We start from the raw sequence: 110,645 nt of genomic DNA on the forward strand, positions 1-110,645 counted from the left end.
CGCGCAGCTCCGGGTGGTGCGCGACAACTCCAAGTTCATCCGCGCCTCCATCCGCGGCGTCCAGGAGGACCTGATCCTGGGCGGCCTGCTCGCCGTGGCGATCGTGCTCGTGTTCCTGCGGAGCTGGCGCACGACCATCGTGTCCGCGCTGGCGCTGCCGACCTCGGTCATCGGCACGTTCGCCGTCATGCACGGGCTCGGCTACACGTTCAACGTCATCACCATGCTCGCGCTGACGCTGTCGATCGGCCTGCTCATCGACGACGCCATCGTGGTCATCGAGAACATCAGCCGCCACGCCGAGCACGGCGCGCCGCCCGCGAAGGCGGCGCACGCGGGCACGAAGGAGATCGCGCTCGCGGTGCTGGCCGTGACGCTCGCCGTCCTCGCCATGTTCGTGCCGGTCGCGTTCATGGAGGGCATCGTCGGCCGGTTCTTCTCGGCGTTCGGCATGACCGTCGCCGTGGCGGTCGCCATCTCCTACCTCGTCTCGATGACGCTCACCCCCATGGCCTCGGCCTACGTGCTCCGCGCGCACGGCGAGCCGGGCCGCATCTCCCGCGCCGTGGAGCGGGCGCTCTCGGCGGTGGAGCGCTTCTACCGCCGCGTCCTCGGCTGGGCGCTCGACCACGTCCCGGCCACGCTCGCCATCGCGGTCGCGCTGCTGCTCGCGACGGTGGCCCTGGGCCGCTTCCTGCAGTTCACCTTCATGCCGGCGCAGGACACGAGCGAGCTGAAGGTGGCGCTCGAGCTCCCCGCCGGCACGCCGCTCGAGCGGACCGCGCGCGAGCTGGAGGCGCTGCGCACGCAGCTCCAGGCGGTGCCCGGCGTGACGCACGTGTTCGCGACCGCCGGCGGCGGGGTGCAGGAGGAGGTGCACAAGGGCGAGCTGATCGTCGGCATGGTGCCGATCCGGGAGCGCGCCTTCTCGCAGGAGGAGCTGAAGGCGTGGCTGCGCACCGGGCTGCGCCGGCCGGCCGACGCCACGGTCTCGGTCCAGGACTTCGCCGCGGTCGCCGGCGGCGGCTCGCGCCCCCAGCCGGTGCAGTTCAACGTCCGCGGCCACGACTGGGCCGAGGTGGTCGCCGCGGCGGAGAAGGTCCGCGCGCACATGGCGGCGAGCCCGCGCTTCTCCGACGTGGACTCCACCTACCGGCCGGGCAAGCCGCAGGTGACCGTCCGGATCGACCGCGACCGCGCGGCCTCGCTGGGCATCCCCGTGGCGACGATCGGCACCTCGCTCCGCGCCTACCTCGGCGGCGACGACTTCGCGAAGTTCCGCCAGGGCACCGACAGCTACGACATCCGCCTGAAGCTCCCGCAGGACGCGCGCGGCGCCGACCGGATCGGCGAGCTCACCGTGCGCTCGGCGCCGGGCCAGCTGGTGGAGCTGCGGAACGTCGCCACCCTGGTGGACGAGCCGACGCTCTCGCAGATCGACCGGCAGGAGCAGCTCCGGCAGATCACGCTGCTCGCCGACCTCCCGCGCGGCGCGAGCCTCGGCGCGGCGATGCAGGACCTCGCGGCGTTCGCCGCGCAGGAGCTGCCGCAGACGGTCATCACCGACTTCGAGGGGCAGGGGAAGGAGCTGGGCAAGACCGCCGGCGCCTTCCTGCAGGCGCTCGCCCTGGGCATCGTGCTCGTCTACATGATCCTGGCGGCGCAGTTCGGCAGCCTGGTGGACCCGTTCACCATCATGCTCTCGCTGCCGTTCGCGGTGATCGGCGCGCTGGGCGCGCTGCTCGCCACCGGCCAGTTCATGTCCATCTTCGCGCTCATCGGCGTCATCATGCTGATGGGCCTGGTGACGAAGAACGGCATCCTGCTGGTCGAGTTCGCGAACCAGCTCCGGGCCCGCGGCCGGTCCGCCCGCGACGCGCTCCTCGAGGCCGGCCCGATCCGCCTCCGCCCCATCCTCATGACCACCATCGCGATGATCGCGGGCATGGTGCCGGTGGCCCTGGCGCGCGGCGACGGCGCCGAGATGCGCGTCCCCATGGCCATCGCCATCATCGGCGGCCTCGTCACCTCGACCCTCCTCACCCTGGTGGTGGTGCCGGTGTTCTACCGGCTGCTCGACCGGCTGAAGCGCGGCCCGCGCGTCGAGCTGCTCGAGGCGCCGCCCGAGGTGGAGCGGCCCACCGGGACCTGATCCCGCGCCCGCCCCGGATCCGTTCACAGGAGATCGCACATGATCTGCATCGCCATCCTCGCGGCCCTGGCCGCGATCCCGCTCGCCGTCCGCGCCGAGGCGCCGCTCACGCTCGCCGCGGCGCTGGAGGAGGCCCAGCGCGCCAGCCCGGACCTCGCCGCCGCCCGCGCGCGGCTCGACCAGGCGCGCGCCGCGTCGGACCGCGTCCGCGCCGGGTACCTCCCGCAGGTGAAGGTCGGCGCGACGTACACCCGCAACTCCGACGAGGCGAAGCTGGAGCTGCCGGTCGGCTACACCATCCGTGACACGGGCGCGCCCACCTCCGGCGCCGGCCTGCCCGGCGCCCCGACCCCCTACGCGGCCGTCCCGTCGCAGGTGGCCGGCTCGACCATCCAGGCCCGCGACCAGCTCGGGGCGCAGCTCGAGCTCACCCAGGCCGTCCTGGCGCCGCAGCTCTGGTTCGCGATCGACGCCGCAGGCGCCAGCGCGCGCGCCTCGGCCGAGCAGGCGGAGGCGGCGCGGCGCGAGCTGCGCTTCGGGGTGGCGCAGGCGTTCTACGGCGCCGCCGCGGCCGTGAAGGCGGTGGAGGTCCAGGAGCGGCAGCTCTCGGTGGCGAGCCTGCACGAGCGCGACGCCCAGGTGCAGGTGCAGGCCGGCACCGCCGCGCGCATCGCGCTGCTGCGCGCGCAGATCGATCGCGCCCGCGCCGAGGAGGACCTGGTCCGGGCGCGCAACGGGCTCGCCGCCGCGAGGAGCACGCTGGCCGCGCTGCTCGGCCGCGGCGAGGCGACGGACTTCGAGCTCGTGCCGCCGCCCGCGCCGGAGCTGCCCGCCGACCTCGCGCCGCTGGAGGACGAGGCGGTGCGGCTGCGCCCGGAGCTGCGCGCCGCGGGCGCGTCCGTGGAGGCCGCCGGGGCGTCGCGGCGGGCGGCCACCGCGCGGTACCTGCCCACGCTCGGCGCGTTCGGGCAGGCGCGCTGGTCCAGCGTCGCCGGCTTCTCCGGCAAGGAGGAGAGCTGGGCGGCGGGCCTGTCGCTCGAGTGGGAGCTGTTCGACGGCGGCGCGCGCGAGGCGGGCCGGCGCGAGGCGGGCGCGCGGCTCGCCGAGGCGGAGGCCACCCGCGCCTCGCTGGCGCTCCAGGCGCGAGACGAGGTGCGCCGGGCGCGCCTCGACCTCGCCTCGGCCCGCGCCAACCGGGCCAAGGCGGAGGAGCAGGTGACGCTGGCGCGCGAGAACCAGCGGCTCGTGGAGGTCGCGTTCCGCGCCGGGCAGGCCACCTCGCTGGAGGCCACCGACGCGAACGTGGCGCTCGCGACCGCCGAGCTCGGCGCGGTGAACGAGGGGCTTGCGGCGGACCTCGCCGCGCTCCGTCTCCTGCGCGCGGCGGGGATGTACGGGGGGTAGGTGCGCGGCGCTGCCGCGCGTCGATCTCCCGGCGTTCGTGTCACCCCGCGTGCGCCGCGCGCGGTGCGTGGCCAAGGTCTACGCTCCCGCCGTCACGACGACGGAGGTCGACCATGGGCATCCTCGACGAGCTGACGAAGGGACTCGGCGCCGGCGCGCCCGGCGCGGCGCCCGCGGCGGGAGGGCAGGGCTCGCTGATCCAGGCGGTCATGGGGCTGCTCTCGGGCGGCGGGCTCCAGCAGCTGGTCGCGTCGTTCCAGCAGAAGGGCCTGGGCGACGTGATCGGCTCCTGGGTCTCCACCGGCCCGAACCAGCCCATCTCCCCGGGCCAGCTCGGCGAGGCGCTCGGGGCGGACCGGCTCCGCGGCCTCGCCCAGCAGACCGGTCTCGACGCGGGCGCGCTCACCAGCCAGCTCTCGTCGCTGCTGCCGGGCCTGGTGGACCGGCTCACGCCGGACGGCAAGCTGCCGGACGCGGGGTCGCTCCAGGAGAAGCTGGGGAGCGCGCTGAAGGGGCTCTTCTAGCGGGCGCCGACGTTGATCGGCAGCGGCCCTGTCCCGCGCCGACGTGGCGCGCGCGGACACCCATCCCGCATGCCCGCTGGAGCGAGCGCGCGGACCCACCGTATGCCTCCGGCTCCACAGGAGGTGGGTTCGCGTGATCGTGAGAAGGACGTGGGTGCTCGCGGCGCTGCTGGCGCTCGCAGGCTGCAAGGGTTCGACGGGCGACGCCGGGTCGGCGGGGCAGGCGGGGCTGCAGGGTCCGGAGGGGCCGCAGGGGCCACCGGGGCCGCAGGGAGCGCCGGGGCCGCAAGGCGACGTGGGGCCGGTCGGGCCTGCGGGCCCGATCGGACCCGCCGGCGCCCAGGGGCCCATGGGGCTCACCGGGATGCAGGGCCCCGCGGGCCCTGTCGGACCGCAGGGACCCGAGGGGCCGCCGGGGCCGGACGCGCGCTTCGGCGAGCCCGGCTACGCGGTGGACGGGCGCGGCCGCGAGTGCACCATCGGTGAGGTGTGGCTGGTGGCGGGCTCCGTCGCGGGCGCGACGCCGGCGCGCGGGCAGGTCGTGCCGATCACCTCGAACACGGCGCTGTTCTCGCTCATCGGGGTGCAGTTCGGCGGCGATGGCCGGACGACGTTCGCGCTGCCCGACCTCAGCCAGGCCGCCCCGAACGGCCTCACCTACGTCATCTGCACGCAGGGCATCTACCCGTCGCGCCTCTGATCGCGCGGAGCCGCCGCTCGACATCGTCCGGAATCGCGCGCCCGGCCGCCCGGCCGGCGCGCGCGCTCCTCCGTTCGCGGATCCTCGCCCCGCCCGGCGCGTTTCGGGTTACGTTGCGCCCGCTCGCTCGTCGGACACCGTGGAGGCCTGTGAGGATGGAGGAGAAGCTCGCGTCGCTCGCGCCCGGGCGCCTGGCGGTCATCATCGAGGAGGGCCTGCGGGGGCACCACGTGCTCTTCGAGCCCGACCAGATCCGCGCCGCGTACGCGGTGCCGGACGAGCCGGTGACGCGCGAGGAGGCCGACGCGCTCGGCGAGGCGCTGCTCACCATCTGCCGCGACCCGCTCCCGGTGGCCCGCGGCGCGGTCGGCACGCTCGACGAGGGCACGCGCCTCGCGCTCATCCGTCTCTACTTCCGCCTCCTCGATCGCGCCGGCGAGGAGCTGCGCCGGATGCACTGATGCGGCCCCCCGCCGCCCTCGAGCAGGCGCGCTTCCCCGAGGCGATCCTGGACGTGCTCCGCCGGCTCGCCGCCGCGGGGCACCGCTCGTGGCTGGTGGGCGGGGCCGTGCGCGACCTGCTCCTGCACCGGCCGCGCGCCGCCACCGACTTCGACGTCGCCACGCCGGCCACGCCGCAGCAGGTCATGGCGCTGTTCCGGCGCGTCATCCCCACCGGCATCGACCACGGCACCGTCACGGTGCTGGTGGGCGACGAGAAGGTCGAGGTCACCACCTTCCGCGGGGAGGGCGACTACGTGGACGGCCGCCGCCCGGCCACGGTCACGTTCCTGGCCGAGCTCGAGGCCGACCTGGCCCGGCGCGACTTCACCATGAACGCGATGGCGTACGACCCGCTCCAGGCGGACTTCCGCGACCCGTTCGACGGCCGCGTGGACATGAGCCGCCGGCGCATCCGGGCGGTGGGCGATCCGGCCGCGCGCTTCGGCGAGGACGGGCTCCGCGCCATGCGCGCGGTCCGCTTCGCCGCGCAGCTCGGCTACCGGCTCGACCCCGCCACCCGCGCCGCCATCCCGGGGGCGCTCGAGGTGGTCCGCAAGGTGAGCGTCGAGCGGGTCGCCGAGGAGCTGTCGCGCCTCGTGCTCGCCTCGCACGCCGGGCCCGCGCTGCTGCTGCTCCGCCGCACCGGGCTGCTCGGGGTGGTGCTGCCCGCGCTGGCGGCGCTCCCGCTCGCCGCGTACCGCCACGCGGTCGCGGTGGTCCGCCACGCCCCCGCCGAGCCGGCCCTGCGCTTCGCGGCCCTGCTGCACGGGGTTGGCCCCGAGGAGGCGTCCAGGATCGTGTTCGGCCTGCGACTTCCCCGCCGCCTCTCCGAGGAGGTCGGGACGCTGCTCCGGGCGTACGCCTGCCCGGCGGCACGCCACCCGGCCGCGCTGCCGGACGCGCCGGCGGACATCCGGCGCTGGCTCGCGCGCACGGGCCCGCGGCGCGTGCCGTCGGTGTTCGAGCTGGTGGCGGCGGAGCTCCGCACGCTCCCGCCCGCGCGCCACGCCGCGGCCGCGCAGGAGGTCCGGCGGGCGCGCGCGGCCATCGACGCGCAGCTCGCGGCGGCGCCGCCGCTCGCGGCCGGCGACCTCGCCCTGGACGGGCGCGCGGTGATGTCGCTCCTCGGCCAGGGACCGGGACCCCACGTCGGCGAGGCGCTCCACCACCTGCTCGACCGGGTGCTGGAGGATCCCGCCCGGAACACGCGCGAGGCGCTCGAGGCCGAGCTGCTCCGGTGGTGGGCCGGCCGGGGCGGGGCCTTATAATTCAGGCGGGGTTTCGCGATGGCGCCGCGGGTGCTGCTCATCGAGGAGGACGGGCCGCGCCGCGACCGGGCGCGAGCCCTGCTCGAGGCCGAGGGCTTCGCGGTGGACGCGAGCGGCTCGGGCCTCGACGCGATCGCCCGCGCGCTCTCGCTCCCGCCGGACGTGATCGTCGCCGACCTGCGCCTCCCCGATCTCGAGGGGCACGCGCTCGCGGCGCGGCTGAAGCGCGAGCGGTCGCTGCAGGCGGTGCCGTTCGTGGCGCTCGGCGAGACGCAGGAGGATCACGACCTCGCGCTCGCGGCCGGCGCCGACGGCTTCGCCTCGCGCGAGCCGGACGCGCGCCTGGGCGAGGAGGTGCGCGCGTTCCTCGCCGGCAAGCGCGAGCGGCTCAGCGAGGCCGGCGAGCGGGCCGGGCTGCGGGCGTTCTCGGGCACGCTGGCGGCGCAGCTCGAGTCGGCCGTCGCGGGCGAGCGCCGCGCCACCGAGCGGCTGCTCGAGGTGGACCGGCTGAAGAGCGCGTTCATGCACAACCTCGCGCACGAGCTGTCCACGCCGCTCACGCCGCTCGCCGGCTACCTGCGCATCCTCCAGTCGGACAAGCTCGGGCCGCTCCAGCCGCAGCAGCGCCGGATCGTGGACGCGATGCTCGGCTCGGTGGCGCGGCTGAGCCGCATCGTGGACAACCTGTCCGACTTCGCCAGCCTGCAGGCCGGGCGCGCGCCCATCGTCGAGGCGCCGGTGGTGCCGGACCAGCTCGCCGACGACGTGGTGGCCGAGCACCGGCCGGCCATCCGCGACGCGCGGCTGCACGTGGCGGTGTCGCACGCGGGCGGCGGGGCGGTGCTCGCCGACGCGCGGAAGCTCCGGCAGGCGCTCTCCAACCTCGTGTCGAACGCGGTGAAGTTCTCGCCGCACGGCGCCGAGGTGCTGGTCGAGGTCGGGCGCGAGCCGGGGCGGCTGCGGTTCACGGTCTACGACCAGGGGCCGGGCATCGGCCCGGCCGAGCTGGAGCGGGTGTTCGAGCCGCTGCATCACGCGGCGGCGCGGGCGGGGGAGGAGGCCCGGCTGCCGGGCTCCGGCCTGGGGCTGCCGGTGGCGCGGCGCATCGCCGAGGCGCACGGCGGGCGCGTGTGGGTCGAGAGCCCGCCGCGCACCCAGCCGGCGAGCGCGGCCCGCCAGTTCAACGGCTGCAAGTTCGTGCTGGAGATCCCGGTCCGCCCGGCCGACCAGCCCCCCGCCGATCCGGCGGCGCCGCCCAGCGCCTCGCTCGGTTGATCCGGGCCGCGGCCGGCGGTACACCCCCGCGTCCGGACTCCTCATGCGCATCCTGGTCGCCATGTCGGGCGGGGTCGACAGCTCGACCGCCGCCGCCCTCCTCGCCGGCGAGGGGCACGAGGTGATCGGCGTCACCATGCGCGTGGCCGACTACTCCGACGCGGCCCGCGGCCGGTCCTGCTGCGCCCCGGACGACGTCGAGGACGCCCGCGCGGCGGCGCGGCGCCTCGGCATCCCGTTCTACGTCGCGAACGTGGAGGCCCGCTTCCGCGAGCGCGTCATCGACCGGTTCGTGGACGACTACGTCGAGGGCCGGACGCCCAACCCGTGCGTCGCCTGCAACACCGAGGTGAAGTTCGACTGGCTGCTGGCCCGGGCGCGGGCCCTCGGCGCGAAGCTCGCCACCGGGCACTACGCCCGCGTCGAGGAGCGGGGAGGGCGCCGCCGTCTGCTCACCGCCGCCGACCCGGCGAAGGACCAGAGCTACTTCCTCTACGGCCTGGGCCAGGACGCGCTGCGCGACGTGCTGTTCCCGGTGGGCGCGCTGGCGAAGCCCGCGGTGCGGGCCGAGGCGGCGCGCGCCGGCCTGGCGGTGGCGGAGAAGCCCGACTCGCAGGAGATCTGCTTCGTCACCCGCGGCGACGCGGGGGACTTCGTCGCGCTGCGCGCCCCGGCGCGGGTCCGGCCGGGCGAGATCGTCTCCACCGCGGGCGAGGTGCTCGGCAGGCACGACGGCGTGCACCGGTTCACCGTGGGGCAGCGGCGCGGGCTCGGGATCGCGGGTCCGGCGCCGCGCTACGTGGTCCGGCTGGACGCCGCGGCCGCGCGGGTGGTGGTGGGGAGCGCCGAGGAGGCCTCGCGCGATCGCTTCGAGGTGCGCGAGGCCACCTGGGTGTCCGGGGCGCCGCCGGCGGGCGCGGTCGCGCTGACGGTGAAGGTGCGCCACCGGCACGAGGGCGAGCGCGGCACGGTGCGCGCATCGGCGGGCGGCGCGGGCGCCGAGGTCCGCCTGGCGCGGCCGGTGCGCGGCGTGGCGCCGGGGCAGGCGGCGGTCTTCTACGACGGGGACGAGGTGGTGGGCGGCGGGCGCATCGCCTGAGGCGCGCGCCGCGCCGCGCCGGGCGTGCTGCACCACCCGGCAGGGCCCGGCTGGAAGCTTGCCCATCAGGGCACGACGGCCTAATCCATGAGCCGCCATGCAGCTCAGCGACGGCCGCCACGTCCCGGATCTCCACCTCGATCGCGCGCAGGTCGAGCGCTGCCGCGCGCTCGCCGACCGCATCACCGCCCCGGTCCTCGAGTTCGTCGGGCGGCACACCACCGTCTCGATCGAGCGCACCGTCCTGCGCCTGTTCGGCCTGCACGACGCGGGGCCGCGCGGCGTACCGCTCGTGAACATGGCGGTGGACGCGCTGCACGAGAAGAAGCTGCTGCACCGCGGCGCCGCCTACTGGATGGGCTACGTCATGCGCCGGGGCGCCTCCGATCCGCTCGCCGTGGTCGAGCGGATGGCCGCGCTCCCCGCCGACCCCGAGCCGCTGCCGCCCGCCGAGGAGCAGGCGCTGCTGGCGGAGATGCGGGCCGAGGCGCGGGCCGGGGTGGACGAGCTGCTGTCGCGGGTGAAGGCGCGCGACGCGCTCCGCGGGGAGCTGGGGGTGGGGCCGCGCCCGCACAAGTACCTCATCGTCGCGACCGGCAACATCCACGACGACGTGGAGCAGGCCCGCGCCGCGGCGCAGGCCGGCGCCGACGTCATCGCGGTGATCCGCTCCACCGCGCAGTCGCTGCTCGACTACGTCCCCCACGGCGCGACCACCGAGGGCTACGGCGGGACCTACGCGACGCAGGAGAACTTCCGGATCATGCGCGAGGCGCTCGACGACGAGTCGCGCAGGCTCCGCCGCTACGTCCACCTCACCAACTACTCCTCCGGCCTGTGCATGCCGGAGATCGCGTTCTCGGCGGCGTGGGAGCGGCTCGACATGCTGCTCAACGACGCGATGTACGGGATCCTGTTCCGCGACATCAACATGAAGCGGACGCTGTGCGACCAGCACTTCTCCCGCCGCATCTGCGCGCTGGCCGGCATCCTCATCAACACCGGCGAGGACAACTACATCACCACCGCCGACGCGGACGAGGCGGCCCACACGGTCATCGCCTCGCAGTTCGTGAACGAGAGCTTCGCGCACCGCGCCGGCCTGCCCGACCGGCTGATCGGGCTCGGCCACAGCTTCGAGATCGACCCGGAGCGCGAGGACACCATCGCGCGCGAGCTGGCGCAGGCGCTGCTGGTGCGGACGCTCTTCCCCGAGGCGCCCATCAAGTACATGCCGCCCACCAAGCACAAGCAGGGCGACATCTTCTTCAGCCACGCCTACGACATGATGTCCGACGTGGTGGGCTGGGTCACCGGGCAGGGCATCCAGCTCCTCGGCATGATGACCGAGGCCATGCACAACCCCTTCCTGATGGACCGCTACGTGGCGCTGAAGGGCGCCGACTACGTCTACCGGGCCTGGCGCTCGATGGGCGCGGAGATCACGTTCCGGCCGGGCGGGATGGTGGAGTCGCGCGCGCGGGAGACGCTGGGCAAGGCGCTGGCGCTCCTGGAGGAGGTGGCCCGCGACGGCCTGCCCGCGTCCATCGCCCGGGCGCGCTTCGGCGACGTGGCGCGCGCCGAGGACGGCGGCAAGGGGCTGTCCGGCGTGGTGGCCCGCGATCCGGCCTACTTCAACCCGTTCCTCGAGATCCTGGAGGGCGCGCGATGATCCGCACGCGATCCGCCGGCCGCGCGGCGCTGGCGCTCTGCCTGGCGCTCGGGCCGCTGCTCCTGGGCGGCTGCGCCGGCCTCCGCGAGGCGCTCTCGCCGGCGCCGGAGGGCGTCCCCTCGGGCCGGCCCGGCTGGCTGGTGTACACGGTGGGCGGGCTGCGCTTCGAGGCGCCCGAGGCGTGGCGCGCCTCGGGATCGGCGCGCAAGCTGCGGCTGGAGGCGCCGGACGGGAACGCCCGGCTCGACGTGTCCACGCCGGAGCAGCCGTTCGAGGGCGAGCAGGCGTGCCTGGCGGACGCCGAGGCGGTGCTGAAGCGCGGCGAGGCGATGGAGCGGGCCCGCCGCCACCCCACGCGCTTCGCCGGCGCCCGCGCGTTCTCGTTCGAGGGCGACTCCGGCGGCTGGCACGTGTGGGCCTGGGCGGCCTGCGACGGCGGCAGCCAGTACCAGGTGTTCTTCACCGCGCGCACGCCCGCCGGCGCGGAGGCGATCGACGCCTGGCGGACGCTGTCCAGCAGCGCGCGCATCGGGGGGCAGGCATGACGCTGCACGAGTGGGAGCCGGGGCAGGTGGTCCGCCCGTACGGCGACCGGCGCGACGACGGCGTGGTGCAGCTCTCGTTCGTGCTGCCGGTCCCGCCCGGCGAGCGCGCCCGGGAGGCCGCGGCCGAGGTGGCGCGCAAGATGGGGCTGGAGCAGGTGCACGTGGCGGCCATGGAGCCGGCGGCCGATCGGTACACGTTCTTCGTGGTGTACGGGCGCAGCACCGTGGCGGTGGACTACGGGCGCATCCAGGTGCCCGAGGTGGTGGTCCGCAAGAAGGGCTTCGACGAGCTGAACGCCTACGCGCTGCGCGAGGTGGGGCGGCGCATCGTGGTGCTGGGCGCCTGCACCGGCTCCGACGCGCACGCGGTCGGCATCGACGCCATCATGAACATGAAGGGCTACTCCGGCGACTACGGCCTCGAGCGCTACGCCTGCTTCGACGCCACCAACCTGGGCGCCCAGGTCGAGAACCAGCGCCTCGCCGAGCTGTGCCGCGACCGCCACGCCGACGCGGTGCTGGTCTCGCAGGTGGTGACCCAGCGCGACGTGCACAAGGAGAACGCGCGGCAGCTGCTCGACGCGCTGGAGCGGCTCGGGATCCGCGGGCGCGTCACCGCCATCCTGGGCGGCCCGCGCATCGACCACCGGCTGGCGCTGGAGCTGGGCTACGACGCCGGCTTCGGGCCGGGCACCAAGCCCTCCGACGTGGCGAACTTCGTGGTCGGGTCGGTCCTGAAGCGCATGGGCAAGGAGATGCACTGATGGCCCCGGTGAAGGCGGCGCTCCGGCTGCGCATGTCGCAGGCCGACGCGCACTACGGCGGCAACCTGGTGGACGGCGCGCGCATGCTGGCGCTGTTCGGCGACCTCGCCACCGAGCTGCTCATCCGGCACGACGGCGACGAGGGCCTGTTCCGCGCCTACGACTCGGTGGAGTTCCTCGCCCCGGTCCACGCCGGCGACTACGTCGAGGCGGAGGGTGAGATCGTGAAGGTGGGCAGCACCTCGCGCGCCATGCGCTTCGAGGCGCGCAAGGTGATCTCGCCTCGCCCGGAGCTCTCCGACTCCGCCGCCGAGGTGCTCGCCGAGCCGGTGGTGGTCTGCCGCGCCACCGGCACCTGCGTCGTCCCCAAGGACAAGCAGCGCCTCGCGCGCTGAGCCGGTCCACCCGTTCGGCCGCGCCGGGCGCGGCCGGGAGGCCCTCATGGCCGAGAAGACGATCGTGACCGCGGCGGTGGTCGGCGCGGAGGTGACCCGCGCCCAGAACCCGGCCGTCCCCTACACGCCGCAGGAGATCGCCCGCGCCGCGGTGGACGCGGGGCGGGCCGGCGCCGCGGTGGTCCACCTGCACGCGCGCTGGCCCGACGGCCGCCCGTCGCAGGCGCCGGAGCACTTCCGCGAGATCATCGACCGCGTCCGCTCGGCCGGGAGCGAGGTGGTGATCCAGTGCTCGACCGGCGGCGCGGTGGGCATGTCGCTCGACGAGCGGCTCGGCTCGCTGGTGGACGGCGCCGAGATGGGCACGCTCAACATGGGCACCATGAACTTCGGCGACGAGGTGTTCGTGAACACCCGGCCCGACCTGGTGAAGGTGGCGGGGCGTCTCCGCGAGCGGCGGCTCGTGCCGGAGTGCGAGGTCTACGACGCCGGCATGCTGGACACGCTGCGGTGGCTCCTGGAGAAGGGCCACCTGGCGCAGCCGTACCACGTGCAGTTCGTGCTGGGCGTCCCCGGCGGCATGGCCGCGAGCGAGCGGAACCTGCGCTTCCTGGTGGAGGGCCTGCCGGAGGCGGTCCACTGGTCGGTCGCGGGCGTGGGGCGCTTCCAGCTCCCCATGGTCGAGCTGGCGGCGCCGATGGGGGGCCATGTGCGCGTGGGCCTGGAGGACAACCTCTACGCGGCCAAGGGCGTGCTGGCGAAGGGCTCGGACGAGCTGGTGTCGCTCGCGGTGGAGCGGGTGGGGCGCGCCGGGCGCGAGCCCGCCACGCCGGCCGAGGCGCGCGCATTGCTCGGGATCACGTGAGCCGCGCTGCGCGTCCGTGCGCGTGTCCATCCCTTCGCTGGCTTGACGCTCCCGGAAGGGGAAGCTACCTTCGCGCGGTTTCACGCGGGGGACGCGCGCTCCATGACCAAGGCAGACCTCATCGAGAAGGTTCAGGCGCTCCACGACGACCTCTCCAAGCGGCAGGTGGCGCTCCTGGTGGACTCGGTGTTCGAGCACCTGGCCAAGGGCATCCGCAAGGACAAGCGCTTCACGATGCCGGGGTTCGGCACGTTCGTGGTGAAGCGCCGGGCCGGCCGCGTGGGCCGCAACCCGCAGACCGGCGCCGAGATCCAGATCGCCCCCACCAAGACGGTCGGGTTCAAGCCCGCACCCGAGCTGAAGAAGGCGCTGTAGCCGCGAGCCACGCATGAGCAGCCTCACCGACTGGCTGAAGGACTTCCGCGCGCTCCACGCGAAGGCGCGCGCCGGCGCGCTCGCCGGCCGCGAGGCCGACGTCTACCGCGCCGGCCGCGACGAGCTGGCCCGCGCGCTGCTCGCGGCCCAGCGGCTCACGCTGAAGCCGGGCGAGCAGCCGCGGCAGGCGCTGCGCGTGGCCCGCGCGCTCCAGGTGGACCTGGACATGTTCACCTCGGCCGCGCGCGCGCTGACCGTGGACGTCTCGAGCGGCGGGTTCGCCTGCCTGCTCGCGAAGGCGCCGCCGGCGGGCGAAGAGGTGAAGGTCTCGATGCGGCTCCCCGGCGGCGAGACGCTCGCCTGCCGCGCGCGGGTCACCGACGTGAAGCCGCTGCAGGGCAACGTGCGCGCTTCGTTCCAGCTCGTCGGCCTCACGGCGGCCGAGCGCGAGCGCCTCGAGCTGATGGTGTTCGACACCGTCCTCGAGCAGCTGACCGCCTGAGCCGGCGCCGGAAAGCGGCGAGGCGCCCCGGTTCCCCGGAGCGCCCCGCCCGACGCGCACCCACGCGCGCCTCCCGCACTACTTCTTCGCGAGCAGCTCCACGTCCACGTCGAGCTGCACCGTCCACATCCAGTCGGTGCCGGTCGCGCCCTTGTAGTAGTCCTGGTCGAGGAAGAAGACCGGGCCGGTGAGGACGTCGATGGCCGGCGTGAAGTACAGGCCGATGCCGCCGCCCGCCGCGCCCATCCAGTTCTTCCCGGTCGCCACGTCGGCGAGGAAGATGATCTTCTGCAGGCCGGGCAGGTTCACGGTCACGTCCGGCGACACCCAGCTCGCCATGAAGCCGGCGCGGTTCACGTCGCCGTCGGAGCCGGTCCACAGCGCCTTCGAGCCGGCGCCGTAGTAGCCGCCCACCCCCAGGATGCCGAGGGGCGTGGTCTTCCCGAGCGTCGCGTGGAGGAGGTGGTAGTCGGACACGTCCTTCTCGAACCCGGCGTTGGCGATGCCGGCGGACAGGCCCGGGGCCCAGCTCGCCAGCGCGCCCTCGGGCAGCGTCAGCTTCGCGTTGAGCTGCACGTACTTCTTGGTGTCGCCCGGGTAGAAGAAGTCCACGCCTGCCTCGGCCTGCAGGTAGGGCAGGCTGAACAGGCCCAGCTCCAGGCCGGTGTCGATCTGCAGCGCGCCCTGCTCGGCGAAGTAGGTGTCGTAGGTGAGGTGCGGGACGAGCGCCGGCTGCGTGTACGTGGTCGCCGGCGTCCAGAACGTGGTGGACGGCGTGGCCCGCGCACCCTGCGCGACGGCGAGGAGCGCCGAGACCGCGAGCGCCTTCAGAGCACTGTTCATCGGGTGAGATCCTCCGTGGTGGTCGTCGCGGCCGGGTGACCGCTCGCCCGGACGGGTTTGCAGCGCGCGTGCCGCGGTCGATGCCGCGTGAACTGGCGGGTTTTCCGCGGCCGGCGGCGCGGATGAGCGCTGCCGGGGCAGCGGCGTGCGCGCGCCGCGGGCACGCGCCCAGGGTTCACCGACCGAGAGGTCACGGAACGTCAACGCCCGCCCCCGGAGGCCGGGGGCGGGCGCGGGTCGCCGAGGCGGCGGCTTCGATCAGGCGGCGCTGGAGCCGGGGCTCGGGTGCGCCACCGGCAGCGGGGCGTGCGCGGCGGCGCCGGGCGCGGCGCCGGCCGTCTCGAGGTCGGTGGAGAGGTAGGCCCGCTCGCCGGCCTCGGCCTGGTCGAGGCCGGTCCACTCGTCCTGCTCGTCGGCGCGCAGCGGGGTGACGAGCGCCACCAGCCGGTACAGCCCGTAGGACAGCCCGCCGGAGAACACCAGCGTCACGGCCACGCCCAGGGCCTGCTTGCCCACCAGCGCCAGGCTCGCGTCCGCGCCGGCGGCGTTCACCGAGGTGGTGGCGAGCGCGCCGGTGAGCACCGCGCCGAGCGTGGCCGCCACGCCGTGGACCGCGAACACGTCGAGCGCGTCGTCCAGCCCGAGCCGCGGGCGCAGGCGGATGGCGCCGAAGGAGGCGAGCGCCGCGACGGCGCCCAGCACCAGGCTCGCGCCGGGCCGGATGAAGCCGGCGGCGGGCGTGATGGCCACCATGCCGGCCACCGCGCCCGAGGCGAGCCCGACGCCGGAGACCTTCCCGTGCATCAGCAGCTCGGCGAGGCCCCAGGCGGCGGCCGCCGCCGCGGGCGCGAAGAAGGTGTTCGCGAACGCGGTGCTGGCGAGCCCGTTCGCGGCGAGCGCGCTCCCGCCGTTGAAGCCGAGCCAGCCGAACCAGAGCAGGCCCGCGCCGAGGATCGCGAACGGGACGCTGTGCGGGAGCACCGTGGGGGCGCGCAGGCCGCGGCGCCGGCCCAGCACCACCGCGCCGACCAGCGCCGCCGCGGCGGCGTTCACGTGCACCACCGTGCCGCCGGCGAAGTCGAGCACGCCGAGGTTGCGGAGCCAGCCGCCCGGCGCCCAGACCCAGTGCGCCACCGGCGTGTAGACCACCAGGCTCCACAGCGCGACGAACAGCACGTACGCCTTGATGCGCATGCGCTCGACCACCGCGCCGGAGATGAGCGCCGGCGTGATCACCGCGAACATCGCCTGGAACAGCATGAACGCCGAGTGCGGCACCGTGGCCGCGAGGGACGGCTCGGGCGCGTCGCCCACGCCGGCGAGCCCGGCCCAGCGCAGGCCGCCCACCAAGCGGTCGAGCGCGCCGGGCCCGGGGGCGAACGCGAGCGAGTAGCCGACCGTCGCCCAGAGCACGCCCACGATCGCCATGCAGACGATCGAGAGGTTCATGGTGTGGACGACGTTCTTGGCGCGGACCAGGCCGCCGTAGAAGAACGCGAGGCCGGGGGTCATGAGCATCACCAGGCCGGCGCTGACGAGGACGAGGGCGGTGTCGCCGGTGTCGATGCGGTCGGCGGCGGAGGCGAGCGCGGGCAGGGCGACCAGCAGCGGGACGAGGAGCTTCTTCACGGATCCTCCGGGGCAGGCGCGCGGGGCGCGGTCCCGCTCGCCCACTGCAGCGCCCGTGCCGGCGCCGCGCGCCCGGATCCCGGGCGTTCCCGCGCCCGTTCGCGGTGCATTGCCCGGCTCGGCGGCAGCGGGCTGCCCCACCGGCGGGCAGATCGCTGCCGGCGGCGCGCTCCGGCTGCCCGATCAGCGGGCAGTGCGCGAGGTGCGCTTCGCCGCCGTGCGGGAGGCGGGCTTCTTCGCGGGCGTCGCCGCCTTGCGGGTCCCCACCTTGGCGGTGGCCTTCGCCGCGGTCGCCTTGCGGACCGGCGCGGGCTTGGCCGCCGGCTTCCGCGCCGGCGGCGGCTCGGGCCTCGGCTCCGGCGGGAGCACGGCCGGGACCACGGCGGGATCGTCGTCGGAGGCGCTCGACACCGCGGGCGGCGCGCCGGCCACCGCGCGGTAGGGACCGCGGGCGCGCGCCTCCACCTCGGCGGCGCGGCCGGCCCAGTCGCGGGCGCCCGGGGCGAGCCCGGCGCCGTCGAGCGCTGCCGTGGCCGCGGGGCGGTCGCCGGCGCGGATCCGCAGCGCCGCCAGGTGCAGCGCCGCGCGGGCGCGCTCGGGCGCGGGCGTGCCGGCGGTGTCCGCCACGAGGCGCTCCAGCGCCTTCACCGCGTCGGCCGCCGGCGCCTCGCCGGCCAGGGCCAGCTTGGCGAGGCCGTAGGCGGCGCGCGGGTGGGTGGGCGAGGCGGTCAGCGCGGCCGCGTACGCGGCGCGGGCGGTGGCCGCGTCCCCTCGGGCCCGGCGCGCCACGTCGCCGTGCAGGGCGAGGCCGGCCGGCAGCGTGCGATCGGCGGCGGCGGCCTGGGCGGCGTCGGCCGCGGCCGCGAGCGAGCCGGCCGCGAGCGCGATGCGCGCCTGCAGCGCGTCGGCGAAGCGCGAGCCCTGCGCCGCGGCGGCCGCGGCGGTGGCGTCGCCGAGGCTGCGCCGCGACAGCGCGAGCGTCCCGCTCGCCAGGCTGGCCCAGCGCGGCACCTCGGCGGCGCGGCCGGGCTCGACCAGGAGCGCCTCGGCCTGCGCGCCGGCGGCCTCGTCGCGGTAGTCCACGTGCAGCGCCGCGAGCGCGTACGCGCGGAGGCTGCCGGCGTCCAGCGGGTCGAGCGCGGCGAGCGGCTCCAGCAGGTCCGCCGCCTCGCGGTATCCCGCCGCGGTGTCGAGGCGGATCAGCTCCTCGGCGCGCTGCATCCCGGCCTGGAGCGCCTGCCGGCGGTGGTGCGCGCGGTAGGCGAGCAGCGCGGCCCCGAGCAGCAGGACCACGCCGGCGCCGGCGATGAGCGTCACCCGGGAGCGGCGGGGCGGCCGCGAGGCGCCGGGGGAGGGGGCGCGCGGGCGCGCCGGGCCGTCGCCGTCGAGGTCGGCGGGCGGGGCGTAGGAGTCGTCGTCGAGCTCCACGAAGCCGTCCTCGGACGGCGCCGCGGCAGGGTCGGGCAGGGGGGGCTTTCGCATCGGCAGGTCGGGGGCGGGGGCACGGCGAGGGTACTGCCCGCCCATGCCCCGGGTCAAAAGACCGACGCAAAAAAGGCGAGCCCGCACCGGATGGACCGGTGCGGGCTCGCGAAAGCTCTCGAGACGTCGGCTGCGAGGGCCGCGGCTGCTAGATGCCCTTCTCCTCGCGCTCGTCCTCCCGCGCGACGCCGGACAGCACGTCGTTGACGGACGGGAAGCGCATGATCTCGCCGCGGGCGATGCGCCAGGCCTGCTGGACGATCCACGAGAGCGACCGATCCTGCCGGTTCGCTTCCGCCTGGATCTCGTTCAGCATGTCCTCGGGGAAGTACAGGGACTGCTTGCGCTTGTCGGTGCCGGCCATCACTGCTCCATGCTGTGGGGCAAACGACGGCGTTGTACGCTGGGATCGCTCCGTCGGTCAAGCTTTCATCCACCCGACGGGGCGCACCCACCGTGAGGCTGGCGCGACGCGGTCTCGCTCACCCGATGCGCGGCGCGGCGGGCGCGAGCGCAGGAAATCCCCGCGCGGATGCTGGGAACGGAGGCGTGGTGATGGGCCGGATCGGGCGGCACGAAAGAAGAGAGCCGGCATCGCTGCCGGCTCTCCGTGGGCCCAGAGGGGGAGGGGGGGGACCCCTAGGCCCAGCGCCACAAACTTGTCCCATCCTGCGCGGTCGTCAACACCGGCGACCCAACATCGCATTCCACAACGGATCCCACAACTTGCCGCTGCAACGGGGAAGGCGGCAGGCTGCGCGCTCCAGCCACTCGAACCCGTCGGCCGGCGATCGCATTCCCGGCCCGGTCCGGGGCCCGGTGCGCGCCCGACCCGCGCGCCTCCGCGCCGGGGCCGAGGAGCCTCTCCTGCATGCGATCCGCTGACCTCCACCCGTACCCCGCCGCGGTCCTCGAGACCGCCCGGCGCCGGCGCCTGTTCGGCCCGGCGGACCGCGTGCTCGTCGCGCTCTCCGGCGGCGCCGACTCGACCGCGCTGCTCGCCGCGCTGGCCGCGCTGCGCGACGCGGGGGCGCTCGCCGAGGTGCGGGCGCTCTACCTGGACCACGGCCTGCGGGCGGGCAGCGAGCCCGAGGCGGCCTCGGCCCGCGCCGCGTGCGCGCGGCTCGGCGTGCCGCTCGAGGAGCGGCGCCTCGCGGTCGGCGCCGGCAACGTGCAGGCGGAGGCGCGGCGGGTCCGTTACGCCGCGCTCCGCGAGGCGGCGGCCCGCGCCGGCTCGACGCGGATCGCCACCGGCCACACGCTCGGCGATCAGGCCGAGACCGTGCTGCTGCGCCTGCTCCGCGGCGCCGGCGCGCGCGGGCTCGGGGCCATCCCGCCGCGGCGCGGGGTGGTGATCCGGCCGCTCATCGACCGCACGCGCGAGGAGGGGGACGCCTACCTGCGGGCGCTCGGGCTGGGCTGGGCCGACGATCCCACCAACGCCGCCCCCCGCTACGCGCGGAATCGGCTGCGGCTCGAGCTCTGGCCGCTCCTGCGGGCGGTGGCGCCCGCGGCGGACCGCGCCCTGGCCCGCGCCGCCGACCTGGCCCGCGAGGACGAGCGCGCGCTCGACCGGAGGGCGCGCGCCGTCGCCGGCGACGGCACCGCCGTGGACGTGGCGGCGCTCCGCGGCGAGCCGCTCGCGGTGCGCCGCAGGGCGGTGCGGCGGCTCTGGCGCGCGGCGACCGGCAGCGGCCGGGCGCTCGAGGCGCACCACGTGGCGGCGGTGCTGGCGCTGCTCCGGCGCCGGGGGCCCGGCGAGATCGCGCTGCCGGGCGGGCGGCGCGCGCGGTGCCGCTACGGGCGGCTGGAGCTGCTCGCGGGCCCGGCGGCGCCGGCCCCGGAGGTCGCGCCGGTGGAGGTCCCGGGGCCGGGGCGGTACGCGCTCCCGGCGCTGCGCGTCGTCGTGGAGGTCGGCGCGGCGCGGCCGGACGCGGTGCCCTGGCCGCTCACGCTCCGCACCCGCCGCCCGGGGATCGCTTCCGGCCGGACGGCGGGCCGGGCGGGACGAAGCTGAAGCGCTGGCTCATCGACCGGAAGGTGCCGCGCGAGGCGCGCGACCGGCTGGTGCTCCTCGCCGCACCCGGGGACGCCGTCCTGGCGGTTCCGGAGCTGGGCGCCGTCGCGGAAGGGCTGGGCCCTTCGGGCGCCGGGCTGCGCGTGCGCATTTCGGCCGCGCCGGGGACGGACGGCTCGTACTGCAAAGGGGGTGAGGGCCTGTTATAACGGGCACCTGGCCCGGGCGTCGCCTGGCCGGGCGCCTGGCGGCGCGGGGCGCGGTGCGGAAGAGTCGGACCTCGCCGTCGGTTCCGGTCGATCGACGCTCCACCGAAGGGGAAATCGAGCCTTGCGACAGTCCTACAAGACCGCCCTGCTCTGGGTCTTCCTGATCGTGATGTTCATCGCGCTCTGGAAGCTGTTCGAGCAGCGGGGGCGCGAAGCGAAGTCCTACAACTGGTCGCAGTTCATGTCGAAGGTCGAGGCGGGCGAGGTGAAGGAGGTCACCGTCAAGGACCTCGACTACTTCGGCCACCTGCGCGACGGCTCCGACTTCGTGACCACCGGGCCCATCGACGCCTCCGCGACCATCGCGGAGAAGCTCCGCGAGAAGGGCGTCAACCTCACCTACCAGAAGCCCGAGCAGAACTCGCTCTGGGTGACGGTGGTGCTGCAGTACCTGCCGCTCGTCTTCGTGTTCCTGCTCATCTTCTTCTTCATGCGCCAGCTGCAGTCCGGCGGCGGGAAGGCGATGAGCTTCGGGAAGTCGCGCGCGAAGCTGATGACCGAGCACCACAACAAGATCACGTTCGCGGACGTGGCCGGCATCGACGAGTCGCGCGACGAGCTCGAGGAGATCATCTCCTTCCTGAAGGACCCGAAGAAGTTCACGCGCCTCGGCGGCCGCATCCCGAAGGGCGTGCTGCTCATGGGCCCGCCGGGCACCGGCAAGACGCTGCTGGCCCGCGCCGTGGCCGGCGAGGCGGGCGTCCCGTTCTTCTCCATCTCCGGCTCGGACTTCGTGGAGATGTTCGTGGGCGTCGGCGCGAGCCGCGTGCGCGACCTGTTCGAGCAGGGCAAGAAGAACGCCCCCTGCATCATCTTCATCGACGAGATCGACGCCGTCGGCCGCCACCGCGGCGCCGGCCTGGGCGGCGGCCACGACGAGCGCGAGCAGACGCTGAACCAGCTGCTCGTGGAGATGGACGGCTTCGAGTCGAACGAGGGCGTCATCCTCATCGCCGCCACCAACCGACCCGACGTGCTCGACCCGGCGCTGCTGCGCCCGGGCCGCTTCGACCGCCGCATCGTGGTGCCGCGCCCCGACCTCAACGGCCGGCTCGGCATCCTCAAGGTGCACACCAAGAAGACCCCGCTCGACGCGCAGGTGGACCTCACCCAGATCGCGCGCGGGACCCCGGGCTTCTCCGGCGCCGACATCGAGAACCTCGTCAACGAGGCGGCGCTCTACGCCGCGCGGCGCAACAAGGAGAAGCTGGCCATCGAGGACTTCGAGTTCGCGAAGGACAAGGTGATCATGGGCACCGAGCGGCGCTCGATGATCATCTCCGAGAAGGAGAAGCGCACCACCGCCATCCACGAGGCGGGGCACGCGCTGGTCGCGAAGATCCTCCCGGGCACCGACCCGGTGCACAAGGTGACCATCATCCCCCGCGGCCGCGCGCTGGGCCTGACGCAGCAGCTCCCGCAGGAGGACCGGCTCAACCTCAACCAGGAGTTCGCGCTCAACCAGGTGGCGATCCTGATGGGCGGCCGGCTCGCCGAGGAGATCACCTTCGGCCAGAAGACCACCGGCGCCGGCAACGACATCGAGGTCGCGACCAACCTGGCCCGCTCCATGGTGTGCGAGTGGGGCATGAGCGAGAAGATGGGCCCGCTCGCCTTCGGCAAGAAGGAGGGCGAGGTCTTCCTCGGCCGCGAGATGGCGACCGCGCACAACTACTCCGAGCAGACCGCGCGCGACATCGACGCCGAGGTGCACCGGATCGTCACCGAGCAGTACGAGCGGGCGAAGAAGGTGCTGCTCGAGAACCAGCCGCTGCTGAACGCCATCGCCGACGCGCTCATCGAGTACGAGACGCTCGACGCCGCCGACATCGACGTGCTCATGGGCGGCGGCACCATCAGCCGGCCCCCGCCGGCGAAGCCCATGGTGCCGACGGCCGCCGAGAAGGGCGGCAAGCGCGGCGGGCTGCTGGACGCGGTGGGCGGCATGCCCGCGGCGGGCAAGGCCTGAGCGGCGCGGCGCCCGCCCCGGCGGGCGCCGGCCGGAGACGACCTCGCGATGCGGATGCGGATCGGGGCCAGGCTCTTCGACGGGCCTGGCCCCTTCGTCATGGGGGTCGTGAACGCGACCCCGGACTCGTTCTCGGACGGCGGCCGCTTCCTCGAGCGCGACGCGGCGGTGGCGCACGCGCTGCGGCTCGCGGACGAGGGGGCCGACATGGTGGACGTGGGCGGCGAGTCCACCCGCCCCGGCGCGCCGCCGGTGGCGGCCGAGGAGGAGCTGCGGCGGGTGGTGCCGGTGATCGCCGCGCTGCGCGCCCGAGGGTTCACGCTCCCGATCTCGGTGGACACCTGGAAGGCCCGGGTGGCGCGGGAGGCGCTCGCGGCCGGCGCGGACCTGGTGAACGACGTGACCGGCCTCGCCGACCCGGACATGGGCGGCGTGGTCGCGGCGGCGGGCGTGCCGGTGGTGCTGCAGCACATGCGCGGCACCTTCGCCGACATGGCCTCGCGCGCGGCGTACGGCGACGTGGTCGCGGAGGTCGGCGCCGAGCTGCGCGCCGCGCTGGCCCGGGCCGAGGCGGCCGGGATCCCGCGCGACCGCGTGGTGCTCGACCCCGGCATCGGCTTCGCGAAGGACGCCCGGCACAGCCTGGAGCTGCTGGCGCGGATCGGCGAGCTCCGGACGCTCGGGTGCCCGCTGCTGGTGGGGCCCTCCCGCAAGAGCTTCATCGGGAAGATCACCGGGGCGCCCGCGGCGGAGCGCCTGCCCGGCACGCTCGCGGCGGTGACCGCGTGCGTGCTGGCCGGCGTCGAGCTGGTGCGCGTCCACGACGTCGCGGCCGCCCGGCAGGCGGCCGACGTCGCCGCCGCGATCCGCGGAGCGGCGCGCGCGGCCGGTCCGCTGTAGACTGCCGCGCCGGAGAAGCCCGTTGCAGCGGATCCTCGTCTACCTCATCGGCCCCGACGTCACCCTCGGCGACCTCGCGCTCGCGCTGGTGGACATCGGCCTCGTCGCGTACCTCGTCTACCGCGTGCTCCGCGTCATCCGCGGCACGCGCGCGGTGGCCGTGCTGTTCGGGCTCTTCCTGCTCGGCGTCGGGTACCTCGGCGCGCAGGCCGCCGGCCTGGAGACGCTGAGCTGGGTGCTCGGCCACTTCCTCAGCTACTCCTTCATCTTCGGCGTGATCGTCCTGTTCCAGTCGGACATCCGCCGCGCGCTGGCCGAGCTGGGCCGCTCCTCGCGCCTGCTCGCCGCGCTCTCGCGCGACGACCTCGCCACCCAGCGCGGCGCCGTGGACGCGGTGGTGAAGGCCGCCGGGGAGCTGGCCCGGCGCCGGCACGGCGCGCTCATCGTGCTGGAGCGCTCGGCCGACCTCTCCGACGTCATCGACTCCGGGCTGCGCGTGGACGCGGCGGTCACCTCCGAGCTGCTCCTGTCCATCTTCCTGCCGGCCGGGCCCATCCACGACGGCGCCGCGGTGATCCAGGGCGCGCGCCTCGCCGCCGCCGGCTGCCTGCTGCCGCTCTCCGCCGCCGAGGCGCCGCAGGAGCTGGGCACGCGCCACCGCGCGGCGCTGGGCCTCGCCGAGGAGGTGGACGCGGCGGTGGTGGTCGTCTCGGAGGAGCGCGGCGAGGTCTCGGTCGCGCTCGAGGGCACGCTGCACCGCGCGCTCGACGAGAAGGCGCTCCGGACGCTGCTCTATTCACTGTTCGTCACCAAGGGGCGCGGCACCGGCGGCCCCGCCGGGCGCCCCGCGCCCGCGAGCGGCCCCCACCCGGCCGGGCAGGGAGCGCCCCGTGCGGCGATCTGACCTCGCGCTCGCGCTGCTCGCGGTGGCGGCGGCGGTCGCCCTGTTCCTCGTGGTCCGCGGGGAGCGCCGGGTCACCGCGACCTACGCGGTCCCGGTCGTGGCCACGCTGCCGAAGGACCTGGCCCCGGAGCCGGCGCTCCCGTCCGAGGTGAGCGTGGCCATCTCGGGCCCGTGGGCCCGCCTGCGCACCCTCGACCCGTCCGCGCTCGCGCTCCGCGCCGAGCTGTCGCGCACCGGTCCCGGGGTGGCCACCTGGTACCTCCGCTCCGAGGCGCTCCACCTTCCGCGCGGGCTCCGCGTGGACGCGATCCACCCTGCGCAAGGCTCCGTCGAGCTCCACCGCGCGCCGGTTGAAGGCGCTCCCACCCACCCATAGGTTGACGCGATGACCACCCCCGCGACCCGCACCCGCCCCGCCACCGACGGCGCCCCACCCCGCGCGCCCCGCCCCGCCGGCGCCCGCAACGGCGTCCACGCGCCGCCCGCCGCCCGGCCCGCGCCGGTGGCGCGCCGGCTGTTCGGCACCGACGGGGTGCGCGGGGTCGCGAACGTGCACCCCATGACCGCCGAGATGGCGCTCCAGCTCGGGCGCGCGCTCGCCTACATCGTGCGGAGCGGGCCGCACCGGCACCGGATCGTGATCGGCAAGGACACCCGGCTCTCCGGCTACATGCTCGAGCAGGCCATCGCCTCGGGCATCTGCTCGATGGGCGTGGACGTGATGCTGTGCGGCCCGCTGCCCACGCCCGGCATCGCCTTCGTGACCCACTCGATGCGCGCCGACGCGGGCGTGGTGATCAGCGCCAGCCACAACCCGTACCAGGACAACGGCATCAAGTTCTTCTCGCGGGACGGGTTCAAGCTCCCGGACGAGCTGGAGCTGCAGATCGAGCGCCTCGTGCTGGACGCGGGCGAGGACGACGCCGGCGCCGAGGAGTTCCGCGCGCTCCGCCCCACCGCCACGCGGATCGGCAAGGCGAAGCGCATCGACGACGCCATCGGCCGCTACGCGCAGTTCCTGAAGACCATCTTCCCGAAGGAGCTGACGCTGGATGGGCTGACGGTGGTGGTGGACTGCGCCCACGGCGCCGCCTACCACGTCGCGCCGGCGGTGTTCGAGGAGCTGGGCGCGAAGGTCATCCCGCTCAACGTGAAGCCGGACGGCAAGAACATCAACGACGCCTGCGGCGCCGTGCACCCGGAGTCGATGGCGAGGGCGGTGAAGCGCCACGGCGCGGACCTCGGGCTGGCGCTCGACGGCGACGCCGACCGCGTGATCCTGGCCGACGAGCACGGCAACGTGGTGGACGGCGACGCCATCATGGCGCTGGTGGGGCGCGACCTGCTCGCCCGCAAGGCGCTCGCCAAGAAGACCGTGGTGGCCACCGTCATGTCCAACCTGGGCCTGGAGCGGGCGCTCGCGCCGCTCGGCGGCAAGGTGGTGCGGACCGCGGTGGGCGACCGCTACGTGGTGGAGGAGATGCGCCGGAGCGGCTACTCGTTCGGCGGCGAGCAGTCCGGGCACCTGGTGTTCCTCGACCACGTCACCACCGGCGACGGCGTCGCGGCGGGGCTGAACGTGCTCGCGGTGATGGTGCGCGAGGGCAAGCCGCTCTCCGAGCTGGCCCGCTGCTTCGAGCCGTTCCCGCAGGCGCTCGTCAACGTGGAGGTGCGCGAGAAGCGGCCCGTCGCCGAGCTGCCCGGGGTGGCGAAGGCCATCGCCGCCGCGGAGAAGGCGCTCGGGGCCGAGGGGCGGGTGCTGGTCCGGGCCTCCGGCACGGAGAACAAGGTGCGCGTGCTGGTGGAGGGGCCGGACGGGAAGCGCGCCCGGGCGCTCGCCGACGGCATCGCCGCCGAGCTGCGCCAGGCCATCGGCTAGGCGCGGCGGACCCGCCGCCGGGGCGGCCCACGAACGTCCGGCGGCGGGGCGGGTTCCGCGGTAGACTCCGGCCGCCATGCCCGCACGCCTCGGAGTCAACGTCGATCACGTCGCGACGCTGCGCCAGTCGCGCCGCACCCAGTACCCGGACCCGGTCGCCGCGGCGGTGCTCGCCGAGATGGGCGGCGCCGACCAGATCACCATCCACCTGCGCGAGGACCGCCGGCACATCCAGGAGCGCGATCTCCAGGTGCTGCGGAAGACCGTCTCGAGCCGGCTCAACCTCGAGATGGCCGCCACGCAGGACATGGTGAAGATCGCCTACGGGGTGAAGCCGGACATCGCCACGCTGGTGCCGGAGCGCCGCGAGGAGCTCACCACCGAGGGCGGCCTGGACGTGGTGGGCGGCCGCGAGCACGTGCGCAAGGTCGTGAAGACGCTGCGCGACGCCGAGATCGAGGTCTCGCTGTTCATCGACCCGGACGTCGACCAGGTGAAGGCGGCCCACCGCGCCGAGGCGGAGGTGGTGGAGCTGCACACCGGCCGCTACTGCGACGCGCGGCTCGCCTCCGACCGCCGGCGCGAGCTCTCGCGCGTCATCGACGCCTGCAAGGCGGCCGCGAAGCTGGGGCTGCGGGTGGCGGCGGGCCACGGGCTGAACTACCAGAACGTGCTGCCGGTGGCCGCCATCCCGGAGATCGAGGAGCTGAACATCGGCCACTCGATCGTGGCGCGGGCGGTGCTGGTGGGGTTCGAGCGCGCGGTGCGCGAGATGCGCGAGCTGCTGCGCGAGGCGCGCCCGTAGCGCGGGGCGCCGCCCGGCGAGGGAGGAGCGGGCGTGATCCTGGGGCTCGGCCTGGACGTGGTGGAGGTGGCCCGGATCCAGCGGATCCTGGCCGGCCCGCCGGCGCGCGCGGAGCGGTTCCTGGCGCGGGTGTTCGCGCCGGCGGAGCGCGCCTACTGCGACGCGCGGCAGGACCGCGCCACCCGCTACGCCGCGCGCTTCGCCGCGAAGGAGGCGGCGGTGAAGGCGCTCGGCACGCCGGAGGGCGTGCGCTGGCTGGACCTGGTGGTCGAGCGCGGGACCGGCGCGCCGGCGCTGGCGCTGGACGGCGTCGCGGCCGAGGCGGCGCGGCGCATGGGCGTCGCGCGCGTGCACCTCACGCTCACTCACGACGGCGGCGTGGCGGTCGCGGCGGTGATCCTGGAGGGAGCCGGGCCATGAGGCTGGTGGGCGCGGCGGAGATGCGCGCGATCGACCGGGCCGCCATCGACGGGCTGGGGATCCCCTCGCTCGAGCTGATGGAGCGGGCCGGGCGGGCCGCGGCCGACGCGGCGCGCGCGCTGGCCGGGCCGGGCGGCCGGTTCGCGGTGGTCTGCGGCGGCGGCAACAACGGCGGGGACGGCTGGGTGGTGGCGCGGCTGCTGGTCGGCTCCGGGCGGGCGGTGCGCGTGGTGTCGCTGGTGGACGCGGCGCGGCTCACGCCGGACGCGCGGGCCGAGCGCGCGCGGGCCGAGGCGGCCGGGGTGGTGGCCGAGCCCGGCGACGCGCCGCTCGAGGCGGGCCCCGGCGACGTGGTGGTGGACGCGATCTTCGGCACCGGCCTGTCGCGCGCCCCCGAGGGCGCGTTCGCCGGGGCCATCGCGCGCATCGACGAGGCGCGGCGGGCCGGCGCGCGGGTGCTGGCGGTGGACGTGCCCTCGGGCCTGTCCGCCGACACCGGCCGGCCGCTGGGCGAGGCCTGCGTCCGCGCCGACCGCACCGTCACCTTCGCGTTCCAGAAGCGCGGCCTGGTGCTCCACCCGGGCCCCGCCTACGCCGGCGAGGTGTCGGTGGCCGACATCGGCATCCCGCCGGAGGCGGCGTCGCACGTGCCGGCCGAGGCCGAGCTGCTCCTCGAGGACGAGGCCCGCGCGCTGGTCCCCCCGCGCGACCCGGAGGCGCACAAGGGCGACGCGGGCCGGGTGCTGGTCATCGCGGGCTCGCCCGGGAAGACCGGCGCGGCCCACCTCGCGCTCACCGGCGCGCTGCGCGGCGGCGCCGGGCTGGTGACGCTGGCGGCGCGGGCGGAGGTGCTGCCCATGGCGCTGGCGGGGCGGCCGGAGGCGATGAGCGCGGCCTTGCCGGGCGCGGGGCCGCTCGACGCGGCCGACCTGGGGCCGCTGCTGGAGGCGGCCTCGGCCGCCGATGCGCTCGTGATCGGGCCGGGGATCCCGCGCGGCGACGGCACCGGCGCGCTCCTCCTCGAGCTGCTGGCGCGCGCCGGCGTGCCGGCGGTGCTCGACGCCGACGCGCTCAACGCCGTCGCCGGCCAGGCGGAGCGGCTCGCCGCGACGGGCGTGCCGCTGCTGCTCACCCCGCACCCCGGCGAGATGGCCCGCCTGTGCGGCTGCTCCACCGCCGAGGTGCAGCGCGACCGGCTCGGCCTCGCGGCCCGCCAGGCGCGGGCCTGGGACGCCACGGTGGTGCTGAAGGGCGCGCGGACCGTGGTGGCGGATCCGGCGGGGCCGCCGGCGGTGATCACCGGCAACCCCGGCCTGGCCACGGGCGGCACCGGCGACGTGCTGGCCGGGCTGTGCGGGGCGCTGCTCGCGGGGGGGCTCGCGCCCGGGGCCGCGGGGCGGGCGGGCGCGTGGATCCACGGGCGGGCGGGCGACCTGGCCGCGCGGCGGCTGGGGCAGCGCGGGCTGCTCGCGGGCGACCTCGGGGCGGCCATCGGGGAGGTGTGGGCGGAATGGCGGAGATGAGCGGGGAGCGCTTCACCGCGCGCCGGACCACGCGGTCGGCGGCGGCCACGCGCCGGCTCGGCGCGAGGCTCGGCGCGCTGCTCCGGCCCGGCGACGTGGTGGCGCTGGAGGGCGACCTCGGGGCCGGCAAGACGCAGCTCGTCCGCGGCGCCTGCGAGGGCGCCGCGGTCCCGCCCGGCGAGGTCTCCAGCCCCACGTTCGCCATCGTCGCGACGTACGGCGGGCGCATCCCGGTGCACCACGCCGACCTGTACCGGATCGGCGACGAGGACGAGCTGTACGGCACCGGCTTCGGCGACCTGGTGGGCGGCGAGGGCGCGCTGCTGGTGGAGTGGGCCGACCGGATCCCGGGGGCGCTCCCCGCGGAGCGGCTCACGCTGCGCCTCTCGCACGACGCGACGCGGCCGGACGTCCGCCACCTGGAGCTGGACGGCGTGGGAGCGCGCCACGCGGCGCTGGCGCGGGCGCTGGCGGCCCCGGCCGCGCGCGCGCGGCGTCCCGCCGGGCGCGCCGCGGCGCCGCGCCGTCGCCCGCCCCGGTCCGGCCCCCGCTAGTCGAACGCGTGGCAGGCCAGGCAGAGCGGCTTCGGGCTGACGTCCGAGCCGTCGGGGAGCGCTTCGCCCTGCCGATCCTCGTAGGTGCCCTCCACCCCCGGGATCACGCGCCGGCGGGCCGCCGTGCCCTGCGGCAGGAACAGGTGGAAGCGCCACCGCGAGGTGGCCGAGTGGCAGCTCCAGCAGTGGACCCTGCCGTCCGGCAGGGCCACGCCGCGCCGCTCCACCTCGGCGCGGGGGCGGAGCATGCCGGACGCGTCGGGGCCGTAGGGGACGTCCACCGGATGTGCCTGGTGCATGCGGGCCGCCTCCTCGTGGCACTCCACGCACGTGGACACGGGGGCGCCGAGCAGGCTCCCGTGGATCTCGTCCCAGCGGCCGGGGACGGTCTGGCCCGCGATGGGCGCCGGGGCGAGGGCCGCCAGCGCAGACAGCACGGCGAGGATCGTCGGACGCATGGCCCCTCCGCGCAGCGTCGAAGCGATCGCAACCTCGCCACGAGCGTACCGGGGGCCATCACCCGCGTCGGCCTCACCGCGGGGGTCGCGCGGGCGGGTCGCGCCGCCGGGCCTGCGACGGTGGCGGCAAGGGAAGCGCCGGGGTGGTCCCCGGGGGGAGGGACTCAGGCCGCGTGCAGCGGCGCGTCAACCACGCGGATCCCGTCCTCGGTGGCGACGAAGCCGCCCTCGGGCACCTCGCGCCAAGGGGCCCGGCCGATCCGCTCGCTCGCCACCACGAACGCGTGGCGCGGTCCGGCATCGCTCGCAGCGTGAAGCGTGCGGCCGCGGCGGCAGGCGGCGAGCAGGCGGCCGTCGGACACGAGGAAGGTGAGCGAGCTCGGCTTCGGCGAGGGCTCCGCGTCCGCGATGCGCAGCACGGTGTCGGTGGTGGCCGCGAGCGCCGCGCGCACCGCCTCGACGCCGGGATCCTCGAGGCCGCCGCGCGCGCGCAGCCGGGTGAGGAACAGGTGGAAGCAGCGCTCGCTGTCGGTGTCGCCGCGGATGCGCCCGCGCAGGTCGGGGTCGATCTCGGCGAGGATCCGCTCGCGCACCGCCGGGTCGTCCTTGAAGCGGGCCACGGTCCCGTTGTGGGCGAAGATCCACCGGTCGTGCACGAACGGGTGGGTGTTCTCGCGGAGCACCGGCCCGACGCTCGCCTCGCGCACGTGCGCGACCACCACGGCCGAGCGGATCTCGCGCCCCGCCTCGACGAAGGCGGCGTCGGCGTGGGCGGGGAGGATGCCCCGGCGCACGAGGGGTGAGCCCTCCACGTACCACCCGATGCCCCAGCCGTGCGGGTGCCGGTGGGACTGGAACCGGAGGGCGTTCTCTGCGCTGCAGAGCGGCTCGCAGGCGTCGCGGCCGGGGTGGGCGTGCTGACCGAAGAGGCGGCACATCGCGGACGCCAGGAATCTAGCAGGGCGCCGGCCGCCGATCCAATCCGGGCGGGGGCGCACCCGCGGCGGCGGGCGGGCGGGCGGGGTGCCTCAGAGCCTCGTGTCCACGGGCGGCCCGAACGGCCGGGGGGCGCCGGCGCCCAGCTCGTAGAACGCCACCTGCGCGTGCCGCCCGCGCACGGTGAGGATCGCGGCGGTGCGCGGCAGGCGGAAGCGGCGCGGGCCGGCGCTGCCCGGGTTCACGTAGAGCGTGGGGCCGAGGCGGGCCGCGCCGGGCCGGTGGGAGTGGCCGTGGATGACCAGCTCGGGCGGATCGCGCGCGAGCAGCGGGCGCGCCGGGCGGCGGGGTCGGTCGCGCGGCCCGAGGTCGTGGACCACCAGCGCCCGGAGCGCGCCGAGCGCGAGCCGGGCGGTCTCCGGCAGCGCGTCGAACGCGGGATCCCGGTCGTTGTTCCCGCGGACGGCGGCGACCGGCGCGACGACCGCGAGCGCGTCCAGGATCTCCGGGCGGACCACGTCGCCGGCGTGGACCAGCAGGGCGCAGCCGCGGAACAGCGCCGGCAGGGCGGGGTCGAGCAGGCCGTGCGTGTCCGAGAGCAGCCCGACCCGCACGGCGCCCTCAGCGGCAGTCCACCATCGCGGCGGGCGCCGCCTCGTGCACCACCCGCCCGTGCTTCACCACCACGAGCGCGTGGTTGACGGCCATGTGCCAGGCGAGGTGCTCGGGCGAGCCGCAGCCCCACAGCACCAGGTCGGCGTCGGCGCCGCGCGCGACGCGGCCCATGTCCGGCTGCCGCAGCGCCCGCGCGCCGCCGGCCGTGAAGCGACCAGCGCCTCGGCGGGCGTCAGCCGCAGCTTCAGGCAGGCGAGCGAGAGGGTGAGCCCGACGTTCTCGCTCATGGCGCTGCCCGGGTTCATGTTGGTGGCGAGCGAGACCGGCACGCCCGCCTCGAGCAGCCGCCGCGCCGGCGCGTACCGCTCCGATCCGAGGAACAGCGTCGAGAGCGGCAGCAGCCCGGCCACCACGCGCGCCGCGGCGAGCGCGGCGATCCCGGCGTCGTCCAGCTCCTCGAGGTGATCCGCGCTGGAGCAGCCGAGCTCGGCGGCGAGCCGCGCGCCGCCGCCGGCGGTGAGCTGCTCGGCGTGGACGCGCGGCACGAGCCCGCGGTCCTTCGCCGCCTGGAGCAGCCGCCGGGCCTCGTCGGGCGCGAAGGCCCCGTCCTCCACGAACACGTCGCAGAACTGCGCCAGCCGCTCGCGGGCGACCTGCGGGATGAGCGACGCGCACGCCTCGCGCACGAACCCGGCCCGGTCGCCCACGTGCTCCGGCGGCACCGCGTGGAACAGGAGCGTGGGCAGGATGGTGGCGTCGCCGCCGAGCGCGGCCCCGAGCTGGTGGACGATGCGCAGGAGCCGCAGCTCCTCGGGGGCGTCCAGGCCGTAGCCGCTCTTCACCTCGAGCGTGGTGACGCCCTGGGCGATGAGGCGGCGCGCGCGCGCGGCGGCGGCCGCGAGCAGCTGCTCGTCCGGCGCGGCCCGGGTCTCGCGGGTGGTGACCGCGATCCCGCCGCCGGACAGCGCCACCTGGAGGTAGGTCCGCCCCGCGCAGCGGAGCGCGAACTCGCCCGCGCGCTCGCCCGCGAAGACGAGGTGCGTGTGCGAGTCCACCAGCCCCGGGGTGACCAGGCCGCCGCGGGCGTCGATCACCTTCGCGCCGGCCGCGTTCACCTCCGCCTCGAGGTCGCGATCGCGGCCGACCCAGGCGATGCGGCGGCCGTCCACGGCCACCGCGGCCCCGGGGAGCAGGCCGGCGTCGGAGGGGCCGCGGTCGCAGGTGGCGACCACGGCGTTGCGGAGGACGAGGGTGGCGGCGGGGCGGCTCACGGCAGCTTGATACCCCGTTCCCGCGCGACGCGCTCGGCCTCCGGATAGCCCGCGTCCGCGTGACGGAGCACCCCCATGGCCGGGTCGCTGCGCAGCACCCGGGCGACGCGGCGCGCCGCCGCATCCGTCCCGTCCGCCACGATCACCTGGCCTGCGTGGAGGCTCCAGCCGATCCCGACGCCGCCGCCGTGGTGGAAGCTGACCCAGGACGCGCCGTTCACCGCGTTCACGAGCGCGTTCAGGATGGGCCAGTCGGCCACCGCGTCGGACCCGTCCTTCATGGCCTCCGTCTCGCGGTTGGGGGAGGCGACCGACCCGCAGTCGAGGTGGTCGCGGCCGATGACGATGGGCGCCTTCACCTCGCCCCGCCGCACCAGCTCGTTGAACGCCAGCCCGGCGCGGTCGCGCTCGCCGTAGCCGAGCCAGCAGATCCGCGCGGGCAGCCCCTGGAACTGGACCTTGCGGGCGGCGAGGTCGAGCCAGCGGCGCAGGCCGGCGTTCTCCGGGAACAGCTCCGCCACGGCGCGGTCGGTGCGCGCGATGTCGGCCGGGTCCCCGGACAGCGCCACCCAGCGGAACGGGCCCTTGCCCTCGCAGAACATGGGCCGGATGTAGGCCGGGACGAAGCCGGGGTAGGCGAACGCGTCGGCGAGGCCCGCCTCGCGCGCGCCGGCGCGCAGGTTGTTGCCGTAGTCGAACACGTGGCTGCCCATGCGCCGCATGGCCAGCATCGCCTCGACCTGCCGGGCCATGGACTCCTTCGCGCGCCGCACCACGCCCTCCGGGTCGCGGGCGCGGAGCGCGGGGAGGTCGGCGAGCGGCACGTCGGCGGGGACGTAGCCGTTCAGCGGGTCGTGGGCGGAGGTCTGGTCGGTGACGAGGTCGGGGGCGACGCCGCGCCGGGCCAGCTCGGCGTAGACCGTGGCGGCGTTGCCGACCAGGCCCACCGAGAGCGGCCGCCGGGCGCGGCGCGCCTCCTCGAGCCGGGCGAGCGCGTCGTCGAGGTCGGCGGCGCGCGCGTCGAGGTAGCCGGTCGCGATCCGCTTCTCGATGCGGGCCGGGTCCACGTCCACGCCCAGGAACGCGGCGCCGAGCAGCGTGGCCGCGAGCGGCTGCGCGCCGCCCATGCCGCCGAGGCCACCGGACAGCACCAGGCGGCCGGCGAGGTCGTCGGTGCCGAAGTGCGTGCGGCCGGCCTGCGCGAACGTCTCGTAGGTGCCCTGCAGGATCCCCTGGCTGCCGATGTAGATCCAGGAGCCCGCGGTCATCTGCCCGTACATCATGAGCCCGCGCGCCTCGAGGTCCCAGAAGTGCTCCCAGGTGGCGAAGCGCGGGACCAGGTTCGAGTTCGCGATGAGCACGCGCGGCGCGTCGGGGTGGGTGCCGAGCACGCCCACCGGCTTGCCGCTCTGGACGAGCAGCGTCTCGTCGTCGCCGAGCGCCTTCAGCGCGGCCACGATGCGCCGGTAGCTCTCCCAGTCGCGGGCGGCCTTGCCGGTGCCGCCGTAGACCACGAGGTCCTCGGGCCGCTCGGCCACGTCGGGATCGAGGTTGTTCATCAGCATGCGGAGCGCCGCCTCCTGCACCCAGCCTCGGCAGGAGAGGGCGCCGCCTCGCGGCGCGCGGATCGGATCCATGGGAGCAACCTCCGGCGCGAGAGGGTGGCGCGGAGGCCGGCCGGCCGCACCGCGAAAAACGGGGCCCGTCGCGGCCGGCCGCTGCTAGACTCCGCGCGCTCCATGAACGACCGCCTGTTCATCTCCGCCCTGCGGCTCCTGCCCAAGAACGCCCTCTCGCGCGCCGTCGGCGCCCTCACCCGCTGGCGCGCGCCGGTCCCGGTGCGCCTCGCGGCCATGCGGGCGTTCGCGCGGCGCTACGGGATCGACCTGTCGGAGTGCCCGGACCTCGACGTGTACCGGACCTTCGGCGAGTTCTTCGCGCGCCCGCTGCGGCCGGGGCTGCGGCCCGTCGCGCCCGGGGAGCGGGTGCTGGTGTCGCCGGTGGACGCGGTCGTGTCCGAGACCGGCCTGGCCGAGGCCGGCCGGCTGGTCCAGGCGAAGGGCATCGACTACCCGGCCGCCGCGCTGCTGGGCGACGACGCGCTCGCCGCGCGGCTGGCGGGCGGCGCCTACGCGACGCTGTACCTCTCGCCCCGGGACTACCACCGCATCCACTTCCCGCTGGGCGGGCGGGTGACCGGCTGGCGGTACGTGCCGGGGAAGCTCTGGCCGGTGAACCCGGCCTCGGTCCGGACGGTCCCGGGCCTCTTCGCGCTGAACGAGCGGCTGGTGACCGTCCTGGAGACGCCGCTCGGCGCCTGCGCGGTGGTGGCGGTGGGGGCGACGGTGGTGGGCCGGGTGTGCGCCTACTACGACCCGTCCATCCCGTTCACCAACCTGCCGGGCGCGGCGCCGCGCCGGCACGATTACGACACGCCCATCCCGGTGGAGAAGGGGCAGGAGCTGGGGGCCTTCGAGATGGGCTCCACGGTGATCCTGCTCTTCGAGCCGGGAAAGGTGCGGCTCGACCCGCGGCTCGCGCCCGGGGCACGGGTCCGGGTGGGCGAGCCGCTCGGCGGCCCTGCGTAGCCCGGGCGCGGCGGGCCGGGCTCCCACACCCCCGTGCATCACGGGCGGCGCTCTGGTATCTACGCCGGCGTGAAGATCAACGGCGTGAAGGGCATGAACGACGTCCTCCCCGCGGACGTCGCCCGCTGGCACGAGATGGAGTCGGTCGCGCGCGAGGTGTTCGCGCTGTACGGCTACCGCGAGGTGCGGACCCCGGCCGTGGAGCACGCGGCGCTGTTCGCCCGCGGCGTCGGCGAGGCCACCGACATCGTCAACAAGGAGATGTACGTCTTCGAGGACAAGGGGGAGGAGCTGCTCGCGCTGCGTCCCGAGGGCACCGCCGGCACGGTGCGCGCGTTCATCGAGCACGGCGCGTTCGTGGAGGGCCCGCAGAAGTGGTTCTACATGGGCCCGATGTTCCGGCGCGAGCGGCCGCAGAAGGGCCGCTACCGCCAGTTCCACCAGATCGGCTGCGAGGCGTTCGGCGTCGCCGAGCCGTACCTCGACGCGGAGCAGATCGCGCTGCTCGCGGACTACTTCGCGCGCCTGGGCGTCACCGCGGAGCTGAAGCTCAACTCGGTGGGCGACGCGCAGTGCCGCCCCGCCTACCTCGCCGACCTGAAGGCGTACCTGGTCGCGAACCAGGGCGCGCTCTGCGCCGACTGCAAGGACCGCATCGAGCGCAACCCGCTCCGCGTGCTCGACTGCAAGGTCGAGTCCTGCCAGCCGGTGCTGGAGAAGGCGCCGCGGCTGCTGGAGCGGCTCTGCGAGCCGTGCCGGACGCACTTCGACCAGGTGAAGGCCGGGCTCGACGCGCTCGGCGTCGCCTACCGCATCGAGCCGAGGCTGGTGCGCGGGCTCGACTACTACGTGCGCACCGCCTACGAGTTCACGTCCGACGCGCTGGGCTCCCAGTCCGCGGTCGCGGGCGGCGGCCGGTACGACCGGCTGGTCGAGACGCTGGGCGGGCCGCCGACGCCGGGCATCGGCTTCGCGCTGGGCGAGGAGCGCCTCTCCATGATCCTGGAGAAGGTCGGTCGCGCCGCGCCGGAGCGGCGGCCGGCGGTCTTCTTCGTCAGCGCGGACGCGACCGGCGCGCTCGAGGGCCTGCGGCTCGCCGCGGCGCTGCGCCGGGCCGGGATCGCCTGCGAGCTCGATCCGCGCGGCGGCAAGATGAAGGCGCAGTTCAAGCAGGCGGAGCGGGTCGGCGCGCGCTGGGCGGTGGTGCTCGGCGGCAACGAGGTCGCGACCGGCCAGGCGAAGCTGAAGGACCTGCAGACGCGCGAGGAGACGCCGGTCGCGCTCTCCGAGCTCGCCGCGCGGGTCGCGGGGTAGCCGCCATGCCGCTCGCGCCGCTCGCCGCGCTCGCCCTCGCCGTCGCCGTCGCCGCCGCGCCCGCGGCGGCTCCCACCCCGGCGCCAGCGCCCGCGCCCGCCCAGGCTCCGGCCCAGGCCCCGGCGGCGGCCGGCGCCCGCCCGGTGGTGCTGGAGGTCACCGCGGACCGCGGTGTCGCGGCCGCGCTCGTCGGGGCGGTCACCGAGCGGCTCTGCGCGGCGGTCGCCGAGGCGGCCCACGCCGACGCGATCTGCCCGGACGGCGCCCCCGAGCTGGAGGTGGTCCAGCGCGCCGACGCGCTCGGCGCCTGCCAGGGCGAGGACTGCCCGCGCACGGTGGCCGAGGCGCTCGAGGCGGATCGCCGCGTGCTGGCGCGCCTGGAGCGCGACGCGTCGGGCGGGCTCCGCCTGACGGTCCGGCTGCTCGGCGCGGCGGGCGTGCCGGTCGCCTCCGCGGCCGCGCCGCTGCCGGAGGACCTCGAGCCGCTGCTCGCGCGCGCGGCGTCGCTCGTGCCGGGGCTGTTCGAGGCGCGGGGCGCCGGGGCGCGCTGATGCGGCTGGTGGTGGTCGCCGGGCCGACCGCGTCCGGCAAGACCGCGCTCGCCGTCGCGCTGGCGCGGCGGCTCGGCGGCGAGATCGTCAACGCCGACTCGCAGCAGGTCTACCGCGGGCTCGACGTCGGCACCGCCAAGCCCACCGCGGAGGAGCGCGCCGCCGCCCCGCACCACCTGCTCGACCTCGTCGAGCCGGGGGAGGGGATGGACGCGGCCCGCTTCGCCGCCCTCGCCGACGCGGCCATCGCCGGGATCGCGGCGCGCGGGCGCGTGCCCATCGTGGCGGGCGGCACCGGGCTGTACGTGCGTGCGCTGCTGCACGGCGTGGTGGAGGCGCCCGGGCGCGACCCCGAGCTGCGCCGGGCCCTCGAGGCCGAGGCGGCGCGCGACGGCCGGCCGGCGCTCCACGCCCGGCTCGCGGCGGTGGACCCCGCCGCGGCGGCGCGCATCCGCCCCAACGATCTGGTGCGGGTGGTGCGCGCGCTGGAGATCGCGGCCGGCGGCCGGACGCCCTCCGAGCTGTACCAGGCGCACGCCTTCCGCGAGGACCGCTACGAGGCGGCGCTGCTCGCGCTCGACCCGCCGCGCCCGGAGCTGCACGCGCGCATCGACGCCCGGGTGCGGGCCATGTTCGCGGGCGGCCTGCTGGACGAGGCGCGCGCGCTCGCCGCGCGCTCCGGCGGCGCGCTGCCGGCCCGCCTGCCCATCGGCTACGCGGAGGCGGCGGCGCACCTGCGCGGCGAGCTCGACCTCGAGGAGGCGATCCGGCGCGTCCAGGTCGCGCACCGCCGCTACGCGCGCCGCCAGGTGATCTGGCTGCGCAAGGAGCGCGGCGTCGTCTGGATCGCCCCGCCGTACGACGTCGACGCGCTGGCTCGGCGCATCGCGGACGGACGTCCCGCGACCGGGTGACCCGCGATCGCGGCGCACGCAGGAGTCGGTTTCGCCACACCCGCCTGATCTTCCCCACTGCGACGCACCGTCGACTACGATGCGCACGTTGTCTCACGTTCCACGGGGGCGAAACATGCGTCGAATGAAGCTCGGGTTCATGGCGGCAGTTCTGATGATTCTCCTGGGCGCCCGCACCGCGTCCGCTCGCGAGGCGTGGGGCTATCTCGTCTGCGAGTCGGATGAGTCCATCGCGGTCTCGGGGGCCGTGTTGACGTTCACGCAGGGCAGCGTCGTGTCGACGTCCTACGAGCCGACGACTGCTCAAGGCTGGTACGGGTTCATGCTGTGGCCCGGCGACTTCGGCCTCTGGAGCGTCAGCATCGACCTGACCGCGCAGGGCGGTCCGTCGAACTACGATGCGGGTCAGGTCACCATCGTGGAGACCTCGCCGCTGTCGTACGTGCCGACCATCAAGATCCCCGCGGGCATCATCCCCGCGTGCGGCGGCACGCCGCCGCCGCCCGTGTGCGAAGAGCTGAGCGGCGTGGAGAACGGCTCGACGTTCTGCGGCAACCTCGGCAACCCGCGGAACGAGTGCGCCTACTTCGGCCTCGTGCCCGCCGGCAAGGACGACGGGCTCAGCGGCCTGACGCACGAGGCGTCGATGGACGCGGACCTGGCGCTCGTGAAGGCCGGCCTCTGCTACAAGGTGTACGTGGGCGTCAGCGCCGGCGACGAGCTGCAGACGCCGAACGGCAAGGGCATCTCGCACGTCACGTACTGCAGCTGCGAGTAGGGCAGCGACGCCGCCGAACCCGAGCCGCGCACGCTCCGGAGACGGGGCGTGCGCGGTGTCGTTCCGGGGCTGGTGCGAGGTCGCCGGGCGTTGGCGCGCCGCGTCGAAAAGCGCTGAGAAGCCGGTGGGCTGCGCGCGTGCGTTCCGGCGGGGCCGTGCTATAAGCCGTCCGTGTCCAAGCCAGCCTACGCCCTCGACTTCGAGCGCCCGCTCCTCGCCCTCGAGTCCAAGATCGCCGAGCTGAAGGAGCTCTCCGGCGGCGCCAAGGTCGACTTCAGCGAGGAGATCCAGAAGCTGGAGAAGAAGGCCCGGAAGCTCCAGGCCGAGATCTTCAGCGATCTCGACCGGTGGCAGACGGTCCAGCTCGCCCGGCACCCGCAGCGGCCGTACACCCTCGACTACCTGAAGGAGCTGTTCACCGACTTCTTCGACATCGAGGGCGACCGGCGCTTCGCCGCCGACCACTCGATCGTGTCCGGGTTCGCCCGCTTCGACGGCGAGCCGGTGGTGGTCATCGGCCACCAGAAGGGCCGGAGCACCAAGGAGAACATGCTCCGGAACTTCGGCATGCCGCGGCCGGAGGGCTACCGCAAGGCGCGCCGGCTGTTCGACCTCGCCAACCGCTTCCGCAAGCCGGTCATCACGTTCATCGACACGCCGGGCGCCTACCCGGGCATCGGCGCCGAGGAGCGCGGCCAGGCCGAAGCCATCGCGGTGAACCTCGAGGTGATGTCGTCGCTGGAGGTGCCGGTCATCGCCGTGGTCATCGGCGAGGGCGGCTCCGGCGGCGCGCTCGCGCTCGGCGTCGCGAACCGCGTGCTCATGCTGCAGTACTCGATCTACTCGGTCATCTCGCCCGAGAGCTGCAGCGCCATCCTCTACCGCGACCCGACCAAGGCGCAGAAGTCGGCCGACGCGCTGAAGCTGACGGCCCGCGACCTGGCCGGCTTCGGCATCACCGACGAGCTCATCGCGGAGGCGCCCGGCGGCGCGCACCGCGACCCGGTGCTCACCGCCAAGAACGTGGGCGACGCGCTCCGGCGCCACCTCGCCGAGCTCCGCAAGCTGACCCCCGAGCAGCTCGTCACCGACCGGTACCGCAAGTTCCGGGCGATGGGCGTGTTCACCTCGGAGGAGTGACGGCGCCGGCGCCGAGCGGGATCCGCTCCTCCGGCGCGCCCTCCGGGCCCGCCCGCAGCACCGCGTAGGAGCCGGGCCGCGGCCCCGCGGCGCGCACCGCGGGCTCCACCGCGGCCCAGAGCGCCCGCGCGTCGGGGCCGGCCAGGTGGAGCACGCAGAAGCCGTCGCGCCACTCGTCCCGGACCAGCCGGCCGGCGCCGCCCGCGAGCCGCTCCATCAGCGCGTACTCGAGGTCGCGGACCCGCGCGCGCTCGGCCCGCGAGCCGTGCGGCCGCTCGTCCAGCCGGAGGTGGACCGTCACCGGCTGCTCCGGCGCCGTGGCCACGGCGGGGGCGGCGAGCAGCAGGGCGGCGAGGCCGGCGGCGGCGGCGTGCACCCCGCGATCGTGGCGCCGGGGCCCGGCGACGCCAGTCCGCGAAGGGGGACCTCGGCGCGGTCGCGCCTCCCGGCGGAGAGGGGTATAAGGGTTCGCCCATGCCCGCCCCCCAGGGCTCCAGCCCCGCCTCCGCGCACCGCCCGTTCATCGTCGCGATCGACGGCCCGGCCGGCGCGGGCAAGTCCACCGCCTCCCGGCAGCTCGCAGCCCGGCTCGGCTTCGCCATGGTGGACACCGGCGCCATCTACCGGACCGTGGCGCTCGCCGCGACGCTCCGCGGGATCGCGCTCGACGACGACGCCGGCCTGGGCCGGCTCCTCCCGGAGCTCGCCATCCGCTTCGCGCCCTCCGGGCAGCCGGGCGGCGGCCAGCGGGTCCTCCTCGGGGAGGAGGACGTCTCGGTGGAGATCCGCACCCCGCCCATGTCGCTCGGGGCGAGCAAGGTGTCGGCCCGGCCGGTGGTCCGGGCCGGGCTGCTGGAGCTGCAGCGCCGGCTGGCGCTCGCCGCCGAGAACCGCGGGGCGGTGCTGGAGGGGCGCGACATCGGCACCGTGGTGTTCCCGGACGCCGACGCCAAGTTCTTCCTGGTCGCCACGCCCGAGGAGCGGGCGCGACGGCGCCACGCCGAGCTGCTGGCGAAGGGCGATCCGTCCACGTTCGAGGAGGTGCTCGCCGATCAGCTGAAGCGCGACCGGCAGGACTCCGAGCGCGAGATCGCGCCCCTGCGCCCGGCGGACGACGCCGTGGTGGTGGACACGAGCGGCACGCCGCTCGAGGCGGTGGTGGACGCGCTCGCCCGCGAGGTGCGCGCGCGCCAGCGGCGGCGCGGGCGGGCCGGGGGCCGGCCGTGAGCGACGGCGAGCGCACCTACGGGCCGAAGGAGTGCGGCAGCTGCCGGCTGTGGAGGCCCATCCTGGAGGACGCGCGCGGCCCCATCGGCCCGTGCCGCCTCGGCGTGCGCACCGGCGACTTCCCCGGCACCGCGCCCGTCTGCGAGCGCTACCTTTCTCGCGAGGCCGCCATCCCCGCCGCGCCGCCGCCCGAGCCGGCGCGCCGCCGCGCGCGCGCGGCCGGACCGACCGTGGTCGTGCACCGCGCCCCGGGCCACGCTGCGGCGGCGCCGGCGCCCGCGATCTCCGTCCCCCTGCCCGAGGAGCTGACCGACATGACGCGAGAGGAGTTCGCCCAGGCCATCCGCGAGGCGCTGCGCGAGGACGTGCCCGTCCCGCTCGCGCCCAAGTGGGAGGGCGGCACGGTGGTGCTGAAGCCCGGCGATCCCGGCACCGCGCCCAAGGAGATCCCGCTCGACAGCCTGTTCCACAAGATCGTGATGATCCGCGACCGGCTGCGGGTGCTGGAGCAGAAGGTCAACGCGACCGACAAGCTGAGCGACGCCGAGAAGGTGGAGCTGCAGCAGTACGTGACCCGCTGCTACGGCTCGCTCACGACGTTCAATGTCCTGTTCAGGGACGAGAAGGACCGCTTCGTCGGCGAGAAGGCCTGACCGGCCCCGCCTTCACCGCCCGGGGGTGGTCAGGCGGGACGGCGGGCTGGAGCAGGTGCCGGAGAAGGCGCGCTCGGCCTCGGCCACCGCGCGCTGGTAGGCCTTCTCGTAGTCGGCCGCGCGCGGGTCCTTCGCCTTGCGCGCCAGCTCCCACGCGGACTGGTACTCGCGCCGCGCGTCGCCGGGGCGCCCGCCCGCCTCGTACGCCTGCCCCAGGACCCCGTGCGCCGCCGGCACGGCCGCGTGGAGCGAGGCGTTCCGCTCCAGCGTCCGGAGCGCGCCGGCCGCGTCGCCGTCCCTGGCCTGCTGGAGCCCGGCGAGGCGCAGCGCCGGCTCCGGGGGCGGCACCTCCCACCCGAACCGCGCCGACAGCGCGCGGTAGTGCGCCTCGACCGCGGCCGCCCCGCCGTGCGGGCCGACGTCGCCGCGCGCCACCGGCATGCCCCAGCCCTCGAAGATGCCGCGGAGCCCGGCCACCGCGGCGGCGGTCACCTCGGGCGCGGCGGCCCCGGCGAGCGGCAGCGCGCGCCAGCCCTCGGGCGCGGCGCCGGCCGGTCCCCGCCCGGCCACGATCCGCAGCGCCGCCGCCGGGTGGTTGCCCTCGACCCAGGGCGCCACCTCGCGCGCCAGCGCGGCCTCGACGGCCGGCGGGGCGGAGGCCGCCGCGGAGCCGGCGGCGGCCGCGGGCGTCGCGCCGGCCTCGGCGCGCTCGACCGCGACCACGATCGCCTCCGGCATCTCGCCGCGGCGCGCCAGCCCTCGAGCGGCCGCGTCGACGGCGGCGAGATCCCGCGCGCCGTCCGCCAGGTAGATCACCGGGAGGCGCGCGCCGGGCGCGGCGTCGGGCACGCGCACCGTGAGCCGCAGCGCGGGTCCGGCCTGCGACGGGAGCTCCACCACCCGGTCCGGCGCCGCCGCGGCGGTGCGCCCGGCCAGGGAGGACAGGAGGATCAGCGCGGCGGCGAGCGACGGATGGGCCATGGGACGCTCCTCGTGCGGCGGGTGCTCCGGCGAACCTCAGTTGCCGTGGTGGTGGTGATCCTCCCAGCTCCGGTCCCCGGCCTTGCCGCACGAATTCGGCAGGCCCGGCCAGGTGGGGTTGAACTCGCGGATCGGGGAGCGCGCGGTCGCGGCCTCGAGGTGCGCGCGGTAGGCGGCGGCGCCCGGATCCTTGGCCCGCTCGGCCAGATCGAGCGCGGTCCGGAACGAGCGCTTCGCCTCGTCGAGCCGGTCCGCGCGGGCCAGCGCCATCCCGAGCACGTCGTGCGCCTCCGCGCTGGCCGGGTACCACGCCGCGTTCTGCCGCAGGGCGCGGATGCCGTCGTCGAGCTTCCCGTCGCGGATCGCCTGGCGGCCGGCGGCCTCCACCACCGGCTCGGGCGGATGGACCGTCCACCCGAGCCGCTCCGACAGCTTCGCGTAGTGGCGCTCGACCGCGGGGAGCCCGCCGCGCGGCCCGATGGCGCCCACCGCGGCGGGCATCGTCCACCCGGCGAACACCTCCTTGAAGCCGCGGGACGCGCCCTCCAGCACCACCGACCAGTGATCCTCGCCCGGCAGGTCCAGCGCCGTGACCTGCAGGCCGCCGCCCGCGGCGCCCGCGGCGCCCACCAGCGCCTTCGCCTGCTTCGCCGCCTCCGGGCCGTCCTCGGGGGAGACGATCACCAGCACCCCGCGCGGCCGGCCGCTGCCGGCCAGCGCCTCGCGGGCGCGCCGCACCGGCTCGTCGCCGTTCCAGGTGAGCGTCGGCGCGAGCGCCAGCGTCGCCTGGAACAGGCCGGGCCGCGCCAGCTGCGCGTGCACCGCGAGCAGCCCGCCCAGCGAGTGCCCCACCAGCATGCGGAACGGCTCGGTGCGGTAGGTCCGCTCGACGTGCGGGACGAGCTCGTCCTGCACGAACGACAGGAACCGCTCGCCGCCGCCGGACGTCTTGAACACGGCGGGCGGCGCCCCCTCGAACTGGCCCGGCGACGGGGTGAGGTCGCGCATGCGGTCCGCGTGGTCGATCCCGACCAGCAGCACCTCGGGCATGCGCCCGTTCTGCGCCAGGAAGCGCGTGACGGTGGCGAGCACCGCCAGGCTGGGGCTCCCGTCGGTGAAGTAGACCACCGGGTAGCGGCGGCCGGAGGTGGCGTAGCCGGGCGGCGCGAGCACCACGAAGCTCCGCTCCTCGCCGAGCACCGCCGAGCGGATCCGGAACGCGCCGGACGGCTCGGCCGGCGCGGGCGCCCCGGCGGCCGGCGCGTCGCCGGCCGGGGCGGGGGCGGGCGAGGGCTCCGCCTGCGCCGCGGCGCCGCCGGAGAGGGTGAGCGCCGCCAGCGTGGCCACGGCTCCGAGGGTTCGCATCGCCTTCCTCCAGGGCGGTCCAGGGGCGAGAGGCCCGCCCTGCGAACTTCGTGACTCGGAGTCGAGGGGACAACCCCTGCGGTGCGCCACGGATGGAGGGGGCGGGTTGCTGGCCGCCGAGGGGTGCGCCGTTATATAGAGGCGCCGTGGACGTCAAGATCGCGAAGACCGCCGGGTTCTGCTGGGGTGTGCGCCGCACCGTCGACAAGGTGATGGAGGTCGCCGACCAGCACCGGGCGCCCGTCGTCACGCTCGGGCCCATCATCCACAACCCGCAGGCGGTCGCCCGCTTCAGCGAGAAGGGCGTCGGGACCGTGATGGGCATCGGCGAGGTGGCCGACGGGACCACGGTGGTGGTCCGGACCCACGGCGCGGTGCGCGAGGAGCTGGAGCGCGCCGAGGCGCGCGGGCTCGAGGTGGTGGACGGGACCTGCCCCTACGTGAAGTACCCGCAGGCCATGGCGCAGCGGCTCTCGCGCGAGGGCTACCACATCGTCATCGTCGGCGACGCGAACCACGCCGAGATCAAGGGCGTGATCTCGTACTCCGAGCAGCCGTGCACGGTGGTGAAGCCGGGCGGCCCGGTGCCGGAGATCAAGGCGAAGAAGGTCGCGGTCATCGCCCAGACCACCTGCATCGGCGCCGAGTTCGAGCGGGTGGTGGGCGTCCTGGCCCTCCGGCACAAGGAGGTCCGGGCCGTGAACACCATCTGCAACGACACCGAGGAGCGCCAGGCGGACGCCCGGGCGCTCGCCAGCGAGGTGGACGCGGTGGTGGTCGTGGGCGGGAAGAACAGCGCCAACACGCGCCACCTGGCCGAGATCTGCCGCGCCATCCAGCCGCGCACCTGGCACGTCGAGACCGAGGCCGAGCTCGAGCCGGCGTGGTTCGACGGCTGCCGGGTGGTCGGCCTTTCGGCGGGGGCCTCGACGCCGGACTGGGTGGTCGAGGGGGTGGCGTCCTGGCTGCGGGCGCTCCGCTAGCCCGGGCCCGCCTTGACGCTGCAATTTCGGACGTGTAGCGTGCGCACTCCGTAATGAATGTGGGCCGGGGTACGCCCGGCGCGCGACGGCCTCTCGATCCCCGGGGGCGCGGCGCGAAGCACCAGACCCAGGGGGCAACGCAGTGGCAACGCCGGCACGATCCAGCCCCGAGATCCGACGGGCGCCGGCGCTTCCCGACAAAAGGTTGGCCTAACCGAATGGAGAATCAGACTCCCCGCACGCCCGAGGTCGAGACCGAGGACTTCGCCACGCTGTTCGCGCAGAGCGAGGCCAGCGCCGGTCCGATCGAGGAGGGCAAGGTCGTCAACGGCACCGTCATCCAGCTGACCAAGGACTACGCCGTCATCGACATCGGCTACAAGTCCGAAGGCCAGGTGCCCATCTCCGAGTTCTCGACCGCCCCCGGCGGCGAGCCCGCGGTGAAGGTGGGCGACAAGGTCGAGGTGCTCGTCGAGTCCCGGGAGAACGACACCGGGATGGTCGTCCTCTCCAAGGAGAAGGCCGACAAGATGCGCATCTGGGACGAGATCTCCGCCGCGTGCGAGCGCGACGAGCTCGTCGAGGGCGTCATCGTCGGGCGCGTGAAGGGCGGCCTCTCCGTCGACATCGGCGTGAAGGCGTTCCTCCCCGGCTCCCAGGTGGACATCCGGCCGGTCCGGAACCTGGACAAGCTGATCGGCGAGAAGTTCAAGTTCAAGGTCATCAAGTTCAACAAGAAGCGCGGGAACATCGTGCTGTCGCGCCGGGTCCTCCTCGAGAAGGAGCGCGAGGAGCTGAAGAAGGAGACCCTGAAGAACCTGAAGGAGGGCGCGATCCTCAAGGGCGTGGTCAAGAACCTCACCGACTACGGCGCCTTCATCGACCTGGGCGGCATCGACGGCCTGCTGCACGTCACCGACATGAGCTGGGGCCGCATCGGCCACCCGTCGGAGATGTTCGAGGTCGGCCAGGAGGTCCGCGTCGTCGTCCTGAAGTTCGACCCGACCTCCGAGCGCGTCAGCCTGGGCCTCAAGCAGATCCAGGAGGACCCGTGGCACCGCGCCGACGAGAAGTATCCGGTCGGCACGCGCGTCAAGGGCAAGGTGGTCTCGCTCACCGACTACGGCGCGTTCATCGAGCTGGAGCAGGGCGTCGAGGGCCTCGTCCACGTCTCCGAGATGAGCTGGACGAAGCGCGTGAAGCACCCCTCGAAGCTGGTCAACGTGGGCGATCAGGTCGAGGCGGTGGTGCTCGACATCGACCCGAAGGCCAAGCGGATCAGCCTCGGCATGAAGCAGATCGAGGCGAACCCCTGGACGCTGCTCGAGGACAAGTATCCGATCGGCACGACGATCCGCGGCGAGGTCCGCAACGTCACCGACTTCGGCATCTTCGTCGGCGTCGAGGAGGGCATCGACGGCCTCGTGCACGTGTCCGACATCTCCTGGACCGAGCGCATCAAGCACCCGGGCGAGAAGTTCAAGAAGGGTGACGTGGTCGAGGCGGTGGTGCTCAACATCGACGTCGAGAACGAGCGCTTCAGCCTCGGCATCAAGCAGGCGCACGTCGACCCGTGGACCACGCTCTCCGAGCGTCACCCGGTGGGCGCCCGCGTGAAGGGCCGCGTCACCAAGGTCACCGACTTCGGCGCGTTCGTCGAGATCGAGCCGGGCATCGAGGGCCTGGTGCACGTGTCCGAGATGAAGGACGAGCGCGTGGAGAACCCGCGCGACGTGGTGCAGGAGGGCCAGGAGGTCGAGGTCAAGGTCATCGACATGGACCTCCAGGACCGCAAGGTCGCGCTCTCGATGAAGGCGCTCAACCGCGACGGCGGCGAGGACGACTACCGCGAGTACCTGCGCCGCCAGGGCGACGGGCGCGCCCGCCTCGGCGACCTGATGGAGAAGTTCAACCGCCGGAAGTAGCCTCCCGGCGGACCGGAGCACCTGCGGGCGGCCTGCGCGAGCGGGCCGCCCGCTTCCTTTTTGCCGGTTGCGACCCCCCCGGCCGCGTGCTTACCTGACCCGACCATGAACCCCAGCGATCCCAACGAGCCCCTCCCCACGACGCCGGTCGGCCCCCAGGAGCCGCAGCCCGGGGCGACCGGGCCGGGATCGCCGGCGCGGCCCGAGCCGCCGCGCTGGGGGGCGCCGCCCCCGCCGCCGCCGAGCTGGGGCCCGCCGCCCGGCCCGCCGCCGTCCTCGGGCTGGGGTGCGCCGCCGCCCGGCGTGCCGCCGCAGCCGCCGCCGCGCCGCGACCGGCTGGCGCTCGCGATCGTGGCGTTCATCTTCGGCGGCCTGTTCCTGGTGTTCTTCGGGTTCCTGCTGCTCGCGTTCGGCGCCGTGCGCGGAGAGTCCCCGCGCCTCGGCTCCGGCCCGCGCGTCGGCGTCATCGACGTGAAGGGCACCATCGGCGGCGGCGCGGACCGCGACGAGACCGAGGACATCCTGAAGCGCATCCGCCGCTTCGCCGAGGACGGCGACCTCAAGGCGGTGGTGATCCGGGTGGACTCGCCCGGCGGCTCGGTGGGCGCCAGCCAGGAGATCCACGACGAGGTGAAGCGCCTCGCGCAGAAGAAAGTCGTGGTCTGCTCGATGGGCAACCTGGCCGCCTCGGGCGGCCTGTACGTGTCGGTGGCCTGCCCGAAGATCGTCGCCAACCCCGGCACGCTCACCGGCTCGATCGGCGTCATCAGCCAGTTCCCGAACGTGAAGGACCTCGCCGAGAAGCTCGGGGTGAAGGTCGAGACGGTGAAGACCGGCAAGCTGAAGGACGCCGGCAACCCGTTCCGCGACATGACGCCGGAGGACCGCGCCTACTGGCAGGGGCTGGTCGAGAACACGCTGGGCCAGTTCGTGAAGGCGGTGGCCGAGGGGCGCAAGCTGGACGAGGCGAAGGTGCGCGCCATCGCGGACGGCCGCGTGCTCACCGGCGCCCAGGCGAAGGAGGCCGGCCTGGTGGACCAGCTCGGCAACTTCTACGACGCGGTGGAGCTGGCGAAGCAGGAGGCGAAGCTGAGCGGCGAGCCGGTGCTGGTCTACCCGCCCGACGAGCGCGGCCGCTTCCTGGAGCAGCTCATGGGCGGCGCCGCCGGCGCCGTCGCCGACGCGGTCGCCACCCGGGTGGCGCAGGGGGCCGCCGACGCGCGGCAGCCCGGCGTGTACTTCCTCGCGCGGTAGCGGCGCGCGCCGCAAGGAGACCTCACCGTGCAGCAGCCGCTCTGGGCCCCGTGGCGGATGGAGTTCATCCGGTCGGAGAAGCCGACCGGGTGCATCTTCTGCGACTTCCCCGCGGCGCCGGAGTCGGCCGACCGCGGCAACCTGGTGGTGCACCGCTCGGCCCGCGCGTTCACCTGCCTGAACCGGTTCCCGTACAACTCCGGGCACGTGATGGTGATCCCGCGCGCGCACCTCGCCGACCTCGGCGCGCTCGGGCCGGCGGAGTGGGCCGACCTGCAGGAGGAGCTGCGCCGCGCGGCCGCGGTGGTGAAGGCGGTCTACCGGCCGGACGGGATGAACGTCGGCATGAACCTGGGCCGCGCCGGCGGCGCCGGGATCGCGGACCACCTGCACTGGCACGTCGTGCCGCGCTGGCTCGGCGACAACAACTTCATGCCGGTGCTGGCCGACAACCGCGTGGTCGTGGAGGCGCTCGACGAGGCCTGGCAGCGGCTGCACGCCGGGTTCGCCGCGCTGGGCACGTGACGCAGCTCTGGCTCGCCCTCGCCGCCGGCTCGCTCGCCGCGATCGTGGCGATCCTGCTCGCGGAGCGGCTGCGCCGGCGCCGCGACGAGGCGCAGGCCTACCTGAAGGGCGTCCGCTCCATCGTGCAGGGCGACCCGGACGCCGCCATCGAGGCGCTCTCCGACGCCGCGCGCCTGGGCACGCCCGAGGCGGTGGACACCTACCTGGCGCTGGGCGCGCTGTTCCGGCGCGAGGGCGACCTCGCGCGGGCGGTGCGCCTGCACCGGAACATGCTCATCGGCCGCGGGCTCGACCCGGCCCGGCGGGCCGAGGTGGAGCGCGAGCTGGCCGAGGACTACCGGCGGAGCGGCATGCTCGCCGAGGCCGCCGAGCTGTACGCGCGGCTGGCGGAGCGCGACGGGGATCGCGCCGCGGCCGAGGGGCTGCGCGACGTGAAGGTCGAGCAGGGCGACCTCGCCGGCGCGGTGGCGCTGCAGCGGCGCATCGGCCCGCAGGACGGGGATCCGGTGCTGGCGCACCTGCTCGCGGCGCAGGCGCGCGAGGCGCTCCCCGGCGCCCCGGCCCGGGCGGCGGCGCTCGCGCGCGAGGGGCTCGCCGCGCACGCGCGCAGCGCGGACGCCTGGATGGCGCTCGCCGAGGCCGAGGCCGCCGCCGGCGCGACCGCCGCGGCCCTGGAGGCCGCGGGCCGCTCGCTCGACGAGGACCCGCGCGCCGCGCTGCTGGCGTGGCCGGCGCTGGCCGCGGTCCCGGACGCCGCGGCGGCCGAGGCGTTCGCGGCGGCCCGCGCCGACGCGCACCCGGACGACCCTGCGCTGCACCTGCTGCGTGGGCGCGCGCTGCACCGCTGCGGCCGGAACCCGGAGGCGGTGGCGGCGCTCCGGCTGGCGCTGGAGCGCGACCGGGTGGGCGAGGTGTCGCTGGCGATGCGCGAGCTGCTGCACCAGGCCGGCGCGCCGGGCCCGGACGACCTCGCCGTGCGCCACGACCTGCTGGTCGCGGCGCTGCTCCGCCGCGGCAAGGCCCCGCGCTGCGAGCGCTGCGGCTCCGACGCCCCGTCGCGCGCCTGGCGGTGCCGCCGCTGCGGCGCGTTCGACGCCTATCCCTGAGGACGCCCGCGCCCCGCGCGGCCCGGCGCTTGCTTCCCGCGCGCGCCCCCGGTAGAGAGACCCCTTCCTATGGTCCGTGATCGCGTCATCGAACTCTTCCGCAAGGCGCTCGCCCAGGGCGCCGACGACGGGCGCTGGCCGGCGGCGAGCGCCGGCTTCTCGGTGGAGGCGCCGCGCGACCCGAAGCACGGCGACTTCGCGGTGAACGCCGCCATGGTGCTGGCCAGGCAGGCGGGCAGGCCGCCGCGCGAGCTGGCGCAGGCCATCGTGGAGGCGGTGCGCGCGGTTGACGCGGCCGGCGACCTGGCCGGCCTGGAGATCGCCGGCCCCGGGTTCATCAACGTGCGGCTCTCCCCGGACCTGTGGCTGCGCACGCTCGCGCGCGCGGTCGCCGAGGGCCCGGCCTACGGCCGGACCGCGGTGGGGCAGGGGAAGAAGGTCATCGTCGAGTACGTCTCGGCCAACCCGACCGGCCCCATGCACGTCGGCCACGGGCGCAACGCGGTGGTGGGCGACGGCGTCCAGGGCCTGCTGCGCTGGGCCGGCTTCGACGTGTCCCGCGAGTACTACGTCAACGACTACGGCGCGCAGGTCCAGACGCTGGCGCGCTCGGTCCACCTCCGCTACCAGGAGCTGCACGGGCGGACGGTGACCATGCCGCCCAAGAGCTATCCGGGCGAGTACGTGAAGGACATCGCCGCCGGCCTGAAGGCCGAGTACGGCGCGAAGTTCCTGGACGCGCCCGAGGCCGAGTGGCTGACGCTGTTCCGCGACCACGCGGTCCAGCACGTGCTCGGGATGATCCGCGAGGACCTCGCCGCGGTGAACATCTCGTTCGACCGCTGGTCGTCGGAGAAGGCGCTCTACGAGTCGGGCACGGTGGACCGGTTCCTCCGGTTCCTGGAGGAGAAGGACCTCGTCTACGTCGGCAAGCTGCCGCCGCCGAAGTCGAAGAAGGGGCAGCCGCCGCCGCAGCCGCAGCCGGACGAGGAGGGCGTGACCGCCGCCGAGGACCTCACGCTGTTCCGCTCGTCGGCGTACGGCGACGAGGTGGACCGGCCGGTGAAGAAGGCGGACGGGACGCCCACCTACTTCTGCGCGGACATCGCCTACCACTGGGACAAGCGGCAGCGCGCCGACGCGCTGGTGGACGTGCTCGGCGCCGACCACGGCGGCTACGTGCCGCGGCTCGAGGCGGCGATGGAGGCGCTGGGCGCCTCGCGCACGGACCTGCACGTCGTGCTGATCCAGATGGTCAGCCTCATGCGCGGTGGCGAGTCGGTGAAGATGTCGAAGCGCGCCGGCACGCTGGTCTCGCTGCGCGAGGTGGTGGACGAGGTGGGGCGCGACGCGACCCGCTTCATCTTCCTCACCCGGCGCTCCGACGCCCCGCTCGACTTCGACGTCGAGCTCGCCAAGAAGCAGACGCTCGACAACCCGGTCTTCTACGTGCAGTACGGGCACGCGCGCCTGGCGGCCATCTTCCAGAAGGCGCGCGAGGCCGGGCACGCGATCCCGGAGTTCGACCTCGAGGCCGCGCGGACGCTCGGCTCGCCGGAGGAGCAGGACCTGATCCGGCGGATCGCCGCGTTCCCGGACATGCTCGCCGCCGCGGCGCTCGCCTACGAGCCGCACCGGGTGGCGTTCTACCTCCAGGAGACCATCGCCGCGTTCCACTCCTGGTACACGCAGGGGAAGAAGAGCGGCGAGAAGGTCGTCGGGCCCGACCCGGTCAAGACCGCGGCGCGCCTGTTCCTGTGCCGCGCCCTGAAGCAGGTGCTCGCGAACGGGCTGGCCGTGCTGGGCGTCTCCGCGCCGGATCGGATGGAGAGTCCGGAAACTCGCGATATCGCGGACGACGTCTAGAATCCTGGCTGCCGCGGTTCGCGCGCCCGGTCCTCGCGGCGCGCGCCCGTCGCCGCGGCGGGGTGACGTCCATGCGCGAAGAGAACGCCCGGAGCCGTGAGAAGTTCGAGCTGTCCCTGGACGGCCGCCAGATCGCGTCGATCGTGGTCGGCGCGCTGGTGATCCTGGGCGTCATCTTCGTCCTGGGGCTGAACGTGGGCCGGCAGATGGCCGCCCGCCAGGCGGAGGCGGTCCGCGGCGCCGGCGATCTGGACGCGCTCGACCGCGTCCCGGTGGCCGCGCCGGCCGCCCCGGCCCGGAACGACCTGACCTTCTACGACCAGCTTCCCAAGGGGAAGCCGTCCGCGCCGCCGCCCGTCGAGGCGCGCCCCGCGACCGCCCCGGCGCCCGCGCCCGCCGCGGCGGCGCCGGCCCCCGCCGCCGCGCCCGCCCCGGCGCCCGCCGTCGCGGCCACCGCGCCGGCGAAGCCCGCGGCCGCCCCCGCGCCCGCGGCGTCGCCGAAGCCGGCCGCCGCGCCGGCGGCGCCGGTGGCCGCGGCGCCGAAGCCCGCCGCGGCCGGCGCGTTCGTGGTCCAGCTCGCCGCCACCCAGAGCCGGACCGAGGCCGAGCGGATCGCCGCGAAGTACCGGGCGCTCTCGCCGCGCATCGAGGCCGCGGACGTCCCGGGCAAGGGCCGCTTCTTCCGGGTGCGGGCGGGCAGCTTCGCCACCCGCGCGGAGGCGGAGCGCTACCTGCGCGACGCCGAGCGGGAATCCGGGGCGAAGGGATTCGTGACCGCGAGCCGGTGAGCCTAGCTTCACGTCGGGAGCCGCAGACACATGACGAGCACGTTCGAGAACCCGAAGCGCGTCGAGAAGCCCTGGGGCCACGAGCTGTGGTGGGCCCACACCGAGCGCTACGTCGGCAAGCTCCTGCACGTGAAGGCGGGGACGCAGCTCTCGCTGCAGTACCACGTGAAGAAGGACGAGACGATCCACCTCTGGAGCGGCGAGATGGTGCTCGTCCTCCAGGAGGACGGCCGCCTGGTCGATCACCCCATGCGCCCGGGCGACAGCTACCACGTGCGGCCGGGCACGGTGCACCGCATGCGCGCGATCACCGACTGCGACGTGCTGGAGGTGTCCACGCCCGAGGTCGAGGACGTGGTGCGCGTCCAGGACGACTACGGGCGCTGAGCCGGGCCGCGGGCGACGCCGGGGTTGCCTCGCGCAGGCGCGCCGGCCGCTTCGCACGCGCTCCGGGGCGCGAACGCACCCGCGCGCCGGCGGCGGGGCGCGGCAGGGCGCGCGGCGGCGGGAGCGCGTCTCGTCAGCGCGAGAGCAGGATCCCGATCGCGGTCGCGATGACGACCAGCGCCGCGACGAGCAGCGCCACCTTCCGCGGGCTCTCGGCGCGCGTCTCGCGCACGCCCTGCAGCGCGTGCATGGCCCCGGCGCGCGTCCAGCGGTCGGAGGTCTCCGCGCGGACCAGGTCGTCGTCGCCGAGGAAGCCGTGCGCGTAGAGCGCGTGCAGGTCGGCGAGCGACGGGACCACCAGCTCCCGGCCGCTCGCGTCCCGCACGTGGTAGCGCATGGGCGCGCGCCTCATGCCGGCCCCAGCTCCGCGGCGATGGCCTCGGCGACGCGCAGGCCGTCCACCGCCGACGAGACGATGCCGCCCGCGTACCCGGCGCCCTCGCCGGCGGGATAGACGCCGCGGAGCGCCGGGCTCTGCAGGTCGTCGCCGCGCACCAGGCGGCAGGGCGCGCTGGTGCGGGTCTCGACGCCGATGAGCAGCGCCTCGTCGGTGACGAACCCGTGCATGCGCTTCTCGAAGCTGCGCAGCCCGGCGCGGAGCGCGTCGCGCACCGCCGCCGGGAAGAGCTGCGACAGGTCGGCGGGCACCACGCCGGGGCGGTACGAGGTGCGGCCGGGCGGCGCACCGGGGCGGCCGGCGAGGTATGCCGACAGCCGCTGCGCCGGCGCGTGGTAGCCGCCGCCGCCGAGCCGGAAGGCCGCCCGCTCCCACTTGCGCTGCCACTCCAGCCCGGCGAGCGGTCCCTCGAAGCCCTCGGCGGCGAAGTCGGCGGGCGAGACCGCCACGACCATGCCCGCGTTCGCGAGCGGCGAGCTGCGGTGCGAGTTGGACATGCCGTTCGTGCACTGCATCTCGGGCTCGGTCGGGGTGGGGACCACCACGCCGCCGGGGCACATGCAGAACGAGAAGACGCCGCGCGCCTCGCCCGCGACCCGCGGGTTGTCGGCCAGCTTGTAGTCCGCCGGGGGGAGCCTGGGGTGGCGCCGCTCGGTGCCGTACTGGATGCGGTCGATGAGCGGCTGCGGGTGCTCCGCGCGGAACCCGACGGCGAACGGCTTCGCCTCGACGGGCCAGCCCCGGCGGGCGAACAGCTCGAACAGCTCCCGCGCGCTGTTGCCGGGCGCGAGCACCAGCCGGTCCGAGTCGAGCGTCCGGCCGTCGGCGAGCGTCAGGCCGCGGAAGCGTCCGCCGGCGAGCTCCAGGTCCACGGCGCGGGCGCCCCACAGGAACGTGCAGCCGCCGCGCTCCAGCTCCTCGCGCATGGCGGAGATGGCGCCGGGCAGGAGGTCGGAGCCGACGTGCGGCTTGCCCTCGGCCAGGATCCGCGACACGCCCCCGAAGCGGGCGAACAGCTCCACGACCTTGCGCACCGCGGGGTGGTGGATGCGCGTCCCGAGCTTGCCGTCGGTGTACGCGCCCGCGCCGCCCTCGCCGAAGTTCATGTTCGACTCGGGATCGAGCGCGCCGGACCGCATCAGCTCGGCGACGTCGCGCCGGCGCGGCCCGACCGGCTTGCCGCGATCGACCACCACCGACGGCACGCCGCGCTCGAGCAGCTCCCAGGCGCAGAACAGGCCGGCGGGGCCCGCCCCGAGGATGATCGGCCGGGCGGCCGGGGCGCGCACGCGGGGCGCCGGCGGCTCGGGGGCGGGGGCGGGCGTCACGTCGGCGCCCGCGCCGCGGACCTCGCCCTCGACCGTCACCTCGAGGTTCACCAGCCAGCGCGCGTGGCCCTTCTTCCGCGCGTCGAGCGAGCGCCGGATCACCAGCGCGTCGCGGAGGTGCGCGGCCGAGACGCCCAGGCGCTCGGCCGCGCGGCGCGTCAGCAGCGCCTCGTCCTCGTCGAGCCAGAGCGGGATGTTCGAGACCCTGTACCGCAAGCGACTCCTCTCAGACCGCGAAGCGGGTTACGCGCCGGCCTGTCACGCGGGCAGGGGATGCGAACCGGCCTACGCACCAGCCCTCGGCTCCGGAAAGGGCCTGGAAGGGCACAACTACATGAAAAGATTGGTGGCGTCACCTTCGAACGGGTTTGGCCCGCCCCTTGCTGCTTCCGGGGGCCACGGTCGTTTGCGGCGCGGCCCGGTCCGCTCCGCGCGGGAGAAACTCAATGGTGCCAGGCATGCTCGACGTCAAGGGAACCCAGATCCTCGCGAAGTCGCTCTTCAAGGAGCTGCGTGGCAACGGCTACTCGCCCAACCAGATCCTGAGCCTCTCGACCGAGCTCATCGATCTCGTCACCCAGGATCTCAAGGGCGAGCACGAGGCCGAGGCCCTCCGGGCCACGCCGCCCCAGCTCCTCGGCGAGGACGCGAAGGAAGGCTGGCGGGCCGCGCTCTAGCGCGACCGCACCGACGACTTCGGAGCGCGCGGACGGTGCCGGGAGAACCCGGCGCCGTCCTTGCTTTTTTCCGGCCCCCGTCCCACCTCGTTTCCGTTGACTCCCCATGTCGCGGAAAGTAGCTTAGGCCACCTTTTCAACCCCCAGGAGGAGGGCGGCGCATGGCGCGTATCGCAATCAACGGGTTCGGTCGCATCGGTCGCTGCATCGTTCGCGCTGCCATCGAGCGCGGGGAGAAGGATCTCGAGTTCGTCTCCATCAACGACCTCACCGACACGAAGACCCTGGCGCACCTGCTGAAGTACGACTCGGTGCACGGCGTCCTGAACGCCGAGGTGAAGGCGACGGACAAGGGCATCGTGGTGAACGGCAAGGAGATCCAGGTCACGGCCATCAAGTCGCCGGCCGACCTGCCCCACGCCGCGAACAAGGTGGACCTGGTGCTGGAGTGCACCGGCCTGTTCACCGAGCGCGCCAAGGCGGAGGGCCACCTCCAGGCCGGCGCGCCGCGGGTGCTGATCTCGGCCCCGGCGAAGGGCCCGGACATCACCGTCGCCTACGGCATCAACCACCAGCAGCTCGATCTCTCGAAGCACAAGATCATCTCGAACGCGTCCTGCACCACCAACTGCCTCACGCCGGTGGCGAAGGTCCTGCTCGAGTCGTTCGGCATCAAGCGCGGCCTGATGACGACGATCCACTCGTACACGAACGACCAGAACCTGCTCGACCTGCCGCACAAGGACCTGCGCCGCGCCCGCGCCGCCGCGCTGTCGATGATCCCGTCCACCACCGGCGCCGCCAAGGCCGTCGCCGAGGTGATCCCGGCGCTCAAGGGCAAGCTGCACGGCACCGCGGTGCGCGTCCCCACGCCGAACGTCTCGCTGGTGGACCTCACGGTGGAGCTGGAGAAGAGCGCCACCGCCGAGGAGATCAACGCGGAGTTCAAGAAGGCGGCGGAGGGCGCGCTGAAGGGCGTGCTCGAGTACTCCGAGGCGCCGACCGTCTCGGTGGACTACAACCACAACCCGCACTCGTCGATCTTCGACGCCACCAACACCTTCGTCATCGACGGGAACTTCGCGAAGGTGTTCGCCTGGTACGACAACGAGTGGGGCTTCTCGAACCGCATGGTGGACGTGGCGAAGCTCGTCACGAAGTAGGCCGCCATGGCGCTCAAGACCATCGACGCCCTCGAGCTCGCGGGCAAGCGGGTCTTCATCCGCGTGGACTTCAACGTCCCGCTCGACCCGCAGGGCAGGGTGACCGACGACGCGCGCATCCGCGCCGCGCTGCCGACCATCCGCCACGCCATCCAGGCCAAGGCGAAGGTGATCCTCGCCTCGCACCTGGGCCGCCCGAAGGGCAAGCCGGAGGACCGCACCAAGCTCACCCTCGAGCCCGCCGCGGTGCGGCTCTCCGAGCTGCTCTCCCAGGACGTGATCCTGGCGGACGACTGCGTCGGGGACGGGGTCAAGAAGCTGGTGCGGGACCTGAAGGACGGGCACGTGCTGCTGCTCGAGAACCTCCGCTTCCACCCGGAGGAGGAGAAGAACGACGAGGCGTTCGCCCGCGAGCTGGCCAGCCTGGCCGACGTGTGGGTGAACGACGCGTTCGGCACCGCCCACCGCGCCCACGCCTCCACCGCCGGCATGGCCAGGTTCGTGAAGGAGAAGGCCGCCGGCTTCCTGGTGCAGAAGGAGGTCGAGTACCTGGGCAAGGCGCTCGGCAGCCCGGCGCGGCCGTTCGTGGCCATCGTCGGCGGCGCCAAGGTGTCCGACAAGATCAAGGTGCTCGAGAACCTCATCGCCAAGGCCGACGCCGTCTGCGTGGGCGGCGCCATGGCCTACACGTTCCTGAAGGCGCAGGGCGTGCCGGTGGGGCGGAGCCTGGTCGAGGAGGACAAGCTCGAGCTGGCCCGCCAGATCCTGGAGCGCGCCGAGGCCCGCAAGGTGGACCTGCTGCTCCCGGTGGACCACGTCTGCGGCGCGGAGCCCAAGGAGACGGCGGAGCGCGTGGTGGTGAACGATCGCGCCATCCCCGACGGCCTCATGGGGCTCGACATCGGCCCGAAGACGCTCGACCGCTACCGGCAGCGCATCGCCGGCGCGAAGACCGTCTTCTGGAACGGCCCCATGGGCCTGTTCGAGCAGAAGCCGTGGTCGGAGGGGACGTTCGGCGTCGCCAGGGCGATGGCGGCGAGCCCGGCCGTCACGGTCGTCGGCGGCGGCGACAGCGCCGCGGCGGTCGAGCAGGCCGGCCTCGTGGACAAGATGAAGCACGTCTCCACCGGCGGCGGCGCCAGCCTCGAGTTCATCGAGGGGCGGGAGCTCCCCGGCGTGAAGGCGTGCGAGGAGTGAGCGTGCCCCGCACCAAGTTCGTCTGCGGCAACTGGAAGATGCACAAGACCGTGGCCGAGGCGGTCCAGCTCGTGAAGGAGCTGGCCGCCGGGCTCGGCGACGTCGCCGGGAAGGTGCAGGTGGCGGTGGCGCCGCCGTTCACGGCCGTCCACGCGGCCGCGCAGGCGGCGGCCGGCTCGGCGATCGAGGTCGCCGGGCAGGACGTGCACTGGGAGGCCCAGGGCGCGTTCACCGGCGAGGTGTCCGCCGCGATGCTGGCGGAGGCGGGCTGCCGGCACGGCATCGTGGGCCACAGCGAGCGGCGCCAGCTGTTCGGCGAGACCGACGAGGCCGTGCGCAAGAAGGTGGGCGCGCTGCTCGCCGCCGGCCTCGCGCCCATCGTCTGCGTCGGCGAGACGCTCGCCGAGCGCGAGGCGGGCCGCACGCTCGAGGTGGTGGATCGGCAGGTGCGCCAGGGGCTCGCCGGGCTGGACGCCGGGGCGCTGGGCCGGGTGACCGTCGCCTACGAGCCGGTGTGGGCCATCGGCACCGGCAAGACCGCCACCTCCGCCCAGGCGCAGGAGGTCCACGCGGCCATCCGGAAGATCCTCCGCGAGATGGGGGGTTCCGTGGCGGACGCGATCCGGATTCAATACGGCGGCTCGGTCAAGCCCGAGAACGCCCAGGAACTGATGTCCCAGCCCGACGTCGACGGCGCGCTCGTCGGCGGGGCCAGCCTCAAGGCGAAGGACTTCCTCGCCATCGTGAAAGGTGCACTCCGTTGATCACGCTCGTCACCGTCCTCCACGTCCTCGTCTGCGTCTTCCTCATCCTCGTGATCCTGCTCCAGGCCGGTAAGGGCGGGGGCATGGGCGCCGGCCTGGGCGGCGGCGGCTCGCAGACGGTGTTCGGCGGCCGCGGCTCCCAGACGTTCCTCGGCAAGGTCACCAGCGTGTCGGCGGGCATCTTCATGCTCACCTCGCTGACGCTCGCCTACCACGCGTCGCGCACCAGCTCGGTGGTCGAGCGCGAGGCCGCGCCCGCCCCGGCGCCGTTCGCGCCCGGCGCGCAGCTCCCGGCGCCCGCGCAGCCCGCCCCGGCCCAGCAGCCGGCGGCCCCGGCGCAGCCCGCGCCCGCGAAGTAGCGAGGAGGGCAGGGCGCTCGCGTCGCGCGGGCGCCCGTCCCCGGGGACTCCAGCGAAGGGCAAAAGAAAAGGGGATCCGGGTTCGCCGGATCCCCTTTCTGCTGTTCGGTGTGCCCAGGGCGAGATTCGAACTCGCACGCCTTACGGCGCCACCCCCTCAAGATGGTGTGTCTACCAGTTCCACCACCTGGGCGTTCGGAGCGGACGGTTTCTAGCAAAGGCCCGTTCCGGGCGCAACAGCGGAAAACGCGAACGGGTCAGGAAGGCGGAGGATTCCGCGCCGGTCACCGCTCCAGCTTGTCCCGCTTCTCCTCCACGTCCTTCCACTCCTCGGCCTCGGGCAGCGGGTCCTTCTTCTCGGTGATGTTCGGCCAGGCCTTGCTCAGCTCGGAGTTGAGCTGGACGTACTCGTTCCACTTCGCCGGCAGGCTCTCCTCCGGGAAGATGGCCTTGGTCGGGCAGGCGGGCTCGCAGGCGCCGCAGTCGATGCACTCGTCGGGATGGATGACGAGGAAGTTCGGCCCCTCGTAGAAGCAGTCCACCGGACAGACCTCGACGCAGTCGGTGTACTTGCACTTGATGCAGGGCTCGGCGACGACGTAGGCCATGGCGCGTCCTCCAGGAGGGGACGGGTTCCTAATCTACGGCTCGTAATAGTCGAGCCCGAGGTGGGTGATGAGCTCCTCGCCCGCCAGGTGGCGGAGCGTGTTCTTCAGCTTGGTGAGCTGGATGAACAGGTCGTGCTCGGGGTAGAGCCCCTCGGCGACCATGGGGCTCTTGAAGTAGAACGAGAGCCACTCCTGGATCCCGGACATCCCGGCGCGCTGCGCCAGGTCGAGGAACAGCGCCACGTCGAGCGCGACCGGGGCCGCCAGGATCGAGTCCCGGCAGAGGAAGTTCACCTTGATCTGCATCGGGTAGCCGAGCCAGCCCTCGATGTCGACGTTGTCCCACCCCTCCTTGTTGTCGCCGCGCGGCTTGTAGTACTCGATGTGAACCTGGTGGTCGAAGTGGCCGTAGAGGTCGGGGTACAGCTCCGGCTGCAGGATGTACTGGAGCGCGGAGAGCTTCGAGACCTCCTTGGTCTTGAAGCTGCCGGGATCGTCGAGCACCTCGCCGTCGCGGTTGCCCAGGATGTTGGTGGAGAACCAGCCGTTCAGCGCGAGCAGCCGCGCCTTGAGCATCGGCGCGAGCACCGTCTTCATCATGGTCTGGCCGGTCTTGAAGTCCTTGCCGGCGATGGGCACGCCCTGCTTCCGGGCGAGCTGCTGCAGCGCCGGGACGTCCACGGTGAGGTTCGGCGCGCCGTTCCCGAACGGCACGCCCTCCTTCAGCGCCGCCCACGCGTAGATCATCGAGGGGGCGATGGCCGGGTCGCTCGCCGCCATGGCCTTCTCGAACCGCCCCAGCTCCGCGTGGACCGCCGACGGCTCCAGGTACACCTCGGTGGACGCGCACCACAGCATCACCGCGCGGGCGCAGTCGTTCTCGCGCAGGAAGCGGCGGATGTCCTCGCGCAGCGCCTCGCCCAGCTCCAGCTTGCTCGGCGCCTTCTTCACGTTCGGCCCGTCGAGCCGGCGCACGTACTCGGGCGAGAACACCGCCGGCATGGGCCGGACCGCGGACAGCGGGACGCGCAGCTGCTCGAGCAGCGCGTGGTCGAGCACCGAGGCGTGGGTCGCGGACGCGTAGGCGTCGTCCGGGAACGGGTCCCACGCGCCGAAGCGCACGTCCTCCAGCGCGGCGATGGGCACCAGCTCGCGGACCAGCGGCGCCCGCTTCTCGGTGCGCTTGCCGAGCCGCACCGTGCCCATCTGCGTGAGCGAGCCGATCGGCTTGCCCATCCCGCGCTTCACCGCCTCGACCCCCGCGATCAAGGTGGTGGCGACGGCGCCCAGTCCCGGCACGAGCACGGCCAGCCGGCCCTTCGCCGGCGCGATCGAGCGTGGCTTCCTCACGTTGGCTTCCTCCCGGCGGTGCGCGACCGCTCCCGACAAGGTTTCGGGCCGTGGCCGCCGCCGCAAGGCCTGACGCGTGGCCGGGCGGGCGACCGCTCACCGGAAGCGTAGGCCACCGGCCGTCGCGAAAGGGCCGCCATTGGGCTCGGGCTGGCGGGGCGGCCCGTCAGGGGTACAATCCGTCGAAATGCCGCAGGAACGCCGCGACCCCCGTGTCCCCGTCTTGCTCCGCATCCGGCTGGCCTACGGATCGGTGGACGAATTCGTCGATCGCTTCGCGCTGAACGTCTCGCGCGGCGGCCTGTTCGTGCGGACGCTCGAGCCGCAGCCGCCCGGGACGCCGCTGCGCCTGGACGTGGTGCTCGAGTCCGGCGACCAGGTGATCCACGGCAGCGGGGTGGTGCGCTGGAGCACGCCCCCGTCGGCGCCCGGCGAGCCGGCCCGCGTCCCGGGCATGGGGATCAAGTTCGTGGACCTCTCGCCCGAGAGCCGGGCGCTGGTGGACCGGCTGGTGGCGGGCCGCGGCGCGGAGGCGCAGAGCGACGAGCCGCCGCGCCCCGCGGCCCCGCCGGCCCGCCCGCCCGCCGCCGCGCCGCCCCCGGGACGCCCCCCGGGCGTGCCCGCGCCGGCGACGCGCGCCGCCGCGCCGGCCCCGGGCCGTCCGCCCGGCGCCGCCGCGCCCGCCCCACGCCCGGCCGCGCCCGCCGTGCCCAGCGCGCCGGCCGCGTCGCCGGCCCGGCCCACGCCGGCGACGCCCGCTCCCCCGGCGCCCCCGCCGCCGGCGAAGGCGCGCGGCGCGGTCATCGGCATCGACCTCGGCACCACCAACTCCTGCGTGGCGGTGGTGCGGGGCGGAAAGCCGGAGGTGCTCGCCTCGCGCCAGGGCTACCGCACGCTGCCGTCGGTGGTCGCCTACGACGCGCAGGGGCGGCTGCTGGTCGCGCACGCCGCCAAGGCGCAGATGGTGGTGAACCCGCGCAACACCGTCTACGGCTCGAAGCGGCTGGTGGGGCGGCCGTTCGCCTCGCCCACGGTGCAGGCGTGCCGCGATCGCTTCCACTACGAGATCGTCCCGGGCCCGGACGGCGCCGCGGCGGTGCGCTTCGCCGGCCGCGACTTCTCGCTGCAGCAGATCGCGGCGCTGATCCTGAAGGAGATGCGCGAGACCGCGGCGCAGGCGCTGGGGGCGCCGGTGGAGCACGCGGTGATCACGGTGCCCGCCTACTACAACGACCACCAGCGCAACGCGGTCCGCGAGGCGGGCCGCCTGGCCGGCCTCGCCGTGGACCGGATCGTGAACGAGCCCACCGCCGCGGCGCTCGCCTTCGGCTTCGGCAAGGGGCTCGACAAGCGGGTGCTGGTGTACGACCTGGGCGGCGGCACGTTCGACGCCTCGGTGCTGGAGATCCAGGGCGAGGTGTACGAGGTGATCTCCACCGGCGGCGACACCTTTCTCGGCGGCGTGGACTTCGACGCGCAGCTGCTCGACCACCTGGTCTGGCGCTTCATGGAGGAGCACGGCTTCGCGCCGCCCGAGGACCGGGTGGTGTGGCAGCGCATCCGCGACGCCGCCGAGGAGACGAAGGTCGCGCTCTCCACCCGCGAGGTGGCGGTCGCCCAGGTGCCGTACCTGTGCAAGGACCGGGACGGCAAGGACGTGGGCCTCGAGGTGAAGGTCACCCGGGAGGAGCTGGAGGCGCTCACCGAGCGGCTGGTGGACCGGACCATCGAGGTGTGCCGCGAGGTGCTCGCCGCGAAGGGGCTCGGGCCGGGCGACGTGGACGAGGTCCTGCTCGTGGGCGGCCAGAGCCGGATGCCGCTCGTCTGGCGCAAGATCCAGGAGGCGCTCGGGCGCGAGCCGAACCGCAGCGTCCACCCCGACGAGGCGGTCGCGCTCGGCGCGGCGCTGCTCGCCGACTCGGCGCACCGCATCGACTCGGTGGTGCTGATCGACGCGCTGGCCATGGGCATCGGCGTCGGGCTGCCCGGCGGCCGGATGGCGCCGGTGTTCCCCCGCAACACGCGCCTCCCCGCGAGGAAGGCGCACGAGCACGCCACCACCCGCGACGGCCAGACCGAGCTCGAGCTGCAGGTGTTCCAGGGCGACTCGGACAAGGCCTCCGAGTGCGAGTACCTCGGCACGGTGCGGGTGGAGGGGCTGCCGGCGCGGCCGCGCGGCGAGGTGCGGGTGGCGGTGGAGTTCGCGCTCGGGGCCGAGGGCATCCTCACCGTCACCGCGCGCGATCTCGCCACCGGCCAGGTCACCGCCATGCAGCTCGCCACGCTCGACACGCCCGAGTCGCTCCGCCAGAAGCTCCAGCTGCCCGAGCCGCAGACCGCGCCGCGCGGCGCCCGCCCGCTGGAGCGCGCCCCGCGCCCGCCCGTCCCGCCGCCGTCCGCGGCGCCGAGGCAGGGGCTGTTCGGCCGCATGTTCGGCCCGAGGAAGTGACATGGCCGGCCCGCTGGTCGTCTTCCTGCACCGCGGCGGCTGGGAGGACCGCTACCAGGCGGCCACGCTGGCCGTGACCGCGGCCGCCTTCGGCGAGCAGGTCACGGTGGCGCTGTTCTTCGAGCCGCTCCGGCTCTGGGTGGCGGGGCGCTTCGACGAGGGGGCGCCGCCGGCGGCGGCCGAGGCGCGCGTGACGCCGCTCGCGGAGGCGCTGGAGGAGGCCCGGCGCGAGCTGGGGCTGCGCGTGGTGGCGTGCGACACCGCGGTGCGGCTCGCCGGGCTCGACCCGGATCACGTCCTCGGGCGGCTCGACGCCATCGACACGCTGCCCTCGCTCTGGCGCGCCGCGCGCGCGGGCAGGGCGCTCACCTTCTGACGCGGCCCGCGCCCCGGCGCGGTTGCCGGGGAGGCGGGGGCGGGATATAGGCGAACGCGTCCCATGACCAGCCTCTCCGGCAAGCGCGTCCTCGTCATCGGCGCCGGCGGCCTCGGCGGCCCGGCCCTCCTCACGCTGGCGGCGGCCGGGGTGGGCCGGCTCGTCCTCGTCGAGGACGACGCCGTCGAGACGTCGAACCTGAACCGCCAGCCGCTGTTCCAGGAGGCCGACGTCGGCCGGCGCAAGGCCGCCGCCGCGGCCGCGCGGCTGCGGGCGATCTTCCCGTCGGTCGAGGTGGACGCCCGCGACGAGCGGTTCGACGCCGCGAACGCGGAGGCGCTGGCCGGCGCCGCCGACGTCGTCGTGGACGGCTCGGACAACTTCGAGACCAAGTTCCTCGCCAACGACGCCGCCACGCGGGTGAGGCGCCCGCTGGTGCACGCGGGCGTGCTCCGCACCACCGTCCAGCTCCTCACCGTGGCGCCCTCCGGCCTGGGCGGCTGCCTGCGTTGCCTGTTCGAGGCGCCGCCGCCGCCGGGCTCGGTCGCGTCCTGCTCGCAGGCAGGGATCCTGGGGCCGGTGGCCGGGTTCGCCGGGGCGCTCCTCGCCGCCGAGGCGCTGCGCCTGCTCGCCGGCGAGCGCGGGACGTACGAGGGGCGGCTGTTCACCTACGAGCTGCGCAGCGGGCGGTCGCGCCTGGTGCTGGTCCGCAAGCGCCCCGGGTGCCTGGCCTGCGCCGGGCGCCAGGTGCTGGGGAGCAGCGCGCCCGCGGCCTGCGACGCGCCCGCGGCGCCGGCGGGGGGCGCGGCGTGACCGCCCCCGAGCGCGCGGCGAGCCGGATCGACATCCGCGCCTTCGCCTGCCCCATGACCTGGGTGAAGACGCGGATCGCGCTGGAGCGGCTCGCGGAGGGCGAGACGCTCGAGGTGTGGCTGCGCGCCGGCGAGCCGCTGGAGAGCGTCCCGCGCAGCGCCGAGGAGGACGGGCACCGCGTGCTCGCGGTGGAGCCGCTGCCGGCCGAGGGCGACGGCGCGTACCGCCTGCTGCTCGAGAAGCGCCGCCCCGGCGACGCGCCGGTGCTCCCGTGAGCCACGCCCGGCCGGAGGAACCATGTCGCTGAGCGACGATCGCATCGCGCGCTGGGCCCGGCAGCTGCTGGTGCCCGGCTTCGGGGAGGAGGCCCAGGAGCGGCTGCTCGGCGCCCGCGTGCGGGTGGTCGGGATCGACGCGGTCGCGTCCGCGGCGCTCGTGTACCTCGTCCAGGCCGGCGTCGGCCGGCTCTGGCTCGACGACCCCGAGGACGTGTCGCCCGCGGACCTGGCCGGCTGGCTCTTCCCGCCCTCGGCGGTGGGCACGTCGCGGGTGGACGCGGCCCGGAGCGCCCTCGCGCCGCTGTCCGCGTTCGTCCAGGTGGACCGCTATCCGACCGGCGGCGTGCCGACCGCGGCGCTCGTCTGCGCGCCGTCGGTGGTGCAGGCGGTCACGTCGGCGGAGGCGGCGCGCCGGGCCGGCATCCCGCACGTGGTGGTCGAGCCGGACGGCGACGGCGGCGCGGTGGTCTCGGTGCCGCCGGGGGCCCCGTGCTACTCCTGCGCCCGCTCCACCGCCGGCGCGGGCCGCCCGCCCGAGCCGGGCGTCGCGGCGCTGGCCGCGCTCGGCGCGGCGGAGCTGATCCACCTGATGGCCCAGCCGGGCAGCGTGACGGGTCGGCGCGTCGAGCTGGTGCGCGGCGTGGCCACCGCCCGCCCCACCGCGCGGCTCGCCGGCTGCGCCTGCGCCGGCGCCCAGCCCGCCGAGGCCTGACGAAACCCCAGCGACCCCGCGCCCGGGGGAGCCCGCGGGCCGGTGCGCGCGCCCGGCGGCGCGCGGCGGTCGCCGCCCGCGGCGGCGTTCTCCCGCCGTGAACGTCCGGCCCGCGGCCGGCGCGAGATTGACCCACGGAGAACGGGTCCACCGATATCGGATTGCGCAACCGCCTGGAAAAACAGGGCGAACGTGGATTTGGCGCGATGCGGTCCGATTTTGAGAACGGAGGTGCGAGAGGGTATACTCCACCGACCAAACCGCTCGTTCGCCGCCGGTGACACCGCCGCGGCGCGTCCGGAGGACGGCATGGAGACGCAACACGGCGCCGGGTTCGTGGTCTGGCTCACCGGGATGAACCGGGCGGGCAAGAGCACCCTGGCCTCCCATCTGGTCGCGCGGCTCGCGGCCGCGGGCCGCCCCGCGACGCTGCTCGACGAGGACGGCGAGGCGGCGCTGCTGCTGGAGGGGCTCGGCACGCTCAAGGAGGACCGCACCCGCGTCGTCACCCGCCTCGGCTTCGTCGCCAAGGCGGTGATGCGCTCGGGGGGGATCGCCGTCTGCGCGGCGCTCTCGCCGTACCGCGATGCGCGCGAGCAGCTCCGCCGCGAGGCGCGCCGGTTCGTCGAGGTCTTCGTGGACTGCTCCATGGAGAAGCTGCGGGAGCGCGATCCCCAGGGGATCTACGCGAAGGCGCTCGCCGGCGAGCTGAAGGGCGTGCCCGGGGTGGACGTGCCGTACGAGCCGCCCGCGCGCCCGGAGGTGGTGGTCCACACCGACCAGCTCTCGGTGGAGGAGTGCGTCCTGCGCGTGCTCCAGGCGATGGTGGACGCGAAGGTGATCGGCCCGGCCGAGTTCGGCCGCCTCACCGGCGGCCAGCGCCCGCGCCGCGCGCGCCCCGAGCCCGCCGCGAAGCCTGCCGCGAAGCCTGCTGCGAAGGCGAGGGCCAAGGCGGCCGCCAAGGGCGGGTCCGCCGGTGGCGCGCGCCGGCGGCTCGACGCGCGCCAGGCCGCGCGGCGGCCCCAGCGGAAGGCCGCGCCCACCCCGGCCAAGGGCGCCAAGCGCCGGCGGTAGCGGCCCCGGGCGCGCGCCGGGTATAAGACCGGCGCCATGCGCCCCGACGACCTCGACGCGATCCGCCGGGCCTCCGAGCCCAAGCTCGCCCGCCTGAAGGCGGACGTCGCCGCCTGCGGCAGCGCCCTGGTCGCGTTCTCGGCCGGCGTGGACTCCACCTTCGTGCTCGCGGTCGCGCGGGAGGTGCTGGGCGCGGGCGCGGTGGCCCTCACCGCGCACTCGCCGTCGGTCCCGCAGGCGGAGCGCGCCGAGGCGCGCGCGCTCGCGGCCCGGCTCGGGGCGCGCCACCTCGAGGTGGAGAGCCACGAGCAGGACGACCCTCGCTACCTCGCGAACGGCGCCGACCGCTGCTACTTCTGCAAGTCCGAGCTGTACCGGCTGTGCGAGCAGGCGGCGCGCGACGCGGGGCTCGCCGCGATCCTCGACGGCTTCAACGCCGACGACCGCCGCGATCACCGGCCCGGCCACCAGGCCGCGCTGGAGCGCCGGACCGCTCGCCGCTCGCGGAGGCCGGCCTCGGCAAGGACGAGGTGCGGGCCTGGAGCGCGGCCTACGGGCTGCCGACCTGGGACAAGCCGCAGATGGCCTGCCTCGCCTCCCGGATCCCCTACGGCACGCCGGTCACGCCGGAGCGCCTGGCGCAGGTCGAGCGGGCCGAGGCCGGGCTGCGCGCGCTCGGGCTGCGCGACTTCCGGGTGCGGCACCACGGGGACATCGGGCGCGTCGAGGTGGGGGAGGGCGAGCTGGAGGCCGCGTTCGCGCGGCGCGCCGCCCTGGTCGAGGCGGTGAAGGCGGCCGGGTTCCGGCTCGCGGTGCTCGACCTGGAGCCGTTCCGCTCCGGCCGGCTGAACGCGCTCGCCGGCATCGCGCTGCCCGTCGTCGAGGGCTGAGCGCCCCGCGCCCGCTCAGGGCCGAGATCGCACCCGGAGGGCTCCCGGCCCATCCGTGGCGCGCCGGCCCGATTCCCGTGGGTTCTGTCAAGTTTCCGGCCGGTTGGCGGTTTTCTTGATGGCCGGATACCGGGTGGTAGCGTGTAGGTGCAAGTCAGCCCATGTCGCAAGGAGCGCACATGCACCCCGCCGATATCGCACCCGATTCGCTCGAGAGCAGCGCCGTCGAAGGCAACCCGAACCGGCTCGAGCCCATGCTGGTCCGCCTGCCGCCGGCGCTCGCCGCCGAGCTGCGCAACCTGGCGCGGAAGACCCGCGTGCGCCAGTCGGACTACCTCCGCGAGGCGGTCGCCGACCTGCTCGCGAAGTACGGCCACCTGCCGGATCAGCGGAGCGCGATGTGATCGCGCGCGAGCGCGCCGAGGCGGTCCGCCCGCCGCCGCTGCCGGCCCGCACCCTGGGCCGCCTGCGCCTCGTTCGCGTCGCGGTGGTGCGCCGCGCCGACGGGGTCATCGAGGCGCTGACGGGTCCGGCGGCGCCGCCGGTGACGGCCACGCACCGTCCGGATAGCGCACCGCTGCGAGCGTGAGCCCCCAGCCCGGCGCGCGGACGCCGCGGTAGCGGCCGCGCGTCGCGAGCAGGGTGCGGATCACGTCGCGCGGGGCGCGGCCGAGGCCGACCGCGACCGCGGTGCCCACCAGGTTCCGCACCATCGCGCGCAGGAACCCCTTGCCCTCCAGCACCACCGCCACGAGCGGCGCCCACCCCGCCTCGATCACCTCGGCGCGGAGCAGGGTCCGCACCGTGCCGCGCTGCTCGCCGGGGCGGGCGAAGCCGACGAAGTCGTGCTCGCCGACCGCGTCCGCGAGCGCCTCGCGCATGGCCGCGGCGTCGAGGGGCGGGACCTCGGCGAGCTCCGGGAAGGCGCGCGCGTCGGGCAGCGTCCACGCGTACGGCCGCAGCCCGTCCGGCGGCGGGGCGCCCACCAGGTAGACGTAGGTGCGCGACGCCGCCGAGCCGCGCGCGTGGAAGGACGGGCCGACCCGTGCCGCGTCCAGCACCAGGATCCCCTCGGGCAGGGCCTCGTTCAGCCCGCGCCGCAGCGCCGCCGGGTCGAGCGCGGCGCGCGCGGAGAAGCTGACGACCTGCGCGAGCGCGTGGACGCCGGCGTCGGTGCGGGCCGCCACGTGCAGCTGGGCCCGGACGCCGAGCCGCTCCAGCGCCTCCTCCAGCGCCTGCTGCACGGTCGGCAGCCCGGGCTGCCGCTGGAAACCCCGGAAGCGGCCGCCGTCGTAGGCGAGCCGCAGTGCGTAGGAGCGCCGTTCCATGCCGACGTGCTAAGTTCCCACGCCCGCCGCGCCGGCGCGAGCCGGCCGTGCGCGCCTCCGACCTCACCCCACGTCCCCGCACCGCATGGCGCCAGGCACAGAACCGAACCCCATCAACGACGACCCGGCCCTCGAGGGCGGCGAGTGGCTGTTCCGCCGCGCCGGCGAGGTGTTCGGGCCGGTGGATTCCCGCACGCTCGCCGCGATGCTGTACCGGGGCGAGCTCGAGCCGGCCACGCCGGTGTCCTCCGGCGACGGCCACTGGACGCCGGTCGGCGAGCTCCCGCCGTTCGTGGTCCACGCCAAGAAGGCGCAGGCCGCCCTCCGCGTCGAGCGCGAGGTCACCGGGGCGCGGCTGCTCCGGCAGCGGCGCGGCCGGCGCAAGGCCCTGGCGGTCGCGGCGGCCGCGCTCCTGCTCGTCGCCGGCGCGATCGGCGGCGCGTTCCTCATGGCCCGGCGGAGCGCCGACACCAACCCGCTCCTCGAGGACTTCGGCGCGGGCATCCGCATCGCCTCGGTGGCGCGGGTCGGCGTGTCCAGCCGCGCGGCGCCGGACGACGAGATCGAGGTGCCGCTCGACGGGCCGGGCGAGGGCAGCCCGGGCGCGGGCTCCGCCGGTGGGGGGGCGCGGGGCGCGCTCCGGCGCGAGCCGGGCCTGGCCGGGCGCGGCGGCGCGAGCGGGCGCGCGGCGAGCGGCGACGTGAGCGGCGGAGAGCTGGTCGCGGCGCAGTTCGACGAGCGCAAGATCCAGGCGGTGGTGGCGCGCGAGCAGCGCAGCCTCGTCCCGTGCTTCCGCGCCGAGGCGGCCCGCTCGCCCGAGTTCCGCGGCGACGTGCCCATCGAGTTCGCCATCGGGAACGAGGGCCGCGTGGCCACGCTGTGGGTGGACGACCCGCGCTTCAAGCAGGGCGCGCTGCGCGACTGCCTCATGCAGGCGCTGCAGGGCTGGCGCTTCGACCCGTTCCCGGGGCAGCGGCCGACCGTGTCGCTCGCGTTCCGCATCGGCCAGTGAGCCCGCCATGACCGCCACCGCCGACAAGCTGGCCGCCCGCGCCGAGGACCTCCCGGAGGGCTCGATGCGCCGGAAGGTGCTCGAGGGGGCCCAGCGCTTCAAGTCGGCCTGGGTGGAGCTCGGACGGCTCCTCTCCGAGGTGCGGCGCAAGGAGCTGTGGCGCGGGTGGGGCTACCCGAGCTTCGAGCGGTACTGCACGAAGGAGCTGTTCATCCGCGGCGCGACCGCCGACAAGCTCACCGCCAGCTACGGGTTCCTCGAGCGGCACGAGCCGGAGCTGGCGAAGGCGCGCGGCGAGACGCGCGCTCCGCCCTTCGAGGTGATCGAGGTGCTCTCCCGCGCCGAGGCGACCGGCCGGCTCTCCGACTCCGGCTGGCGCGAGCTGCGGGACGAGGTGATCGAGCGGCCGCCCACGCCGGCGGCGATGAACCGCAAGATCGCGGAGCGCTTCGGTCCACCTCCGGCGCCGCCGGCGCCGCCCAGGTCGGAGCGGGTGGAGCGGCTCGCCGCCGCGGCGCGGCGCCTCGCCTCGGCCTGCCGCGACGAGGACGCGGTCCCCCGGTCCGTGGCGCAAAAGGCCGATGCCCTCGCCGGGGAGATCGAGGCCCTCCTCGACCGCTAGCCGTCCGGGTTTGGGGGAGCGGCCCCGCGGCACCCTGGCTATATTCGAAGCCGGGCTCCGAATTCCGGGGGCTCCCAGTTTGGTGGTAACATCCGAGCCGTCGAGGGAAACGCGTGAGCCGGAAAGAGCATCACCACGGAAACCTGTCCTGCTCGTTCTGCGGCAAGGGCCAGCGGGAGGTCCGCAAGCTCATCGCCGGGCCCACCGTCTACATCTGCGACGAGTGCATCCGGCTCTGCAACGACATCATCGCCGAGGAGGCCGAGCGGGACGAGGGCCGTCCGGCCGTCTCGCTGCCCACCCCGGCCGAGATCAAGAGCTTCCTCGACGACTACGTGGTCGGCCAGGACCGCGCGAAGAAGGTCCTCTCGGTCGCGGTCTACAACCACTACAAGCGCGTCTACTCGCGCAAGCCGGCCCGGCCGCAGCGCCCGGGGCAGGCCCGCGCGGCGCAGGACGACGTCGAGCTGCAGAAGTCGAACATCCTGCTCGTCGGGCCCACCGGCTCGGGCAAGACGCTGCTGGCGCAGTCGCTGGCGCGCTTCCTCAACGTCCCGTTCACCATCGCCGACGCCACCAGCCTCACCGAGGCGGGCTACGTGGGCGAGGACGTCGAGAACATCATCCAGAACCTGCTGCACAACGCCGACTACGACGTGGAGAAGGCGTCGCGCGGCATCGTCTACATCGACGAGATCGACAAGATCGCGCGCAAGGGCGACACGCCTTCGCCGACCCGCGACGTGGGCGGGGAGGGCGTCCAGCAGGCGCTGCTCAAGATCATCGAGGGCACGCGCGCCAACGTCACCCCGCGCGGCGGCAAGAAGTACAACCAGCAGGAGTACATCCAGGTCGACACCTCGAACGTCCTGTTCATCGTGGGCGGCGCGTTCTGCGGGCTGGAGCAGGTGATCCGCCGGCGGGTCGGCGTGAAGGGGCTCGGCTTCGGGGCCAAGATCGAGCGCAAGGAGGAGGCCAGCCTGGGCGAGCTGCTCGCGCGGGTGGAGCCGGGCGACCTGGTGCGCTTCGGGATGATCCCCGAGTTCGTCGGCCGCCTGCCCATCGTGGCGACGCTGTCCGACCTCGGCGAGGACGACCTCGTCACCATCCTCACCCAGCCGAAGAACGCGCTCACGAAGCAGTACATCAAGCTCTTCGACCTGGAGAAGGTGAAGCTCTCCTTCACCAAGGAGTCGCTGCGGGCCACCGCCCGCGAGGCGATGCGGCGCAAGTCGGGCGCCCGCGGCCTGCGCGCCATCCTCGAGCAGGCCATGCTCGACATCATGTACGACGTGCCGTACCGGGAAGGCGTGAAGGAGTGCAAGATCACGGAGGGTGTGATCGTGAACCGCGAGCCGCCGCTCCTGAGCTTCGAGAAGGAGAAGCGGACCGCCTGAGCGCGTCCGCCTCGCCGGTACCCCCCAGCGGCCGCCCCCGGGCGGCCGCTCGCATGTCCGCCCCCGGGCGGCCGCTCGCATGTCCGGGCCCCGGCGCCTGCGGCAGGGCGCTCGGCCCCGCGCGCGGGCCCCTCGAGGCGGGGCGGGCCGGGCCGGCACGGTGAAGGCGGCGCACACTGTGCCCCCGCGGACCCCGCGGGCCAGCGGCAACTCCGCGTCAGCACGGCGGAATTGCGCGGACCGCGCTTGCTTATAGGACGGGTGAAGGCTCAGGGCGATCGCCCGACCAGCCAGCAGAAGCCATCGCATCGCCAGGAGGCTGCCATGCTCCGCCGCACGCTCACCCTCGTCGCCCTCGCGGCCCTCGCCGCGCCGGCCCTGCCGCGCGCCGACGACCGGGAGTGGGAGGAGGACTACACCGACCGGTGGTCGGACGAGCGCCCCGCCGACTACGACGTCTCGGTCGACATGAACGACTCGGGCGCCGTGAACTTCGACACGTTCCAGGGCGCGCTCTCGCCGTACGGCGAGTGGGTCGTGGTGGGCGGGTACGGCCGCGTGTGGAGGCCGTACGTCGCCGCCGGCTGGCGCCCGTACTACTACGGCCGCTGGGAGTGGACCAGCGAGGGCTGGCTGTGGGTCTCCGACGAGCCGTTCGGCTGGGCCGCGTACCACTACGGCCGCTGGACCTGGGACCCGAGCTACGGCTGGGTCTGGATCCCGGGCTACCAGTGGGCGCCGGCGTGGGTCGCCTGGCGCTACTCGGGCGACGTGGTCGGCTGGGCGCCGCTCGGGCCCGGCGTCTCGATCTACGTGTCGAGCTATCCGTTCGTGGACGCCTGGTGGACGTTCGTGCCCTGCGGCAGCTTCGTCTCGTATCCGGTGTACCGGGTGGCCTACGCGCCGCGCTACACGCGCCAGTACTTTTACGCCACCGCGCCGGCACCGCCGATGGGCGGCGGGCGCGCGGTCCCCGGGCGGCCCGGCGGCGCGCGCCCGGCCCCCGGCCGGCCGGCCTGGGGCGGCCCGGCGCCGGGCGTGATCGAGCAGCGGCTCGGCCGGCCCATCACGCCGGTGCGCGTGGTCGCGGCGCCCGCGCCCGGTCCGGCCCGCGCGCGGCCTGGCGAGGTCTCCATCTACCGGCCCGGTGCGCGGTCCGCGCCCGGCGCGCGGCCCGACGGCGGCCGCGGCGCCCCCGGCAGCGCGCCCACCCGCGGCGACGGCCGCGGCGCGCCGGGCCTCGCGCCCTCGCGCGGCGAGACCCGCGGCGCCCCCGGCTACGCTCCGCCGCCCGCCGGCGGGAACCGCGCCGCGCCCGGCAATGCGCCCGGCAACGCGCCCACCCGCGGCGCCCCGGGCTACGCGCCGCCGTCCCGCGGCGGCGGTCCGTCCGCGACGCCGCCGTCCCGCGGCCCGTCCGCGGCGCCTCCCGCGCGCGGCGGTCGCGCGCCCGATGCCGGCCCGCGCGGCGACGTCCCGCGCGCTGCGCCCGGCTACGCGCGCCAGGACCGCGGCGGCGACCCCTGGAGCTCGGGCGGCTCGTACGGCTCCTATGGCGCCCCGGCCCGCAGCGCCCCGTCGTACGCCGCGCCGCCGGCGCGCAGCGCGCCGTCGTACTCGGCGCCGCCGGCCCGGAGCACGCCCTCCTACTCCGCGCCCGCCCACTCCGCGCCGGTGCGCGCGGCCCCGCCCGCGGCGTCGCACGGCGGCGGCGGGCGCGCGGCCCCGGCCCCGCACGGCGGCGGCAGGGGCGGCGACCGGCGGTAGCCGGCGGCGACCTCGCGTCCTCGCGGCCCCCGGCGCCCCCGCGCCCGGGGGCCGCGCCGTCTCCGGGGGGCGCGGCCGTCAGCTGGAGGTGACGCGCACCGTGGTGCGCATCTGCCGGCCGGTGTCGAGGTCGCGGGCGCTCATGGAGAGGATCCCCTCGACGTTCACCTCGAACACGATCTCCAGCCGCACCTCGCCGGCGCGGCAGGGCCGGACCCCGCTGAAGGTGAACTCGCCCAGCAGCTCGTTCTGCGCGGTGAGCCCGTGGTCCCCCTGGAAGATCCGCACCACCAGCTCGCGCTGGCCGTCCACCGCGTTCGTCGCGGCCACGGTCCTCGCGTTCGGGATCGAGGCGTTGCGCGGGAAGACCACGTGCATCGTCCCGCCCGCCTGCTCGATCCCGATGGCCATCGGGATCACGTCGAGCAGCTGGATGCGCAGGTCGGAGGTCTCGCGCAGCGACCACCCGTAGCGCCGCGCCGATCGCGACCGCCTCGTCGGGGTGGACGCCCTTGGACGGCGGGCGGCCGAAGTAGCGGGTGAGCCGGTCCTGGATGATGGGCATGCGGGTCTGCCCGCCCACCAGCATCACCTCGTCGATGTCGGCGGCGCCCACGCCCGCGTCCACCATCACCCCGGCCATGATCTCGATCGACCGGTCCACCAGGTGGTGCGTGAGCGCCTCGAGCAGCGTGCGGTCGAAGCGCAGGTCCATGTTGAGCGGCTGGCCCTGCGCGGTCATGGTGATGAACGGGATCGAGAACGGCGCCTCGGCCCGGGCCGAGAGGTCGATCTTGGTCCGCTCGGCCAGGTCCTTGATCCGCTGCATCGCGACCGGGTCCGACGACAGGTCGATGCCGTGCTTGCGCCGGAAGTCGTCGAGCACGTGCCCGATCACGGCGTTGTCGAAGTCGAGGCCGCCCAGGAAGATGTCGCCGCCGGTGGCCTTCACCTCGAAGACGCGGTCGCGGATCTCGATGATGGAGACGTCGAAGGTGCCGCCGCCGAGGTCGTACACCAGCACCCGCTGGTCGAGCCGCTTCCCGATGCCGTAGGCGAGCGCGGCGGCGGTCGGCTCGTTGATGATCCGCACCACCTCCAGGTCCACCAGCGTGCCCGCCTCCTTCACGGCCTGCCGCTGGCGGTCGGTGAAGTACGCGGGCACGGTCACCACCGCGCGCTTCACCGGGATGCCCAGGTGGTCGGAGGCGACGTCGCGGATCTTGCCGAGGATCTTCGCGCTCACCTCGGGCACGTGGTAGCTGCGGCCGTGGCAGTCGAGCGCCACGTCGTTGAGGTCGCCGGCGTGCACCCGGTACTGCACCGAGCGCTGCACCGACTCGACCACGTCGTCCTTGGGCGCGCGCCCGATGAGGCGCTTGGTGGCGTACAGGGTGTTGCGCGGGTTGAGCTGCCACTGGCGCTTGGCCTCGTGGCCGATGAGCTCGTGGCCCTTGTCGTCGATCGCGAAGATCGACGGGATGGTGTACTCGCCGCCCTTGTACGGGATGAGCTTCACCTGGCCGTCGCCGACGGCCAGCGCGGCGCACGAGTTCGTGGTGCCGAGGTCGATCCCGATGATGACGTCGTTGGGCAGCCGCTCCATGGGTGCCGGAGGGTACTACGGAGGGGACCCAGCGTGGAGTGGCCCGCCGTCCGGGCTTGCACACACGCGCCCGCATGGCCGGCCGTTGGCGCGGCGGTCGCTCCGTGCCACGGTTAGGAACCGCTGGGAGGCCACCCATGGAGGCGCAGCGCTGGCTGGCGAACGTCGGATCGGGCGTGAAGGGCGCGTTCGTGGCGAACCGCTCGATCCTCTCGTACCCCGAGTACCTGCAGGCCTTCCTCGAGTCGCCGCGGGCCCACGCGCGCTCCGCCGCCCAGTACCTGCGCGACGTCCTCGACCACTTCGGGTCCGAGGAGCGCGACACGCCCGTCGGGCGGGTGCGCCGCTTCCGGCTGTTCGACCTGCCGTTCGATGCGGACGGCCGGCAGCACCGCGTGGCCGGGCAGGAGGAGGTCCAGGCCGCCATCTACCGCGCGCTCGGCGCGTTCGTGCGCAGCGGCCGCGTGAACAAGCTGGTGCTGCTGCACGGGCCGAACGGCTCGGCGAAGTCGTCGATCGTCTCGGCGCTGATCCGCGGGATGGAGGCGTACTCGCGCACGCCGGAGGGGACGCTGTACCGGTTCCACTGGGTGTTCCCGAGCGGCCGCGCGGTCCGCGGCGGGGGCCTCGGGTTCGGCGGCGGGCGCGGCGACGAGCCGGAGCTGCCGAGCTTCGCGCACCTGGAGGGCGACGCGCTGGACGCGCGGCTCTCCTGCCCGATGAAGGACCACCCGCTGCTGCTCGTGCCGCGCGCCGAGCGGCGGGCGCTGCTCGAGGAGCGCTGCCGGCCGAGCGCGCGCGAGGGGGCGGGGGAGCGGGACTTCGTGCTCTCCGACTACCTGCTCGAGGGCGAGGTCTGCCAGTACTGCCGGCAGGTGCACGACGCGCTGCTGGCCGCGTACCGCGGCGACTGGCTCAAGGTCCTCCGGCACGTGCAGGTGGAGCGCCTCTACGTCTCGGCGCGCTACCAGCAGGCGGCGGTCACGCTCGAGCCGCAGCTCTCGGTGGACGCCGGCTACCGGCAGGTCACGGTGGACCGGAGCGCCGCCGCGCTGCCGCCCGCGCTGCACGCGCTGACGCTGCTCGAGCCGGCCGGCCCGCTGGTGGCCGGCAACCGCGGCCTGGTGGAGTACTCCGACCTGCTGAAGCGCCCGCCGGAGGCGTTCAAGTACCTGCTCGGCATGGCGGAGACGGGCCGGGTCGCGCTCGACCAGGTGCTGCTCCAGCTCGACGCGGTGCTCATCGCGAGCGCGAACGAGAAGCAGCTCTCCGCGTTCAAGGAGTCGCCCGACTTCGCCTCGTACAAGGGCCGGCTCGAGCTGGTGCGCGTGCCGTACCTGCGCCGCGCCTCGGTGGAGCGCGAGTGTACGACCAGCAGATCACCTCGGCCGCGGTCGGGCGCCACGTCGCGCCGCACGCCACCGAGGTGGCGGCGCGCTGGGCGGTGCTGACGCGCCTGAAGCGGCCGCTCCCGGAGCGCTACGAGGGCGAGCTGCGCGGGCTGGTCGAGGACCTCGCGCCGCTGGAGAAGCTGCGCCTGTACGACGCCGGCGCGGCGCCGGACCGGCTGTCGCTCGCGCAGGGCAAGGTGCTGCGCAAGCACGCCCCCGACCTCTACCGCGAGTCCGAGGCCTACCCGAACTACGAGGGGCGCATGGGCGCCTCGGCGCGCGAGCTCAAGACCGCGCTCCTGAACGCGGCCCAGTCGCAGGCCACCCGCTGCCTCACCCCGCGGGCGGTGCTGGACGAGCTGCGGGCGATCTGCCGGGACCGCACCGTGCACGACTTCCTGCAGCAGGAGGTGGTGGACGGGTACCACGACCACGAGGCGTTCGTGCGCGTGGTCGAGGCGGAGGTCCTCGACGCCGTCGACGAGGAGATTCGCGACTCGATGGGCCTCGTCTCCGAGGGCCAGTACCGCGAGCTGTTCGGGCGCTACGTGGCGCTCGTCTCGCACTGGGTGCGCGACGAGAAGATCCGCAACCCCGTGACCGGCGAGTACGCGCCGGCCGACGAGGGTCGCATGATCGAGCTGGAGAAGGTCGTCATGCCCGAGGGCGAGAACCGCACCGCGTTCAGGCGCGGCCTGATCGCGGCGGTGGGCGCCTACCGGCTCGACCACCCCGACGCCGCCGAGATCGACTACGTGGCCATCTTCCCGGACCTGTTCCGGCGCCTGCGCGAGCACACGTACGAGGAGCGCCGGCGGGAGCTGGGGCGGGCGACCGAGAGCCTGCTCCGCTACCTCTCCGACGAGCGGGCCTCGCTCGACGAGAAGGCGCGGCGGCAGGTCGAGCGCACGCTCGCCACCCTGCGCGAGCGCTACGGCTACTGCGAGGAGTGCGCGCGCGACGCGATCCTGTTCCTGACGCGCCGGCGCTACGAGGGCGCGGCCTGACGGGCGCTCGGGCGCACGCCGCGCGCGCGGCGGTCGCGCCGCACGCGGAGGGAATTGCCTCTTCGGGTCCGCCGTTTCGGATTTCGTGCCCCGCTATCGACTCCTGTCCAGCCTTGGCGGCGCGGCCCTGGTCGCCGGCCTCTTCCTCCTCGCCTCCCCGCTGCTGGGGCTCTCGTCTCCGCGCGCGGGCAACCCGCGCGCGGAGACCGTGCACAAGGTCTTCCCCTCGGCGGTCCGGCTCCAGATCGTCGCGGGCGGGAACGTGGTCCGGAGCGCCTCCGGCATCGCGTTCGCCCACGACGGCGGCCGCACCTACGTGCTCACCAACGCGCACGTGGTCGAGCCGGCCCGCGAGTGGCCGGAGGGCGCGGAGCTGCGCGTGCTCCCCTCCGACGGCTCCGCCGGCGTGGCCGCCAGGGTGGTCGCGCGCGGGCGCGTGCCCGAGGCGGACCTGGCCGTCCTCGAGGTGGCGGCGAAGCTGCCGGTGACGCCGCTCGCCGGCGACGACCTGCTCGAGCTCGGCGACGACCTCGTGGTGATCGGCGCGCCGTTCGGGAAGGGGCTCTCGGTGGCGGCGGGCATCGTCTCGCAGGTCGAGTACGAGCTGGCCGAGAACGCCGCGGCCCCGCGGCGCGCCCGCGCGCTCAAGACCGACGCGGCCATCGGCTACGGCAGCTCCGGCGGCGGCGTCTTCGACGTCCCCGGCGGCCAACTCATCGGGCTGGTCGAGGGCTACCGCACCGCGCGCGTGGCGTTCGGCAAGGACGAGGAGCAGTACGCGTTCGACGTGCCCATGCCGGGCGAGACGTTCGTCGCGCCCGCCGCGAAGATCCGCCGCTTCCTGGTCGAGAAGGGGCTCGGCCGGCTCGCGCCGCCGGAGGCCGTGGCCGGCGCCCAGGGGCCCGTCGCGACGCCGGCGGCCAAGCAGTTCTAGCCGGGCGCGCGCCGCGTCAGCGGCCGGGACCCCCGGCCGGCGGCGCAGGCGGGCCGGGCGAGGTGCTGCCCGGGGCCGGGCCGGCGGGCGGCGCGGTGGCCGGACCGGGCCCGGTGCCCTCGCCGGCGGGAGGCGTGCCGCCGCCGCCGGGTCCGGTGCCCTGCGCCGGGGTGGACGTCGCCCGCTGCGGCCCGCGCACCGTGACCCAGTAGGCCAGGTCGTCGGCGTTCCGCCCGGCCCGGACCGACGCGCCGGGGACGACGTCGAGCACCGTGGTGAGGCCGGCCGGCCCGTACACGAGCGTGTTGCGGTCCACGGTGAGGGTGATGGGCCCGGCCGCGGCGTCGATCGTCAGCCGGTGGTGCGCGCGATCCACCTCCTTCACCGTCCCGACCACCTCCTCGAGGACCGAGGCGCGCGGCAGCGGCCTGGCCGGCTTCGCGTCCTTGCCCTCCTTCGCCTTCCCGCCGGACTTGTCGCCGGCCGCGGGCGCGGGATCGGGGATGGCGCGGGGGGGCGGGAGCTGGCCGACGGGCTCGGAGGCCGGCGGGGCGGCGGGCGCGGCCGCGGGTGCCCCGTCCTGCGGGAGGGCCTCGGACGGAACGAGGAGGGAGGCGGCGAGCAGCGCCAGGGCAGGGCGGACCATGCGACATGGTATGCCGCGGCGGCCGCCGGGCGTCGGCCCCGTGGGGTAGGATGGCCGGCCGCACCAGGGAGGACGGATGGACAACCGCGTGAGCTGGGACGAGTACTTCATGAACGTGGCGCGGGTCGTCGCCACCCGCGCCACCTGCGATCGCAAGCACGTGGGCGCGGTGCTGGTGCGCGACAAGACCATCCTCTCCACCGGCTACAACGGCTCCATCCGCGGGCTGCCCCACTGCAGCGAGGCCGGCCACATGATGGAGGACGGCCACTGCGTGGCGACCGTCCACGCGGAGGCGAACGCCATCATCCAGGCGGCCAAGAACGGCGTCGCCATCGAGGGCGCCAGCATCTACACCACCGCCTCGCCCTGCTGGCCCTGCTTCAAGCTCATCGCGAACGCGGGGTGCCGCCGCATCGTCTTCGGCGAGTTCTACCGGGACGCGCGCATCTTCGAGTTCGCGCAGCGGCTCGGGATCGAGCTCGTCGAGCTGAAGGTGCCGGCGCGGCCCGACGTGCAGCCGCCGGACACCGGCGTCCCGCACCCGGTCACGGCGCGGCGGACGGAGTAGCCGCCGCGGGCGCCGCCCGGGCCGGGGGCGGCGCGGCCGCCGGCGCAGCGGGCGCGGGCGCCTCGGGGCCGGCCAGCTCGGCCGGGCCGAGCGTGCGGAGCAGGTCCTCGCCCATCACCCCGGCGACCGCGGCGCGGCGGGCCAGGTACAGCTCCTCCCGGCGCCGGAGCGCCACGTACCGGGCGCGGTCCGCCTCGGGCAGCGGGTCGGGGAGGGCGGCCAGCTCGGCGCGCACCGAGGCCAGCGCGCGGTCCACGGCCACCACGCGGATGGCCGGCCGGCGGGCGGGCTCCTTGCGCCGGTCGATCTCCACCGTGTCGTTCTCGGTCCAGAGCGGCAGGAAGTCCGCCCCGGCGACCTCCACCTCCTCGACGCCGCGGCCGTAGTCGCGACGCGCGAGCGTGACGCGCAGCAGCGCGCCGTCGCGGGTGGCGGCCACGGCGTCCGGCGTCACCCCGGCGACGTAGTTGCGCGACTGGTTGGAGACGAAGTTGCCGAGCGAGTAGGCGATCACCGCGGTGCGGCCGTCGGGGCGCCGGTACAGCTCGATCGGCTGGAGCACGTGCGGGTGGTGGCCGAGCACCACCAGCGCGCCCGCGTCGGCCAGCCGGTGCGCCAGCTCCACCTCGTCGGCGCGCGGCGCCTGCTGGTACTCGACGCCCCAGTGCACCGAGACCACCACGGCGTCCGCCGCGGCCGCGGCGGCGCGCACGTCCTCCACCATGCGGGCGCGGTCCAGCTCGGCGACCTGCTCGCAGGCGGCGGCCGCGGGCGGGCAGGCGTTGCCACCCTGGTTCAGCCCGTACGTGTAGCCGAGGAATGCGAGCGAGAGGCCGTTGCGCTCGAGCCGCACCGGGCCCGCCGCGCGGGGCGCCGGTCCGGCGCCCACGTAGGGGAGGCCGGCGGACCGCAGCCAGCGCAGCGTCTCCTCGAAGCCGCGGCGCCCCTGGTCCATGGCGTGGTTGTTCGCGACCGAGACGAGGTCCACGCCGGCGCGTTGCAGCGCCGCGATCACCGCGGGCGGCGCGTTGAACACGAACGCGCGCGAGCCCTGCGACGCCTGGGGCGCGATGGGCGTCTCCAGGTTCGCGAAGGTGAGGTCGGCGGCGCCGAGCAGGTCGGAGATCGGCGCGAACAGCCAGGCGTAGCCGCCGTCGGGCGCGTCGGCCCGGCGCGCCTCGGCGGCGCGCTTCACCGCGTCGTGCATGAGCACGTCGCCCACCGCCGCGAGCGTGACGCGCGCCTCGCTCCGGACCGGGGCATCCACCTTCGGCGCGGCGGCCACCGCGCGGGGGATGGAGGGCAGCGCGCCCGCGACGGGGGAGCCGGCCGGGGCGGACGTCGCGGGCGCCGCGGGCGCGGACGGGCCGATCGCCGGCGTCCGCGTCACCGAGGCACATCCCGCGAGTAAACACAGGGTTACGACCGGCGCGGCGCGCCGGAGGCCGACAGTCGGGGTCACGCAACCTCCGTTAGCAGGCTATCCTCCCAGCAGGCTTGAAAAAAGCGGAGTCCGTACGCATCTCACGCCCACCCCGGGCCGCGGCAAGCGAGCGTATGCACACCTACCTTTCAGCAGGCGCAGCCTTCGTCGACCCCGCCGGAACCGTGATCGCGGCCGATCCCGGGTTCCTGGCCGGCCTGGGCCTCGAGGGTGGCGACCCCACCGGCGCGCTGCGCGCCAGGGCGGAGGGAAGCCCGGCGCTGCGCGCGCTCCTCGCGGGGGAAGGGCCGCCGATCGCGCGGCTGGAGGGGCCGGACGGGGGGGACGCCGTGGAGCTGGAGCGCATCCCGGCGAGCGCGGGGGCGCTCCTGCTGGTCCGGCCGGCGGAGGGCCAGGAGTGGCTCGAGCACGCGGCGCGCTCGGAGGGGCTCACCCGGATCGCGGCCGGCGTGGCGCACGACATCAAGAACCCGCTCAACGCCATGTCGCTGCAGCTCGCGCTGCTCGCGGAGAAGCTCTCGGGATCGCCGGAGGCCAGCGGGGCCGCGGCCTCGCACCTCGGCGCGCTGCGCGACCAGGTGGGCCGGGTGAACGAGGTGCTGCGGCGCCTCGTGGACGTCGCCGATCCGTCGGCGCCGCTCGGCTACACCGACGTGGGCTCGCTGCTCGCCGACGCGGCCTGCCTGCTCGGCCACGACGCCCGCCGGCGGCGCATCGCGCTCACCGTGGACGCCCACGCCGGCGCCGTGCGCAGCGTGGCCGACGCCGCGCGCCTCGGGCGGCTGCTCCTCGGCGCCTTTGCCCGCGCGGTCGCGACCACGCCGGAGGGCGGCCGCCTGGCCGTCCGGGCCGCCACGGAGGGGGAGTGGGCGGTGGTGCGCCTGGACCAGAGCCCGGGTGATCCCGGGCCGGAGAGCGGGTATTACAGCGGGGTGGCCGCCGCGGCGGCGGAGGCGCTGGGCGGCAGCCTGGAGGTCATCCGCGAGGGCGGCGAGCAGCGCTCGGTGCTGCGCCTGCCGAGGAACGATCGCTCATGAGATACCGCGTCCTCATCGTGGACGACGAGACCGACAGCCGGGAGGCGCTGGCGGAGCTCACCCAGCGCTGGGGCTACGACGTCCAGACCGCCAGCGACGGCACCGAGGCGCTCCGGCGCGCGATCGAGGGCCACCCCGACGTCATCCTCACCGACCTGGTGATGCCGAACATGGACGGCCTGTGGCTGCTGCGCGCGCTGCGCGCCGAGCTGCCGGACTGCCCGGTGGTGCTGCTCACCGGCCGCGGCACCATCCAGACCGCGGTGCAGGCCATCCGCGAGGGCGCGTTCGACTTCATCGAGAAGCCGCTGGAGGTGCCGCGCCTGCGCCTGGTGCTGGAGCGGGCGCTGGAGAAGAAGGAGACGATGCGCGAGGTGCAGCTGCTCCGGCGCCGCATCGCCGCCCTCGCCCCGGGCACCGACATGATCGGCTCCGGCCCGGCCATGCAGCGGGTCTTCGAGCTGGTGAAGAAGGTGGCCCCCTCGAACGCCAGCGTGGTGATCGCCGGGGAGAGCGGCACCGGCAAGGAGGTGGTGGCGCGCGCCATCCACAACCTGTCGCCCCGCAAGGACAAGCCGTTCGTGGCGCTGAACTGCTCGGCCATCCCGGCCACGCTCATCGAGTCCGAGCTGTTCGGCTACGAGCGCGGCGCGTTCACCGGCGCCGACCAGCGGCGGCTCGGGAACTTCGAGCTGGCGCACAACGGCACGCTGTTCCTGGACGAGATCGGCGAGCTGCCGCTCGAGCTGCAGGCCAAGTTCCTGCGCGTGCTGGAGGAGCGGAAGATCCGCCGGCTGGGCGGGCGCTCCGAGGTCGAGGTGGACGTGCGGGTGATCTGCGCCACCAACCGCGACCTGAAGGAGGAGATCCGCCGCGGCCGCTTCCGCGAGGACCTCTACTTCCGGCTGCACGTGTTCAGCATCCTGCTCCCCACGCTGAAGGAGCGGCGCGAGGACGTCCCGCTGCTCGTCCACCACTTCATCGAGAAGTTCAACGCCGAGACCGGCAAGCACGTGCAGGGCGTCTCGCCCGCGGCCATGGCCGTCCTGCAGGGCTACGCCTGGCCGGGCAACATCCGCGAGCTCCGCAACACCGTGGAGCGGGCGATGATCCTGGTGGACGGCGAGGTGATCGGCGAGGAGCAGCTCCCGCCCGACATGCAGGCCAGCCGCCCGGAGGCGGCCACGCTGCGCGTGCCCCTGGGGCTGCCCGTCGACAAGGTCGAGAAGGAGTACATCCTCGCCTCGCTGCAGCGGAACGGCGGCAACAAGGCGCGCACCGCCGAGATCCTCGGGATCAGCGAGAAGACGCTCTACAACAAGCTGAACCGCTACGCGGCCGAGGCCCGGTCGCGCGGCGAGGCGTCCGAGGGCGATCCCGCGGCGGCCGCCAAGGCGTAGGGGCACGAGCGGCGCGGGCCGGCCCGCGGCTCAGCCGGCGCTCGCGGACGCGCGCGGCTCCGCCGCCGCCAGCGCCACCCGCCCGCGCCCGGCCCGCTTCGCCACGTACAGCGCCGCGTCGGCCGCGCGCACCAGCGCGTCGGCGCCCCCGTCGTCGCCGTCCTCCTCGGGCAGGCAGGCGACGCCGAACGACGCGCCCAGCGGGACCCGCTCCCCGGACACCTCCAGCACGGTCTCGTGCAGGCGGGTGCAGACGCGCTCGGCGAACACGTGCCCCTCCTCGCCGGTGGTGTGCGGGAGCAGGATCACGAACTCGTCGCCGCCGTAGCGCGCCCCGAAGTCGGTCTCGCGCAGCTCCTCGCGGATCACCGCCGCCACCGCGGCGATGGCGCGGTCGCCGGCGGCGTGCCCCAGCGCGTCGTTGATGGGCTTCAGGTTGTCCATGTCGGCCATGACGCAGGTGAGCGGCGTGCGGTACCGGCGGGCCCGCTTCACCTCCTCGTCCACGCGGGCGCGGAACGCGCGCAGGTTCGCGAGGCCGGTGAGCGCGTCGGTCTGGGCGAGCTCCCGGAGCGCGCTCTGCGAGCGCACCAGGCGCAGCGTCCGCTCCACCCGGGCGCGCAGCTCGCGCTCGGAGAAGGGCTTCTGCAGGTAGTCCACCGCGCCGAGGTCCAGGCTGCGCACCTTCACGGCGTCGTCGCCGCGCCCCGACACGAAGATCACCGGGATGTCGGCGGTGGCCGGGTCGTGGCGGAGCCGCTCCAGCACCTCGAAGCCGTCCAGCCGCGGCATGGCGATGTCGAGCAGCACGACGTCCGGATGCTCGGCGCGGGCGAGGTCCAGCGCCTCCTGGCCGTCCGCGGCGGAGGCGACCTCGTACTCGGGCTCGAGCACCTGCGACAGGACCTCCCGGGCGTCGCGCTCGTCGTCGGCGACCAGCAGGAGCGGGCGCTCGCCGCGGCGCCGCGGCGTCACGTGGGCCGCCGTGCCCTCGGGCGAGCGGGCGCGATCCAGCTCGTCGGCGAGCTCGAGCAGCCGCCGCGCCTGCTCGGCGCGGGCCGGCCCGCCGCCGGGCTCGAGGAGCCGGGCGGCGGCCCGGAGCTCGTCCGCGGCGGTGGCCACGAGCGCGTCGCGCCGCGCCGCCGACTCGGCCAGGTGGCGCTGCGCGTCGGCGAGCTCGGCCACCGCGGCGGGGAGCGCGGTGCGGAGCACGCGCGCGATCTCGCCCGGCGCGCCGCCCCCCGCGGCCGCGAGCGCGTCCACCAGGCGCGCCAGCGCGTCGGAGGCGGGGACGGTGGAGGGAGGGCCCTCGGGCTGTCCGTTCACGGAGCTCATGCGCAACAGGGGATCAGCTTGAATCTAGGGGGGCCGGCGCCGCCCAGCAGTCGGCCTTCCGGGCAGCCTTCGGGCGCTCGCCCGTGCACCCGCCCCGCGCGAGCCGTCCGGTGCCCGCCCTGCCGCGCGACGTTCCCCCGGCGCTCAGCCTACTGCGCGCGGCGCGCGTCGATCCACGCGCGTCCCCCGGAGGGGCTGCGCGGCCACGCGCACCGCTCGCGCGGCGCCGCCCCCGGCGCCGGGTGGAGGGCTATCCTCCGCGGAAGGAGGCGCGACGATGGCGGAGGCGGTCGAGATCTACGGCAAGGACGCGTGCCCCTACACGGCGGCGGCGCGCCGGGAGTACGCGGCGCGCGGGCTCGAGGTGCGGTACTTCGACGTGAAGCGGGATCGCGCCGCGATGGCCCGCTTCCTCGAGCTCTCCGGCGGCGACCGCCGGGTCCCGCTCATCGTCGAGCGGGGGCGGGTGAGCAGCGGCTTCGGCGGGAGCTGAGGCGTGTGACGGCTCCCGGTCGGGAGCCCGGCGCGGCGCAGGGGCGGACGGGCGGGCCGCCGGCGCGGTTCACCGTCCGTAGATGGCGCGGCGCCCGCCGCGGAAGCCCGGGCCGGCGAACTGCGGGGGCGGCGCCTCCAGGTGGAACTGGAACCACTGCTCCTCGTAGAGCTTGCCGAGCTTGAGCTTCTTCCCGTTCTGCAGCGCCTGCAGCGAGGACTTCAGCTTCTCGTCCGACGCGTTCGCCGCCACCGCTCGCCCCAGCACCGCGATGGCCTGCGCGTGGTCGCCCTCCTTCTCGAGGATCCAGGCCCACGCCGACCAGAGGACGCCCTCCTTCTTGCTCACCTTGGTCGCGTCCTGGAACACCTTCTTCATGCCGTCCAGGTCGCGCTTGCGGTAGAGCGCGACCGCCAGCATGCCGCGCGCGATCCAGTTGCGCGAGAAGCTCTTCTGCAGGTGCGGCAGGGCGGCGTCGAAGTCGCGGCGGAGGTAGTGGAGGATGCCGATGTTCGAGTGCAGCTGCGAGGCGACCAGGAACTGCCAGGGCGCCAGCGCGAACCCGGACTCCAGCGTCTGGATGGCCCGGTCGAACTTCTGGGCCTGCACCTCGCGCTGCATGGCGTCGAAGAGCGCCTCGAGCCGCTTCCAGGTCCGGCGGGCGAGCACGAGGTAGGCGGCGGTCGCGACCACCATGCCGGGCAGGATGGCGGCGGCCCAGCCGAACTCGGTGCCGAAGCGGATCGCCGCGGCGACGGCGACGCCGAGCGCCAGGCTGATGACGAGGTTCCACATTGCGGAGATCCCTGGGGATTGGGTGCCGCTACCCGATACACGCGCGCGGCCCCCCGCCGCAAGCGAAAACGGGCCGGCGGCGGGGAGCGGCGCGACGGTTTGGCCCTCCCCGGACTCGAACCGGGACGGGGGGTCGCCCCGCTCGATTTTGAGTCGAGCGCGTCTACCATTCCGCCAGAGGGCCGCGAACTGGGGGCAAGCTATCAGAAAACTGGAATTGGCGCATGACATGGCAGCTATACTGGATGCACCCCCCAGATTGAGCTCGGCGGCAAACCCGAGCAATCGATCGCCACAAGGAGACGCAACATGGCCCGCCGTCCAGCCCAGGATTCGATCGACTCCATCGTCCGCGAGGCGATGGACGGCGTGGTCCGCCGCGCGTCGGTCGCCATCGCGCGCGCGGTGGCCGACCTCGCGGCCGCGCAGCTCTCGGAGCAGCTCGAGGCCGGCGTCGCGCGGGCCGGCCGCCGGCGCCCGCGCGCCGCGATCGCAGCCCGCACCACGCGCCCCCGCGGCGACATCTCGCGGTGGGCCGCGGACCGCCGCGCGCGCCGCGTGCCCAACTTCGTCATCGAGCTGACCGGCTTGAAGACGAAGAAGCAGATCGTGCAGAAGTACGGCGATGGGGTGGTGTTCGAGAAGGGCAAGCCCGCGCCGAAGCCCCGGTAGCGCCGCGGCGCCTCCCCGGCGCGCGGTGCGCCCGGCGCTCGCCGTCCTCGCGGCCGCGCTCGCGGCGGCCTGCGCGCGGCCGCCGGCGGAGCGCCCGTTCGTGCTGCGGCTCGCGGTGGTCGGGCGCTTCTCGCCGCTCGATCCGCTCGGGAGCGAAGGCCACGCCATGCTGGCCCACGACCTGGTGTTCCAGGGCGCGCTCGCGCCCGGGGCGGACGGCACGCCGCGGCCCGGCGTGGCGCGCGTGGTGGAGCGGCGCGGTCCGCGGCGCTGCCGGCTCCGCCTCGAGCCGGCCGCGGCGTTCTCCGACGGCGCGGCGGTGACGCCGGAGGACCTGGCCCGCTCGGCGCGCGCGGTCGGGCTCGCGGCCGAGACCTCGCCGGACGGTAGCGTGACGGTCTCGTCGGAGGGGCGGCCGGTGGAGGGCGCGCTGCTCTTCACCGCGGTGTTCCGCCCCGGCCCGAGGGGTGCCCTGGGCACCGGCCCGTACCGGATGGTGGAGCAGTCCGCCGACCGGATGGTGCTCGAGCGCGTGCGGCCCGCCCCTCGCCGCATCGCGCGCGTCGAGGTCATCGGGTTCCCCAGCGAGCGCGACGCGCTCGCGCGCCTGCTCCGGGGCGACGTGAACGCGATGATCGGGCTGGACCAGCGCTCCATGGACCTGCTCGAGGACGTCCCGGGGCTGCGGCCGATGCGCTCGCCCGGGCCGCACGCGTGGACGGTGATCCTCAACGAGCGCCGGCTGGGCGGCGCGCAGCGCCGGCGGCTGCAGGCGGCGCTGCCGGTGGCGGAGCTGGCCTCGGCGGTGTGCGGCGCGGAGGCGGCCGGCGCGCCCGCGGGCGCCGAGCGGCCGGCGCGCGAGATCCCGCCGGGCGAGCCGCTCCGCATCCTGGTGGTCGGCGACGGGGTGGGCGAGCGGCGAGGGGCCCTGGCGCTGCGGCGGGCCCTCGGCCGCCGCGGGGGCGAGATCGTCCCGTTCGACGCGGGCCGCGGCGTGGAGGAGCAGATCGCCGGGGCGGACCTGGTCCTGACGCGCCAGGTGGTGTGGCCGCCCATCGTGGTGGCGCAGGTGTGGGCCGCGGGCTCGCCGTTCGCGGCGGCCGGGTACCGCGACGCCGAGCTCGAGGCCGCCATCGCGCGCGGCGACGCCGACGCCGCCGTCCGCCGCCTCCGCGAGGACGGCCCGGCGGTGCGCCTCTGCCGGACCACGCGCGCCGGCGCGGTGGACGCGCGGATCCGCGGGGCGGCGTTCGGCTGGGGCGCGCTCGACACGCTGCCGGACTGGGAGGTCGCGCCGTGACCCGCGCCAAGGTGGCGGCGCGCCTGAGCGTCATGCTGGCGCTCACCGGCGTCGCGCCCATCGTGGCGCTCGGGGCGGTCGGCATCGAGGCGATGCGCCGGCACGCCGAGGCGTCCACCGTCGCGACGATGCAGGAGCTGGCGCGCCAGGCCGCCGAGCGCATCGACGCGTACCTCGCGGCGCAGGAGGAGGCCCTGCGGGTCGGCGCCGCCGCGTCCGTCGCAGACGCGCACTCGGGCCAGCGGCTCGAGGAGCTGGTGCTGGAGGCGCCCGGGCTGGGCCGGGTCGTCCGGGTGGGGCCGGAGACGCCGCCGTCGGCGCTCCCCGAGCGGATCACGCCGGCGCTGGCCGCCCGCGCGCGCGCCGGGACGCCGGTGCGGTCCGCCTTCTACCTCGCGCGAGATCTCACCCCGGCCCAGGACCTCTGCGTGCCGGCGCCGAGCCAGCCGTACGTCGCGGTCTGCGCCAGCCTGGACCTGCTCGAGCTGTGGCGCTTCGTGGGGCGCGTGCACGGCGGGGGCGCCGGCACCGTGCTCGCGTTCGACGAGTCGGGCCGGCTGGTCGCCTCCGGCGCCGGCGCGCTGCGCGCGGCGGTGCTCACCGGCGAGCGGGTGCCGGAGGCGGAGGTGGCGGTCCGGGTGGCCCGCGGCGAGGGCACGGCCCCGACGCACTGGGTGGGGCTGGACGGGGAGGAGCTGCTGGGCGGCTGGGCCCGGCTGCCGCGCTCGGGCTGGGCCGTCGCGGTGGCGCGGCCCGCCGGAGACGCGGCGCGCGCCGCGCGGACGGCGCAGTGGGCGCTCGCCGCGGTGGTGCTGGCGGCGCTGGCGCTGTCGCTCGCGGTGGGGCTGGCGCAGTCGAAGCGGGTGCTCGCCGAGCTCGAGCGCGAGGAGCGCTGGCGCACCGCCGGCCGCATCGCGGCGGGCGTGACCCACGACCTCGGGCACCGGGTCGCCATCCTGCAGCAGCTCGCCCGCCTCGCGGAGGAGGGGCGCGCCGAGGCGCTGCCGCGGCTGCGGGACGGGCTGCGCGCCGAGGTGGCGGCGCTCCGCGCCTTCGTGGCCGACTTCTCCGATCTCTCGCGCGACGTGCGCGCGGCGGAGCGCGTCCCGCTGGAGCTCGGCGCGTTCGCGGCGAGCCTGGTCCGCACCGCCGGCCCCCACGCCGGCCGCGAGGGCGTGACGCTCGGGCTCGAGGCCGGCGCGCAGGCCTGGATCCGGGCCGATCGCCACCTGCTCGAGCGCGCCGCGCTCAACCTCGTCTGGAACGCCTGCGAGGCCTCCCCGGCCGGCGCCGAGGTGCGGCTCCGGGCGGCGGTCGAGGGCGGGCGCGGGCTCCTGTCGGTGACGGATCGCGGCGCCGGCATGCCCCCGGAGCGGCTCGCCTCGCTGTTCGACCTCGGCTCGACCAAGCGCGGCGCCGGCCACCTCGGGCTCGGGCTCGCCAACGTGAGGCGGATCGTGGAGGGGCTGGGCGGGGCGGTGGAGGTGGCGAGCGCCGAGGGCGCGGGGACCACCTTCACGCTCTCGTTCCCGGCGATCGCGCCGCCGCCGCCGCTGGAGGAGGAGGCCTAGGCGCCGCCCTTGCCGCCGCCCGGCGCGGCAGGCGCGGCCGGGGCCGCGGCGGGCTCCGCCTTGGCCGGGGCAGCGGGGGCCGCGCCGGCGCCGGCGGGTGCCTGGCCGGCGGGCGCCGGCTTCGACTTCGCCGAGGCGTAGAGGTCGGAGTACCAGCCGCCGCCCTTGAGCTGGAACGTGGTGCGCGAGACCAGCCGCGCCAGCTTGCCGCCGCCGCACTCCGGGCACGCGGCGGGCGCCGGATCCGACACCTTCTGCATCACCTCGGTGATGCGGCCGCAGGCCTCGCAGACGAACTCGTAGATGGGCACGCCGGGATCCTAGCGGCGCGGCGCGCCGGCGGTCAAAGCGTCAGCGGCCGCGCGACCCGCCGCCGGGGCGCGGGCCGCGAGGGGGCCGGGACGGGCCCGCCCCGGGCCGGCGCGGTCCGGGCCTGCCGGTTCCCGCGGGCTTGCCGGAGCCCCCAGGCCGGCTGAAGCCGCCGGGCTTGCGGGAGGCACCGGGCCTGCCGGGGCCACCGGGCCTGCCGGAGCCACCGGGCCTGCCGGGGCCGCCGGACCGGCCAAAGCCGCCGGGCTTGCCGGGGCCGCCGGACCGGCCGAACCCACCGGGCCCGCCGGGGCCGGAGCGGGGCGGGCGGGGGCTCCCGCCCGAGGTCGGCGGGCGCCCGCCGCCGCGCGCACCGCGGCGCTCCGCGGTCCGGGGCCGCCAGGCCGGGGCATCCGGCCCTCCAGCGCCGGTGCGAGCGGGGCGATCGCCGGTTCGGGGCGGCCGGCCGCCGCGATCCGGCGGCCGGCCGGCGCCGGGCGTGCGCCGGCGCGGGGTCCGCTCCCCGCCGGCGGGGCGAGGCCCGCGACCGCCGCGCTCGGGCCGGGCGGGGCGGCGCGCCGGAGCCGGCCACTCCGCCGGGGACGATCCCGCGGCCGGGCCGAGCTCGAGGCCGAGCCGCGCCCCCAGGGCGTCCACCCCGGCGCGATCCAGCGAGAGGCTCGCGCCGAGCGCGGGCCGGAGCGGCCCCCCCGAGGCGCGCAGGGCGCGCAGGTGCTCCGGGAGCCGGGCGCGCAGGTCGGCCTCGAACTCCGGCAACAGGCCGAGGTCGGCGAGGCGCGGCTCGTCGGCGAGCAGCAGGCGCACGCGCTCGGTCAGCGTGGCCCGGGCGCGCAGCTCGGCGCGGCGCTCGTCGCGCACGCGCTCCGCCTCGCGCTCCGCGCCCGCGCGCGCCAGGGCGGCGCGCAGCCCCGCGGCGTCGAGGCCGAGGCCCTCGGCGGCGCGGGAGAGCACGCCGCCGGCGGCCCGGACCGCGTGCAGCAGCTCGTCGCGCTCGCGCCGCGCGAACGCGTGGGCCAGGCCGTGGAGCTCGAGCAGGGCGCCGAGGTCGGCGTCGGACGCCGGCGCGCCGTCGGCCCGCCGCCAGCCGGCGGCGAGGGCCGCGAGGATGGCGGGGCGGCGCGCGCCGAGCCGGCGCACCAGCCGCTCCAGCTCGGCGCGGCCGGCGGGGAGCTGCAGCTCGTCGAGGAGCGGCAGGGAAGGGGCCGGGGCGGGCTCCGGCGCGGCGGCGCGGTCGCGCGCGCGCCGCACCACCAGCTTCGCCTTCCGCGCGGCGCCCTTGCGCCGCGGGGGCGCCGCGGGGGCGCGGGCGGGCGCGGCGGCGCCGGGCGCCGCGGCCTGCGGCTCCTCGTCGCGCCGGTACATGCCGCCGCGCTCGCGCTCGGCGGCGATCTCCGCGGGGGTCCCGCGCGCCAGATCCGCGAGGGCCTGCGGCCCCAGCGGCCGCGCGGGCGGCGGATCCGCGAGCAGCGCCTTCACCATGAGCAGCTCGTCCCAGCCCAGCGCGCCGAGCGCGCGGCGGATCTCCGCCGTGCCGGCCTGCCGCCCGGCCTCCGCGCACCAGCGCGCCACCCGCTCCAGCAGCTCGTCGTCGAGGTCGGCCATCGCGACGCGGAACGTTGCCGACGGGGCCTCCGGAGTCAAGGATCACGTTGCCGGGGGCACGCCCGCGTGGTTCACTCCCGCGCATGTCACCTGCTGCGCCGAACGGCGCGCGCGTCCCGGCGTTCGTGCGCGCCCTCCGGTGGATCCTCTACGCGCTGCTGCTCGTCGCCGCCGCGCTCACGCTGGCGGGCCTCCCCGAGCTGCAGCGCGCGGTGGCGGCCGGGCACTGGCCGCGCGCCGCCCTCGCCATCCCGCCCGCGCTCGTGGCGGTGTTCATCGCCGGCTACGCCACCTACCGCTTCGCGCTGGTCCGCGCCGGCCGCTACCCGGCCGGCAAGGCGCTGGTGCAGCTGGGCCTGATGGTCCTGATGGTGGCGGTGATCGGCGGGATCGCGCTGGAGCGCGGGCAGGGGGCGCCGGACGCGCCGGTGGACCTGGGCCGCGCGCTCGCCTCGGCCGACCCGGACGCCCGGGCCATGGCGGCGGAGCTGGCGCGGCACCGCCCGCGCGAGGTCTCCGAGCGCCTGGTGCCGGCGCTGGTGGATCTGGCGGCGGACCCGGCGCCGGAGGTGCGGCGGCAGGCGCGCGCCACCCTCGCGGCGCTGGCGGGCGAGGACGCCGGCGGGGACGGCCCGGACGCGCCGGAGCGCTGGCGCGCGTTCTGGCGCGCGAGGGGCCTGATCCCGCGCTAGGCGCGCGGTCCGGGGCGGGCATGCGGTCTGGGGCTTGTGCCTGGTCGCGCGGTCTGATATTGAGAACCATTATCAACATGAATACCGAACGGGACAGGATGAAGGGCTCGAGCAGGCCGCGGGAGGGCGGCGGGTCGGCGCAGGTGTCCGGTCCCACCGCCACGCTCGCCGCGTACATCCAGGAGCGCGGCCTCAAGCAGTCCCGGCAGCGCGAGCGCATCGCCCAGTCGTTCTTCGCCATGGGCGGCCACGTCACGGTGGAGCAGCTGGTCGCGCGCGTGCGCCGGGACGACCCGCGGGTCAGCGTCGCCACCGTGTACCGCACCATGAAGCTGCTGGCCGAGTGCGGCCTGGCGGTGGCGCGGCAGTTCGGCGACGGGCAGACGCGCTACGAGGCATCGGCCGGGCGCGACCACCACGACCACCTGATCTGCACCGCCTGCGGCGAGATCATCGAGTTCGCGAACGAGCGGATCGAGAGCCTGCAGGAGATGGTGGCGCGCCGGCACGGCTTCGAGGTCGAGAGCCACCGCCTCGAGCTCTACGGCCGCTGCGCCCGGTGCCGCCCGCCGGGCCGCGCCCGCCAGGAGGCGCGCCCGTGACGCCTCCTCCCCCGGAGGCCGCCGCGCGCCACGAGGCCGACCTCGATCGCAAGCAGGTGGTGGCGGCCGCGCGGTCCGTGATCCTGGTCGGCAACCCCAACGTCGGCAAGAGCGTGCTGTTCGGCGCGCTCACCGGCAAGTACGTCACCGTCTCGAACTACCCCGGCACCACCGTCGAGGTGACCCGCGGCTCGGCCACCATCGAGGGCCGGCCCTGGCACGTGATGGACACGCCGGGGACGAACAACCTGCTCCCGATGTCCGAGGACGAGCAGGTGACGCGCGACATCCTGCTGGTGGAGCGCGACTACGTCTGCCTGCAGGTCTGCGACGCGAAGAACCTGCGCCGCGGGCTGCTGCTGTCGGCCCAGCTCGCCGAGGCGGGCATCCCGTTCGCGCTCGCGCTCAACATGGCGGACGAGGCCGAGGGGCGCGGCATCCGCATCGACGAGGCGGCGCTCACGAAGGCGCTGCAGGTGGACGTGGTCCGGACGGTGGCGGTGCAGCGCAAGGGGCTCGCCACGCTCCAGGCCCGGCTCGCCTCCGCCCGGCCGTCGCCGTGGCGGCCGCGCTACGACGAGGCCATCGAGGACGCCATCGCGCGCGTCGAGCCGCTCATGCCCCGCGGCGGCATCGGCCCGCGCGCGCTGGCGGTGATGGCGCTGGTGGGGGACGACTCGCTCCGCGCGCACGTCTCCGGCAAGCTCTCGGCCGTCGAGCTGGCGCGCATCGACGAGGTGCGCCGGGCGCTGGCCTCGCGCTACCCGGAGTCGCTGCGCTTCGTGATCGCCCGCCAGCGGCTGGCGGCGGTGGACCGGCTGCACGACGCGGTGCTCACGAAGGGCGACGCTTCGGCGGCGAGCGGGTTCGCCCGCCGGCTCGGCGCCTGGTCCACCCATCCGCTCTGGGGGCTGCCCATCCTCGCGGTGGTGCTCGCCGTCGCCTACCTGTTCGTGGGCGACTTCGGCGCCGGCACCGCGGTGGACTTCCTCGAGAACACCGTCTTCCACGAGTACCTGATCCCCTGGACCGACCACCTGGTGCGCTGGATCGTCCCGGCCGGCGCGGTGCAGACGTTCCTGGTCGGGCCGCCGGGGGTGCCGCCGCTGGAGCACGGCGGGTTCCTGATCGGCAAGTACGGCGTCGTTTCGATGGGGCTCTCCTACGGCGTGGCGATCGTGCTGCCCATCGTCACCACGTTCTTCATCGCGTTCAGCATCCTCGAGGACTCCGGCTACCTGCCGCGGCTCGCGGTGATGGTGAACAAGGTCTTCAAGCGGATGGGCCTGAACGGCAAGGCCGTGCTGCCCATGGTGCTGGGGCTCGGCTGCGACACCATGGCCACCATGACCGCCCGCATCATGGAGACGCGGAAGGAGCGGGTGATCGTCACGCTGCTGCTGGCGCTGGCGGTGCCCTGCTCCGCGCAGATGGCGGTGATCCTGGCCATGACCGCCGGCCTGTCGATGGGGGCCACCGCCTGGTTCGTCGGGACGCTGCTGCTCGTCATCTTCCTGGTGGGCTGGCTCGCGGCCAAGGTGCTGCCGGGGCGCGGCTCGGACTTCATCCTGGAGCTGCCGCCGCTCCGCCTCCCGCAGGCCTCCAACATCGCGGTGAAGACCTCGGCCCGCATCGAGTGGTACCTGCGCGAGGCGCTGCCGCTGTTCGTGCTCGGGACGCTCATCCTGTGGGTGCTGGACCGCTTCCACGGGCTGGCGGTGCTGGAGCGGGCCGCCGCGCCGGTGGTGGTGGGCATGCTCGACCTGCCGCCCGAGGCCGCCACCGCGTTCATCCTGGGCTTCCTGCGGCGCGACTACGCCGCCGCCGGCCTGTTCCGCCACTTCCAGCCCTACATGCAGGCCGGCACCATGACCTGGAGCATGGAGATCCAGGTGGTGGTGGCGCTGGTGACGATCACGCTGTTCGTCCCGTGCATCGCGAACTTCTTCATGATCCTGAAGGAGCGCGGCTGGAAGACCGGCCTCGCCATCATGGGCTTCATCATCCCGTTCGCGTTCGGCGTCGGCGCCGCCGTCAACCAGCTCATGCGCCTCGTGCACTAGGAGCCGCCCGTGCCCGCCGTGGTCGCCAGGAACGAGAGGTGCCCGCTCTGCGGGACCGAGTTCGACGCGGAGGGGCAGGGTTGCCGCCCGAGCTGCCCGATGGCCAGGGGCTGCCGGGTGATCTGCTGCCCGTCCTGCGGCTACTCGTTCCCGCAGGAGGCCGGCGTGGCCGGCGGGCTGCGCAAGCTGTTCGACCGGCTGAAGGAGAAGAGGGGACACGCACCGTGAATCACCGCACCACGCACCGCAACGAGGAGATCCTGGAGGCGGTCTTCACCGAGCGCGAGGCGGGCCGCGACGCCGCCGCGGGCATCCTGGCGCAGGCGGCGCCCGATCACGCGCCCGGCGCCGACGCCTCCGACCTCGAGGCGCTCGCGGCGGAGGGGATGCTGCGCCTCGACGGGACGCGGGTGGCGCTCACCGAGGAGGGCGAGCGCCAGGCGCGCGACGTGGTCCGCCGGCACCGCCTCACCGAGCGGCTGTTCCGGGACCTGCTCGACCTGGGGGAGGGGGCCACCGAGAAGCAGGCCTGCGAGTTCGAGCACATCCTCTCGCCCGAGGCCACCGACTCGGTCTGCACGCTGCTGGGCCACCCGCCGACCTGCCCGCACGGCAAGCCCATCCCGCCGGGCCCGTGCTGCGGCACGTTCCAGCGCACGGTGCGCCCGCTCGTGACCGGCCTCGCCACCTTCGACCTGGGGGCGACCGGCCGCATCGTCTTCATCGCGCCCAAGTTCCACGACCGCATGGACCGGCTCGCCGCGCTGGGGGTGATCCCCGGCTCGACGGTCCGCCTGCACCAGCGCTCGCCCTCGTACGTCATCGAGGTCGGCGAGACCACCATCGCCCTCGATCCGGAGATCGCGGGCGAGATCTACGTGAAGCCGGTCGAGGCGCGCTAGCGCCCCGGCCATCGCAGTCCACCCGGAAGCGACACCGGAGGCGGGCTCCCGCGCGAGCCCAAGATGAGAATGACAATCAACATCACGACCCGCACCCTGCTCCTCGCCCTGTGCCTTTCCGCCCCCGCCGCGCGCGCGGCGGAGCCCGCCGCGGCCCCGCAGCCCGCCGCCGGCGGCACGCAGGGCGACGCCGCCGCGAAGAAGGACGACGCCCCCGCCACGCAGGAGCAGGTCCGCACGCTGGCCGAGGAGGTGCGCCGCCTGAAGCTCGAGCTGGGGCTGCGCGACGTCGAGTACCAGTCGTACGGCGGCATGGGCCCGGCCGCGTCCAAGGTCTACTTCGCGCCCAAGGGGCTCTCCATCGGCGGCTACGGCGAGCTCACCTACCGGAACATGGCCGACGGTCCCACCGGCGACCAGAGTGACCTGCTCCGCGCGGTGCTGTACGTGGGCTACCGCTTCACCGACCGGATCGTCTTCAACTCGGAGATCGAGTTCGAGCACGCCGGCCACGAGGTGGGCGTCGAGTTCGCCTACCTCGACTTCCTGCTCACCGACGCGCTGGGGCTCCGCGTCGGCAACGTGCTCGTCCCCATGGGCTTCGTGAACGAGATGCACGAGCCCGCCTTCTTCAACGGCGTGTTCCGCCCCGACGTCGAGCGGCTGATCATCCCGACCACCTGGAACGAGAACGGCGTGGGCGTGCACGGCGAGGTGGCCGGGCTCCGCTACAAGGCGTACCTGCTCACCGGGCTCGACCTGTTCCGCGGCGGCGAGGAGACGCCGGAGGCGGACTCGTGGGTCCGCCAGGCCCGCAGCGGCGGCGGCGAGTCGCGCGCGGCCACCGGCGCCGGCGTCCTCTCGCTCGAGTACGCCGCCGGCCCCGCCACGGTGGGCGGCTCCGTCTACCGCGGCCGCGCCGACCAGCGCGAGCGCACCGCCGCCGGCGAGGCCATCCGCGCCGACGTGACCCTGGCCGAGCTGCACGCGCAGGCGGCCTGGCGCGGCGCGAGCGCCCGGGTGCTGGGCGTGGTCGGGCGGCTCGGCGACGCCGCGAAGGTCTCCGAGCAGCTCGGCCTCTCGGGCGACGAGGTCCTGGGCTCGGGCGTGAAGGGCGGCTACGCCGAGGTCGCCTACGACGTCCTGACGCTCGCCGCCCCCGGCGGCGCCGCCTCGCTCTCGCCGTTCGTCCGGGTGGAGCGCTACGACCTGCACGACCGCGTGCCGGCGGGCGGCGTCCGGAACGCCGGGCTCGACCGCACCGCGGTGACCGCGGGGCTCACCTTCAAGCCCATCCCCACGGTGGTGCTGAAGGCGGACTGGCAGCGCCGCGATCCGAAGGCCGGATCGGCCACCGACCAGGTGAACGTCGGCGCGGGCTTCGTGTTCTAGGGGGCGGCCATGGCGCGCGCGCTGCTCATGGGGCTGGCCACCGCCGCGGCGCTCGCCGCCGGCGGGGCCGCCGCCGCCGAGGCGGGCCCGGCCCCGGCGAAGGACGAGGCGGTGGTGCGGTCCGCGTTCCCGGGGACGGAGCGGGTGGAGGTCCGCGACGTGCTGCTCACCGACCCGATGGTCGAGCGCATCGAGCGCCTGGCGCGGGCCCGGGTGAAGGAGCGGCTGGTGACGTTCTACACGGCGCGGCGGGGCGGCGAGGTGCTCGGGTACGCGGTGATCCACAGCCACGTGGTCCGGACCAAGCGCGAGACGCTGCTCCTCGCGTTCGAGCCGGACGGGCGCATCCGCAAGGTCACGGTGCTCGCCTTCCTCGAGCCGCAGGAGTACCGGCCGCCGGAGCGGTGGCTGCGGCAGCTCGAGGGGAAGGGGCCCGCGGACCGGCTGGCGGTGGGCGACGACCTCGCGCCCATCACGGGCGCCACGCTCTCGGCGCGCGGCATCGCCGAGGAGTCGCGGTGGCTGCTCCAGGCGCTGCGCGAGACCGCGGGGGCGCGGCCGTGAGGTTCCTCGTCCAGCCCACCCCCGACGCGCTGGCGCGGGCCCGTCCGCCGGTGCGCGCCTTCCTCGTGTTCGCGGCGCTGGCGCTGGCCGGCGTCGCGGTCCAGCGCGCGGCCGCGGGGGGCTTCACCGCCGCGGGCGTGCTGGACCAGTACCTGGCCGGCGGCGACCCGCTCCCCGCGGCGGCGCTCTGGGAGGAGGTGCACGTCGGCGCGTTCCTGTACGGCTTCGTGCTCCTCATGGCCGGCTCGCTCCTGGCGGTGTGCCCCGTGCCGGCGCGGCTGCGCTCGGCCCTGGTCGGGCTCGCCTTCGCCGCCGCGCTCGCGGACCTGTTCGCGCCGTTCGCGGTGATCCGCCTCGGGGGCGCCGGCGGGCTCCGCGTCGCGACGTCGATCGCGGCGCTCGGGTCGCTGGGGGCGCTCCTCGCCGTGGTGGCGGCCACCTACGGGCGGCCGGGGAGGCGCGCCGGTGCGTGACCCGCGCCTCGCGCCGTTCCGGGCGCCCGCCCTCGCGTTCGCGGCGCTCCTGCTCGTCTCGGCGGCGAGCGGCGCGGTGCTGTTCGTGCTGAAGCTCGGCACGACCGCGGCCCGGGTGAAGGAGTTCTACCTGGGCTCGGAGGCGCGCTTCGCGGCCCCGCGGACGCTCGGCGGCATCCTGGAGGTCGCGATCCCGCACCTCGTCGCCGTCCCGCTGGTGCTGTTCGCGGTGGCGCACCTCGTCGCGTTCACCCGCGCGCTCCGCCCGCGGCCGTACGCGGCGCTGGTGCGCCTCTCCTTCGGCTGCGCGCTGGCCGGCGCGCTGGCGGGGCTGGGCGTCCGGTTCGTGGCGCCGTGGCTCGCCTGGGTGAAGATCGGCGCGTTCGTGGGGCTGGAGGCGGCGCTGCTCGCCTGGGCCGCGCTGCTCGTCGGCCTGTTCCTGCCGGAGCGGGCCGAGGCGCACGCGCGCCGCGACGCCGCCGCCGACGGCGCGAGCCCGCAGCGCGTGCCCGGGGCGCCGCGCCGCGACTGACCGCCGGTCACTCCGGCGCCCGCACCAGCCGGCCGGCGAGCGCCGGCGAGACCCGCACCGCGCCGTCCCCGGCCACCAGGATCGCCGCCGCCCCGGCCGCCTCGACGCGGGCCAGCCCGGCCTCGCCGCCTTCCAGGAACGCCGCCTTGCCCAGGATCTCGGCCTCCACCGCGGTCCGGGCCAGCACCGTCACCGCCCGGCTCGCCGGGGAGGGGCGGCAGGTGCGCGGGTCGATGAGGTGGTGGTAGCGCCGGCCGCCCGCCTCGAAGGCGTGCTCGTAGTCGCCGCTCGTCGAGAAGGCGCGGTCGGAGACGTCGAGCGCGGCCATCGCGTCGAGCGGGCCGCCGCGCGGGTCCCGGATCGCGACGTGCCACTGCGCGCCGCCGCGCCGGCCCGCCGCGTACAGGTCCCCGCCCGCCTGGAGCAGGAAGTCCCGCAGCCCGAGCGCGCGGAGGCGGCGGGCGGCCCGGTCCACCGCCCAGCCCTTCGCCAGCCCGCCGAGGCCGACCTTCATGCCGGCGCGCAGCAGGCGCGCCTCGCACCCCGGGCCGCCGCGGCGCGCGCGCAGCTCGAGGCCGCGCCAGCCGACGAGCGCGCAGCGCGCGCGCACCGCCTCGTCGGGCGGCGGCGCCTGCTCGGTGCCGTCGAACCGCCAGAGCTCCGAGACCGCCGCCCAGGTCGGATCGAACAGGCCGCCGGTCTCGCGGGCGCCGCGCCGGGCGATCCGGAGCACCTCGCACAGGTCGGCGGGCAGGGTTACCCAGCCGCGGCCGGCGCGGGCGTTGAGCCGGGAGAGCGGCGAGTCGGGGCGCCACTCGTTCATCACCCGGTCCACGCGGTCGAACACCGCGAACGCGGCGTCGATCCCGGCGCGGGCGCGCTCCGGCGGCGCCACCACCGCGACCGTGAGCAGGGTTCCCATCCCGGGGCGCGACTCCCGGAGCTCGCCCTCCAGGGGAGGGGCGAGCGACAGCAGGGCGAGCAGGGCGGGGAGGGCGGGCACGGAACGTTAGGGATATCCGGGGCTCCGCCGGCCCGCCACCGGCCTCGCCGCGCGCCGGCGGTCCCCCGGGCCCGGCCCCCGTGGCACTTGACCGCGTGCGGCGAGATGTCTAGATCGCGGGTTCACCAGATGAATCTGGATTCAGCCCGATGAGCACGCGTTCCCAGGAGGTCCCCCGGCTGCGGGAGCGGCTCCGCGAGGAGACGGCGCGCTCCATCCTCGCCGCGGCCGAGCGCGTCTTCGGGGAGGACGGGCTGCACGCGGCGCGGATGGAGCGGATCGCGGCCGCCGCGGGCGTCGCAGTGGGCACGCTCTACAACCACTTCGCCGACCGCGAGGCGCTGGTGGAGGCGCTGTGCCGGACCGGGCGCGAGGCGCTCCTCGCGCGCGTGGACGCCGCGCTGGCCGCCGCCCAGGGCCGCCCAGCGCGCGAGCAGCTCCGCGGCTTCCTGGAGGGCGTGCGCGAGCACGCGATCGCGCGCGGCCCGTTCCTGGCGGTGCTGGCGCAGGCCGGCGAGGGGCCGGCGCGGGCGCGGCCGCCGGTGACGCTCGAGGCCGAGCTGACGCGGCGGGTGGAGGCGATCGTCCGGCGCGGCGTGCGCGCGGGCGAGCTCCGGCCGGACGCGCACGGCGTCCACGCGGTCGCGTTCCTGGGGATCACCCGGGCGCTGGTGGTGCGCACGCTCGAGCGGCAGGGGAGCTGGGACGGCTTCGTGGACGCGGTGCTCGACGCGTTCCTGCGCGGGGCGGGGCGGTGAGCGCCGCGCGGCCCCCCGTCAACAAGTGGCTGGTGACCGTGTCGGTCACCTTCGGCACGCTCATGGGCGCCATCGACGCGTCGATCGTGAACGTGGCGCTGCCGCAGATCCGGGGCGCGGTCGGCGCCACCGTGCAGGAGATCACCTGGATCACCACCGGCTTCGCCATCGCGACGGTGATCGTGATGCCGCTCACCGCGTTCCTGGGCCGGCTGTTCGGCCAGAAGCGCGTGTACATGGCCAGCCTGTTCGTGTTCGTGGCGGGCTCGGCGCTGTGCGGGATGGCCTCCAGCCTCGGCCAGGTGGTCGCGTTCCGGGCCATCCAGGGGCTCGGCGCGGGGGCCCTGCAGCCCACCGAGCAGGCCATCCTGCGCCAGACCTTCCCGCCCAGGGAGCAGGGCATGGCCATGGCGCTGTTCGCGATGGCCGTGATGGTCGGGCCCGCCGTCGGCCCGACGCTGGGCGGCTACATCGTCGACGACTTCCACTGGTCCTGGATCTTCTTCATCAACCTGCCGGTCGGCGCGCTCGGCCTGTTCATGGTCTGGCGCTTCGTGCACGAGCCGGAGGACATCCGGGCCGCGAACGCGGCCGCGGCGGCCGAGCAGCGCCGGAACATGGACTGGCTCGGCATCGCGCTGCTGGCGGTCGGGCTGGCCATGCTCCAGTACTTCCTGGAGGAGGGCCAGCGGGACGACTGGTTCGAGTCGCGCACCATCACCGCGGCGGCCGCGGTCGCGGCCGTGGCGCTCGCGCTGTTCGTGTGGCGCGAGCTGGTCGCGAAGGTGCCGGCGGTGAACCTGCGGCTGTTCCGCGACACCGTGTTCACCTCGGGCACGGTGATCGGCGCGGTCATGTTCGCGATCCTGATGGCGAGCATGTTCCTGCTGCCGCTCTTCATGCAGGAGCTGCTCGGCTTCACCGCGATGCAGTCCGGCCTCGCGCTCATGCCGCGCGTGCTGGTGATGATGCTGGTCACGCCCGTCGTCGGCCGGCTCTACTCGCGTGTCTCGCCGCGCCTGCTGGTGGCCATCGGCGTGGTGCTGGTGTCGCTCGGCTCCTTCGACGTCTCCCGCATCACGCTGGCGAGCACCTCCTCCGGCATCGTCCACGCCATCCTGATCCAGGGCGTCGGCTTCAGCTTCCTGTTCGTCCCCCTCACCACCGCCGCCCTCTCGAACATCCCGCGCGAGCGGCTTGCCGACGCGACCGGCCTCAACTCGCTGCTGCGCCAGGTCGGCGCGTCCATGGGGCTGGCGGTGTTCGCGACCATCCTCGACCGCTCGGGCGTGACCGCGCGCGCGGCGGTCGCGAGCCACCTCACCCCGGACCGGCCCGAGGTGCAGGAGCGGCTCGCGCAGCTCGGCGCCTTCTTCACGCAGAAGGGCTTCGACCCGGTGTCGGCGCGGGAGGCCGCGCTCCGCGCCCTCGACGGGATCGTCCGCAAGCAGTCGATGGTGATCGCCTTCGAGCACGTGCTGTTCGTCACCGGCGTCCTGTTCCTGTGCGTGCTGCCGCTGCTGTTCTTCCTCAAGGTGAACCGGCACGGGCCTGGCGAGAAGGTCCACGCCGAGATGGAGCTGTGACCATGACCCCTCCCGCCGATCCGAAGCTCCACGAGGTGCGCGCGCCGCCCGCGCCGGCGGACGCCCCGGCGCGCCCGGGCGGCCGGCGCCGCGTGCTGGTGGGCGCCGGCCTGGTCGCGGGGGTCGCCGCGCTGGCGCTCGGCGCGCACGCGCTCCTCACCCGCGGCGAGGAGAGCACCGACGACGCGCAGGTCGAGGCCGACGTCGTCGCGATCGCGCCGCGGGTGGGCGGCCCGGTCGCCGAGGTCCTGGTGGCGGACAACGCCCAGGTGCGGCAGGGGCAGCCGATCGTCCGCATCGACCCGGCCGACTACCAGGTGCGCGTCCGCCAGGCCGAGGCCGAGCTGGCGACGGCCCAGGCCCAGGCGGCCGCCGCGGAGGCGCAGGTGGCGGTCGCGCGCGCCGGGGTGACCCGCGCCGAGGCGGAGTCCGAGAAGGCCGCCCTCGACCTGCGCCGGGCCGAGGAGCTGAAGGCCGGCGACGCCATCGCCACCGAGCGCTACGACGCGACCCGCATCGCCGGCGCCACCGCGCGCGCCGGCGCCGGCGCCAACCGGGCGCAGTACGCCGCCGCGCTCGCCAGCGGCGAGCTGGCGAAGGCCCGGGTCGAGGCGGCGCAGGCCGCGGTGGACCTGGCCCGCCTGCAGCTCTCCTACACGGAGGTGCGCGCGCCCGCCTCCGGCCGCGTCTCGCGCCTCGCCGCGCGGGTGGGGCAGATCGTGCAGCCGGCCCAGAGCCTCGGGCAGCTCGTGCCCGCCCGCACCTACGTGGTCGCGAACTTCAAGGAGACGCAGACCGGCGGCATCCGCCCCGGCCAGCCGGTGGACGTCGAGATCGACGCGTACGGCGGGCGCACGCTCCACGGCAAGGTCGAGAGCATCTCCGGCGGCACCGGCGCGCGGTTCGCCCTGCTGCCGCCGGACAACGCCTCCGGGAACTTCGTCAAGGTGGTCGAGCGCGTCCCGGTGCGGATCGCCTGGGACGCAGTGCCGGCGGACCTGCCGCTGCGCGCGGGCCTCTCGGCCTTCGTGACGGTGCACACGAAGTAGGACGAGGGCTGCGCCCTCGCCCCGCCGGCCCCCACACCCGCCCACCCGCGGGCCGTCCAGACATCGGCCGATTTCTGGACGGGTCCCCTCCGGCTGCTACGGTCGCGGCGAGGCAGCCGAATGGCCGTGACGCGCGGACGCAGGTGGGGCGTGTACGTGGGGGTCGTCGCCTTGCTGGCGGCCCTCTCCGCCGCCGATCCGTCCGGCCTCCGCAAGCACCTGCGCCTCGCCGGCGAGGTCGACCAGATGCGCGCCGAGAACGAGCGCCTGGCGTCCGAGAACGCCCGCCTCGCGCGCGAGGTCCGGGCGCTCCGCTCCGAGCCGGCCGCGCTCGAGCGCGCCGTGCGGGAGGAGCTCCGCTACATCCGCCCCGGCGAGCGGGTCTACTGGCTGGGCGCCGAGCGCGGAGGGGCCCCGTGAGCGAGCCGCTCCCCGCGCTGCCGCCGGTGCGCGCGCCGGTGGGCGCCACGCCCACGGTGCGCCGCCGGCTGGCGCTGCAGCGCTCGCGGCCCCTGCTCATCCGCGCGTACGCGCTCCTGCTCGGCGAGGCGGGGCTGGCCGGCCCCATCGCCCGCCGCCGGGCGGCGCGCTTCGCGGTGCGGAGCCTGCCGGCGCTGGTCACGGTGGCGGTGGGCGCGCTGGTGGCGCTGCGCGGCTTCGAGTCCGCCGCGGGCTGGGGGCAGGTGGCCGCGATGGCGGTGCTGGCGGTGGCGCTCGGCGCGCTGGTGTGGCGCCGGGTGGCGCGCGCGGCCGCCGGGGAGCAGGCCGGCTACCGCGAGCAGCTCGAGCTGGGCTCGCTGTTCGTGGTGGCGGCGTACGCGGTGGCGCAGAGCGCGAGCTTCGGGCACGCCGAGTCCGCGTTCCAGCCGGTGGTCTACCTGGTGATGGCGTTCCTGGTGGCGTTCCTCGCCCCGGGGGTCGGCGCCGGGCTGGTGGCGCTGGCGGTGACGCTCGAGGCGCTGCTGTGGGCCGGGCGCGGCGCGCGGGTGGTGGACCTGCCCGAGGCGGTCGTGCACGCCGGCTTCGTCACCGTGTTCGCGGTGCTCTACTACGCGGTGCTGGCCGGGCAGGTCGCGGCCAGCCGGCGCGACGAGCGGCTCGCCATCGAGCGGCGCATGAAGGAGATCGACCACCTGGCGCGCGCGTTCCGCCTGAGCGTGGCGGCGCCGGACGACGCGCAGGATCCGGCCGAGCGCGAGCGCCGCTGGAGCGAGGGCGCGGTCATCGAGATCGAGGCGGCGGTGGGCGGGGCGCTGGAGGTCGCGGTGGCCGCCCTGCGCTGCCACACCTGCGCGCTGTTCTGGCTGAGCGAGGACGAGAAGACGCTCACGCTGCTCGACTGCCGCTCGCCCAGCGAGGCGGTGGGCCGCGAGCCGCTGCCGGCCGGGGAGGGCCCGCTCGGCGGCGCGGTGCGGCGGCGCTCCCCGGTGCGGCTGCACGGCGAGGTGAAGGCCGTCAGCTACTACGCCGACGGCACGCGGCCGAAGGCGCTGCTCGCCGCGCCGCTGGTGGACCCGCGCGGCGGCCACGTGCGCGGCGTGGTGCTGGTGGACCGGATGGAGCCGACGCCGTTCAGCGAGGCCGAGGAGAAGCTCCTCGTCACGCTGGCCGCCGAGATCCTGCGCGCGGTGGGCGCCGAGCGGCTGATGAAGGACGTCCGCCAGACGCGCGCCGAGGTGGACCGGTTCTACCGGTCCATCGAGCGGCTGAACCGCACCCGCAAGCTCTCGGAGGTCTACGACGCGCTGGTGGGCGTGGCGTCGGAGATGGTCACGGTGGACTTCGCCGCGGTCGCGCTGCGCGACGAGGTGGATCCGTCCAAGGTGCGCGTGGTCCGCGTGGCGGGCGGGGAGGGGGAGCGCACCGGCGCGGCCGGCCTCGACGACCTCGAGTTCGCGATGGGCGACGGGTGCCTCGTCTCCTCCGCCATCAAGATCGACGACGTGCTCCCGGTGAACGCGCTCGACCCGGCCAAGACCCGCGTGTTCGGCTCGGTGTGCCTGCGCGGCCTCGCCTCGCTCAAGATCTTCCCGCTCAAGGTGGGCGAGCGCTCCATCGGCGCGCTGGTGCTGGGCGCGAAGCGCGCCGGCGCGTACGGCCGCGACGCGGTCCAGCAGCTGCTCGTGATCTCCATGCACGCGGCGCAGTCCATCGACCGCGCGCGCCTGTTCGACCAGACCGAGCGGCTCGCCACCACCGACGGCCTCACCGGCCTCACCAACCACCGCACCTTCCAGGAGCGGCTGGACGCGCACCTGGGCCAGGCGCAGCGCTACGGCAAGCGGACCTCGCTGCTGCTCTGCGACATCGACCATTTCAAGTCGGTGAACGACACGTACGGCCACCCGGTGGGGGACCAGGTGCTGCGCGGGGTGGCGAGGACGCTGGCGCGGGCCGCGCGCGGCACCGACGTGGTGGCCCGCTACGGCGGCGAGGAGTTCGCCATCGTCATGCCGGAGACCGACACCGGGGGCGCGATGGTCATCGCCGAGCGCATCCGCGAGAAGGTCGGCCAGCTCGTCTTCGAGACCGAGCAGGGTCCCCTCAAGGTCACGCTGTCGCTGGGGGTCGCGACCTTCCCCGACGACGGCACCCAGAAGCCGGCGCTGATCGAGCGCGCCGATGCCTGCCTCTACCACGCCAAGCGGCACGGCCGGAACCAGAGCGTCTCGGCGGCCAGCCTGCGCGCCCCTCGCCGCGCGGCGGTGTGACGGCGGGGCCTCCGCGGCGGTGGCCGGCGCCCGCCGCGCCCTGCTAGACTTCGGTCCGCGCCGCCCGTCCCCCGGGCGGCCTCGCCCGGAGCCGCCCAGGCTTGAAAAAGAACTTCGTCCTCGACACCAACGTCCTGCTCCACGACCCGCGCAGCATCTTCGGCTTCGGAGACAACGACGTCGTCATCCCCATCTACGTCATCGAGGAGGTCGACAACTTCAAGCGCGACCTCTCGACGCTCGGCCGCAACGCGCGCCAGGTCTCGCGCTCGCTCGACGAGTTCCGCTCCCGGGGCAAGCTGCGCGAGGGCGTGCCCATCGGCGACGCCCACGGGCACCTGCGGGTGCTGGTGGCGGAGCACAAGCTCCCGCACGGCGTCGGGAACGGGCACACCATCGACGACCAGATCCTGGCGGTGGCCCTGGAGCTCGCGCAGCGCGAGCAGGGCACCCCCACCGTCTTCGTCACCAAGGACACCAACCTCCGCATCCGCGCCGACGCGCTCGGGCTGCACGCCGAGGACTACGACGTCGAGGGCGTGGTGCTGGACGAGCTGTGGAGCGGCAGCTCGGAGCTGGACGTCTCGCCGGAGGACGTGAACGCGTTCTACGCGGGCGGCGCGCTGGCGGCCGACGAGGGGCGCGAGCCGCCGCCGCCGAACGCGTTCGTGGTGCTGCGCGATCGCACCAACCCGCAGCACTCGGCGGTGGGGAAGTACAGCGCCGCGAAGCAGGCCTACGTGCCGCTCATCAAGACGCCGAAGGAGGGCGTCTGGGGGATCCGGCCGCGCAACAAGGAGCAGTCGTTCGCGCTCGACCTGCTCCTCAACGACGAGGTGCGGCTGGTCACGATCGTCGGGAAGGCCGGCACCGGCAAGACGCTGCTCGCCATCGCCGCCGGCCTGCAGAAGACCATGGAGGACGGCGTCTACCAGAAGATGCTGGTCTCCCGGCCCATCTTCCCGCTGGGCCGCGACCTCGGCTACCTGCCGGGCTCGGTGGAGGAGAAGCTGAACCCCTGGATGCAGCCGATCTTCGACAACGTCGAGTACCTCATGAACCTGTCGCGCTCGGAGAAGAAGGCCGGGCGCGGCTACCACGAGCTGCTCGACCTGGGCATCCTCGAGATCGAGCCGCTCACGTACATCCGCGGCCGCTCCATCCCCAACCAGTTCATCATCGTGGACGAGGCGCAGAACCTGACGCCGCACGAGGTGAAGACCATCATCACGCGCGTCGGCGACGGGACCAAGATCGTCCTCACCGGCGACCCGTACCAGATCGACAATCCCTACGTGGACCAGACCAACAACGGCCTCATCCACGTGGTGAACCGCTTCATGCACGAGCGGCTGGCCGGGCACATCACGCTGGAGAAGGGCGAGCGGAGCCCGCTGGCCGAGCTGGCTGCGAACCTGCTGTAGCGGGACTGCGCCGCGCGGCCTCAGCCGCTAGATCCCTCGGGCGATATGACGAACCGGGCCGATCCCACGCCGCCGGCCGCGCCGGCGCTCGAGTACCCGCTCCGCTACACCTTCAAGGTGATGGGGCTCGCGGGCGACGACTTCGCCGAGCACGCGCGGCGGCTGGTGGCCCGCGGCGTGGGCGAGGCCCCCGCGATCGACGTGACCGTCCGCGCCTCGTCGGGCGGGAAGTACCACTCGGTGAGCGTGGCGGTGCGGCTGGAGTCGGAGGCGCAGCGGCGCGCGGTGTACCAGCTGCTCTGGCAGGACGAGCGCGTCGTCTACTACCTCTGACCGCCGCTCAGGCGGCGGCGCAGGGGGTGCCGAAGTCCACCAGGTCCACCGGCCGCGGCGCCATCCCGAACGTCAGCTCGTCGCGCCAGCCCTCGGCGTCGCCGCCGATCTGCAGCGGCATCGGCTTCTCGAAGCGCATGGCCACGCGGTCGGCGTGGAAGTCGAGCAGCCCGCGGTGCGCGAAGCGGCCCGCCCAGATGCTCGGCACGCTGGTGAGCAGCGTGCGGATGGGGATGCTCGTGGCCACCCGGACCTGCATCATGCCCGGGGCCTGCTCGGCGAACGGGAAGGCGCGCAGGCCCAGGCCGTAGTACGGCACGGTGCTCGCGGCGGCCATCATGCAGGGGCCGGCGTAGAGCAGCTCGCCGTGCGCGATGGGGCGGCCGACGCGGTTGCCGCGCCCGTCGAGGCGCCAGGCCGGGCGGCCCACGTTCACGATCTCGCAGTAGGTGGGGCGGCGCTCGACCAGGCAGCGCGGCGCGGAGCGCAGCGCGATGGCGAGGCCGTAGCCGCTCGCGCCCAGGCCCAGGCGCCGGAGCGGCGTGCCGGCGAGCTGCGACTTCAGCCAGATGTAGTCGTTCAGCACGGCGGCGTCGATGCCGACGCCGGCGAACGGGGTGAGGCGGTCGCCGCAGGAGACGAGGTCGAGCCGGCGGACGCGGCCGACCTCGCCGCGCACGAAGCGGAGCAGGTCCTGGACGTGCCGCCGCGGGGTCGCGCCCACCACGCCGGCCACCGCGTTGCCGGTCCCGAGGGCGAGCACGCCGAAGCAGGGAGGCCGGGCCGCGCGCCGCTCCGCGCTCTCCAGGATCCGGTTCACCCAGGACACGAACGTCCCGTCGCCGCCGCCGGTGAACACCGTGCGGTAGCGCCGGGTCACCACCTCGTCGGCGATGGCCGCGGCCTCGTCGGCGCAGCGCGACACGAAGAGGTGCTCGTCCGGCAGCACCGAGGAGAGCGCGCGGCGGACGCCGGGCGTCACCTGCTTCGCGTTCGCGTTGAGGAGGACGGCCACGTCGGCGCCCGGCGGGGCGAACGGCTGTTCGAACCCGTGGGACCGCTCGGCGGTGGCGACCATTCGAAGCATGGAGTTCCCTTGCGAGGCTGTGACGCGGATGTCCGGGTTTCCTGAGCAAGCAGGGTGCCACGGCGCGTCACCAGGGCAAAACCGTGGCGTCACGGCAACTTATTCGCCTGCACGGCGCCCTGTGCGGGGAGCAGGGGACGCGTCGCCCGGGTGGCAGTGCGTCGCGCGCTACGCAGCGCGCCGTCGCCCACCGGCCGGGGGGCCGGGAGGGCGAGCGCGCCGTTTGACAGGGTTCGCCGCGGACTTACGTTGCCCCCCGTCCAGGAGGACTTTCGAACCATGGCCAAGATCATCGGCATCGACCTCGGCACCACGAACAGCGTGGTTGCGGTGATGGAGGGGAAGGACCCCGTCGTCATCACCAACGAGGAGGGCTCCCGGCTCACCCCGAGCGTGGTCGCCTATACGAAGGAAGGGGAGCGGCTCGTCGGGCAGGTGGCCAAGCGCCAGGCCATCACCAATCCCGAGAAGACCGTCTACTCGATCAAGCGCTTCATGGGCCGGCGCTTCGGCGAGGTGCAGGACGAGATGAAGCGCGTCCCGTACCACGTCGCCGAGGGCCCGAACGGCGACGCGCGCATCGAGATCGACGGCAAGCAGTACTCGCCGCCGGAGATCAGCGCGCAGGTGCTGCTCAAGCTGAAGCGCGCCGCCGAGAACTACCTCGGCGAGAAGGTCACCGACGCGGTCATCACCGTGCCGGCCTACTTCAACGACTCGCAGCGCCAGGCGACCAAGGACGCGGGCGAGATCGCCGGCCTGAACGTCCGGCGCATCGTCAACGAGCCGACCGCGGCCGCGCTCGCGTACGGCCTCGACAAGAAGAAGAACGAGAAGATCGCCGTCTACGACTTCGGCGGCGGCACGTTCGACATCTCGATCCTCGAGGTGGGCGAGAACGTGGTCGAGGTGCTCGCCACCAACGGCGACACGCACCTCGGCGGCGACAACATCGACCAGCAGGTCATCGACTGGCTGATCGCCGAGTTCAAGAAGGACACCGGCATCGACGTGTCGAAGGACAAGATGGTGCTGCAGCGCCTGAAGGAGGCGGCGGAGAAGGCGAAGATCGAGCTCTCCTCGATGATGGAGACCGAGATCAACCTGCCGTTCCTCACCGCCGACCAGACCGGCCCGAAGCACCTGTCGGTGAAGCTCTCGCGCGCCAAGCTCGAGCAGCTCGTCGAGGCCCTGATCGAGCGGTCGATCGAGCCGACCCGGCGCTGCCTGGCCGACGCCAAGCTCCAGCCGTCGCAGATCGACGAGGTGGTGCTGGTCGGCGGCCAGACCCGCATGCCGAAGATCGTCGAGACGGTGAAGCGGTTCTTCGGCAAGGAGCCGAACCGGACCGTCAACCCGGACGAGGTGGTGGCGGTGGGCGCGGCGGTGCAGGCCGGCGTGCTCTCCGGCGAGGTGAAGGACATCCTGCTGCTCGACGTGACGCCGCTCTCGCTGGGCGTCGAGACGCTGGGCGGCGTGATGACCCGGCTCATCGAGCGGAACACCACCATCCCGGCGAAGCGGTCGGAGACGTTCTCCACCGCGTCCGACAGCCAGACCTCGGTGGAGATCCACGTGCTGCAGGGCGAGCGCGAGATGGCGCGCGACAACCGCACGCTGGGCCGCTTCCACCTGGAGGGCATCCCGCCGGCGCCGCGCGGCATGCCGCAGATCGAGGTCACGTTCGACATCGACGCGAACGGCATCCTGAACGTGTCCGCGAAGGACAAGGGGACCGGCAAGGAGCAGAAGATCACCATCAGCCACTCGTCCGGCCTGGCGAAGGACGAGGTGGAGAAGATGGTGGCCGACGCCCAGTCGCACGAGGCCGAGGACAAGGCGCGCCGCGAGGAGGTG

Annotated in this window: 106 protein-coding genes, 2 tRNA genes and 5 pseudogenes (2 of these 113 running past the window's edge); 85 read left to right on the forward strand and 28 right to left on the reverse strand. The window is 75.3% G+C overall.

Annotated features, from left to right (window positions below):
* From ACOQFB_RS09235 to ACOQFB_RS09305, 15 genes and pseudogenes are all read left to right on the forward strand, one after another.
* Positions 1-2,152 (forward strand): annotated as a pseudogene (locus ACOQFB_RS09235) (efflux RND transporter permease subunit); it begins 934 nt to the left of the window's first position.
* Positions 2,153-2,191: 39 nt separating this feature from the next.
* The gene (locus tag ACOQFB_RS09240; RefSeq protein ID WP_421610361.1) at positions 2,192-3,556 is read left to right on the forward strand and encodes a TolC family protein; all 1,365 of its coding nucleotides are present in this window, start codon (positions 2,192-2,194) and stop codon (positions 3,554-3,556) included.
* A gap of 113 nt (positions 3,557-3,669) precedes the next feature.
* A complete protein-coding gene (locus tag ACOQFB_RS09245; protein ID WP_082100269.1) occupies positions 3,670-4,080 on the forward strand; it encodes a YidB family protein in 411 nt (136 codons plus the stop codon).
* Between the two features lie 133 nt (positions 4,081-4,213).
* Complete coding sequence (locus ACOQFB_RS09250) at positions 4,214-4,780, forward strand: tail fiber protein (protein WP_059438294.1); 567 nt, start codon at positions 4,214-4,216, stop codon at positions 4,778-4,780.
* 155 nt (positions 4,781-4,935) lie between these two features.
* Complete coding sequence (locus tag ACOQFB_RS09255) at positions 4,936-5,241, forward strand: hypothetical protein (protein WP_012526402.1); 306 nt, start codon at positions 4,936-4,938, stop codon at positions 5,239-5,241.
* Positions 5,241-6,551, forward strand: coding sequence for a CCA tRNA nucleotidyltransferase (locus tag ACOQFB_RS09260; RefSeq protein WP_059438293.1), 1,311 nt, complete (start codon positions 5,241-5,243; stop codon positions 6,549-6,551). Before ACOQFB_RS09255 ends, ACOQFB_RS09260 begins: the two co-directional genes overlap by 1 nt.
* An 18-nt stretch (positions 6,552-6,569) precedes the next feature.
* The gene (locus ACOQFB_RS09265; RefSeq protein ID WP_059438292.1) at positions 6,570-7,826 is read left to right on the forward strand and encodes a hybrid sensor histidine kinase/response regulator; all 1,257 of its coding nucleotides are present in this window, start codon (positions 6,570-6,572) and stop codon (positions 7,824-7,826) included.
* A 43-nt stretch (positions 7,827-7,869) separates the two neighbouring features.
* On the forward strand, positions 7,870-8,925 hold the full coding sequence (gene mnmA / locus ACOQFB_RS09270) for a tRNA 2-thiouridine(34) synthase MnmA (protein ID WP_059438291.1): 1,056 nt from the start codon (positions 7,870-7,872) through the stop codon (positions 8,923-8,925).
* 97 nt (positions 8,926-9,022) lie between these two features.
* Positions 9,023-10,597: a lysine 5,6-aminomutase subunit alpha gene (gene kamD, locus ACOQFB_RS09275; protein ID WP_059438290.1), complete on the forward strand. Its 1,575-nt coding sequence runs from the start codon at positions 9,023-9,025 to the stop codon at positions 10,595-10,597.
* Positions 10,594-11,142, forward strand: coding sequence for a hypothetical protein (locus tag ACOQFB_RS09280; RefSeq protein WP_421610362.1), 549 nt, complete (start codon positions 10,594-10,596; stop codon positions 11,140-11,142). The genes kamD and ACOQFB_RS09280 overlap by 4 nt, the downstream gene beginning before the upstream one ends.
* Positions 11,139-11,906: a lysine 5,6-aminomutase subunit beta gene (kamE, locus tag ACOQFB_RS09285; protein WP_059438288.1), complete on the forward strand. Its 768-nt coding sequence runs from the start codon at positions 11,139-11,141 to the stop codon at positions 11,904-11,906. The genes ACOQFB_RS09280 and kamE overlap by 4 nt, the downstream gene beginning before the upstream one ends.
* The gene (gene kal / locus ACOQFB_RS09290) at positions 11,906-12,301 is read left to right on the forward strand and encodes a 3-aminobutyryl-CoA ammonia lyase (RefSeq protein WP_059438287.1); all 396 of its coding nucleotides are present in this window, start codon (positions 11,906-11,908) and stop codon (positions 12,299-12,301) included. Before kamE ends, kal begins: the two co-directional genes overlap by 1 nt.
* 46 nt (positions 12,302-12,347) lie before the next feature.
* Positions 12,348-13,166, forward strand: a complete 819-nt coding sequence (locus tag ACOQFB_RS09295) for a beta-keto acid cleavage family enzyme (RefSeq protein ID WP_421610363.1) — start codon at positions 12,348-12,350, stop codon at positions 13,164-13,166.
* 102 nt (positions 13,167-13,268) lie between these two features.
* The gene (locus ACOQFB_RS09300) at positions 13,269-13,541 is read left to right on the forward strand and encodes an HU family DNA-binding protein (protein ID WP_011420544.1); all 273 of its coding nucleotides are present in this window, start codon (positions 13,269-13,271) and stop codon (positions 13,539-13,541) included.
* 13 nt (positions 13,542-13,554) lie between these two features.
* Complete coding sequence (locus ACOQFB_RS09305; RefSeq protein ID WP_059438285.1) at positions 13,555-14,043, forward strand: PilZ domain-containing protein; 489 nt, start codon at positions 13,555-13,557, stop codon at positions 14,041-14,043.
* 78 nt (positions 14,044-14,121) lie between these two features.
* Here ACOQFB_RS09305 and ACOQFB_RS09310 read toward each other — a convergent pair whose 3' ends face one another.
* The 4 genes from ACOQFB_RS09310 to ACOQFB_RS09325 form a co-directional block, all read right to left on the reverse strand.
* The gene (locus tag ACOQFB_RS09310; RefSeq protein ID WP_059438284.1) at positions 14,122-14,886 is read right to left on the reverse strand and encodes a hypothetical protein; all 765 of its coding nucleotides are present in this window, start codon (positions 14,884-14,886) and stop codon (positions 14,122-14,124) included.
* A gap of 258 nt (positions 14,887-15,144) precedes the next feature.
* Entirely contained in the window at positions 15,145-16,515 is a 1,371-nt protein-coding gene (locus ACOQFB_RS09315; protein WP_421610364.1) for an ammonium transporter, read from the reverse strand.
* Positions 16,516-16,698: 183 nt separating this feature from the next.
* Positions 16,699-17,997: a hypothetical protein gene (locus tag ACOQFB_RS09320; protein ID WP_421610365.1), complete on the reverse strand. Its 1,299-nt coding sequence runs from the start codon at positions 17,995-17,997 to the stop codon at positions 16,699-16,701.
* Positions 17,998-18,145: 148 nt separating this feature from the next.
* Positions 18,146-18,361, reverse strand: coding sequence for a TIGR04563 family protein (locus ACOQFB_RS09325; protein WP_011420549.1), 216 nt, complete (start codon positions 18,359-18,361; stop codon positions 18,146-18,148).
* 507 nt (positions 18,362-18,868) lie between these two features.
* Between ACOQFB_RS09325 and tilS (ACOQFB_RS09330) the strand changes: the two genes are divergently transcribed.
* The 11 genes from tilS (ACOQFB_RS09330) (at position 18,869) to tsaE (ending at position 29,237) form a co-directional block, all read left to right on the forward strand.
* Positions 18,869-20,014, forward strand: a complete 1,146-nt coding sequence (tilS, locus tag ACOQFB_RS09330) for a tRNA lysidine(34) synthetase TilS (protein WP_494492543.1) — start codon at positions 18,869-18,871, stop codon at positions 20,012-20,014.
* Positions 20,011-20,223 (forward strand): tRNA lysidine(34) synthetase TilS, encoded by a 213-nt coding sequence (tilS, locus tag ACOQFB_RS09335; protein ID WP_494492578.1) that lies wholly within the window; start codon positions 20,011-20,013, stop codon positions 20,221-20,223. Before tilS (ACOQFB_RS09330) ends, tilS (ACOQFB_RS09335) begins: the two co-directional genes overlap by 4 nt.
* Before the next feature lie 121 nt (positions 20,224-20,344).
* Positions 20,345-22,252: an ATP-dependent zinc metalloprotease FtsH gene (gene ftsH / locus ACOQFB_RS09340; protein ID WP_059438865.1), complete on the forward strand. Its 1,908-nt coding sequence runs from the start codon at positions 20,345-20,347 to the stop codon at positions 22,250-22,252.
* Between the two features lie 48 nt (positions 22,253-22,300).
* Complete coding sequence (folP, locus tag ACOQFB_RS09345) at positions 22,301-23,152, forward strand: dihydropteroate synthase (protein ID WP_421610367.1); 852 nt, start codon at positions 22,301-22,303, stop codon at positions 23,150-23,152.
* Between the two features lie 22 nt (positions 23,153-23,174).
* Positions 23,175-24,056 (forward strand): diadenylate cyclase CdaA, encoded by an 882-nt coding sequence (gene cdaA / locus ACOQFB_RS09350; protein ID WP_059438866.1) that lies wholly within the window; start codon positions 23,175-23,177, stop codon positions 24,054-24,056.
* On the forward strand, positions 24,043-24,432 hold the full coding sequence (locus ACOQFB_RS09355; RefSeq protein ID WP_059438867.1) for a YbbR-like domain-containing protein: 390 nt from the start codon (positions 24,043-24,045) through the stop codon (positions 24,430-24,432). The genes cdaA and ACOQFB_RS09355 overlap by 14 nt, the downstream gene beginning before the upstream one ends.
* 9 nt (positions 24,433-24,441) lie before the next feature.
* Complete coding sequence (glmM, locus tag ACOQFB_RS09360; protein ID WP_421610368.1) at positions 24,442-25,935, forward strand: phosphoglucosamine mutase; 1,494 nt, start codon at positions 24,442-24,444, stop codon at positions 25,933-25,935.
* A 76-nt stretch (positions 25,936-26,011) separates the two neighbouring features.
* Positions 26,012-26,740 carry a pyridoxine 5'-phosphate synthase gene (locus ACOQFB_RS09365; RefSeq protein WP_059438868.1) on the forward strand — a complete coding sequence of 243 codons (729 nt, stop codon included), beginning with the start codon at positions 26,012-26,014 and terminating at the stop codon, positions 26,738-26,740.
* 33 nt (positions 26,741-26,773) lie between these two features.
* Positions 26,774-27,160: a holo-ACP synthase gene (locus ACOQFB_RS09370; RefSeq protein ID WP_059438869.1), complete on the forward strand. Its 387-nt coding sequence runs from the start codon at positions 26,774-26,776 to the stop codon at positions 27,158-27,160.
* Positions 27,157-28,683, forward strand: a complete 1,527-nt coding sequence (locus ACOQFB_RS09375; RefSeq protein WP_494492544.1) for an NAD(P)H-hydrate dehydratase — start codon at positions 27,157-27,159, stop codon at positions 28,681-28,683. Before ACOQFB_RS09370 ends, ACOQFB_RS09375 begins: the two co-directional genes overlap by 4 nt.
* Positions 28,671-29,237, forward strand: a complete 567-nt coding sequence (tsaE, locus tag ACOQFB_RS09380) for a tRNA (adenosine(37)-N6)-threonylcarbamoyltransferase complex ATPase subunit type 1 TsaE (protein WP_421610370.1) — start codon at positions 28,671-28,673, stop codon at positions 29,235-29,237. Before ACOQFB_RS09375 ends, tsaE begins: the two co-directional genes overlap by 13 nt.
* Here tsaE and ACOQFB_RS09385 read toward each other — a convergent pair.
* The 5 genes and pseudogenes from ACOQFB_RS09385 to hutU form a co-directional block, all read right to left on the reverse strand.
* On the reverse strand, positions 29,234-29,695 hold the full coding sequence (locus ACOQFB_RS09385) for a hypothetical protein (RefSeq protein ID WP_421610371.1): 462 nt from the start codon (positions 29,693-29,695) through the stop codon (positions 29,234-29,236). The genes tsaE and ACOQFB_RS09385 overlap by 4 nt on opposite strands.
* A gap of 164 nt (positions 29,696-29,859) precedes the next feature.
* Entirely contained in the window at positions 29,860-30,633 is a 774-nt protein-coding gene (locus ACOQFB_RS09390) for a class II glutamine amidotransferase (protein WP_421610372.1), read from the reverse strand.
* A gap of 90 nt (positions 30,634-30,723) precedes the next feature.
* Entirely contained in the window at positions 30,724-31,245 is a 522-nt protein-coding gene (locus ACOQFB_RS09395; protein ID WP_421610373.1) for a metallophosphoesterase family protein, read from the reverse strand.
* A 7-nt stretch (positions 31,246-31,252) separates the two neighbouring features.
* Positions 31,253-32,517 (reverse strand): annotated as a pseudogene (gene hutI / locus ACOQFB_RS09400) (imidazolonepropionase).
* Complete coding sequence (hutU, locus tag ACOQFB_RS09405) at positions 32,514-34,154, reverse strand: urocanate hydratase (RefSeq protein ID WP_059439231.1); 1,641 nt, start codon at positions 34,152-34,154, stop codon at positions 32,514-32,516. The pseudogene hutI and the gene hutU overlap by 4 nt, the downstream one beginning before the upstream one ends.
* Positions 34,155-34,256: 102 nt before the next feature.
* Between hutU and asd the strand changes: the two genes are divergently transcribed.
* The 6 genes from asd to ACOQFB_RS09435 all read left to right on the forward strand — a co-directional run bounded on the left by asd (position 34,257) and on the right by ACOQFB_RS09435 (position 39,802).
* Positions 34,257-35,105 carry an archaetidylserine decarboxylase gene (asd, locus tag ACOQFB_RS09410; protein ID WP_421610375.1) on the forward strand — a complete coding sequence of 283 codons (849 nt, stop codon included), beginning with the start codon at positions 34,257-34,259 and terminating at the stop codon, positions 35,103-35,105.
* 69 nt (positions 35,106-35,174) lie between these two features.
* Positions 35,175-36,419, forward strand: coding sequence for a histidine--tRNA ligase (gene hisS, locus ACOQFB_RS09415; RefSeq protein WP_059439229.1), 1,245 nt, complete (start codon positions 35,175-35,177; stop codon positions 36,417-36,419).
* A 5-nt stretch (positions 36,420-36,424) separates the two neighbouring features.
* Positions 36,425-36,970, forward strand: coding sequence for a hypothetical protein (locus tag ACOQFB_RS09420; RefSeq protein WP_421610376.1), 546 nt, complete (start codon positions 36,425-36,427; stop codon positions 36,968-36,970).
* Positions 36,970-37,884, forward strand: coding sequence for a tRNA (adenosine(37)-N6)-dimethylallyltransferase MiaA (gene miaA / locus ACOQFB_RS09425; protein WP_059438805.1), 915 nt, complete (start codon positions 36,970-36,972; stop codon positions 37,882-37,884). The genes ACOQFB_RS09420 and miaA overlap by 1 nt, the downstream gene beginning before the upstream one ends.
* 124 nt (positions 37,885-38,008) lie before the next feature.
* The gene (locus tag ACOQFB_RS09430; RefSeq protein WP_237758117.1) at positions 38,009-38,662 is read left to right on the forward strand and encodes a hypothetical protein; all 654 of its coding nucleotides are present in this window, start codon (positions 38,009-38,011) and stop codon (positions 38,660-38,662) included.
* Positions 38,663-38,833: 171 nt separating this feature from the next.
* Complete coding sequence (locus ACOQFB_RS09435) at positions 38,834-39,802, forward strand: acetyl-CoA carboxylase carboxyltransferase subunit alpha (RefSeq protein WP_059438803.1); 969 nt, start codon at positions 38,834-38,836, stop codon at positions 39,800-39,802.
* Here the strand turns inward: ACOQFB_RS09435 and ACOQFB_RS09440 are convergent.
* A complete protein-coding gene (locus ACOQFB_RS09440; protein ID WP_059438802.1) occupies positions 39,786-40,178 on the reverse strand; it encodes a hypothetical protein in 393 nt (130 codons plus the stop codon). The genes ACOQFB_RS09435 and ACOQFB_RS09440 overlap by 17 nt on opposite strands.
* Positions 40,179-40,276: 98 nt before the next feature.
* On the opposite strand from ACOQFB_RS09440, the gene cmk reads away from it, so the two are divergent.
* Positions 40,277-41,029 carry a (d)CMP kinase gene (gene cmk / locus ACOQFB_RS09445; RefSeq protein ID WP_421610377.1) on the forward strand — a complete coding sequence of 251 codons (753 nt, stop codon included), beginning with the start codon at positions 40,277-40,279 and terminating at the stop codon, positions 41,027-41,029.
* Entirely contained in the window at positions 41,026-41,682 is a 657-nt protein-coding gene (locus ACOQFB_RS09450) for a DUF8685 domain-containing protein (RefSeq protein ID WP_421610378.1), read from the forward strand. Before cmk ends, ACOQFB_RS09450 begins: the two co-directional genes overlap by 4 nt.
* Before the next feature lie 12 nt (positions 41,683-41,694).
* Here ACOQFB_RS09450 and ACOQFB_RS09455 read toward each other — a convergent pair whose 3' ends face one another.
* Complete coding sequence (locus tag ACOQFB_RS09455) at positions 41,695-42,663, reverse strand: alpha/beta hydrolase-fold protein (protein ID WP_059438799.1); 969 nt, start codon at positions 42,661-42,663, stop codon at positions 41,695-41,697.
* Between the two features lie 36 nt (positions 42,664-42,699).
* Positions 42,700-44,028 carry an alpha/beta hydrolase-fold protein gene (locus ACOQFB_RS09460; RefSeq protein ID WP_421610379.1) on the reverse strand — a complete coding sequence of 443 codons (1,329 nt, stop codon included), beginning with the start codon at positions 44,026-44,028 and terminating at the stop codon, positions 42,700-42,702.
* Positions 44,029-44,174: 146 nt separating this feature from the next.
* Here ACOQFB_RS09460 and ispH point away from each other — a divergent pair, with 146 nt between their 5' ends.
* From ispH to ACOQFB_RS09500, 8 genes are all read left to right on the forward strand, one after another.
* A complete protein-coding gene (ispH, locus tag ACOQFB_RS09465) occupies positions 44,175-45,011 on the forward strand; it encodes a 4-hydroxy-3-methylbut-2-enyl diphosphate reductase (RefSeq protein ID WP_059438797.1) in 837 nt (278 codons plus the stop codon).
* A 218-nt stretch (positions 45,012-45,229) separates the two neighbouring features.
* Positions 45,230-46,936 (forward strand): 30S ribosomal protein S1, encoded by a 1,707-nt coding sequence (locus tag ACOQFB_RS09470; RefSeq protein ID WP_059438796.1) that lies wholly within the window; start codon positions 45,230-45,232, stop codon positions 46,934-46,936.
* 105 nt (positions 46,937-47,041) lie between these two features.
* Positions 47,042-48,190, forward strand: a complete 1,149-nt coding sequence (sppA, locus tag ACOQFB_RS09475) for a signal peptide peptidase SppA (RefSeq protein WP_421610380.1) — start codon at positions 47,042-47,044, stop codon at positions 48,188-48,190.
* A gap of 27 nt (positions 48,191-48,217) precedes the next feature.
* Positions 48,218-48,715, forward strand: coding sequence for an HIT family protein (locus tag ACOQFB_RS09480; protein ID WP_421610381.1), 498 nt, complete (start codon positions 48,218-48,220; stop codon positions 48,713-48,715).
* On the forward strand, positions 48,712-49,821 hold the full coding sequence (locus ACOQFB_RS09485) for a tetratricopeptide repeat protein (RefSeq protein WP_421610382.1): 1,110 nt from the start codon (positions 48,712-48,714) through the stop codon (positions 49,819-49,821). Before ACOQFB_RS09480 ends, ACOQFB_RS09485 begins: the two co-directional genes overlap by 4 nt.
* Before the next feature lie 69 nt (positions 49,822-49,890).
* Positions 49,891-51,687 carry an arginine--tRNA ligase gene (locus ACOQFB_RS09490; protein ID WP_421610383.1) on the forward strand — a complete coding sequence of 599 codons (1,797 nt, stop codon included), beginning with the start codon at positions 49,891-49,893 and terminating at the stop codon, positions 51,685-51,687.
* Positions 51,688-51,758: 71 nt separating this feature from the next.
* The gene (locus ACOQFB_RS09495; protein ID WP_494492545.1) at positions 51,759-52,475 is read left to right on the forward strand and encodes an SPOR domain-containing protein; all 717 of its coding nucleotides are present in this window, start codon (positions 51,759-51,761) and stop codon (positions 52,473-52,475) included.
* Positions 52,476-52,505: 30 nt separating this feature from the next.
* Positions 52,506-52,862 carry a cupin domain-containing protein gene (locus ACOQFB_RS09500; RefSeq protein ID WP_059439019.1) on the forward strand — a complete coding sequence of 119 codons (357 nt, stop codon included), beginning with the start codon at positions 52,506-52,508 and terminating at the stop codon, positions 52,860-52,862.
* A gap of 133 nt (positions 52,863-52,995) precedes the next feature.
* Here the strand turns inward: ACOQFB_RS09500 and ACOQFB_RS09505 are convergent, their stop codons facing one another.
* Together ACOQFB_RS09505 and ACOQFB_RS09510 are read right to left on the reverse strand one after the other, a co-directional pair.
* Entirely contained in the window at positions 52,996-53,274 is a 279-nt protein-coding gene (locus tag ACOQFB_RS09505) for a hypothetical protein (RefSeq protein ID WP_421610954.1), read from the reverse strand.
* Positions 53,271-54,863, reverse strand: a complete 1,593-nt coding sequence (locus ACOQFB_RS09510) for an NAD(P)/FAD-dependent oxidoreductase (protein ID WP_421610953.1) — start codon at positions 54,861-54,863, stop codon at positions 53,271-53,273. The genes ACOQFB_RS09505 and ACOQFB_RS09510 overlap by 4 nt, the downstream gene beginning before the upstream one ends.
* Before the next feature lie 230 nt (positions 54,864-55,093).
* On the opposite strand from ACOQFB_RS09510, the gene ACOQFB_RS09515 reads away from it, so the two are divergent.
* The 5 genes from ACOQFB_RS09515 (at position 55,094) to secG (ending at position 58,807) form a co-directional block, all read left to right on the forward strand.
* Positions 55,094-55,324, forward strand: coding sequence for a hypothetical protein (locus ACOQFB_RS09515; RefSeq protein WP_059439022.1), 231 nt, complete (start codon positions 55,094-55,096; stop codon positions 55,322-55,324).
* Between the two features lie 161 nt (positions 55,325-55,485).
* Positions 55,486-56,487, forward strand: a complete 1,002-nt coding sequence (gap, locus tag ACOQFB_RS09520; protein ID WP_421610951.1) for a type I glyceraldehyde-3-phosphate dehydrogenase — start codon at positions 55,486-55,488, stop codon at positions 56,485-56,487.
* A 6-nt stretch (positions 56,488-56,493) separates the two neighbouring features.
* Complete coding sequence (locus ACOQFB_RS09525) at positions 56,494-57,684, forward strand: phosphoglycerate kinase (RefSeq protein ID WP_421610950.1); 1,191 nt, start codon at positions 56,494-56,496, stop codon at positions 57,682-57,684.
* 2 nt (positions 57,685-57,686) lie between these two features.
* Positions 57,687-58,448, forward strand: coding sequence for a triose-phosphate isomerase (tpiA, locus tag ACOQFB_RS09530; protein ID WP_421610949.1), 762 nt, complete (start codon positions 57,687-57,689; stop codon positions 58,446-58,448).
* Complete coding sequence (secG, locus tag ACOQFB_RS09535; RefSeq protein ID WP_059439026.1) at positions 58,445-58,807, forward strand: preprotein translocase subunit SecG; 363 nt, start codon at positions 58,445-58,447, stop codon at positions 58,805-58,807. Before tpiA ends, secG begins: the two co-directional genes overlap by 4 nt.
* Positions 58,808-58,918: 111 nt before the next feature.
* Here the strand turns inward: secG and ACOQFB_RS09540 are convergent.
* From ACOQFB_RS09540 to ACOQFB_RS09550, 3 genes are all read right to left on the reverse strand, one after another.
* Positions 58,919-59,000: transfer RNA gene (locus ACOQFB_RS09540), tRNA-Leu, on the reverse strand.
* A 91-nt stretch (positions 59,001-59,091) separates the two neighbouring features.
* Entirely contained in the window at positions 59,092-59,415 is a 324-nt protein-coding gene (gene fdxA / locus ACOQFB_RS09545) for a ferredoxin FdxA (RefSeq protein WP_011420590.1), read from the reverse strand.
* A gap of 33 nt (positions 59,416-59,448) precedes the next feature.
* Positions 59,449-60,765 (reverse strand): inositol-3-phosphate synthase, encoded by a 1,317-nt coding sequence (locus ACOQFB_RS09550; protein ID WP_059439027.1) that lies wholly within the window; start codon positions 60,763-60,765, stop codon positions 59,449-59,451.
* A 187-nt stretch (positions 60,766-60,952) separates the two neighbouring features.
* Here ACOQFB_RS09550 and ACOQFB_RS09555 point away from each other — a divergent pair, with 187 nt between their 5' ends.
* The 8 genes and pseudogenes from ACOQFB_RS09555 (at position 60,953) to ACOQFB_RS09590 (ending at position 67,761) form a co-directional block, all read left to right on the forward strand.
* Positions 60,953-63,214: a TIGR02266 family protein gene (locus ACOQFB_RS09555; protein WP_421610948.1), complete on the forward strand. Its 2,262-nt coding sequence runs from the start codon at positions 60,953-60,955 to the stop codon at positions 63,212-63,214.
* Position 63,215: 1 nt separating this feature from the next.
* Positions 63,216-63,590 (forward strand): hypothetical protein, encoded by a 375-nt coding sequence (locus tag ACOQFB_RS09560; protein WP_059438704.1) that lies wholly within the window; start codon positions 63,216-63,218, stop codon positions 63,588-63,590.
* A gap of 63 nt (positions 63,591-63,653) precedes the next feature.
* Positions 63,654-64,403: a ThiF family adenylyltransferase gene (locus tag ACOQFB_RS09565; RefSeq protein WP_059438705.1), complete on the forward strand. Its 750-nt coding sequence runs from the start codon at positions 63,654-63,656 to the stop codon at positions 64,401-64,403.
* Entirely contained in the window at positions 64,400-64,678 is a 279-nt protein-coding gene (locus ACOQFB_RS09570; protein ID WP_059438706.1) for a sulfurtransferase TusA family protein, read from the forward strand. The genes ACOQFB_RS09565 and ACOQFB_RS09570 overlap by 4 nt, the downstream gene beginning before the upstream one ends.
* Before the next feature lie 22 nt (positions 64,679-64,700).
* On the forward strand, positions 64,701-65,393 hold the full coding sequence (locus ACOQFB_RS09575; RefSeq protein WP_421610947.1) for a ThiF family adenylyltransferase: 693 nt from the start codon (positions 64,701-64,703) through the stop codon (positions 65,391-65,393).
* 309 nt (positions 65,394-65,702) lie between these two features.
* On the forward strand, positions 65,703-66,467 hold the full coding sequence (gene cysC / locus ACOQFB_RS09580; RefSeq protein ID WP_421610946.1) for an adenylyl-sulfate kinase: 765 nt from the start codon (positions 65,703-65,705) through the stop codon (positions 66,465-66,467).
* Positions 66,468-66,503: 36 nt separating this feature from the next.
* Positions 66,504-67,357 (forward strand): annotated as a pseudogene (larE, locus tag ACOQFB_RS09585) (ATP-dependent sacrificial sulfur transferase LarE).
* Positions 67,358-67,536: 179 nt separating this feature from the next.
* Positions 67,537-67,761, forward strand: a complete 225-nt coding sequence (locus ACOQFB_RS09590; protein ID WP_059438710.1) for a ribbon-helix-helix domain-containing protein — start codon at positions 67,537-67,539, stop codon at positions 67,759-67,761.
* Between the two features lie 105 nt (positions 67,762-67,866).
* Here ACOQFB_RS09590 and truA read toward each other — a convergent pair whose 3' ends face one another.
* Positions 67,867-68,685, reverse strand: a complete 819-nt coding sequence (gene truA, locus ACOQFB_RS09595; protein WP_059438711.1) for a tRNA pseudouridine(38-40) synthase TruA — start codon at positions 68,683-68,685, stop codon at positions 67,867-67,869.
* Positions 68,686-68,770: 85 nt separating this feature from the next.
* Between truA and ACOQFB_RS09600 the strand changes: the two genes are divergently transcribed.
* From ACOQFB_RS09600 to ACOQFB_RS09615, 4 genes are all read left to right on the forward strand, one after another.
* Entirely contained in the window at positions 68,771-69,697 is a 927-nt protein-coding gene (locus ACOQFB_RS09600) for an AgmX/PglI C-terminal domain-containing protein (protein WP_421610945.1), read from the forward strand.
* A 7-nt stretch (positions 69,698-69,704) separates the two neighbouring features.
* Entirely contained in the window at positions 69,705-70,319 is a 615-nt protein-coding gene (locus ACOQFB_RS09605; RefSeq protein ID WP_059438713.1) for a hypothetical protein, read from the forward strand.
* 113 nt (positions 70,320-70,432) lie between these two features.
* On the forward strand, positions 70,433-71,716 hold the full coding sequence (clpX, locus tag ACOQFB_RS09610; RefSeq protein WP_011420603.1) for an ATP-dependent Clp protease ATP-binding subunit ClpX: 1,284 nt from the start codon (positions 70,433-70,435) through the stop codon (positions 71,714-71,716).
* 324 nt (positions 71,717-72,040) lie between these two features.
* On the forward strand, positions 72,041-73,483 hold the full coding sequence (locus tag ACOQFB_RS09615; protein ID WP_494492547.1) for a DUF6600 domain-containing protein: 1,443 nt from the start codon (positions 72,041-72,043) through the stop codon (positions 73,481-73,483).
* Positions 73,484-73,561: 78 nt separating this feature from the next.
* Here the strand turns inward: ACOQFB_RS09615 and ACOQFB_RS09620 are convergent.
* Positions 73,562-75,089, reverse strand: a pseudogene (locus ACOQFB_RS09620) (Hsp70 family protein).
* Positions 75,090-75,226: 137 nt separating this feature from the next.
* Between ACOQFB_RS09620 and ACOQFB_RS09625 the strand changes: the two are divergent.
* Positions 75,227-77,487: pseudogene (locus tag ACOQFB_RS09625) on the forward strand (PrkA family serine protein kinase).
* A gap of 85 nt (positions 77,488-77,572) precedes the next feature.
* Positions 77,573-78,421, forward strand: a complete 849-nt coding sequence (locus ACOQFB_RS09630) for a trypsin-like peptidase domain-containing protein (RefSeq protein WP_421610970.1) — start codon at positions 77,573-77,575, stop codon at positions 78,419-78,421.
* 16 nt (positions 78,422-78,437) lie between these two features.
* On the opposite strand, the gene ACOQFB_RS09635 is transcribed toward ACOQFB_RS09630, so the two are convergent.
* Positions 78,438-79,067, reverse strand: a complete 630-nt coding sequence (locus ACOQFB_RS09635) for a hypothetical protein (RefSeq protein WP_421610969.1) — start codon at positions 79,065-79,067, stop codon at positions 78,438-78,440.
* Between the two features lie 76 nt (positions 79,068-79,143).
* On the opposite strand from ACOQFB_RS09635, the gene ACOQFB_RS09640 reads away from it, so the two are divergent.
* On the forward strand, positions 79,144-79,638 hold the full coding sequence (locus ACOQFB_RS09640) for a deoxycytidylate deaminase (protein ID WP_011420608.1): 495 nt from the start codon (positions 79,144-79,146) through the stop codon (positions 79,636-79,638).
* Here the strand turns inward: ACOQFB_RS09640 and ACOQFB_RS09645 are convergent.
* A complete protein-coding gene (locus tag ACOQFB_RS09645) occupies positions 79,616-81,028 on the reverse strand; it encodes a CapA family protein (protein ID WP_421610968.1) in 1,413 nt (470 codons plus the stop codon). The two genes, ACOQFB_RS09640 and ACOQFB_RS09645, sit on opposite strands and share 23 nt — an antisense overlap.
* A gap of 218 nt (positions 81,029-81,246) precedes the next feature.
* Here ACOQFB_RS09645 and ACOQFB_RS09650 point away from each other — a divergent pair, with 218 nt between their 5' ends.
* Together ACOQFB_RS09650 and ACOQFB_RS09655 are read left to right on the forward strand one after the other, a co-directional pair.
* Positions 81,247-82,119, forward strand: a complete 873-nt coding sequence (locus ACOQFB_RS09650) for a histidine kinase dimerization/phospho-acceptor domain-containing protein (RefSeq protein WP_237758185.1) — start codon at positions 81,247-81,249, stop codon at positions 82,117-82,119.
* The gene (locus ACOQFB_RS09655) at positions 82,116-83,519 is read left to right on the forward strand and encodes a sigma-54-dependent transcriptional regulator (RefSeq protein ID WP_059439346.1); all 1,404 of its coding nucleotides are present in this window, start codon (positions 82,116-82,118) and stop codon (positions 83,517-83,519) included. Before ACOQFB_RS09650 ends, ACOQFB_RS09655 begins: the two co-directional genes overlap by 4 nt.
* A gap of 30 nt (positions 83,520-83,549) precedes the next feature.
* On the opposite strand, the gene ACOQFB_RS09660 is transcribed toward ACOQFB_RS09655, so the two are convergent.
* Positions 83,550-84,854: a GGDEF domain-containing protein gene (locus ACOQFB_RS09660; protein WP_421610967.1), complete on the reverse strand. Its 1,305-nt coding sequence runs from the start codon at positions 84,852-84,854 to the stop codon at positions 83,550-83,552.
* A 277-nt stretch (positions 84,855-85,131) separates the two neighbouring features.
* Here ACOQFB_RS09660 and uxx1 point away from each other — a divergent pair, with 277 nt between their 5' ends.
* A complete protein-coding gene (uxx1, locus tag ACOQFB_RS09665; RefSeq protein ID WP_421610966.1) occupies positions 85,132-85,347 on the forward strand; it encodes a UXX-star selenoprotein family 1 in 216 nt (71 codons plus the stop codon).
* A 69-nt stretch (positions 85,348-85,416) separates the two neighbouring features.
* On the opposite strand, the gene ACOQFB_RS09670 is transcribed toward uxx1, so the two are convergent.
* Both ACOQFB_RS09670 and ACOQFB_RS09675 read right to left on the reverse strand, forming a co-directional pair.
* Positions 85,417-86,142: a tetratricopeptide repeat protein gene (locus ACOQFB_RS09670; protein WP_059439410.1), complete on the reverse strand. Its 726-nt coding sequence runs from the start codon at positions 86,140-86,142 to the stop codon at positions 85,417-85,419.
* Positions 86,143-86,242: 100 nt separating this feature from the next.
* Positions 86,243-86,326 (reverse strand) — tRNA-Leu (locus ACOQFB_RS09675).
* Between the two features lie 125 nt (positions 86,327-86,451).
* Between ACOQFB_RS09675 and ACOQFB_RS09680 the strand changes: the two genes are divergently transcribed.
* From ACOQFB_RS09680 to ACOQFB_RS09690, 3 genes are read left to right on the forward strand one after another with little or no spacing between them, the layout of a single operon-like run.
* A complete protein-coding gene (locus ACOQFB_RS09680; RefSeq protein ID WP_059439411.1) occupies positions 86,452-86,814 on the forward strand; it encodes a hypothetical protein in 363 nt (120 codons plus the stop codon).
* Positions 86,815-86,839: 25 nt separating this feature from the next.
* Entirely contained in the window at positions 86,840-88,114 is a 1,275-nt protein-coding gene (locus ACOQFB_RS09685; protein ID WP_421610965.1) for an ABC transporter substrate-binding protein, read from the forward strand.
* On the forward strand, positions 88,111-89,685 hold the full coding sequence (locus ACOQFB_RS09690) for a sensor histidine kinase (protein WP_421610964.1): 1,575 nt from the start codon (positions 88,111-88,113) through the stop codon (positions 89,683-89,685). Before ACOQFB_RS09685 ends, ACOQFB_RS09690 begins: the two co-directional genes overlap by 4 nt.
* Here ACOQFB_RS09690 and ACOQFB_RS09695 read toward each other — a convergent pair.
* Both ACOQFB_RS09695 and ACOQFB_RS09700 read right to left on the reverse strand, forming a co-directional pair.
* A complete protein-coding gene (locus tag ACOQFB_RS09695) occupies positions 89,682-89,996 on the reverse strand; it encodes an FmdB family zinc ribbon protein (RefSeq protein WP_421610963.1) in 315 nt (104 codons plus the stop codon). The genes ACOQFB_RS09690 and ACOQFB_RS09695 overlap by 4 nt on opposite strands.
* Before the next feature lie 40 nt (positions 89,997-90,036).
* A complete protein-coding gene (locus ACOQFB_RS09700; protein WP_494492548.1) occupies positions 90,037-91,617 on the reverse strand; it encodes a helix-turn-helix domain-containing protein in 1,581 nt (526 codons plus the stop codon).
* 83 nt (positions 91,618-91,700) lie between these two features.
* Between ACOQFB_RS09700 and ACOQFB_RS09705 the strand changes: the two genes are divergently transcribed.
* From ACOQFB_RS09705 to ACOQFB_RS09745, 9 genes are all read left to right on the forward strand, one after another.
* Positions 91,701-92,309: a HEAT repeat domain-containing protein gene (locus ACOQFB_RS09705; RefSeq protein WP_421610942.1), complete on the forward strand. Its 609-nt coding sequence runs from the start codon at positions 91,701-91,703 to the stop codon at positions 92,307-92,309.
* A gap of 98 nt (positions 92,310-92,407) precedes the next feature.
* Positions 92,408-92,911: a Fur family transcriptional regulator gene (locus tag ACOQFB_RS09710; RefSeq protein ID WP_011420620.1), complete on the forward strand. Its 504-nt coding sequence runs from the start codon at positions 92,408-92,410 to the stop codon at positions 92,909-92,911.
* Entirely contained in the window at positions 92,908-94,974 is a 2,067-nt protein-coding gene (gene feoB / locus ACOQFB_RS09715) for a ferrous iron transport protein B (RefSeq protein WP_421610941.1), read from the forward strand. The genes ACOQFB_RS09710 and feoB overlap by 4 nt, the downstream gene beginning before the upstream one ends.
* 9 nt (positions 94,975-94,983) lie before the next feature.
* Positions 94,984-95,202 carry a hypothetical protein gene (locus tag ACOQFB_RS09720; protein WP_059437781.1) on the forward strand — a complete coding sequence of 73 codons (219 nt, stop codon included), beginning with the start codon at positions 94,984-94,986 and terminating at the stop codon, positions 95,200-95,202.
* A complete protein-coding gene (locus ACOQFB_RS09725) occupies positions 95,199-95,876 on the forward strand; it encodes a metal-dependent transcriptional regulator (protein WP_421610940.1) in 678 nt (225 codons plus the stop codon). Before ACOQFB_RS09720 ends, ACOQFB_RS09725 begins: the two co-directional genes overlap by 4 nt.
* A gap of 69 nt (positions 95,877-95,945) precedes the next feature.
* A complete protein-coding gene (locus tag ACOQFB_RS09730) occupies positions 95,946-97,268 on the forward strand; it encodes a putative porin (RefSeq protein ID WP_421610939.1) in 1,323 nt (440 codons plus the stop codon).
* 9 nt (positions 97,269-97,277) lie between these two features.
* Positions 97,278-97,832: an FMN-binding protein gene (locus ACOQFB_RS09735; protein ID WP_059437778.1), complete on the forward strand. Its 555-nt coding sequence runs from the start codon at positions 97,278-97,280 to the stop codon at positions 97,830-97,832.
* Entirely contained in the window at positions 97,829-98,305 is a 477-nt protein-coding gene (locus ACOQFB_RS09740) for an Aq_1264-related membrane protein (RefSeq protein WP_059437777.1), read from the forward strand. The genes ACOQFB_RS09735 and ACOQFB_RS09740 overlap by 4 nt, the downstream gene beginning before the upstream one ends.
* Positions 98,298-98,837: an Aq_1264-related membrane protein gene (locus ACOQFB_RS09745; protein ID WP_421610938.1), complete on the forward strand. Its 540-nt coding sequence runs from the start codon at positions 98,298-98,300 to the stop codon at positions 98,835-98,837. The genes ACOQFB_RS09740 and ACOQFB_RS09745 overlap by 8 nt, the downstream gene beginning before the upstream one ends.
* Before the next feature lie 7 nt (positions 98,838-98,844).
* On the opposite strand, the gene ACOQFB_RS09750 is transcribed toward ACOQFB_RS09745, so the two are convergent.
* Positions 98,845-99,840: an FAD:protein FMN transferase gene (locus ACOQFB_RS09750; protein ID WP_421610937.1), complete on the reverse strand. Its 996-nt coding sequence runs from the start codon at positions 99,838-99,840 to the stop codon at positions 98,845-98,847.
* Between the two features lie 149 nt (positions 99,841-99,989).
* Between ACOQFB_RS09750 and ACOQFB_RS09755 the strand changes: the two genes are divergently transcribed.
* From ACOQFB_RS09755 to ACOQFB_RS09785, 7 genes are all read left to right on the forward strand, one after another.
* Positions 99,990-100,598: a TetR/AcrR family transcriptional regulator gene (locus tag ACOQFB_RS09755; protein ID WP_421610936.1), complete on the forward strand. Its 609-nt coding sequence runs from the start codon at positions 99,990-99,992 to the stop codon at positions 100,596-100,598.
* Entirely contained in the window at positions 100,595-102,184 is a 1,590-nt protein-coding gene (locus ACOQFB_RS09760; protein ID WP_494492549.1) for a DHA2 family efflux MFS transporter permease subunit, read from the forward strand. The genes ACOQFB_RS09755 and ACOQFB_RS09760 overlap by 4 nt, the downstream gene beginning before the upstream one ends.
* A 2-nt stretch (positions 102,185-102,186) precedes the next feature.
* Positions 102,187-103,233, forward strand: a complete 1,047-nt coding sequence (locus tag ACOQFB_RS09765; protein ID WP_421610934.1) for an HlyD family secretion protein — start codon at positions 102,187-102,189, stop codon at positions 103,231-103,233.
* A 120-nt stretch (positions 103,234-103,353) separates the two neighbouring features.
* Positions 103,354-103,653, forward strand: a complete 300-nt coding sequence (locus ACOQFB_RS09770) for an FtsB family cell division protein (RefSeq protein ID WP_421610933.1) — start codon at positions 103,354-103,356, stop codon at positions 103,651-103,653.
* Positions 103,650-105,944, forward strand: coding sequence for a sensor domain-containing diguanylate cyclase (locus ACOQFB_RS09775; protein ID WP_059437770.1), 2,295 nt, complete (start codon positions 103,650-103,652; stop codon positions 105,942-105,944). The genes ACOQFB_RS09770 and ACOQFB_RS09775 overlap by 4 nt, the downstream gene beginning before the upstream one ends.
* Positions 105,945-106,045: 101 nt before the next feature.
* Positions 106,046-107,368, forward strand: coding sequence for a PhoH family protein (locus tag ACOQFB_RS09780; RefSeq protein WP_059437769.1), 1,323 nt, complete (start codon positions 106,046-106,048; stop codon positions 107,366-107,368).
* A gap of 45 nt (positions 107,369-107,413) precedes the next feature.
* Entirely contained in the window at positions 107,414-107,701 is a 288-nt protein-coding gene (locus tag ACOQFB_RS09785; protein ID WP_059437768.1) for a DUF493 domain-containing protein, read from the forward strand.
* A gap of 7 nt (positions 107,702-107,708) precedes the next feature.
* Here the strand turns inward: ACOQFB_RS09785 and ACOQFB_RS09790 are convergent, their stop codons facing one another.
* Positions 107,709-108,788 (reverse strand): diacylglycerol/lipid kinase family protein, encoded by a 1,080-nt coding sequence (locus tag ACOQFB_RS09790; protein ID WP_059437767.1) that lies wholly within the window; start codon positions 108,786-108,788, stop codon positions 107,709-107,711.
* 279 nt (positions 108,789-109,067) lie between these two features.
* Here ACOQFB_RS09790 and dnaK point away from each other — a divergent pair, with 279 nt between their 5' ends.
* Positions 109,068-110,645: the 5' portion of a molecular chaperone DnaK gene (gene dnaK, locus ACOQFB_RS09795; protein ID WP_059437766.1), read on the forward strand. It continues 321 nt past the right edge of the window; only the first 1,578 of its 1,899 coding nucleotides appear in the window; the start codon lies at positions 109,068-109,070; the stop codon falls past the right edge of the window.

Source organism: Anaeromyxobacter sp. Red801 (assembly GCF_049201065.2).
Lineage (GTDB): Bacteria > Myxococcota > Myxococcia > Myxococcales > Anaeromyxobacteraceae > Anaeromyxobacter.

Excerpts from the sequence above, each read along its gene's own strand:
- ACOQFB_RS09240 (WP_421610361.1), top strand. The coding sequence starts at position 2,192 with ATGATCTGCATCGCCATCCTCGCGGCCCTGGCCGCGATCCCGCTCGCC.
- ACOQFB_RS09245 (WP_082100269.1), top strand. The coding sequence starts at position 3,670 with ATGGGCATCCTCGACGAGCTGACGAAGGGACTCGGCGCCGGCGCGCCC.
- ACOQFB_RS09255 (WP_012526402.1), top strand. The coding sequence starts at position 4,936 with ATGGAGGAGAAGCTCGCGTCGCTCGCGCCCGGGCGCCTGGCGGTCATC.
- ACOQFB_RS09260 (WP_059438293.1), top strand. The coding sequence starts at position 5,241 with ATGCGGCCCCCCGCCGCCCTCGAGCAGGCGCGCTTCCCCGAGGCGATC.
- ACOQFB_RS09265 (WP_059438292.1), top strand. The coding sequence starts at position 6,570 with ATGGCGCCGCGGGTGCTGCTCATCGAGGAGGACGGGCCGCGCCGCGAC.
- mnmA (WP_059438291.1), top strand. The coding sequence starts at position 7,870 with ATGCGCATCCTGGTCGCCATGTCGGGCGGGGTCGACAGCTCGACCGCC.
- kamD (WP_059438290.1), top strand. The coding sequence starts at position 9,023 with ATGCAGCTCAGCGACGGCCGCCACGTCCCGGATCTCCACCTCGATCGC.
- ACOQFB_RS09280 (WP_421610362.1), top strand. The coding sequence starts at position 10,594 with ATGATCCGCACGCGATCCGCCGGCCGCGCGGCGCTGGCGCTCTGCCTG.
- kamE (WP_059438288.1), top strand. The coding sequence starts at position 11,139 with ATGACGCTGCACGAGTGGGAGCCGGGGCAGGTGGTCCGCCCGTACGGC.
- kal (WP_059438287.1), top strand. The coding sequence starts at position 11,906 with ATGGCCCCGGTGAAGGCGGCGCTCCGGCTGCGCATGTCGCAGGCCGAC.
- ACOQFB_RS09295 (WP_421610363.1), top strand. The coding sequence starts at position 12,348 with ATGGCCGAGAAGACGATCGTGACCGCGGCGGTGGTCGGCGCGGAGGTG.
- ACOQFB_RS09300 (WP_011420544.1), top strand. The coding sequence starts at position 13,269 with ATGACCAAGGCAGACCTCATCGAGAAGGTTCAGGCGCTCCACGACGAC.
- ACOQFB_RS09305 (WP_059438285.1), top strand. The coding sequence starts at position 13,555 with ATGAGCAGCCTCACCGACTGGCTGAAGGACTTCCGCGCGCTCCACGCG.
- ACOQFB_RS09310 (WP_059438284.1), bottom strand. The coding sequence starts at position 14,886 with ATGAACAGTGCTCTGAAGGCGCTCGCGGTCTCGGCGCTCCTCGCCGTC.
- ACOQFB_RS09320 (WP_421610365.1), bottom strand. The coding sequence starts at position 17,997 with ATGCGAAAGCCCCCCCTGCCCGACCCTGCCGCGGCGCCGTCCGAGGAC.
- ACOQFB_RS09325 (WP_011420549.1), bottom strand. The coding sequence starts at position 18,361 with ATGGCCGGCACCGACAAGCGCAAGCAGTCCCTGTACTTCCCCGAGGAC.
- tilS (WP_494492543.1), top strand. The coding sequence starts at position 18,869 with ATGCGATCCGCTGACCTCCACCCGTACCCCGCCGCGGTCCTCGAGACC.
- folP (WP_421610367.1), top strand. The coding sequence starts at position 22,301 with ATGCGGATGCGGATCGGGGCCAGGCTCTTCGACGGGCCTGGCCCCTTC.
- glmM (WP_421610368.1), top strand. The coding sequence starts at position 24,442 with ATGACCACCCCCGCGACCCGCACCCGCCCCGCCACCGACGGCGCCCCA.
- ACOQFB_RS09365 (WP_059438868.1), top strand. The coding sequence starts at position 26,012 with ATGCCCGCACGCCTCGGAGTCAACGTCGATCACGTCGCGACGCTGCGC.
- ACOQFB_RS09375 (WP_494492544.1), top strand. The coding sequence starts at position 27,157 with ATGAGGCTGGTGGGCGCGGCGGAGATGCGCGCGATCGACCGGGCCGCC.
- tsaE (WP_421610370.1), top strand. The coding sequence starts at position 28,671 with ATGGCGGAGATGAGCGGGGAGCGCTTCACCGCGCGCCGGACCACGCGG.
- ACOQFB_RS09385 (WP_421610371.1), bottom strand. The coding sequence starts at position 29,695 with ATGCGTCCGACGATCCTCGCCGTGCTGTCTGCGCTGGCGGCCCTCGCC.
- ACOQFB_RS09390 (WP_421610372.1), bottom strand. The coding sequence starts at position 30,633 with ATGTGCCGCCTCTTCGGTCAGCACGCCCACCCCGGCCGCGACGCCTGC.
- hutU (WP_059439231.1), bottom strand. The coding sequence starts at position 34,154 with ATGGATCCGATCCGCGCGCCGCGAGGCGGCGCCCTCTCCTGCCGAGGC.
- asd (WP_421610375.1), top strand. The coding sequence starts at position 34,257 with ATGAACGACCGCCTGTTCATCTCCGCCCTGCGGCTCCTGCCCAAGAAC.
- ACOQFB_RS09420 (WP_421610376.1), top strand. The coding sequence starts at position 36,425 with ATGCCGCTCGCGCCGCTCGCCGCGCTCGCCCTCGCCGTCGCCGTCGCC.
- miaA (WP_059438805.1), top strand. The coding sequence starts at position 36,970 with ATGCGGCTGGTGGTGGTCGCCGGGCCGACCGCGTCCGGCAAGACCGCG.
- ACOQFB_RS09430 (WP_237758117.1), top strand. The coding sequence starts at position 38,009 with ATGAAGCTCGGGTTCATGGCGGCAGTTCTGATGATTCTCCTGGGCGCC.
- cmk (WP_421610377.1), top strand. The coding sequence starts at position 40,277 with ATGCCCGCCCCCCAGGGCTCCAGCCCCGCCTCCGCGCACCGCCCGTTC.
- ACOQFB_RS09455 (WP_059438799.1), bottom strand. The coding sequence starts at position 42,663 with ATGGCCCATCCGTCGCTCGCCGCCGCGCTGATCCTCCTGTCCTCCCTG.
- ACOQFB_RS09460 (WP_421610379.1), bottom strand. The coding sequence starts at position 44,028 with ATGCGAACCCTCGGAGCCGTGGCCACGCTGGCGGCGCTCACCCTCTCC.
- ACOQFB_RS09470 (WP_059438796.1), top strand. The coding sequence starts at position 45,230 with ATGGAGAATCAGACTCCCCGCACGCCCGAGGTCGAGACCGAGGACTTC.
- sppA (WP_421610380.1), top strand. The coding sequence starts at position 47,042 with ATGAACCCCAGCGATCCCAACGAGCCCCTCCCCACGACGCCGGTCGGC.
- ACOQFB_RS09490 (WP_421610383.1), top strand. The coding sequence starts at position 49,891 with ATGGTCCGTGATCGCGTCATCGAACTCTTCCGCAAGGCGCTCGCCCAG.
- ACOQFB_RS09495 (WP_494492545.1), top strand. The coding sequence starts at position 51,759 with ATGCGCGAAGAGAACGCCCGGAGCCGTGAGAAGTTCGAGCTGTCCCTG.
- ACOQFB_RS09500 (WP_059439019.1), top strand. The coding sequence starts at position 52,506 with ATGACGAGCACGTTCGAGAACCCGAAGCGCGTCGAGAAGCCCTGGGGC.
- ACOQFB_RS09505 (WP_421610954.1), bottom strand. The coding sequence starts at position 53,274 with ATGAGGCGCGCGCCCATGCGCTACCACGTGCGGGACGCGAGCGGCCGG.
- ACOQFB_RS09515 (WP_059439022.1), top strand. The coding sequence starts at position 55,094 with ATGGTGCCAGGCATGCTCGACGTCAAGGGAACCCAGATCCTCGCGAAG.
- gap (WP_421610951.1), top strand. The coding sequence starts at position 55,486 with ATGGCGCGTATCGCAATCAACGGGTTCGGTCGCATCGGTCGCTGCATC.
- ACOQFB_RS09525 (WP_421610950.1), top strand. The coding sequence starts at position 56,494 with ATGGCGCTCAAGACCATCGACGCCCTCGAGCTCGCGGGCAAGCGGGTC.
- fdxA (WP_011420590.1), bottom strand. The coding sequence starts at position 59,415 with ATGGCCTACGTCGTCGCCGAGCCCTGCATCAAGTGCAAGTACACCGAC.
- ACOQFB_RS09555 (WP_421610948.1), top strand. The coding sequence starts at position 60,953 with ATGCCGCAGGAACGCCGCGACCCCCGTGTCCCCGTCTTGCTCCGCATC.
- ACOQFB_RS09560 (WP_059438704.1), top strand. The coding sequence starts at position 63,216 with ATGGCCGGCCCGCTGGTCGTCTTCCTGCACCGCGGCGGCTGGGAGGAC.
- ACOQFB_RS09565 (WP_059438705.1), top strand. The coding sequence starts at position 63,654 with ATGACCAGCCTCTCCGGCAAGCGCGTCCTCGTCATCGGCGCCGGCGGC.
- ACOQFB_RS09575 (WP_421610947.1), top strand. The coding sequence starts at position 64,701 with ATGTCGCTGAGCGACGATCGCATCGCGCGCTGGGCCCGGCAGCTGCTG.
- cysC (WP_421610946.1), top strand. The coding sequence starts at position 65,703 with ATGGAGACGCAACACGGCGCCGGGTTCGTGGTCTGGCTCACCGGGATG.
- ACOQFB_RS09590 (WP_059438710.1), top strand. The coding sequence starts at position 67,537 with ATGCACCCCGCCGATATCGCACCCGATTCGCTCGAGAGCAGCGCCGTC.
- truA (WP_059438711.1), bottom strand. The coding sequence starts at position 68,685 with ATGGAACGGCGCTCCTACGCACTGCGGCTCGCCTACGACGGCGGCCGC.
- ACOQFB_RS09600 (WP_421610945.1), top strand. The coding sequence starts at position 68,771 with ATGGCGCCAGGCACAGAACCGAACCCCATCAACGACGACCCGGCCCTC.
- ACOQFB_RS09605 (WP_059438713.1), top strand. The coding sequence starts at position 69,705 with ATGACCGCCACCGCCGACAAGCTGGCCGCCCGCGCCGAGGACCTCCCG.
- ACOQFB_RS09615 (WP_494492547.1), top strand. The coding sequence starts at position 72,041 with ATGCTCCGCCGCACGCTCACCCTCGTCGCCCTCGCGGCCCTCGCCGCG.
- ACOQFB_RS09635 (WP_421610969.1), bottom strand. The coding sequence starts at position 79,067 with ATGGTCCGCCCTGCCCTGGCGCTGCTCGCCGCCTCCCTCCTCGTTCCG.
- ACOQFB_RS09640 (WP_011420608.1), top strand. The coding sequence starts at position 79,144 with ATGGACAACCGCGTGAGCTGGGACGAGTACTTCATGAACGTGGCGCGG.
- ACOQFB_RS09655 (WP_059439346.1), top strand. The coding sequence starts at position 82,116 with ATGAGATACCGCGTCCTCATCGTGGACGACGAGACCGACAGCCGGGAG.
- ACOQFB_RS09660 (WP_421610967.1), bottom strand. The coding sequence starts at position 84,854 with ATGAGCTCCGTGAACGGACAGCCCGAGGGCCCTCCCTCCACCGTCCCC.
- uxx1 (WP_421610966.1), top strand. The coding sequence starts at position 85,132 with ATGGCGGAGGCGGTCGAGATCTACGGCAAGGACGCGTGCCCCTACACG.
- ACOQFB_RS09670 (WP_059439410.1), bottom strand. The coding sequence starts at position 86,142 with ATGTGGAACCTCGTCATCAGCCTGGCGCTCGGCGTCGCCGTCGCCGCG.
- ACOQFB_RS09680 (WP_059439411.1), top strand. The coding sequence starts at position 86,452 with ATGGCCCGCCGTCCAGCCCAGGATTCGATCGACTCCATCGTCCGCGAG.
- ACOQFB_RS09700 (WP_494492548.1), bottom strand. The coding sequence starts at position 91,617 with ATGGCCGACCTCGACGACGAGCTGCTGGAGCGGGTGGCGCGCTGGTGC.
- ACOQFB_RS09705 (WP_421610942.1), top strand. The coding sequence starts at position 91,701 with ATGTCACCTGCTGCGCCGAACGGCGCGCGCGTCCCGGCGTTCGTGCGC.
- ACOQFB_RS09710 (WP_011420620.1), top strand. The coding sequence starts at position 92,408 with ATGAAGGGCTCGAGCAGGCCGCGGGAGGGCGGCGGGTCGGCGCAGGTG.
- ACOQFB_RS09730 (WP_421610939.1), top strand. The coding sequence starts at position 95,946 with ATGACAATCAACATCACGACCCGCACCCTGCTCCTCGCCCTGTGCCTT.
- ACOQFB_RS09735 (WP_059437778.1), top strand. The coding sequence starts at position 97,278 with ATGGCGCGCGCGCTGCTCATGGGGCTGGCCACCGCCGCGGCGCTCGCC.
- ACOQFB_RS09755 (WP_421610936.1), top strand. The coding sequence starts at position 99,990 with ATGAGCACGCGTTCCCAGGAGGTCCCCCGGCTGCGGGAGCGGCTCCGC.
- ACOQFB_RS09765 (WP_421610934.1), top strand. The coding sequence starts at position 102,187 with ATGACCCCTCCCGCCGATCCGAAGCTCCACGAGGTGCGCGCGCCGCCC.
- ACOQFB_RS09770 (WP_421610933.1), top strand. The coding sequence starts at position 103,354 with ATGGCCGTGACGCGCGGACGCAGGTGGGGCGTGTACGTGGGGGTCGTC.
- ACOQFB_RS09785 (WP_059437768.1), top strand. The coding sequence starts at position 107,414 with ATGACGAACCGGGCCGATCCCACGCCGCCGGCCGCGCCGGCGCTCGAG.
- ACOQFB_RS09790 (WP_059437767.1), bottom strand. The coding sequence starts at position 108,788 with ATGCTTCGAATGGTCGCCACCGCCGAGCGGTCCCACGGGTTCGAACAG.